Source organism: Kitasatospora sp. NPDC088134 (assembly GCF_044741705.1).
In the GTDB taxonomy this organism is placed as follows: Bacteria; Actinomycetota; Actinomycetes; order Streptomycetales; family Streptomycetaceae; genus Kitasatospora.
Map to the genome: position 1 here is coordinate 170,705 of NZ_JBIUTD010000010.1, position 87,021 is coordinate 257,725.

At 73.9% G+C, this 87,021-nt stretch carries 55 protein-coding genes and 1 pseudogene (1 of these 56 running past the window's edge); 25 read left to right on the top strand and 31 right to left on the bottom strand.

What is annotated here, in order from left to right; all coding sequences use genetic code 11:
• Together ACIOHG_RS18405 and ACIOHG_RS18410 are read left to right on the top strand one after the other, a co-directional pair.
• Nucleotides 1-18,804, top strand: partial view of a non-ribosomal peptide synthase/polyketide synthase gene (locus tag ACIOHG_RS18405; RefSeq protein ID WP_400951559.1) — the 3' portion only. 3,168 nt of this gene lie to the left of the window's left edge; only the last 18,804 of its 21,972 coding nucleotides appear in the window; its start codon lies beyond the left edge, outside the window; its stop codon occupies nt 18,802-18,804.
• Entirely contained in the window at nt 18,804-32,186 is a 13,383-nt protein-coding gene (locus ACIOHG_RS18410; RefSeq protein ID WP_400951562.1) for an amino acid adenylation domain-containing protein, read from the top strand. The genes ACIOHG_RS18405 and ACIOHG_RS18410 overlap by 1 nt, the downstream gene beginning before the upstream one ends.
• Before the next feature lie 119 nt (nt 32,187-32,305).
• On the opposite strand, the gene ACIOHG_RS18415 is transcribed toward ACIOHG_RS18410, so the two are convergent.
• Nucleotides 32,306-32,941 (bottom strand): carbohydrate-binding module family 20 domain-containing protein, encoded by a 636-nt coding sequence (locus tag ACIOHG_RS18415; RefSeq protein ID WP_400951565.1) that lies wholly within the window; start codon nt 32,939-32,941, stop codon nt 32,306-32,308.
• A gap of 326 nt (nt 32,942-33,267) precedes the next feature.
• Between ACIOHG_RS18415 and ACIOHG_RS18420 the strand changes: the two genes are divergently transcribed.
• Complete coding sequence (locus tag ACIOHG_RS18420) at nt 33,268-34,191, top strand: glutaminase (protein ID WP_400951568.1); 924 nt, start codon at nt 33,268-33,270, stop codon at nt 34,189-34,191.
• Between the two features lie 127 nt (nt 34,192-34,318).
• Here ACIOHG_RS18420 and ACIOHG_RS18425 read toward each other — a convergent pair whose 3' ends face one another.
• Nucleotides 34,319-35,134 carry an exodeoxyribonuclease III gene (locus ACIOHG_RS18425; RefSeq protein ID WP_400951570.1) on the bottom strand — a complete coding sequence of 272 codons (816 nt, stop codon included), beginning with the start codon at nt 35,132-35,134 and terminating at the stop codon, nt 34,319-34,321.
• Nucleotides 35,135-35,377: 243 nt separating this feature from the next.
• On the opposite strand from ACIOHG_RS18425, the gene ACIOHG_RS18430 reads away from it, so the two are divergent.
• Complete coding sequence (locus tag ACIOHG_RS18430; RefSeq protein WP_400951573.1) at nt 35,378-36,148, top strand: GntR family transcriptional regulator; 771 nt, start codon at nt 35,378-35,380, stop codon at nt 36,146-36,148.
• Nucleotides 36,149-36,300: 152 nt separating this feature from the next.
• A complete protein-coding gene (locus tag ACIOHG_RS18435) occupies nt 36,301-36,972 on the top strand; it encodes a hypothetical protein (protein WP_400951576.1) in 672 nt (223 codons plus the stop codon).
• An 88-nt stretch (nt 36,973-37,060) separates the two neighbouring features.
• On the opposite strand, the gene ACIOHG_RS18440 is transcribed toward ACIOHG_RS18435, so the two are convergent.
• Entirely contained in the window at nt 37,061-38,215 is a 1,155-nt protein-coding gene (locus tag ACIOHG_RS18440; protein WP_400951578.1) for an ROK family protein, read from the bottom strand.
• A 369-nt stretch (nt 38,216-38,584) separates the two neighbouring features.
• Between ACIOHG_RS18440 and ACIOHG_RS18445 the strand changes: the two genes are divergently transcribed.
• Nucleotides 38,585-39,262, top strand: a complete 678-nt coding sequence (locus ACIOHG_RS18445; protein WP_400951581.1) for a class I SAM-dependent methyltransferase — start codon at nt 38,585-38,587, stop codon at nt 39,260-39,262.
• A gap of 114 nt (nt 39,263-39,376) precedes the next feature.
• On the top strand, nt 39,377-39,796 hold the full coding sequence (locus ACIOHG_RS18450) for a hypothetical protein (RefSeq protein ID WP_400951584.1): 420 nt from the start codon (nt 39,377-39,379) through the stop codon (nt 39,794-39,796).
• An 11-nt stretch (nt 39,797-39,807) separates the two neighbouring features.
• Here ACIOHG_RS18450 and ACIOHG_RS18455 read toward each other — a convergent pair whose 3' ends face one another.
• Nucleotides 39,808-40,398, bottom strand: a complete 591-nt coding sequence (locus ACIOHG_RS18455; protein WP_400951587.1) for a TetR/AcrR family transcriptional regulator — start codon at nt 40,396-40,398, stop codon at nt 39,808-39,810.
• 115 nt (nt 40,399-40,513) lie between these two features.
• Between ACIOHG_RS18455 and ACIOHG_RS18460 the strand changes: the two genes are divergently transcribed.
• From ACIOHG_RS18460 to ACIOHG_RS18470, 3 genes are read left to right on the top strand one after another with little or no spacing between them, the layout of a single operon-like run.
• Complete coding sequence (locus tag ACIOHG_RS18460) at nt 40,514-40,933, top strand: PaaI family thioesterase (protein ID WP_400951589.1); 420 nt, start codon at nt 40,514-40,516, stop codon at nt 40,931-40,933.
• Complete coding sequence (locus tag ACIOHG_RS18465) at nt 40,933-42,240, top strand: sensor histidine kinase (protein ID WP_400951591.1); 1,308 nt, start codon at nt 40,933-40,935, stop codon at nt 42,238-42,240. The genes ACIOHG_RS18460 and ACIOHG_RS18465 overlap by 1 nt, the downstream gene beginning before the upstream one ends.
• 8 nt (nt 42,241-42,248) lie before the next feature.
• Nucleotides 42,249-42,929 carry a response regulator gene (locus ACIOHG_RS18470; protein WP_400951594.1) on the top strand — a complete coding sequence of 227 codons (681 nt, stop codon included), beginning with the start codon at nt 42,249-42,251 and terminating at the stop codon, nt 42,927-42,929.
• Nucleotides 42,930-43,262: 333 nt separating this feature from the next.
• Here the strand turns inward: ACIOHG_RS18470 and ACIOHG_RS18475 are convergent, their stop codons facing one another.
• Nucleotides 43,263-44,024 carry a metallophosphoesterase family protein gene (locus tag ACIOHG_RS18475; protein WP_400951597.1) on the bottom strand — a complete coding sequence of 254 codons (762 nt, stop codon included), beginning with the start codon at nt 44,022-44,024 and terminating at the stop codon, nt 43,263-43,265.
• A gap of 173 nt (nt 44,025-44,197) precedes the next feature.
• Here ACIOHG_RS18475 and ACIOHG_RS18480 point away from each other — a divergent pair, with 173 nt between their 5' ends.
• Together ACIOHG_RS18480 and ACIOHG_RS18485 are read left to right on the top strand one after the other, a co-directional pair.
• On the top strand, nt 44,198-44,881 hold the full coding sequence (locus tag ACIOHG_RS18480) for a DUF402 domain-containing protein (RefSeq protein ID WP_400951600.1): 684 nt from the start codon (nt 44,198-44,200) through the stop codon (nt 44,879-44,881).
• Nucleotides 44,882-44,990: 109 nt separating this feature from the next.
• The gene (locus ACIOHG_RS18485) at nt 44,991-45,413 is read left to right on the top strand and encodes a GNAT family N-acetyltransferase (protein WP_400951603.1); all 423 of its coding nucleotides are present in this window, start codon (nt 44,991-44,993) and stop codon (nt 45,411-45,413) included.
• Nucleotides 45,414-45,452: 39 nt separating this feature from the next.
• On the opposite strand, the gene ACIOHG_RS18490 is transcribed toward ACIOHG_RS18485, so the two are convergent.
• From ACIOHG_RS18490 to ACIOHG_RS18520, 7 genes are read right to left on the bottom strand one after another with little or no spacing between them, the layout of a single operon-like run.
• Nucleotides 45,453-47,804 carry a sulfatase-like hydrolase/transferase gene (locus ACIOHG_RS18490; protein ID WP_400951605.1) on the bottom strand — a complete coding sequence of 784 codons (2,352 nt, stop codon included), beginning with the start codon at nt 47,802-47,804 and terminating at the stop codon, nt 45,453-45,455.
• The gene (locus ACIOHG_RS18495; protein WP_400951608.1) at nt 47,801-49,438 is read right to left on the bottom strand and encodes a dipeptide ABC transporter ATP-binding protein; all 1,638 of its coding nucleotides are present in this window, start codon (nt 49,436-49,438) and stop codon (nt 47,801-47,803) included. Before ACIOHG_RS18495 ends, ACIOHG_RS18490 begins: the two co-directional genes overlap by 4 nt.
• A 47-nt stretch (nt 49,439-49,485) precedes the next feature.
• Nucleotides 49,486-50,361 (bottom strand): ABC transporter permease, encoded by an 876-nt coding sequence (locus tag ACIOHG_RS18500; protein ID WP_400951611.1) that lies wholly within the window; start codon nt 50,359-50,361, stop codon nt 49,486-49,488.
• A gap of 7 nt (nt 50,362-50,368) precedes the next feature.
• Nucleotides 50,369-51,385 (bottom strand): ABC transporter permease, encoded by a 1,017-nt coding sequence (locus tag ACIOHG_RS18505; protein ID WP_400951614.1) that lies wholly within the window; start codon nt 51,383-51,385, stop codon nt 50,369-50,371.
• 3 nt (nt 51,386-51,388) lie between these two features.
• The gene (locus ACIOHG_RS18510) at nt 51,389-52,990 is read right to left on the bottom strand and encodes an ABC transporter substrate-binding protein (protein WP_400951616.1); all 1,602 of its coding nucleotides are present in this window, start codon (nt 52,988-52,990) and stop codon (nt 51,389-51,391) included.
• A gap of 54 nt (nt 52,991-53,044) precedes the next feature.
• Entirely contained in the window at nt 53,045-54,346 is a 1,302-nt protein-coding gene (locus tag ACIOHG_RS18515; RefSeq protein ID WP_400951619.1) for an ROK family protein, read from the bottom strand.
• Nucleotides 54,347-54,404: 58 nt separating this feature from the next.
• Nucleotides 54,405-55,409: a TauD/TfdA dioxygenase family protein gene (locus ACIOHG_RS18520; protein ID WP_400951620.1), complete on the bottom strand. Its 1,005-nt coding sequence runs from the start codon at nt 55,407-55,409 to the stop codon at nt 54,405-54,407.
• A gap of 666 nt (nt 55,410-56,075) precedes the next feature.
• Here ACIOHG_RS18520 and ACIOHG_RS18525 point away from each other — a divergent pair.
• Entirely contained in the window at nt 56,076-56,861 is a 786-nt protein-coding gene (locus ACIOHG_RS18525; protein WP_400951623.1) for a GNAT family N-acetyltransferase, read from the top strand.
• A gap of 99 nt (nt 56,862-56,960) precedes the next feature.
• On the opposite strand, the gene ACIOHG_RS18530 is transcribed toward ACIOHG_RS18525, so the two are convergent.
• On the bottom strand, nt 56,961-57,167 hold the full coding sequence (locus tag ACIOHG_RS18530; protein ID WP_400951624.1) for a hypothetical protein: 207 nt from the start codon (nt 57,165-57,167) through the stop codon (nt 56,961-56,963).
• A gap of 291 nt (nt 57,168-57,458) precedes the next feature.
• On the opposite strand from ACIOHG_RS18530, the gene ACIOHG_RS18535 reads away from it, so the two are divergent.
• Nucleotides 57,459-58,280 carry a nucleotidyltransferase domain-containing protein gene (locus ACIOHG_RS18535; protein ID WP_400951627.1) on the top strand — a complete coding sequence of 274 codons (822 nt, stop codon included), beginning with the start codon at nt 57,459-57,461 and terminating at the stop codon, nt 58,278-58,280.
• A 465-nt stretch (nt 58,281-58,745) separates the two neighbouring features.
• On the opposite strand, the gene ACIOHG_RS18540 is transcribed toward ACIOHG_RS18535, so the two are convergent.
• Both ACIOHG_RS18540 and ACIOHG_RS18545 read right to left on the bottom strand, forming a co-directional pair.
• Complete coding sequence (locus tag ACIOHG_RS18540) at nt 58,746-59,495, bottom strand: dienelactone hydrolase family protein (RefSeq protein WP_400951629.1); 750 nt, start codon at nt 59,493-59,495, stop codon at nt 58,746-58,748.
• A 133-nt stretch (nt 59,496-59,628) separates the two neighbouring features.
• Nucleotides 59,629-60,207, bottom strand: a complete 579-nt coding sequence (locus tag ACIOHG_RS18545) for a dihydrofolate reductase family protein (RefSeq protein ID WP_400951631.1) — start codon at nt 60,205-60,207, stop codon at nt 59,629-59,631.
• A gap of 100 nt (nt 60,208-60,307) precedes the next feature.
• Here ACIOHG_RS18545 and ACIOHG_RS18550 point away from each other — a divergent pair, with 100 nt between their 5' ends.
• Both ACIOHG_RS18550 and ACIOHG_RS18555 read left to right on the top strand, forming a co-directional pair.
• Nucleotides 60,308-60,907, top strand: a complete 600-nt coding sequence (locus ACIOHG_RS18550; RefSeq protein WP_400951634.1) for a TetR/AcrR family transcriptional regulator — start codon at nt 60,308-60,310, stop codon at nt 60,905-60,907.
• Between the two features lie 277 nt (nt 60,908-61,184).
• Nucleotides 61,185-62,300, top strand: a complete 1,116-nt coding sequence (locus ACIOHG_RS18555; protein ID WP_400951635.1) for a DUF4037 domain-containing protein — start codon at nt 61,185-61,187, stop codon at nt 62,298-62,300.
• Between the two features lie 71 nt (nt 62,301-62,371).
• Here the strand turns inward: ACIOHG_RS18555 and ligA are convergent, their stop codons facing one another.
• Nucleotides 62,372-64,432: an NAD-dependent DNA ligase LigA gene (ligA, locus tag ACIOHG_RS18560; RefSeq protein ID WP_400951638.1), complete on the bottom strand. Its 2,061-nt coding sequence runs from the start codon at nt 64,430-64,432 to the stop codon at nt 62,372-62,374.
• A gap of 132 nt (nt 64,433-64,564) precedes the next feature.
• Here ligA and ACIOHG_RS18565 point away from each other — a divergent pair, with 132 nt between their 5' ends.
• Entirely contained in the window at nt 64,565-65,047 is a 483-nt protein-coding gene (locus ACIOHG_RS18565) for a DUF6210 family protein (RefSeq protein WP_400951643.1), read from the top strand.
• 7 nt (nt 65,048-65,054) lie between these two features.
• Here ACIOHG_RS18565 and ACIOHG_RS18570 read toward each other — a convergent pair whose 3' ends face one another.
• Together ACIOHG_RS18570 and ACIOHG_RS18575 are read right to left on the bottom strand one after the other, a co-directional pair.
• Complete coding sequence (locus ACIOHG_RS18570) at nt 65,055-65,903, bottom strand: hypothetical protein (RefSeq protein ID WP_400951644.1); 849 nt, start codon at nt 65,901-65,903, stop codon at nt 65,055-65,057.
• Nucleotides 65,893-66,987: an alpha/beta fold hydrolase gene (locus ACIOHG_RS18575; RefSeq protein ID WP_400951647.1), complete on the bottom strand. Its 1,095-nt coding sequence runs from the start codon at nt 66,985-66,987 to the stop codon at nt 65,893-65,895. The genes ACIOHG_RS18570 and ACIOHG_RS18575 overlap by 11 nt, the downstream gene beginning before the upstream one ends.
• A 217-nt stretch (nt 66,988-67,204) precedes the next feature.
• Here ACIOHG_RS18575 and ACIOHG_RS18580 point away from each other — a divergent pair, with 217 nt between their 5' ends.
• Nucleotides 67,205-67,654, top strand: a complete 450-nt coding sequence (locus ACIOHG_RS18580; RefSeq protein ID WP_400951697.1) for a DUF2199 domain-containing protein — start codon at nt 67,205-67,207, stop codon at nt 67,652-67,654.
• Between the two features lie 33 nt (nt 67,655-67,687).
• Here ACIOHG_RS18580 and bioD read toward each other — a convergent pair whose 3' ends face one another.
• From bioD to bioB, 3 genes are all read right to left on the bottom strand, one after another.
• Nucleotides 67,688-68,422 carry a dethiobiotin synthase gene (bioD, locus tag ACIOHG_RS18585; protein ID WP_400951649.1) on the bottom strand — a complete coding sequence of 245 codons (735 nt, stop codon included), beginning with the start codon at nt 68,420-68,422 and terminating at the stop codon, nt 67,688-67,690.
• 80 nt (nt 68,423-68,502) lie between these two features.
• The gene (locus tag ACIOHG_RS18590; RefSeq protein ID WP_400951700.1) at nt 68,503-69,774 is read right to left on the bottom strand and encodes an adenosylmethionine--8-amino-7-oxononanoate transaminase; all 1,272 of its coding nucleotides are present in this window, start codon (nt 69,772-69,774) and stop codon (nt 68,503-68,505) included.
• Between the two features lie 122 nt (nt 69,775-69,896).
• Nucleotides 69,897-71,192: a biotin synthase BioB gene (gene bioB / locus ACIOHG_RS18595; protein ID WP_400951652.1), complete on the bottom strand. Its 1,296-nt coding sequence runs from the start codon at nt 71,190-71,192 to the stop codon at nt 69,897-69,899.
• A gap of 928 nt (nt 71,193-72,120) precedes the next feature.
• Between bioB and ACIOHG_RS18600 the strand changes: the two genes are divergently transcribed.
• Complete coding sequence (locus ACIOHG_RS18600; protein ID WP_400951654.1) at nt 72,121-72,267, top strand: hypothetical protein; 147 nt, start codon at nt 72,121-72,123, stop codon at nt 72,265-72,267.
• Nucleotides 72,268-72,276: 9 nt separating this feature from the next.
• Here the strand turns inward: ACIOHG_RS18600 and ACIOHG_RS18605 are convergent, their stop codons facing one another.
• Entirely contained in the window at nt 72,277-73,302 is a 1,026-nt protein-coding gene (locus tag ACIOHG_RS18605) for a hypothetical protein (protein ID WP_400951701.1), read from the bottom strand.
• A 163-nt stretch (nt 73,303-73,465) separates the two neighbouring features.
• Between ACIOHG_RS18605 and ACIOHG_RS18610 the strand changes: the two genes are divergently transcribed.
• Entirely contained in the window at nt 73,466-74,122 is a 657-nt protein-coding gene (locus tag ACIOHG_RS18610) for a TetR/AcrR family transcriptional regulator (protein ID WP_400951656.1), read from the top strand.
• An 820-nt stretch (nt 74,123-74,942) separates the two neighbouring features.
• Complete coding sequence (locus tag ACIOHG_RS18615; protein WP_400951658.1) at nt 74,943-75,671, top strand: hypothetical protein; 729 nt, start codon at nt 74,943-74,945, stop codon at nt 75,669-75,671.
• A 33-nt stretch (nt 75,672-75,704) separates the two neighbouring features.
• Here the strand turns inward: ACIOHG_RS18615 and ACIOHG_RS18620 are convergent, their stop codons facing one another.
• From ACIOHG_RS18620 to ACIOHG_RS18630, 3 genes are all read right to left on the bottom strand, one after another.
• The gene (locus tag ACIOHG_RS18620; protein ID WP_400951660.1) at nt 75,705-76,940 is read right to left on the bottom strand and encodes an MFS transporter; all 1,236 of its coding nucleotides are present in this window, start codon (nt 76,938-76,940) and stop codon (nt 75,705-75,707) included.
• A 214-nt stretch (nt 76,941-77,154) separates the two neighbouring features.
• Nucleotides 77,155-77,643 (bottom strand): RrF2 family transcriptional regulator, encoded by a 489-nt coding sequence (locus ACIOHG_RS18625; RefSeq protein WP_400951663.1) that lies wholly within the window; start codon nt 77,641-77,643, stop codon nt 77,155-77,157.
• A gap of 76 nt (nt 77,644-77,719) precedes the next feature.
• Complete coding sequence (locus ACIOHG_RS18630; RefSeq protein ID WP_400951665.1) at nt 77,720-78,235, bottom strand: DUF6194 family protein; 516 nt, start codon at nt 78,233-78,235, stop codon at nt 77,720-77,722.
• A gap of 63 nt (nt 78,236-78,298) precedes the next feature.
• Here ACIOHG_RS18630 and ACIOHG_RS18635 point away from each other — a divergent pair, with 63 nt between their 5' ends.
• Complete coding sequence (locus tag ACIOHG_RS18635) at nt 78,299-79,033, top strand: MerR family transcriptional regulator (protein WP_400951668.1); 735 nt, start codon at nt 78,299-78,301, stop codon at nt 79,031-79,033.
• 68 nt (nt 79,034-79,101) lie between these two features.
• On the opposite strand, the gene ACIOHG_RS18640 is transcribed toward ACIOHG_RS18635, so the two are convergent.
• Complete coding sequence (locus ACIOHG_RS18640; RefSeq protein ID WP_400951670.1) at nt 79,102-79,518, bottom strand: (2Fe-2S) ferredoxin domain-containing protein; 417 nt, start codon at nt 79,516-79,518, stop codon at nt 79,102-79,104.
• Nucleotides 79,519-79,707: 189 nt separating this feature from the next.
• Nucleotides 79,708-81,777, bottom strand: a complete 2,070-nt coding sequence (locus tag ACIOHG_RS18645; protein WP_400951673.1) for a heavy metal translocating P-type ATPase — start codon at nt 81,775-81,777, stop codon at nt 79,708-79,710.
• On the opposite strand from ACIOHG_RS18645, the gene ACIOHG_RS18650 reads away from it, so the two are divergent.
• Nucleotides 81,755-82,111: an ArsR/SmtB family transcription factor gene (locus ACIOHG_RS18650; RefSeq protein ID WP_400951675.1), complete on the top strand. Its 357-nt coding sequence runs from the start codon at nt 81,755-81,757 to the stop codon at nt 82,109-82,111. The two genes, ACIOHG_RS18645 and ACIOHG_RS18650, sit on opposite strands and share 23 nt — an antisense overlap.
• A gap of 12 nt (nt 82,112-82,123) precedes the next feature.
• On the opposite strand, the gene ACIOHG_RS18655 is transcribed toward ACIOHG_RS18650, so the two are convergent.
• Complete coding sequence (locus ACIOHG_RS18655; RefSeq protein ID WP_400951678.1) at nt 82,124-83,926, bottom strand: acyl-CoA dehydrogenase; 1,803 nt, start codon at nt 83,924-83,926, stop codon at nt 82,124-82,126.
• A gap of 72 nt (nt 83,927-83,998) precedes the next feature.
• Entirely contained in the window at nt 83,999-84,406 is a 408-nt protein-coding gene (locus ACIOHG_RS18660; protein ID WP_400951704.1) for a VOC family protein, read from the bottom strand.
• 156 nt (nt 84,407-84,562) lie between these two features.
• On the opposite strand from ACIOHG_RS18660, the gene ACIOHG_RS18665 reads away from it, so the two are divergent.
• The gene (locus ACIOHG_RS18665) at nt 84,563-85,123 is read left to right on the top strand and encodes a hypothetical protein (protein ID WP_400951680.1); all 561 of its coding nucleotides are present in this window, start codon (nt 84,563-84,565) and stop codon (nt 85,121-85,123) included.
• Between the two features lie 159 nt (nt 85,124-85,282).
• Here ACIOHG_RS18665 and ACIOHG_RS18670 read toward each other — a convergent pair whose 3' ends face one another.
• Entirely contained in the window at nt 85,283-86,044 is a 762-nt protein-coding gene (locus ACIOHG_RS18670) for a maleylpyruvate isomerase family mycothiol-dependent enzyme (RefSeq protein ID WP_400951683.1), read from the bottom strand.
• Between the two features lie 306 nt (nt 86,045-86,350).
• A complete protein-coding gene (locus ACIOHG_RS18675) occupies nt 86,351-86,557 on the bottom strand; it encodes a DUF397 domain-containing protein (protein WP_400951685.1) in 207 nt (68 codons plus the stop codon).
• A 174-nt stretch (nt 86,558-86,731) separates the two neighbouring features.
• Between ACIOHG_RS18675 and ACIOHG_RS18680 the strand changes: the two are divergent.
• Nucleotides 86,732-87,021: pseudogene (locus ACIOHG_RS18680) on the top strand (hypothetical protein); the annotation flags it as partial.

The following is an 87,021-nucleotide window of genomic DNA, read 5'->3' on the forward strand; positions in this document are numbered from 1 at the left end:
ACCGTGGCCGCCCTCGCCGACCGCCTCGACGACGCGGGCACCCCCCTCCCCGCGCTGCGCGCCACCCCGCGCCCGGAGCGCCCGCCGCTCTCCCCGGCCCAGCAACGCCTCTGGTTCCTCCAGGAGTTGGCGGGACCGAACGCCACCTACAACCTCCCCATGCAACTGCGGCTCACCGGCCCGCTCGACCACACCGCCCTGGCCGAAGCCCTCGCCGACCTGACCGCCCGCCACGAGGTGCTGCGCACCACCTTCCCCACCGAGGACGGCCGCCCCTACCAGCTGATCCACCCCACCGGCCCGGTGCCGGTCGTCGCCCCCTACAGCGACCACGCCCTCGCCGAAGCCGCCGCCCACCCCTTCGACCTGCACCACGAACTCCCGCTCCGGGCAAGCCTGTTCACCATCACCCCCGACGAGCACGTCCTGCTCCTGGTGCTGCACCACATCGCGGGTGACGGTTGGTCGCTGGCGCCGCTGGCGCGGGATCTGTCCGTCGCGTACGCGGCCCGGGTGGCGGGCGGGGCGCCGGACTGGGTGCCGTTGCCGGTGCAGTACGCGGACTATGCGTGGTGGCAGCGGGAGCTGTTGGACGGTGTGCTGCGCGATCAACTGGCGTTCTGGAGGGGTGCGTTGGCCGACCTGCCGGAGGAGTTGGCGCTGCCGGTGGACCGTCCGCGTCCGGCGGTGGCCGGGCACGCGGGTGGCTCGGTGGAGCTGGTGCTGCCGGTCGAACTGCGTTCTCGGGTGGCCGAGTTGGCGCGGGCCGAGGGCGTGACGGTGTTCATGGTGCTGCAGGCGGCGCTCGCCGTGCTGCTGTCGCGCCTCGGGGCCGGTGACGACATTCCGATCGGGACCCCGGTGGCCGGCCGTACCGACGAGGCCCTTGACGAGCTGGTGGGTTTCTTCGTCAACACGCTGGTGCTGCGGACGGATCTGTCCGGCGACCCGAGCTTCGCCGAACTGCTGGGCCGGGTCCGGGAGGCGGACCTCTCGGCGTTCGCGCACCAGGACGTTCCCTTCGAGCGGCTGGTGGAGGAGCTGGCCCCCGCTCGCTCCACGGTTCGCCATCCCCTCTTCCAGATCCTGCTCGCCGTCCAGAACAACACCCGGCCCACCCTCGACCTCCCCGGCCTCACCGTCACCGCCAAGGCCGCCGGCGAACAGGCCGCCAAGTTCGACCTGACCTTCGAACTGGACGAGGAGCTGTCGGGCACGCTGACTTTCGCGCGTGATCTGTTCGACCCGGCGACGGCGGAGTTGTTGGCCGAGCGTTTCGTGCGGGTGCTGGCTGCTGTCGTGGCGTCCCCCGGGGTGTCGGTGCACCGGGTGGAGGTGCTGGGCGCGGCCGAGCGGCAGCGGGTGCTGGCGGGGTGGAACGAGACGGCGTGTGCGGTGTCGGGTGGGACGCTGCCGGAGCTGTTCGCTGCGCAGGTGGCGCGTACGCCTGATGCGGTGGCGGTGGTGTTCGAGGGCTCGGAGCTGACGTTCCGTGAGGTGGATGCGCGGGCGAACCGGTTGGCGCGGCTGTTGGTGGACCGTGGGGTGGGGCCGGAGTCGGTCGTGCCGGTGCTGATGGAGCGGTCGGCGGATTTGGTCGTGGCGCTGTTGGCAGTGATGAAGGCCGGTGGTGCATATCTGCCGGTCGATCCGGAGCTTCCGGTGGAGCGGGTGGAGTACCTGCTCGGTGAAGCGGCGAGCCCGGTGGTGGTGACACCGGAGGTTGTCGAGTCGTCTGTCGTGTATGCCGCTGATGAGCTGCCTGATCGTGGTCTGACGCCGCAGCATCCTGCGTATGTGATTTTCACGTCGGGGTCGACGGGGCGTCCGAAGGGTGTGGTGGTGCCGCACGAGGGCATCGTCAATCGCTTGGCGTGGATGCAGGGCGAGTATCGACTCTCGGCTTCGGATCGGGTGTTGCAGAAGACGCCGTTCGGGTTCGACGTGTCGGTGTGGGAGTTCTTCTGGCCGCTGCTGGAGGGTGCCGCGCTAGTGGTGGCCCGCCCGGGCGGTCACCGCGATCCGGCGTACCTGGCGGAGCTGATTCGCCGGGAGCGGGTGACGGTGACGCACTTCGTGCCGTCGATGCTCCAAGCCTTCGTGGGCGATCCGGCGGCCTCCAAGTGCACGGGGCTGCGGGCGGTCCTGTGCAGTGGCGAGGCGCTGCCGGCCGACCTGCGTGACCGGTTCGCCCGTGTGCTGCCCGGGGTGCCGCTGCACAACCTGTACGGCCCGACCGAGGCTTCGGTGGACGTCACGTCCTGGGCGTGCGCGGAGGACTCGACGGGCAGTGTGGTGCCGATCGGCCGTCCGGTGTGGAACACCCGCGTGTACGTGCTCGATGCCGGCCTGAGCCCTGTTCCGGTGGGTGTGGCCGGTGAACTGTACTTGGCCGGTGTGCAGTTGGCGCGCGGCTACCTCAACCGTCCCGCCCTGACCGCCGAACGCTTCGTCGCCGACCCGCACGGCGCTCCCGGCACCCGCATGTACCGGACCGGTGACCTGGTCCGCTGGCGGGCCGACGGCAGCCTGGAATACCTCGGCCGGACCGACGACCAGGTGAAGATCCGCGGCTTCCGGATCGAACTCGGCGAGATCGAAGCCGCCCTCGCCCAGTTCCCCATCGTCGCGCACGCGGCCGTCGTGGTGCGCGAGGACGCGGCAGCGGGTGACAAGCGCCTGGTCGGCTACGTCGTCCCGGCAGGCGAACTCGACCCGGCCGAACTGCGGGCGCACCTGGCCGGTCTGCTGCCGGAGTACATGGTCCCGGCGGTGATCGTGACGCTCGACGCGCTGCCGGTGACCGTCAACGGCAAGCTCGACCGCCGTGCCCTGCCCGCACCGGAGTTCACCGCGACCACCGGCTACCGGGCCCCGGTCGGGGAGCGGGAAGAACTGCTCTGTGCAGCCTTCGCGGACGTGCTCGGCGTCGAGCGGGTCGGCGCGGACGACAGCTTCTTCGAACTGGGCGGCCACTCGCTGCTCGCCGTCCAACTGGTCGAGCGGCTGCGGGCGCGCGGCGTCCAGGTCGACGTGCGCACCCTGTTCACCGCGCCCACCCCGGCGGGCCTCGCCGCCGCCACGGGTTCGGGGCGGCAGGTCGCGGCCTCGGCCAACCTGATCCCGGCCGGCGCCACGGTGCTCACGCCCGACCTGGTGACCCTGGTCCGGTTGACCCAGCCCGAGTTGGACCGGATCGCCGCCGCCGTCCCGGGCGGGGCCGCCAACATCGCCGACGTCTACCCGCTCGCCCCGCTCCAGGAAGGCATCCTCTTCCACCACCTGCTGGCCGCCGGCGAGGGCGGGCGCGACCCGTACGTCCTGCCGACCGTGCTGGCCTTCGACTCCCGGACCCGGCTGGACGCCTTCCTCGACGCGCTCCGGCAGGTGATCGCCCGGCACGACATCCTGCGCACCGCCGTCCTCTGGCAGGACCTGCCGGAGCCCGTCCAGGTGGTGCTAAGAAAGGTCGAACTCCCGCTGGAAACGGTCGAGTTGACGAACTCGGGCGATCCGGCGGCCGAACTGCTGGCCCGCGCCGGCGCTCCGGTCGACCCGAGCACCGCCCCGCTGCTGCGCGCCCACCTCGCGGCCGAGCCCGGTACCGGCCGCTGGCTGCTGCTGGTCCGCCAGCACCACCTCGGCTCCGACCACACCGCACTGGAGGTGCTCCTCGGCGAGATCCGCACCCTGCTCGACGGTCGGCCGGAGGCGCTGCCGCAACCGGCGCCCTACCGCGACTTCGTCGCGCAGGCCCGCCTCGGGCTGCCGTCGAGCGAGCACGAGCGGTACTTCACCGAGCTGCTGGCCGACGTGACCGAGCCGACCGCCCCGTTCGGCCTGCTCGACGCACACGGCGACGCCGACGGGATCGCCGAGTCGCGGCTCCCGCTGCCCGCCGACCTGGCCGAACGGCTGCGCGCACAGGCCCGCCGACACGGCGTCAGCCCGGCCGCCGTCTTCCACCTGGCCTTCGCCCGGGTGGTCGCCGCCACCTCCGGACGGGACGACGTGGTCTTCGGCACCGTCCTGTTCGGCCGGATGAACGCCGGGGCCGACGCCGACCGAGTGCCCGGTCTCTTCGTCAACACCCTTCCCGTGCGGGCCCGTACCGCGGACACCGACGTCCGCACCGCCCTGCACGCGATGCGCGGACAGCTCGCCGACCTGCTGGTCCACGAGCACGCCCCGCTCGCCCTCGCCCAGCGGGCCAGCGGCATCGACGGAACCGCCCCCCTGTTCACCGCCCTGCTCAACTACCGCCACGGCCGGGCCGAGGCCGCCGACCGGACGCCCGGCACCGGACTCACCGGAGTCGAGGTCGCCTTCGTCGAGGAGCGCACCAACTACCCCCTGACCCTGGCCGTCGACGACTTCGGCCCCGCCGGCTTCGCCCTGGTGGCCCAGACCCGCGCACCGATCGACGCCCACTCCTTCTGCGCCCTGGTGCACACCGGCGTCGCCCACCTGGTGGACGCGCTGGAGCAGGCCCCGCAGACCGCGCTCACCCGGGTGGAGGTGCTGGGCGCGGCCGAGCGGCAGCAGGTGTTGGTGGGGTGGAACGAGACGGCGCGTGTGGTGTCGGGTGGGACGCTGCCGGGGCTGTTTGCTGCTCGGGTGCGTCGTTCGCCGGATGCGGTGGCGGTGGTGTTCGAGGGGACGGAGCTGACGTTCCGTGAGGTGGATGCGCGGGCGAATCGGTTGGCGCGTCTGCTGGTGGATCGTGGGGTGGGGCCGGAGTCGGTCGTGCCGGTGGTATTGGAGCGGTCGGCCGAACTGGTCGTGGCGTTGCTGGCGGTCGGCAAGGCGGGTGGTGCGTATCTGCCGGTCGATCCGGAGCTTCCGACGGAGCGGGTGGAGTACCTGCTCGGCGAGGCGGCGAGCCCGGTGGTCGTCACGGCGGATCTGATTGCGGCTTCATCGGAGTACGCGTGCGACGAGCTGCCGGATCGTGGTCTGACGCCGCAGCATCCTGCGTATGTGATTTTCACGTCGGGGTCGACGGGTCGTCCGAAGGGTGTGGTGGTGCCGCACGAGGGCATCGTCAACCGGCTGGCGTGGATGCAGGGCGAGTACCAACTCGCCTCCTCCGATCGGGTGTTGCAGAAGACGCCGTTCGGGTTCGACGTGTCGGTGTGGGAGTTCTTCTGGCCGCTGTTGGAGGGTGCCGCGCTGGTGGTGGCCCGCCCGGGGGGTCACCGCGACCCGGCGTATCTGGCGGAGTTGATCCGGCGTGAGCGGGTGACGGTGACGCACTTCGTGCCGTCGATGCTCCAAGCGTTCGTGGGGGAGGCGGCGGCTTCCGGGTGCACGGGGCTGCGTGCGGTGCTGTGCAGTGGTGAGGCGCTGCCGGCCGACCTGCGCGATCGGTTCGCCCGCGTGCTGCCGGGCGTTCCGTTGCACAACCTGTACGGCCCGACCGAGGCGTCGGTGGACGTCACTTCCTGGGCCTGCGCGGAGGACCCGACGAGCAGTGCCGTCCCGATCGGCCGCCCGGTCTGGAACACCCGCGTCTACGTCCTGGACGCCGGTCTGAGCCCTGTTCCGGTCGGTGTGGCCGGTGAACTGTACTTGGCCGGTGTGCAGTTGGCGCGCGGTTACCTCAACCGCCCTGCCCTGACCGCGGAGCGTTTCGTCGCCGACCCGCACGGCGCTCCCGGCACCCGGATGTATCGGACCGGTGACCTGGTCCGCTGGCGGGCGGACGGCAGCCTGGAGTACCTCGGCCGGACTGACGACCAGGTGAAGATCCGTGGCTTCCGGGTCGAACTGGGCGAGATCGAAGCCGCCCTCGCGCAGCTCCCCGCCGTCGCGCAGGCGGCCGTGCTGGCGCGCGAGGACGTGCCGGGGGACAAGCGCCTGGTCGGCTACGTCGTCCCGGCAGGCGAACTCGACCCGGCAGCCGTCCGATCCGAACTCGCCACCGTCCTCCCGGAGTACATGGTCCCGGCCGCACTTGTCGTCCTCGACATGCTGCCGGTGACCGTCAACGGCAAGCTCGACCGCCGCGCTCTGCCCACGCCGGAGTTCACCGCCCCAACGTCCCGGACGGCTCCTCGCACGCCGCGCGAAGAACTGCTGGCGGAGGCGTTCGCGCAGGTGCTCGGCCTGGACCGGGTCGGTGTCGACGACAACTTCTTCGACCTGGGCGGGCACTCCCTGCTCGCCACCCGGCTGGCCAGCCGCGTCCGCGCCGTGCTCGGCGTCGAGCTGCCCCTCCACGTGCTGTTCGAGGCACCGACCGTAGCCGCTCTCGCCGAGCGCCTGGACGGTGCGGGGGAGGGCCGTCCGTCGCTGGTCGCGGGAGAGCGGCCGGAGGTGCTGCCGGTGTCGTTCGCACAGCAACGGCTCTGGTTCCTCAACGAGCTGGAGGGCCCGAACGCGACCTACAACCTTCCGCTGGGCGTACGTCTTTCGGGTCCGCTGGACACCGACGCGCTGGCACTGGCACTGCGGGACGTGGTGGCGCGACACGAGGTGCTGCGCACCGTCTTCCCGGCTGCCGACGGGCAGCCGCAGCAGCGGGTGCTGCCGGTCGAGCAGGTCGGCGAGCTGCTGACGGTCGGTGAGTTCGACCCGGTCGAGGCGGCGGCGTACGCCTTCCGGCTCGACGCGGAACTCCCGCTGCGAGCCTGGCTGTTCTCGGCCGCTCCGACCGAGCACCACTTGCAGGTGGTGCTGCACCACATCGCGGGTGACGGCTGGTCGCTGGCGCCGCTGGCGCGGGATCTGTCCGTCGCGTACGCGGCCCGGGTGGCGGGCGGGGCGCCGGACTGGGTGCCGTTGCCGGTGCAGTACGCGGACTATGCGTGGTGGCAGCGGGGGCTGTTGGACGGTGTGTTGGGCGATCAACTGGCTTTCTGGCGGGGTGTGTTGGCCGGTCTGCCGGAGGAGTTGGCGTTGCCGGTGGATCGTCCGCGTCCGGCGGTGGCCGGGCGCGCGGGTGGTTCGGTGGAGCTGGTGCTGCCGGTGGAACTGCGTTCGCGGGTGGCCGAGTTGGCGCGGGTCGAGGGTGTGACGGTGTTCATGGTGCTGCAGGCGGCGCTGGCCGTGCTGCTGTCGCGCCTCGGGGCCGGTGACGACATTCCGATCGGGACCCCGGTGGCCGGCCGTACGGACGAGGCCCTTGACGAGCTGGTGGGTTTCTTCGTCAACACGCTGGTGCTGCGCACCGACCTGACCGGGAACCCGAGTTTCGCCGAACTGCTGGGCCGGGTCCGGGAGGCGGACCTCTCGGCGTTCGCGCACCAGGACGTGCCGTTCGAGCGCCTGGTGGAGGAGCTGGCTCCGGCCCGTTCGATGGCCCGCCACCCGCTCTTCCAGGTGATGCTCACCCTCCAGAACAACGCCGCGCCTGAGCTGGTGCTCCCTGGTGTTCAGGTGACTGCTGCTCAGGGCAACGAGCCACTGGCCAAGTTCGACCTGGCCCTTGAACTGGACGAGGAGCTGTCGGGCACGCTGACTTTCGCGCGTGACCTGTTCGACCCGGCGACGGCGGAGTTGTTGGCCGAGCGTTTCGTGCGGGTGCTGGCTGCTGTCGTGGCGTCCCCCGGGGCGTCGGTGCACCGGGTGGAGGTGCTGGGCGCGGCCGAGCGGCAGCGGGTGCTGGCGGAGTGGAACGAGACGGCGCACGAGGTGTCGGGTGGGACGTTGCCGGACCTGTTTGCGGCGCAGGTGGCGCGTACTCCGGATGCGGTGGCGGTGGTGTTCGAGGGCACGGGGCTGACGTTCCGTGAGGTGGATGCGCGGGCGAATCGGTTGGCGCGTCTGCTGGTGGATCGTGGGGTGGGGCCGGAGTCGGTCGTCCCCGTGCTGATGGAGCGGTCGGCCGAACTGGTGGTGGCGTTGCTGGCGGTCGGCAAGGCCGGTGGTGCGTATCTGCCGGTGGATCCGGAGCTTCCGGTGGAGCGGGTGGAGTACTTGCTCGGTGAGGCGGCGAGTCCGGTGGTGGTGACGCGTGAACTGGTCGATGCTTCGGAGCAGTGGCCTTCGGAGGCGTTGCCGGATCATGGTCTGGCGCCGCAGCATCCCGCCTATGTGATCTTCACGTCGGGGTCGACGGGGCGTCCGAAGGGTGTGGTGGTGCCGCACGAGGGCATCGTCAACCGGCTGGCGTGGATGCAGGCGGAGTACGGTCTGACGTCCGCTGATCGGGTGTTGCAGAAGACGCCGTTCGGGTTCGACGTGTCGGTGTGGGAGTTCTTCTGGCCGCTGCTGGAGGGCGCCGCGCTGGTGGTGGCCCGCCCCGGCGGTCACCGCGACCCGGCGTACCTGACGGAGTTGATCCGTCGGGAGCGGGTGACGGTGACGCACTTCGTCCCGTCGATGCTCCAAGCCTTTATGGGGGAGGTGACGGCTTCCGAGTGCACGGGGCTGCGGGCGGTGCTGTGCAGTGGTGAGGCGCTGCCGGCGGACCTGCGTGACAGGTTTGCCCGTGTGCTGCCGGGCGTTGCGTTGCACAACCTGTACGGCCCGACCGAGGCTTCGGTGGATGTCACGTCGTGGGCGTGCGCGGAGGACCCGGCGGGCAGTGTGGTGCCGATCGGCCGTCCGGTGTGGAACACCCGCGTCTACGTGCTCGACGCCGGTCTGAGCCCTGTTCCGGTGGGTGTCGCGGGTGAGCTCTATCTCGCGGGTGTGCAGTTGGCGCGGGGCTACCTCAACCGTCCGGGCCTGACCGCGGAGCGTTTCGTCGCCGACCCCTACGGCCCGGCCGGTGCGCGCATGTATCGCACGGGCGACCTGGTCCGCTGGCGGGCCGACGGCAGCCTGGAATACCTCGGCCGCACGGACGACCAGGTGAAGATCCGCGGCTTCCGGATCGAACTCGGCGAGATCGAAGCCGCCCTCGCCCAGCTCCCCGCCGTCGCGCAGGCCGCGGTGCTGGTGCGCGAGGACGTGCCGGGTGACAAGCGACTGGTCGGCTACGTCGTCCCGGCAGGCGAACTCGATTCGGTAGCCGTCCGATCCGAACTCGCCACCGTCCTCCCGGAGTACATGGTCCCGTCCGCGATCATCGCCCTGGACGCGCTGCCGGTGACCGGCAACGGCAAGCTCGACCGCCGCGCTCTGCCCGCGCCCGAACTCCCGATCGTCGTCGAGGGTCGGTTGCCGCGCACTCCGCGTGAAGAGGTGCTGGCTGCGCTCTTCGCCGAGGTGTTGGGGCTGCCGCAGGCCGGTGTCGACGACAGCTTCTTCGACCTGGGCGGGCACTCCCTGCTGGCGACCCGGCTGGCCAGCCGCATCCGTACCGCTCTTGGGGCCGAGCTGCCGATCCGGACGCTGTTCGAGGCGCCGACGGTGGCCGCTCTCGCCGAGCGCCTGGAGGGTGCGGGGCAGGGTCGTCCGGCGCTGGTCGCGGCGGAGCGGCCGGAGGTGCTGCCGGTGTCGTTCGCGCAGCAACGGCTCTGGTTCCTCGGCGAGTTGGAGGGGGCGAACGCCACCTACAACATCCCGATGGCGGTGGAGCTGTCGGGCCTGCTCGACGTGGCGGCGCTGGAGTCCGCGCTGCACGACGTGGTGACCCGGCACGAGGTGCTGCGTACCGTCTTCCCCACGGTGGACGGCGGGCCCGCGCAGCGGATTCGGCCGTTGGTCGAGATCGGCGAGCTGCTGACGGTCGGTGAGTTCGACCTGACCGCCGCCGCCGGCCACGCCTTCGACCTGAGCGCCGAACTGCCGCTGCGCGCCTGGCTGTTCTCGCGGAGCGCCGAGGAGCACGTACTGCTCCTGGTGCTGCACCACATCGCGGGTGACGGCTGGTCGATGGTGCCGCTGGCCCGTGACCTGTCCACCGCCTATGCGGCCCGTCTCGCCGGCCGGGCGCCGGACTGGGTGCCGTTGCCGGTGCAGTACGCGGACTACGCGCTGTGGCAGCGCGATCTGCTGGACGGCGTACTGGAGGAGCAACTGGCGTTCTGGCGTGCTGCTCTGGCCGACCTGCCGGGGGAGCTGGTGCTGCCGACCACCCACGCCCGTCCGGCGGTGGCGAGTCACCGGGGCGGTACGGTGGAGCTGGCCGTCCCCGCCGAACTGCACGCCCAACTGGCCGAGTTGGCGCGGGCCGAGGGTGTGACGGTGTTCATGGTGCTGCGGGCGGCGCTGGCCGTGCTGCTGTCCCGGCTTGGCGCGGGCACGGACATTCCGATCGGGACCCCCGTCGCCGGCCGTACGGACGAGGCCCTTGACGACCTGGTGGGTTTCTTCGTCAACACGCTGGTGCTGCGCACCGATCTGTCCGGCGCCCCGAGTTTCCGCGAGTTGCTGGGCCGGGTCCGGGAGGGCAACCTCTCGGCGTTCGCGCACCAGGACGTGCCGTTCGAGCGGCTGGTGGAGGAGCTGGCCCCGGCCCGTTCGATGGCCCGCCACCCGCTCTTCCAGGTCATGCTGTCCCTCCAGAACAACGCCGCACCCGAAATCGCGCTGCCGGGCCTGACGACGGCCGTGGTGCCGGCCGGGGAGCCGTCGGCCAAGTTCGATCTGGCCTTCGCGCTGGACGAGAACCGTGCGGGGGAGGGGCTGCACGGCACCCTCACCTTTGCGTGTGACCTGTTCGACCGGGAGGACGCGCAGACGCTGGTGGAGCGGTTCCTGCGGGTGCTGCACGCGGTGGCGGCCGACCCGGGCCGATCGGTCGAGCGGATCGAGCTGCTGGCCCCGCAGGAGCGGCAGCGGATTCTCGGGGAGTGGAACGACACCGCGCGCGAGGTGCCGACCGGGAGCATCCCGGAGTTGTTCGCGGTGCAGGTGGCGCGGTCGCCGGAGGCGGTGGCGTTGCGGGCGGACGGTGTGGTGTGGAGTTATGCCGAACTGGACGCGCGGGCGAACGGGTTGGCGTGTCGGCTCGCAGCGGAGGGCATCGGCAGCGAATCCGCGGTGGCGGTGTTGATGGAGCGTTCGCCGGAGCTGGTGGTGGCGTTGCTGGCGGTGCTGAAGGCGGGTGGCTGCTACGTTCCGCTGGACGTCCGGTATCCGTTGGCGCACCGGGAGGCGATCGTCGCGGAGACGGGCGCGAAGGTCGTCCTCACCGACGAGGCGCTGCACGAGGAGGCGGCCGAACTGGGGCGGACCGTCCTGACCGTCGGCGCGGAGACTGCGGAGAGCTTCGAACTCGCCGTAAATACCGACCAGTTGGCGTACGTGATGTACACCTCCGGCTCCACCGGCCGGCCGAAGGGCGTCGCGGTCACGCACCGGGACGTGGTGGCGCTGACCGCCGACCGGCGGTTCGCCGCCGACGCTGACCGGGTGCTGATGCACTCGCCGCACTCCTTCGACGCCTCGACGTTCGAGCTCTGGACGCCGTTGCTGACAGGGCGCCAGGTCGTGGTGGCGCCGGCCGGGGAGCTGACGGCGGCCGGGCTGTCCCGGCTGGTGACGGAGCACGGGGTCGGCTTCATGTTCCTCACCATCGGCCTGTTCGGCCTGTTCGCGGAGGAGGACCCGTCCTGCTTCGCGGGTCTGCGCCAGGTGTGGACCGGTGGTGACGTGGTCTCCCCGGCCCCGGTGGCCCGGGTTCGGGCGGCCTGCCCGCGCACCACCGTGGTGAACGTCTACGGCCCGACCGAGACCACCACCTTCGCCACCGCCCACCCGGTGGGTGACACCGGCCCTGCTCTGCCGATCGGCCGGCCGCTCGACAACATGCGGGCATACGTACTCGACGCCGCACTGCGCCCCGTACCGGCGGGCTGCGTGGGCGAGTTGTACCTCGCGGGTGCGGGCCTGGCCCGCGGTTACTTCGACCGTCCGGGCCTGACGGCGGAGCGCTTCGTCGCCGACCCGCACGGTGCTCCCGGCACCCGGATGTACCGCACCGGCGACCTGGCGCGCTGGAACCGTGACGGGCTGATCGAGTACATGGGCCGGGCGGACCAGCAGGTCAAGCTGCGCGGCTTCCGGATCGAACTCGGCGAGATCGAGGCCGTGCTCGGCGCCCACCCGGCCGTTGCCCGAACGGCCGTGATCGTCCGGGAGGACCGCCCGGGCGATCGGCGCCTGGTGGCGTACATCGTCCCGGCAGGCGAGGCAGGCGCGTCGGATGAAGCGGCTCCGGCCGACCTGCGGGCCTGGCTGGCGGCCCGGCTGCCGGAGTACATGGTCCCGGCCGCGATCGTGGCGCTCGACGCGCTGCCGCTGACCGGCAACGGCAAGCTCGACCGCCGCGCCCTGCCCGCGCCCGAACTGGCCGTCACCGAGGGCCGGTTGCCGCGCAGCCCGCGCGAGGAACTGCTGGCCGAGGTGTTCGCCCAGGTGCTCGGCCTGGACCGGGTCGGCATCGACGACAACTTCTTCGACCTGGGCGGGCACTCCCTGCTGGCGACCCGGCTGGCCAGCCGCATTCGTACCGCTCTCGGGGCCGAGCTGCCGATCCGGACGCTGTTCGAGGCGCCGACGGTGGCCGCTCTCGCCGAGCGCCTGGACGGTGCGGGGCAGGGTCGTCCGGCACTGGTCGCGGCGGAGCGGCCGGAGGTGCTGCCGGTGTCGTTCGCGCAGCAACGCCTCTGGTTCCTCGGCGAGTTGGAGGGGCCGAGCGCCACCTACAACATCCCGCTGGGCGTACGGCTTTCGGGCCCGCTGGACACCGACGCGCTGGCGCTGGCGCTGCGGGACGTGGTGGCGCGGCACGAGGTGCTGCGCACCGTCTTCCCCGCCACGGACGGTCGGCCGGAGCAGCGGATTCGGCCGGTGGCCGAGATCGGCGAGCTGCTGACGGTCGGTGAGTTCGACCCGGCGCGGGCCGGTCGGCACTCCTTCCGGCTGCGGAGCGAACTCCCGCTGCACGCCTGGCTGTTCTCGCGCAGCGCCGAGGAGCACGAACTGCTCCTGGTGCTGCACCACATCGCGGGTGACGGCTGGTCGCTGGCGCCGCTGGCCCGGGATCTGTCTGTCGCGTACGCGGCCGGCCTTGCCGGCCGGGCGCCGGACTGGGTGCCGCTGCCGGTGCAGTACGCGGACTACGCACTGTGGCAGCGCAACCTGCTGGACGGCGTACTGAACGAGCAACTCGCCCACTGGCGCACTTCCTTGGCCGACCTGCCGGAGGAGCTGGCGCTGCCCGCCGACCGTCCGCGCCCGGCGGTGGCGAGTCACCGCAGTGGCACGGTCGAGCTGAGCGTGCCCGCCGAACTCCACCGGCGGGTCCGCGAGACGGCTCGGACCGCCGGGGTCACCCCGTTCATGGTGGTGCAGGCGGCGCTGGCCGTGCTGCTGTCCAGGCTCGGCGCGGGCACGGACATCCCGATCGGGACGCCCGTCGCCGGCCGCACCGACGAGGCCCTTGACGACCTGGTGGGTTTCTTCGTCAACACGCTGGTGCTGCGCACCGACCTGTCCGGTGACCCGAGCTTCGCCGAACTGCTGGGCCGGGTCCGGGAGGCGGACCTCTCCGCGTTCGCGCACCAGGACGTGCCGTTCGAGCGGCTGGTGGAGGAGTTGGCCCCGGCCCGTTCGATGGCCCGCCACCCGCTCTTCCAGGTCATGCTCTCCCTCCAGAACAACGCCGAGGCCGTCCTCGACCTGCCCGGCCTGACGGCCGAACCGTTGCCGGGCTCCCCGGTCGCGGCCCGGTACGACCTCGGCTTCACGCTGTCCGAGCGGACCGGTCCGGACGGCGCGCCGGCCGGCCTGCACGGTCTGCTCACCTTTGCCGCCGACCTGTTCGACCGGGGTACGGCCGAGCAACTGGCCGGGCGTTTCGTCCGGGTGCTGGGTGAGCTGCTGGGTGCGCCGGAGCGGTCGGTGGACCGGGTGGAGGTGCTGGCCCCGGTCGAGCGCCGTCGCATTCTCACCGAGTGGAACGACACAGCTCACGATGTTCCGGCGACCACGTTGACGGCGCTGTTCGAGGCGCAGGCGGCCCGGACGCCGGATGCGCCGGCGGTGCTGTACGCGGGCACGGTGTTGAGCTATGCGGAGCTGAACGGGCGGGCGAACCGCCTGGCCCGGCTGCTGGTGCAGCGCGGGGTGGGGGCGGAGTCGCTGGTCGCGGTGCTGATGGAGCGCTCCGTCGACGTGGTCGTGGCGATGCTCGCCGTGCTGAAGGCCGGTGGTGCGTACGTGCCGATCGACCCGGAGTACCCGGCCGAGCGGATCGCCCACATGCTCACCGACGCACGACCGACCGTCGTCCTGACCGAGCGCGAGTTGAGCGGCCAGCAGGTCGTCCGGGTCGACGCCCGCACGGGTGAGGGCCTTCCGGACGGGAACCTCGGGGTGGCGATCGATCCGCGGCAGCCCGCGTACGTGATCTACACCTCCGGCTCGACGGGGCGCCCCAAGGGCGTGCTGGTGCCGCACGCGGGCGTGGTCAACTACCTGGCGCGGGCCGTGGAGGTCTATCCGGAGCTCGCCGGGCACACCCTGGCGCACGCCTCGATCTCCTTCGACGCGGGGGTGACCGGCCTCTACGGCGCGCTCGTCTCGGGCGGCAGTGTGCGGATCGCCGCGCTGGACGCGGAGCTTCCCGCCGCGCTCGACGGGCAGCGCCTCAGCTTCCTCAAGGCGACCCCCAGCGGCCTGGCCTACCTGGACGCGCTGACCGACACGCATGTGCCGACCGGCCGTCTGATGGTCGGCGGCGAGGCGGTCCGCGGCGCCCAACTGGCCGAGTGGCGGCGGCGCAACCCGGGGGTCGCGGTGGTGAACCACTACGGCCCGACCGAGGCGACCGTCGGCTGCACCGACCACCTGCTCGGCCCGGACGCGGAGGTCGGCACGGTCGTCCCGATCGGCCGTCCGATGTGGAACACCCGTGCCTACGTGCTCGATGCCGCGCTGCGTCCCGTGCCGGTCGGTGTGGCGGGCGAACTGTACATCGCGGGCGCCCAGTTGGCCCGCGGCTACCTCAACCGGCCCGCTCTCACCGCCGAGCGCTTCGTCGCCGACCCGTACGGCCCGGCCGGCACCCGGATGTACCGGACCGGCGACCTGGCCCGTTGGAACGCCGACGGCGAACTCGACTACCTGGGCCGCACCGACGACCAGGTGAAGATCCGCGGCTTCCGGATCGAACTCGGCGAGATCGAGCACGTCCTGACGGAGCGTCAGGACGTGGCCCGGGCCGCCGTGCTGGTCCGGGACGGGCGGCTGGTCGGCTACCTGGTGCCGAACGGCGACCTCGATCCGGCCCGGGTGCGGGAACAGCTGGCGGCCGTCCTGCCCGAGTACATGGTCCCGGCGGCGATCGTCGCCCTGGACGCGCTGCCCATGACCGTCAACGGCAAGCTCGACCACCGTGCGCTGCCCGCACCGGAGTTCACCGCCGGAACCGCCTACCGGGCGCCGTCGACCCCGGAGCAGGAGCTGCTCTGTGCGGCCTTCGCCGAGGTGCTCGGCGTCGAACGGGTCGGCGCGGACGACAACTTCTTCGAACTGGGCGGCCACTCGCTGCTGGCGGTCTCGCTGGTCGAGCGGCTGCGGGGGCGCGGCCTCCGGACCGGCGTCCGGGAGCTGTTCGCCGCCCCGACCCCGGCGGGGCTGGCCGCCGCCCTGGCCGGTGACGGCCCGGCCGTCCCGCCGAACCTGATCCCGGCCGGCGCCACGGCGCTCACCCCCGACATGGTGACCCTGGTCCGGCTGACCCAGGAGGAACTGGACCGCCTGACCGCCGCCGTCCCGGGCGGGGCCGCCAACATCGCGGACGTCTACCCGCTCGCCCCGCTCCAGGAGGGCATCCTCTTCCACCACCTGCTGGCCGCCGGCGAGGGTACCGACGACGCCGAGGACCCGTACCTGCTGCCCGCCACCCTCGGCTTCGACTCCCGCGAGCGGCTGGACGCCTTCCTCGCCGCGCTGCAGCAGGTCGTCGACCGGCACGACATCCTGCGCACCTCGGTGCACTGGGACGGCCTGCCCGAACCCGTCCAGGTGGTCGCCCGACACGCCGAACTGCCGGTGCGCCGGGTCGAGATCGGCGGCGGCGACCCCGTCGTCGAGCTGACCGCGGCCTGCCCGACCGGCCTCGACCTGACGGCCGCCCCGCTGCTGCGCGCCCACATCGCCGCCGAGCCCGGCAGCGACCGCTGGCACCTGCTGCTGCAGCGCCACCACCTGGTGATGGACCACACCGCGATGGACATCCTGATGGCCGAGATCGACGCGATCACGGCCGGCCGGGCCGAGCAACTGCCCGCCCCGCTGCCGTTCCGCGAGTTCGTCGCGCAGGCCCGGCTCGGTGTCCCGCGCGCGGAGCACGAGCGGTTCTTCACCGACCTGCTCGGCGACTTCACCGAACCCACCGCCCCGTTCGGGCTGCTCGACACCCGGGGCCGCGGCACCCGGATCGAGCAGGCCGAACAGGACGTGGCCCCGGAGCTGGCCGCCCGGGTCCGGGAACGCGCCCGCACCCTCGGGGTCAGCCCCGCGACCCTGTTCCACGTCGCCTGGGCCCGGGTGGTCGCCGCCACCGCCAACCGCCCCGACGTGGTCTTCGGCACCCTGCTGTTCGGCCGGATGAACTCCGGCACCGGCGCCGACCGCGTCCCCGGCCTGTTCCTCAACACCCTCCCGGTGCGCCTGGACACCGCCGGGACGAGCGTCCTGGACGCGGTCCGCACCATGCGCGGCCGCCTCGCCGACCTGCTGGTCCACGAGCACGCCCCGCTCGCCCTCGCCCAGCGGGCCAGCGGCATCGCCGCCCCCGCACCGCTGTTCACCGCCCTGTTCAACTACCGGCACAGCCAGGTCCGGCCCGACCACGCGGGCGGCGCCCTGGCCGGGGTGGCAGCCCGGCACGGCCAGGACCGCACCAACTACCCGCTCACCGTCTCCGTCGACGACCTCGGCGAGGGCTTCCGGCTCACCGCGCAGGCCGCCACCCCCATCGACGCCGAACTGGTCCGCGAACTGTTCGACACCGCCGTCCAGCACCTGGTCGACGCCCTCGAACACGCCCCGGACACCCCGCTCGACCGGGTCGACGTGCTCACCGCGGACCGCCGGCACACCCTGCTGCACGGCTGGAACGACACCGCCGTCGACCGCCCCGACCGCAGCCTGACCGACCTGTTCGAGGCCCAGGCCGCCCGCACCCCCCGGGCGACCGCCCTGGCTTGGGACGGCGGCGAACTCGACTACGCCGAACTCGACGCCCGCGCCGACCGCCTCGCCCGCCTGCTCGCCGATTGCGGCGTCGGCCCCGAGACCCTGGTCCCGGTGCTGATGCAGCGCTCAGCCGAACTCGTGGTCACCCTGCTCGCCGTGCTCAAGGCCGGCGGCGCCTACGTCCCGATCGACGCCCGGGCCCCCGAGGCCCGGATGGGCGTCATCCACCGGGACACCGGCGCCGGACTGCTGCTGGTCGACCGCGCCACCCGCACCCACCCGTTCGTCCGGGCGGTCGAGGCCGCCGGCGGCGAGCTGCTCCTGATCGAACCCGACACCGGGGCCGGCGACGGCACCGCGCCCCGGCGCCCGGACGTGCGCACCCGGCCCGACCAGCCCGCCTACGTGATGTACACCTCCGGCTCCACCGGCGTCCCCAAGGGCATCGCCAACACCCACCGCGGCGTGGTCGAACTCGTCTCCGACCGCTGCTGGCGCGAGACCGTCCCGCACCGGGTGCTGTTCCAGTCCCCGCACGCCTTCGACGCCTCCACCTACGAACTGTGGGTCCCGCTCACCGCGGGCGGCACCGTGGTCGTCGCGCCCGAGGGACGGCTCGACGGCGCCGCCATCAGGGCCCTGAAGGACCGGCACGGACTCACCCACCTGCACCTGACGGCCGGCCTGTTCCGGGTCCTCGCCGAGGACGACCCCACCGCCTTCACCGGCATCCACGAGGTCGGCACCGGCGGCGACATCGTCCCCGCCTCCGCCGTCCGCCGCGTCCTCGAAGCCTGCCCCGGCCTGGTCGTCCGCAACACCTACGGGCCCACCGAGACCACCCTGTGCGCCACCCAGGTCCCGGTCACCGACCCCGCCCGGGTGCCCGCGGTGCTGCCGATCGGCCGGCCGATGGAGAACACCCGCGGCTACGTCCTCGACCACGCGCTGCGCCCCGTCCCCGCCGGCACCGCCGGCGAGCTGTACCTCGCCGGCACCGGCCTGGCCCGCGGCTACCTCGGCCGGGTCGCGCTCACCGCCGAACGCTTCGTCGCCGACCCGCACGGCGCGCCCGGCACCCGGATGTACCGCACCGGCGACCTGGTGCGCTGGACGCCCGACGGCCAGTTGGAGTTCATCGGCCGCGCCGACGACCAGGTGAAGATCCGCGGCTTCCGGATCGAACTCGGCGAGGTGGAGGCCGCGTTGAGCGCCCACCCGGCCCTCGCCCACGCCGCCGTGCTGGCCCGCGAGGACCGCCCCGGCGACAAGCGCCTGGTCGCCTACGCGGTGCTCGCCGACCCCGCCGACACCGCCACCACCCCCGAGACCCTGCGCGGCCACCTGGCCGCCGCCCTCCCCGACTACATGGTCCCCGCGGCCGTCGTCCTGCTGCCCGCCCTCCCCCTGACCGCCAACAACAAGCTCGACCGCCGGGCCCTCCCGGCCCCCGACCTCGGGTCCGCGGTCGCCCACCGGCCACCCACCACCGACCGCGAACGGCAACTCTGCGAAGCCTTCGCCCAGGTCCTCGGCGTGCCCGAGGTCGGCCTCGACGACAACTTCTTCGACCTCGGCGGACACTCCCTGCTGGCGACCCGCCTGGTCAGCCGCATCCGCACCGTCCTCCAGGTCGAACTGCCGCTCCAGGCACTCTTCGAGGCGCCGACCGCCGCGGGCGTCGCCGCCCGACTCGAATCCCTCAACAAGAAGAAGGCACGGCCCGCGTTCCGGGCAATGCGCGGGCACAAGGAGTCCTGATGATCCCGGTTTCATTCGCACAGCAGCGCCTCTGGTTCCTCGGCCAACTGCAAGGCCCCAGCGCCGTCTACAACATCCCGCTGGCCCTGCGGCTCACCGGCCCCCTCGACCCGGCCGCCCTCGACGGCGCCCTGCACGACGTGGTGACCCGGCACGAGGTGCTGCGCACCGTCTTCCCCGCCGCCGACGGACAGCCCTGGCAGGACATCCGGGACGCCGACACCGTCGGCCCGCTGCTCACCACCGTCGACGCCACCGCCCTCGGCGCGGACGACCTGGCCGCCGCGGTTGCCGGACACGCCTGCTGCGTCTTCGACCTGGCCGCCGAACTGCCGCTGCGCGCCTGGCTGTTCTCGCGGAGTGCCGAGGAGCACGTGCTGCTCCTGGTGGTCCACCACATCGCCGGCGACGGCTGGTCGATGGGCCCGCTGGCCCGCGACGTCTCCACCGCCTACCGGGCCCGGCTCACCGGCACCGCCCCCGACTGGGACGAACTGCCCGGCCAGTACGCCGACTACGCGCTCTGGCAGCGCGAGCTGCTCGGCGACGAGGACGACCCGGAGAGCCTGCTCAGCGAACAACTCGCCCACTGGCGCGCCGCCCTGGCCGACCTCCCGGAAGAACTCGCCCTCCCGTTCGACCGCCCCCGCCCCCCGGTGGCCGGCCACCGCGGCGGCACCACCGAGTTCACCGTCCCCGCCGAACTGCACCGCGCCGCCGCCGAACTGGCCCGCCGCAACGGCAGCACCCTGTTCGTGGTGGTGCAGGCCGCCCTCGCCGTGCTGCTCTCCCGCCTCGGCGGCGGCACCGACATCCCGATCGGCACGGCCGTCGCCGGACGGCTGGACGAGGGCCTGAACGACCTGGTCGGCTTCTTCGTCAACACCCTCGTCCTGCGCACCGACCTGACCGGCGACCCCGACTTCACCGAACTGCTGGCCCGGGCCCGGCGGACCACCCTGGCCGCCTTCGAGCACCAGGACGTCCCCTTCGAGCGCCTGGTGGAGGAGCTGGCCCCGGCCCGTTCGATGGCCCGCCACCCGCTCTTCCAGGTCATGCTGTCCCTCCAGAACAACGCCACCCCCGTCCTCGACCTGCCCGGCCTGACCGCCGAACCCCTGCCCGGCGGCCAGGCCCCCGCCAAGTTCGACCTCGCCTTCACCCTCGGCGAGCACACCGGCCCCGGCGGCACCCCCGCCGGCCTCTCCGGCAGCATCACCTACGCACTCGACCTGTTCGACGAACCGACCGCCCGCGAACTCGGCGAACGCTTCGTCCGGGTCCTGACCGCCCTGGTCACCGACCCGTCCCGCCCCGTGGCGACCGTCGAACTGCTGACCCCGGACGAGCAGCACCGGCTGCTCACCGAACGGAGCGGCCCGGTGACCGGAGTTCCGGCGCTTTCGGTGCCGGAGTTGTTCGCGGTGCAGGTGGCGCGTGCGCCGGAGGCGGTGGCGTTGCGGGCGGACGGTGTGGTGTGGAGTTACGCCGAACTGGACGCGCGGGCGAACGGTTTGGCGCGTCGGCTGGTGGCCGAGGGGGTGGGTGCGGAGTCGGCGGTGGCGGTGTTGATGGAGCGTTCGCCGGAGCTGGTGGTGGCGTTGCTGGCGGTGCTGAAGGCGGGTGGCTGCTACGTTCCGTTGGACGTCCGGTACCCGTTGGCGCACCGGGAGGCGATCGTCGCGGAGACGGGCGCGAAGGTCGTCCTCACCGACACCGCCCTGTCGGCGCAGGCCGCCGAACTTGGCCGCACGGTGCTGGTGGTCGGCCCGGAGAAGGCGACGGATGCTCCCGAAGTTGCCTGCTGTGCTGATCAGTTGGCGTATGTGATGTACACCTCCGGTTCGACGGGCCGGCCGAAGGGCGTCGCGGTGACGCATCGGGACGTGGTGGCGTTGGCGGTCGACGGCCGCTTCGCGGGGGAGGGGTTGGCGCGGGTGCTGGTGCATTCGCCGTACTCCTTCGACGCGTCGACGTTCGAGCTGTGGGTGCCGTTGCTGACGGGCCGTCAGGTGGTGGTGGCTCCGGCGGGTGAGGTGTCGGCGGCCTCGCTGGCGCGGATGATCGGTGAATTCGATGTCACGGGGCTGTGGTTGACGGCTGGACTGTTCGCGCTGGTGGCGGAGGAGGACCCGGCCTGCCTGGCCGGAGTGCGCCAGGTGTGGACGGGCGGTGACGTGGTCTCCCCACTCGCGGTGGGACGGGTGCTGGCGGCCTGCCCGGGCATCGAGGTGGTCAACGGCTACGGCCCGACCGAGACCACGACGTTCGCCGCGACGCACCGGGTGACGCAGACCCCGGCAGGGGCGCTGCCGATCGGCCGGCCGCTGGACAACATGCGGGCGTACGTCCTGGACGCGGGCCTGCACCCCCTGCCGGTCGGCTGTGTCGGCGAGTTGTACCTCGCGGGTGAAGGTCTGGCCCGTGGCTACTTCGACCGTCCGGGTCTGACGGCGGAGCGGTTCGTCGCCGACCCGTACGGTTCGGCGGGTGGGCGGATGTACCGGACGGGCGACCTGGCGCGTTGGAACCGTGACGGGCTGATCGAGTACATGGGCCGGGCGGACCAGCAGGTCAAGCTGCGCGGCTTCCGGATCGAACTCGGCGAGATCGAAGCCGCGTTGAGCGCGCACCCGGCCGTCGCGCAGGCGGCGGTGATCGTGCGGGAGGACCGTCCCGGTGACCGGCGCCTGGTCGGCTACGTCGTCCCGGCCGTCTCGTTCGCCCCGGCCGACCTGCGGGCCTGGCTGGCGGCCCGGCTGCCGGAGTACATGGTCCCGGCCGCGATCGTGACGCTCGACGTGCTGCCGCTGACCGGCAACGGCAAGCTCGACCGCCGTGCTCTGCCCGCCCCTGAACTGGCTGTCACCGAGGGACGGTTGCCGCGCACTCCGCGTGAAGAGGTGCTGGCCGCGCTCTTCGCCGAGGTGTTGGGGCTGTCGCAGGTCGGTGTCGACGACAGTTTCTTCGACCTGGGCGGGCACTCCCTGCTGGCGACCCGGCTGGCCAGCCGGGTCCGTACCGCTCTGGGGGTCGAGGTGCCGATCCGGACGCTGTTCGAGGCGCCGACGGTCGCGGCTCTGGCGGGCCGCCTGGAGGGTGCAGGGCAGGGTCGTCCGGCGCTGGTCGCGGGGGAGCGGCCGGAGGTGCTGCCGGTGTCGTTCGCGCAGCAACGGCTCTGGTTCCTCGGCGAGTTGGAGGGGCCGAGCGCCACCTACAACATCCCGCTCTGCCTGCGCCTCACCGGCCCGCTGCAGGTCGCGGCACTGCAGTCCGCGCTGCACGACGTGGTGACCCGGCACGAGGTGCTGCGCACCGTCTTCGGCACCGACTCCGGCCACCCCTGCCAGCGCGTGCGCGCGGCGGCCGAGGTCGGCCCGCTGCTCACGGTCGCCCCGTTCGACACCGCCGCGCTCACCCGCGCCGCCGGCCACAGCTTCGACCTCGCCGCCGAACTGCCGCTGCGCGCCTGGCTGTTCGAGCAGGGTCCGGAAGCCCACGTGCTGCTGGTGGTGGTCCACCACATCGCGGGTGACGGTTGGTCGATGGTGCCGCTGGCCCGGGATCTGTCCACCGCGTATGCGGCCCGCCTTGCCGGTCGGGCGCCGGACTGGGTGCCGTTGCCGGTGCAGTACGCGGACTACGCGCTGTGGCAGCGCGATCTGCTGGACGGCGTACTGGACGATCAACTGGCGTTCTGGCGTGCTGCTCTGGCCGACCTGCCGGAGGAGCTGGTGCTGCCGACCACCCACGCCCGTCCGGCGGTGGCGAGTCACCGGGGCGGTACGGTGGAGCTGGCCGTCCCCGCCGAACTGCATGCCGAGCTCGCCGAGTTGGCGCGGGCCGAGGGTGTGACGGTGTTCATGGTGCTGCAGGCGGCGCTGGCCGTGCTGCTGTCCCGGCTCGGCGCGGGCACGGACATTCCGATCGGCACCCCCGTCGCCGGCCGCACCGACGAGGCCCTTGACGACCTGGTGGGTTTCTTCGTCAACACGCTGGTGCTGCGCACCGATCTGTCCGGCGCCCCGAGTTTCCGCGAGTTGCTGGGCCGGGTCCGGGAGGGCAACCTCTCGGCGTTCGCGCACCAGGACGTCCCCTTCGAGCGGCTGGTGGAGGAGCTGGCCCCGGCCCGTTCGATGGCCCGCCACCCGCTCTTCCAGGTCATGCTGTCCCTGCAGAACAACGCCGAGGCCGCCCTCGACCTGCCCGGCCTCGCCGTCGAATCGGTGCCCACCGGCGACCTGGCCGCCCGCTTCGACCTGGCGTTCACCCTCGCGGAGTCCTTCGACCCGACGGGCACCCCGACCGGCCTGCGCGGCACGGTCACCTTTGCCGCCGACCTGTTCGACCGACCGGACGCCGAACGGCTGGCCGGGCGTTTCGTCCGGGTGCTGGGTGAGCTGCTGGGTGCGCCGGAGCGGTCGGTGGACCGGGTGGAGGTGCTGGCCCCGGTCGAGCGCCGTCGCATTCTCACCGAGTGGAACGACACAGCTCACGATGTTCCGGCGACCACGTTGACGGCGCTGTTCGAGGCGCAGGCGGCCCGGACGCCGGATGCGCCGGCGGTGCTGTACGCGGGCACGGTGCTGAGCTACGCGGAGCTGAACGGGCGGGCGAACCGCCTGGCCCGGCTGCTGGTGCAGCGCGGGGTGGGGGCGGAGTCGCTGGTCGCGGTGCTGATGGAGCGCTCCGTCGACGTGGTCGTGGCGATGCTCGCCGCCCTGAAGGCCGGTGGGGCGTACGTGCCGATCGACCCGGAGTACCCGGCCGAGCGGATCGCCCACATGCTCACCGACGCACGACCGACCGTCGTCCTGACCTCATCGGATCTGACTGAACATCAGTCTCTGTCTCTGGCCTATGAGTTGATTTCGGGATACGACAGCAGCAATCTCGGAGTGGCGATCGATCCGCGGCAGCCCGCGTACGTGATCTACACCTCCGGTTCGACCGGGCGCCCCAAGGGCGTGCTGGTGCCGCACGCGGGCGTGGTCAACTACCTCGTCCGGGCGGTCGAGGTCTATCCGGAGCTCGCCGGGCACACCCTGATGCACGCCTCGATCTCCTTCGACGCGGGCGTCACGGTGCTCTACGGGGCGCTCGTCTCGGGTGGCAGCGTCCAGCTCGCCGCGCTGGACGAGCAGTTGCCCGACCAGCTCGGTGGGCAGCGCCTCAGCTTCCTCAAGGCCACCCCCAGCGGCCTGGCCTACATCGACGCGCTCACCGACGCCCACCTGCCCACCGGCCGCCTGATGGTCGGCGGCGAAGCCTCGCAGGCGGCCCACCTGGCGGCGTGGCGACAGCGGAACCCCGGCGTCGCGGTGGTGAACCACTACGGCCCGACCGAGGCGACCGTCGGCTGCACCGACCACCTGCTCCGCGACGGCGAACAGCTGGGCGCCGTCGTCCCGATCGGCCGCCCGATGTGGAACACCCGTGCCTATGTGCTGGACGCCGCGCTGCGTCCCGTGCCGGTCGGTGTGGCGGGCGAACTGTACATCGCGGGGGCCCAGTTGGCCCGCGGCTACCTCAACCGGCCCGCTCTCACCGCCGAGCGCTTCGTCGCGGACCCGTACGGCCCGGCCGGCACCCGGATGTACCGCACCGGCGACCTGGCCCGCTGGAACGCCGACGGCGAACTCGACTACCTCGGCCGCACCGACGACCAGGTGAAGATCCGCGGCTTCCGGATCGAACTCGGCGAGGTGGAGGCCGTGTTGGCCGCGCACCCCGCCGTCGCGCGGAGCGTGGTGCTGGTCCGGGAGGACGTGCCCGGCGATCAGCGCCTGGTCGGCTACGTCGTCCCGGCCGGCGACCTCGCCGACTTCGAACCGGCCGTGCTGCGCGCCCACGTGGCCGCCGCCCTGCCGGAGTTCATGGTCCCGGCGGCGATCGTCGCCCTGGACGCGCTGCCGCTGACCGTCAACGGCAAACTCGACCGAAACGCGCTGCCCGCGCCGGAGTTCGGCACCGGAACCGCCTACCGGGCGCCGTCGACCCCGCAGGAGGAGCTGCTCTGCGCGGCCTTCGCCGAGGTGCTCGGCGCCGCCCGGGTCGGCTTGGACGACAACTTCTTCGAACTCGGCGGTCATTCGCTGCTCGCCGTCCAGCTGGTCGAGCGGCTGCGCTCGCGCGGCCTCCGGGTCGACGTGCGCACCCTGTTCACCACGCCCACCCCGGCCGGCCTCGGCGCGGCCACCGCCGCTGCCCGGCCCCCGGTGCCGCCGAACCTGATCCCGGCCGGTGCCACCGCACTCACCCCGGAGCAACTGCCCCTGGTCCGGCTGACCCAGGAGGAGCTGGACCGTCTGACCGCCGCCGTCCCGGGCGGGGCCGCCAACATCGCCGACGTCTACCCGCTCGCCCCGCTCCAGGAGGGCATCCTCTTCCACCACCTGCTGGCCACCGGCGAGGGCGGCGAAGGCGGCGACGACCCGTACGTCCTGCCGACCGTGCTGACCTTCGACTCCCGCGAGCGGCTGGACACCTTCCTCGCCGCGCTGCAGCAGGTCGTCGACCGGCACGACATCCTGCGCACCGGCTTCCACCACCAGGGCCTGCCCGAGCCGCTCCAAGTGGTCGCCCGGCACGCCGAACTTCCCTTCGAAATAGTGGAATTGAGCGGGGACGGGGACCCGATGGCGGAACTCTCCGCCGCCTGTCCGACCACCATGGACGTGACCCGCGCCCCGCTGCTGCGCGCCCACGCGGCCGCCGAACCCGGCACCGCCCGCTGGCTGCTGGTCCTCCAGCGCCACCACCTGATCACCGACCACACCGCGATGGAGGTGCTGATGGCGGAGGTCCGGTCCGTCCTGACCGGCGACACCGACCGCCTCCCCGCCCCGCTGCCGTTCCGCGAGTTCGTCGCCCGGGCCCGGCTCGGCCTCTCCCGCGACGAGCACCAACAGTTCTTCGCCGACCTGCTCGGCGACGTCACCGAACCCACCGCCCCCTTCGGCCTGCTCGACGTGCGCGGCGACGGCAGCACGGTGCGCGAGGCCAAGCACCCCGTGGACGCCGAACTCGCGGCCCGGCTCCGCGAACGCGCCCGCACGCTCGGCGTCAGCGCGGCCGCCCTGCTGCACGTCGCCTTCGCCCGGGTGGTCGCCGCCACCTCCGGACGGGACGACGTGGTCTTCGGCACCCTGCTGTTCGGCCGGATGGACTCCGGCGACGGTGCCGACCGCGTCCTCGGCCTGTTCCTCAACACCCTCCCGGTCCGGATCGACACGGCCGGCCCGAGCGTCCTGGACGCGGTCCGCACCATGCGCGGCCGCCTCACCGACCTGCTGGTCCACGAACACGCCCCGCTCGCCCTCGCCCAGCAGGCCGCCGGAACCGGCGGCGGCACCCCCCTGTTCACCGCCCTGCTCAACTACCGCCACGGCACCGCCCCGGACACCACCCCGCAGGACGCCGCCCCCGAGGGCATCACCGTCCGCCACGGCCACGACCGCACCAACTACCCCCTCACCGTCTCCGTCGACGACCTCGGGACCGCCCTGACCCTGTCGGCCCAGGCCGCCGCCCCGATCGACCCCGCCCTGGTCTGCACCCTCCTGCACACCGCCCTGGACAACCTGGTGACGGCCCTGGAGACCGCACCCGGAACGCGACTCGACACGGTCGAGGTCCTGGACGAGAACCTGCGCGGCCGCCTGCTCACCCGCTGGAACGAGACGGCGCGTGCGGTGCCGGGTGGGACGCTGCCGGAGCTGTTCGCTGCGCAGGTGGCGCGTACTCCGGATGCGGTGGCGGTGGTGTTCGAGGGCACGGGGCTGACGTTCCGTGAGGTGGATGCGCGGGCGAATCGGTTGGCGCGGTTGTTGGTGGATCGTGGGGTGGGGCCGGAGTCGGTCGTCCCCGTGCTGATGGAGCGGTCGGCCGAACTGGTCGTGGCGTTGCTGGCGGTCGGCAAGGCCGGTGGTGCGTATCTGCCGGTCGATCCGGAGCTTCCGGCGGAGCGGGTGGAGTACTTGCTCGGCGAGGCGGCGAGTCCGGTGGTGGTGACGCGTGAACTGGTCGATGCTTCGGAGCAGTGGCCTTCGGAGGCGTTGCCGGATCATGGTCTGGCGCCGCAGCATCCCGCCTATGTGATCTTCACGTCGGGGTCGACGGGGCGTCCGAAGGGTGTGGTGGTGCCGCACGAGGGCATCGTCAACCGGCTGGCGTGGATGCAGGCGGAGTACGGTCTGACGTCCGCTGATCGGGTGTTGCAGAAGACGCCGTTCGGGTTCGACGTGTCGGTGTGGGAGTTCTTCTGGCCGCTGCTGGAGGGCGCCGCGCTGGTGGTGGCCCGCCCCGGCGGTCACCGCGACCCGGCGTACCTGGCGGAGTTGATCCGTCGGGAGCGGGTGACGGTGACGCACTTCGTGCCGTCGATGCTCCAAGCCTTTATGGGGGAGGTGACGGCTTCCGAGTGCACGGGGCTGCGGGCGGTGCTGTGCAGTGGTGAGGCGCTGCCGGCGGACCTGCGTGACAGGTTTGCCCGTGTGCTGCCGGGCGTTGCGTTGCACAACCTGTACGGCCCGACCGAAGCCTCCGTCGACGTCACGTCCTGGGCGTGTGCGGAGGACCCGGCGAGCAGTGTGGTGCCGATCGGCCGCCCGGTGTGGAACACCCGCGTCTACGTCCTCGACTCTGGGCTGTGCCCGGTCCCGGTGGGTGTGGCGGGTGAACTGTACTTGGCTGGTGTGCAGTTGGCGCGGGGCTACCTCAACCGCCCTGCTCTCACGGCGGAGCGTTTCCTCGCCGACCCGTACGGCGCTCCCGGCACTCGGATGTACCGCACGGGCGACTTGGTCCGCTGGCGGGCGGACGGCAGCCTCGAATACCTGGGCCGTACGGATGACCAGGTGAAGGTCCGTGGCTTCCGGATCGAACTCGGTGAGATCGAAGCCGCTCTCGCGCAGCTTCCTGCCGTCGCGCAGGCTGCCGTGCTGGCGCGCGAGGACGTGTCGGGTGACAAGCGCCTGGTCGGCTACGTGGTCGCCGACGGCCCCTTCGACCCGGTGGCCGTCCGGGCCGAACTCGCCGCCGTCCTCCCGGAGTACATGGTCCCGGCCGCGATCATCGCCCTGGACGCACTCCCGGTGACCGTCAACGGCAAGCTCGACCGACGTGCTCTGCCCGCGCCGGAGTTCACCGCGACCACCGGCTACCGGGCGCCCGTCTCGGCGCGGGAGGAGGTGCTGTGCGAGGTGTTCGGGCAGCTGCTCGGCGTCGAGTGGGTCGGCGCGGACGACAGCTTCTTCGAGCTGGGCGGCCACTCGCTGCTCGCCGTCCAACTGGTCGAGCGGCTGCGCTCGCGCGGGGTGCAGGTGAGCGTCCGGGCGCTGTTCGCCACCCCGACCCCGGCGGGGCTGGCTGCGGCCTCGGCCGTCGCCGAGGTGGTCGTCCCACCGAACCTGATCCCGGCGGGGGGTGCGGACGCGCTCACCCCGGCGATGCTGCCGCTGGCGCAGCTCACGCAAGACGAACTCGACCGTATCGTCGGGGAGTTCCCGGGTGGGGCCGCCAACATCGCGGACGTGTACCCGCTCGCGCCGCTCCAGGAGGGCATCTTCTTCCACCACCTGCTGCACGCGGGCGGCCGGGACGTCTACGTCCTCCCGACGGTGCTCACCTTCGACTCCCGGAGCCGTTTGGATGCGGTGCTCGACGCGCTCCAGCAGGTGATCGACCGGCACGACGTGCTGCGGACGGCGGTCGTCTGGGACGGTCTCGCCGAGCCGGTCCAGGTGGTCGCGCGGAGTGCCCAACTCCCGGTGGAAACACTCACCTTGACGGGTGACGGCGATCCGGTTGCCGAACTGGAGGCGGCCTGCCCGGCGACGATGGACCTGGGGCGGGCGCCGCTGATGAAGGCGTTCGTGGCGGCCGAACCGGGTACGGGGCGCTGGCTGATGCTGTTGCAGCGGCACCACCTGACGACCGATCACACCGCGATGGAGGTGCTGCTCGACGAGGTCGGCGCTGTCCTGGCGGGCGAGCGCGACCGGCTGCCGGTGCCGCTGCCGTTCCGCGACTTCGTCGCCCAGGCCAGGTTGCGGGTCTCCCGGGCGGAGCACGAGCGTTTCTTCGCCGGCCTGCTCAGCGACGTCACCGAACCCACCGCGCCGTTCGGCCTGCTCGACGTGCGCGGGGACGCGGACGGGGTGGCCGAGGGCCGGTTGGCCGTGGACCCGGCGCTGGGCGACCGGGTGCGCGAGCAGGCCCGCCGCCTGGGCGTCAGCCCGGCCACCGTCTTCCACGTCGCCTGGGCCAGGGTGGTCGCGGCCACTTCGAACCGGTCCGACGTGGTCTTCGGCACCGTGCTGTTCGGGCGGATGGGCGGCGGCACCGGTGCGGACCGGGTGCCCGGCCTGTTTATCAACACCCTGCCGGTGCGGGTGCCGACCGCCGGGACCGGCGTGGCCGAAGCCCTGCTGGCGATGCGCGGACAACTCGCCGACCTGCTGGTGCACGAGCACGCCCCGCTCGCGCTCGCCCAGCGGGCCAGCGGCATCGAGGGGACTGCCCCGCTGTTCACCGCACTGTTCAACTACCGCCACAGCCAGGGCTCGACGGCCCGGGAGGCGGTGGCCGACGGGCCGGCGGGCATCGAGGTGCTGCACAACAAGGAGCGCACCAACTACCCGCTCACCATGTCGGTCGACGACCTCGGCGACGGCTTCGTGCTCAAGTCGCAGACCCTGGCCCCGATCGGGACGGACCTGGTCTGCGACCTGCTGCACACCGCACTCGACGGGCTGGTCGACGCACTGGAGACGGCCCCCGGCACCCCGCTCGGCTCCATCGAGGTCCTGTCGGGCCCGCAGCGCGCCTCGGTCGTGGACCGGTGGGACGGCCCGATGACCGGGGTCCCGGCCATGAGTGTCCCGGAGTTGTTTGCGGTGCAGGTGGCGCGGTCGCCGGAGGCGGTGGCGTTGCGGGCGGACGGTGTGGTGTGGAGTTATGCCGAACTGGACGCGCGGGCGAACGGGTTGGCGCGTCGGCTCGCGGCGGAAGGCGTCGGGGCCGAATCGCCGGTGGCGGTGTTGATGGAGCGTTCGCCGGATTTGGTGGTGGCGTTGCTGGCGGTGCTGAAGGCGGGTGGCTGCTACGTCCCGTTGGACGCCCGTTACCCGTTGGCGCACCGGGAGGCGATCGTCGCGGAGACGGGCGCGATGGTCGTCCTCACCGACACCACCTTGTCGGCGCAGGCCGCCGAACTGGGGCGGACCGTCCTGACCGTCGGCACGGAGACTGCCGATACCTTCGAACTGGACCTCAATGCTGGCCAGTTGGCGTATGTGATGTACACCTCCGGTTCGACGGGCCGGCCGAAGGGTGTCGCGGTGACGCACCGGGACGTGGTGGCGTTGGCGGTCGATGGCCGGTTCGCGGGGGAGAGGTTGGCGCGGGTGCTGGTGCACTCGCCGTACTCCTTCGACGCGTCGACGTTCGAGCTCTGGACGCCGTTGCTGACGGGCCGTCAGGTAGTGGTGGCTCCGGCGGGTGAGGTGTCGGCGGCCTCGCTGGCGCAGACGATCGGTGAATTCGATGTCACTGGACTCTGGTTGACGGCTGGACTGTTCGCGCTGGTGGCGGAGGAGGACCCGGCCTGCCTGGCCGGAGTGCGCCAGGTGTGGACGGGCGGTGACGTGGTCTCCCCGCTCGCGGTCGAGCGAATCCGCACGGCCTGTCCGGGGATCGAGGTCGTCAACGGCTACGGCCCGACCGAGACCACCACCTTCGCCGCCACCCACACCGTGCACGACACCGGCACCGCCCTGCCGATCGGCCGACCGCTCGACAACATGCGGGCATACGTACTCGACGCCGCACTGCGCCCCGTACCGGCGGGCTGCGTGGGCGAGTTGTACCTCGCGGGCGAGGGCCTGGCCCGTGGCTACTTCGACCGTCCGGGCCTCACGGCGGAGCGCTTCCTCGCCGACCCATACGGGGAGCCCGGCACCCGGATGTACCGCACCGGCGACCTGGCGCGCTGGAACCGTGACGGGCTGATCGAATACATGGGCCGGGCGGACCAGCAGGTCAAGCTGCGCGGCTTCCGGATCGAACTCGGCGAGGTGGAGGCCGCGTTGAGCGCGCACCCGGCTGTCGCGCAGGCCGCCGTGATCGTCCGGGAGGACCGTCCGGGCGACCGGCGGCTGACCGGCTACGTCGTCCCGGCGGGTGGGTGGGACCAGGCAGCGGTGCGGGCTCAACTCGCCACCGTGCTGCCGGAGTACATGGTCCCGGCCGCGATCATCGCGCTGGACGCGCTGCCGCTGACCGGCAACGGCAAGCTCGACCGGCGTGCCCTGCCCGCGCCCGAACTCCCCGTCACCACCGGGGGGCGGGCGCCGCGCAACCCGCGCGAAGAGGTGCTGGTCACGCTGTTCGCGGAGGTGTTGGGGCTGCCGCAGGTCGGTGTCGAGGACGACTTCTTCGACCTGGGCGGGCACTCCCTGCTGGCGACCCGCCTGCTCGGCCGGGTCCGGGCGGCGCTCGGCGAGGAGGTCGCCCTGCGCGACCTGTTCGAGGCCCCGACCCCGGCCGGCCTGGCCGAGCGTACGGCCGACACCTCCGGTGGCGCCGAACCCGCCGACAAGTTCGCCGAGTTGATGCCACTGCGCCGGGACGGCGAGCTGCCGCCGCTGTTCTGCGTGCACGCGGGGTACGGGGTCGGCCTCGGCTACAGCCGGCTGCTGCCCTACCTGCCGGGGCGGCCGCTGTACGCCCTCCAGGCGCGCAGCCTGAGCCGGGCCGACGGGCTGCCGGAGACGGTGGAGCAGATGGCCGCGGACTACGTGGCGCAGCTGCGCGAGGTCCAGCCGGCGGGGCCGTACCACCTGCTGGGGCACTCCTTCGGCGGGCTGGTGGTGCACGCGATCGCCGCGCACCTGCAGGCGCTGGGGGAGGAGGTCGCGCTGCTGGCGATCCTGGACGCCTACCCGCAGCAGGCGTACATGGTGCAGGGCGCGGAACGGGACGAGCAGGAGACCCTGGGGGTCTTCCTGGAGATGTTCCAGGCCGAGCGACCGGCCCCGGAGGGGGTCGCGCTCACCCGGGAGCAGGTGGTGCGGGCGCTGGTCGAGGGCTCCTCGGCGGCCTTCTCCGCCGAGGACCTGGTGGCGATGGGCGAGGCCTGGGAGCGGCACGTGCGGCTGATGCGGGACTTCCGGCCCGGCAGCTACCGCGGCGACCTGCTCTTCTTCACCGCCACCGAGCAGCGCCCGGAGGGTACCCCGACGGCCGACGCCTGGGCCGGCCACGTCACGGGCCGCATCCTCGACCACCCGGTCACGGCCACCCACCACGGCCTGATGAACCCGGCCCCGCTCGCCGAGGTCGCCCGGGTGATCCGCGAGCACCCGACCACCCGGGGCTGACCACCGCGGGCCCGGCACCCCACCGGGGGGTGCCGGGCCCGGACCTTCGGGTGGCGGGGTTGCCGCCGATCCGTTCCCCCGGCGACCCGCTCTCCCCGGTGAGTCGTTCTTCCCGGCGGTCAGTGCCAGGTGTCGTCGGCGGTGAAGGTGCCGGTGGCGGGGGTGGTCGCGGTGCGGTTGGCCCCGCTCTCCCAGACCACGGTGCCGTCGGGGTTCTTGATGAGGTACTTGTACGCGATCGGGGTGCCCGCCGGCAGTTGCAGGTCGGCGGTCCACACCGGGTAGCTGGTGCCGTCCGTGGTCAGCGGGACGGCCTTCGCCGGGTCCCAGCCGCCGAGTTCGGCGAGGTCGCCGACCAGGTAGAGGTTCTGCCCGTAGGTGGTGGTGGCGTTGGCGTGGAAGACCGCGGCCACGGGCGCGGGGGTGCAGGTCAGCAGGCCCGTCACGTAGTTCATGTCGGTGCCGTAGCCGTTGAAGGTGGCCCAGGTGCCGGGCTGGACGGTCTGGCAGCTGCTGCTCTGGCCGTTGGTGTACTGGACGCTGACGCTGACGGCGGTGGAGCAGTCGTTGGCGACCTGGGTGTAGCGCCAGCTCGAGTAGTACTGCACGCAGGCCGGCGGCGCGGTGCCCTCGGCGGCGGAGGCGGACGGCGCGGTGGTCAGCGATGCCAGGAGGCCGGCTGCTCCGACGGTGGCGAGAGCGAGCGGACGCGAGGCGCGGATGAGGGTGCGAGTGCGGGCAAGCTGATTCGTCATGCCCGCAGCCTGGAGCGGGACCGCTTTCTTGCGCAAGCTCATGAAAACTTTTTCAGACCGGCGTCCGGGGGCGTGTTCGCGGGGCGAGTTTTGCTCAACTCCGCTGGTGGATCGATTTTTCCGGGACAGCATGAGGTGGGCATGGCGAGCACATGGTGCGGAAATCGTAGAGATCGTTTGGCCGAAAATCGGCTCTTCCGAGGTGCCAGCCTGCCTGCTCGACCATGTGGGAGAGGGTTCCGCGTTACCTGCATGAAACTTCTTGCAGGCACGTGCCCACCCGGCGGGGCGACCGTTCCCGTGAGCCTGATGAGGACAATGGGGCCGTGACACCGACCACGGACTATCAGCAGGTTCTGGAACAGATCGCCGAAGAGGTCGCGCGGACGCCCGGCCGGGGGCGGTCCGCCGACTACATTCCGGCGCTCGCCGCCCGCGACCCGCGCGCCTTCGGCATGGCCGTCGCCGAACTGGACGGCACCGTCCACGGGGTGGGCGAGTGGCGCGAGCCCTTCTCCGCGCAGTCCATCACCAAGGTCTTCACCCTGGCCCTGGACCTGGCCCACGAGGGCGACGAGCTGTGGGAGCACGTGGGCCGCGAACCCTCCGGCAACCCGTTCAACTCCCTGATACAGCTCGAGTACGAGAACGGCATCCCGCGCAACCCGTTCATCAACGCCGGCGCCCTGGTCGTCACCGACCGCCTCCACACCCGCACCGGTGACGCCGCGGGCGAGCTCCTGCGGCTGCTGCGCACCGAGAGCGGGAACCCGGACCTCGACTTCGACCCGGCGGTCGCCGCCTCGGAGGCCGCGCACGGCGACCGCAACGCCGCCCTCGGCCACTTCATGGCCTCCTACGGCAACATCGACAACCCCGTCCCGCTCCTGCTCGACCAGTACTTCCGCCAGTGCTCGGTCGCCGCCTCCTGCGCCGACCTCGCCCTGGCGGCCGCCCTCCTCGCCCGGCACGGCGTACGCGCCGACGGGACCCGGCTGCTGACCCGCAGTCAGGCCAAGCAGATCAACGCCGTCATGCTGACCTGCGGCACCTACGACGCCGCCGGCGACTTCGCCTACCGCGTCGGCCTGCCCGGCAAGAGCGGCGTGGGCGGCGGCATCGTCGCCGTGGTGCCCGGTCGCTGCGCACTGTGCGTGTGGAGCCCGGGCCTGGACGAGCGGGGCAACTCCGTCGCCGGAGTGGCGGCCCTGGACCTCTTCACCACGCTCACGGGGCTGTCGGTGTTCTGAGCCGTCCGGTCGGGCGGCAGCGGCGGGCGGGCGCGGGTCCTCCGGAACGGGCCCGCCCGCTCCTGCCGGACCACCGCACCTGACCGGGCGTTCCGCCCCGGAACGCCGGCTCAGGAAGAACGCGGGCTCAGGAAGGGTGGGCGAAGACCGCGGTGACGGGCGCGTGGTCGGACCAGCGTTCGGCGTGGGTGGCGGCGCGTTCGACCCGGGCCTCCAGGCTGCGGGCGGCCAGGCCCGGGGTGGCCATGTGGTAGTCGATCCGCCAGCCCGAGTCGTTGTCGAAGGCGCGGCCGCGGTAGGACCACCAGGAGTAGGGGCCCTCCCGGTCGGGGTGGTGCTTGCGCAGGACGTCGACGTAGCCGTGCTCGTCCAGGACGCGGGAGAGCCAGGCGCGCTCCTCGGGCAGGAAGCCGGCCTTCTTCTGGTTGGCCTTCCAGTTCCGCAGGTCGGCCTCGCGGTGCGCGATGTTCCAGTCGCCGCAGACCAGCACCTCGCGGCCCCCGGCGGCGGCCCGCGCCTTCAACTCCCCGAGGTGGACCAGGAACTCGGCCATGAAGCGTTCCTTCTCGTCCTGCCGCTCGGTGCCGACCTCCCCGGAGGGCAGGTAGAGGGAGGCGACCGTCAGGCCCGGCAGGTCCAGTTCGGCGTAGCGGCCGGAGGTGTCGAACTCGGCCGAGCCGAAGCCGATCCGGGTCGCCTCCGGGGCCCGGCGGGAGAGCACCGCAACCCCGGCCCGCCCCTTCGCCGCGGCCGGCGCCCACACGGCGTGCCACCCGTCGAGGCGGGCGATCACCTCGGCGAACTGCTCCTGCTCGGCCCGCACCTCCTGGAGGCAGACCACCTCCGACCCGGTGGCGTCCATCCACTCCAGGAAGCCCTTCTTGGCGGCCGCCCGGATCCCGTTGACGTTGACTGTCGTGATGGCTGTCGCGTTGCTCTGCACCCGACGAGCGTACCGGGAGCCCTCCGCCCGGCACCGACGAACCGCACCGACGGGACGCCATACCGGGTCGCCGGGCGATCCGCAAGGAAACCCCACCATTGGTCTTGACCATCTCCCGAGCCACGCCCTACTGTCACTTACTGCAAAGACCTTTAATAAAGAAGGACGGATAAAGCCCGCCCTCCCCACCAGCCGAAACGGGGGGAGGGGGCCGGCCCGTCGTCCTTCAGGGCGGAGGACACGGTGGGGCAAGGGACGCTCACGGCGACGCCGGAGCCGAAGTACTGGCACCTGCGCACGGTGCTGCTGCGCACCATGGACGCCGAGTTCTCCACCGGCCAGGTGCTGCCCAACGAGCGCGAGCTCTCGGCCCGCTTCGGCGTCGCCCGGGCCACGCTCCGGCAGGCGCTGGACCAGCTGGAGCTGGAGGGCCGCCTGGTCCGCCGCCGCGGCATCGGCACGCTGGTCGCCGCGCCGCGGGTGGGCATCCCCGTCACCGACCGGGAGTCCGGCCGCCCCGGCGCCACCCGCCAGCAGGACTGGAAGGTCGTCGACTGCGTCACCGGCCCGGCCCCCGCCGCGCTGGCCCGCACGCTGGGCCTGGCCGAGGGCGAGCAGGTGCACACGGTGCGCCGCCTGCGGGTCGTCCAGGGCGTGACGGTCGCCGCCGAGTCGCTGCACGTGCCGTCGGCCGCGCTGCCGCACCTCGCCGTCGTGGTGGACGAGAACGACCGGGCCCGCGGTGTGCTGCGCCAGCTCGACCGGCTCGGCATCGACGGCGAGTCCCGCTCGGTGGAGCTGGGCGTCGCCGAGGCCGGCGAGGCCGCCCTGCTGGAGCGCCCCCCGGGCACCCCGGTGCTGGTCGTCACCACCCAGTACGCCTCGGCGGGCCGGCTGGCGGCCCTCGCGGTCTCCACCTACCGCGCCGACACCTGCAAGCTGACGTTCGGCGAGTCCGGCGCCGTCCAGGTCGCCACCGCCGTCCCCGCCACCGCGGCCGCCGCCGTCTCCTGACGCGCAGCCCCCGACGTCCCCCGACAGCCCCGGCCGGAAGCAGCCCGCCGGGGCTGTCGGCTGTCCCCGCTACGCTCCCGCTCACCGGCACGACGCGCCGGCACGGCAGCCCGCCGAGGTGCTGACGGCGAGTGAACAGGGGTGGCACGGCGATGAGTTCGACCGATCCGCAGGACCACGGCGACGCGCTCGCCGGGCGGGTGATCGAGGCGGTCCGGGCCGACCCGTCCCGGCCCGTGCTGGAGTACAACCGGTTCGCCGGGCCCTGGGTCGAGGGCGGGCCGCGCCCGCGCGCGATCGAGGCGTTCCCCAGCGGCCACCCGCTGCCGCCGAGCCTGCGCGCCTGGCTGGCGTACGACAGCGGCATGCTGGAGCGCCACGGCTGGTTCGACGCGGACGGCGCGCTCGCCCCGCGCACCTTCGCGGAGATCGCCGAGGCCGAGTTCGGCGACATGTGGGGCGCCTGCTTCGCCCCGTTCTCCGACCGGTTCGGCGAGTGCTTCCTGCTGCCCGGCGGCTCCGACTCCCGCCGCGTCCTCTCCGTCGGCCCGCACGGCGAGCGCGACGAACTGGGCGAGTACCCGGTGTTCGCGCTCGACGTCGACGACCTGCCGTACGCGGTGCTGATGTACCCGGGCTTCGACGTGTACCTCGCCGACACCGCCGGCGTCCTGGTCCGCGCCGAGGAGGACGAGGACGACGAACGGACCTGGGGCTACGACGCGTTGAAGGCCGACGTCCGGTATGCGCACCGGATGCGGACGCACGCCCGGGACCGCTTCGGCGGCGAGTACGACCTGCTCTGCCTGCCGGACGAGACGTAGCCCCCCGGTCGCCGGCTGGCCCCCGCGTGACGGTCGGCCTCCGCGTGGCGGGCGGGGCCCGGGGCGGTCGGCTCGGCGGACGGACGGCTCAGCGGGCGGTCGGCGGGTCGACGGCGAACAGCTGCTCCTCGACGTGGTCCAGGGCGACCCGCAGCGCGCCCATCGCCACCACCTCGGAGCCGAGCGCGGCCAGCGCCACCTCGGGCGCGCGCAGCGTGTAGTGGGCGAGCTGCTCGCGCAGCGGCTCCAGGACGCCGTCCAGGCCGGCCGCCCAGCCGCCGACCACCACCAGCTCCGGGTCCAGGGCCAGCACCAGCGCGGTGACGTCGTGCACCAGCCGGCCCAGGAAGCGGTCCATGGCGATCCGGGCGACCTCGTCGCCCTCCCGGGCCAGCCGCAGCACCCGGGCCACCGCGGCCTCGTCCAGCGGGTCGAGCGGCTTGCCGGTGGTGGACAACAGCCGTTCGGGGGTGGCCTGTTGGCCCAGCAGGTGGAGCGCACCGATCTCGCCGGCGGCGCCGCCGTGGCCCCGGTGCAGCCGCCCGCCGATCAGCGAGCCGGCGCCCGGGCTGAGCCCGGCCATCACGAAGACCACGTCGCCCTTGCCGACCGCCGAGCCCTTCCAGTGCTCGGCGATCGCGGCCAGGTTGGCGTCGTTCTCGATCACCACCGGGCAGCGGAAGGAACGGCGCAGCCGGGCCCCGAGGTCGAGCCCCGTCCAGCCGGGCATCGCGGTGCTCAGCCGCACCGTGCCCTCGCGGTCGACCACGCCGGGCGTGCCGACCGCGACCTCCCACAGGCTGTCCCGGGACACCCCGGCCTTGCGCAGCACCTCGGCGACGGTGGTGCGGACCAGGGTGAGCCGGTCCTCGGCCTCCATCGCCTCGTCGACGGTCTTGGCGTGGCCGGCCAGGATCTGCCCGGCCAGGTCGGCCAGGACGACCCGCAGGTCGTGCACGCCGATCTCGATGCCCAGCACGTGCCCGGCCTCGGCCCGGAAGCGGAACCAGCGGGCCGGGCGGCCGCGTTGCCGCCCCGACTCCTGGACGTGCTCGACCTCGGCCACCAGCCCCGATTCCAGCAGCCCCTCGATCACCCCTTCGACGGTGGGCCTGGACAGGCCGGTGTCGCCGACGAGTTGGGTGAGCGTGACGGCCGCTCCGTCGCGCAGGGACCGCAGGGTGACCGCCGCGTTGATCCGCCGCAGCAGTGAGGAGTCCCCTCCGGTGAGCCGGTCCGTCAAGTCGCTGCCCTTCCGCTTCGCGCGACTGCCCTGGCGCGCGGTGCCGTGGACGCGGGCGCGCGCCGACCGGTGTGGGACGGTCGGAACGCGCCAGCGAGGAGCCCTCGCCCGCGGGCCGGCACGACCGCGTGCCCGGACCGGGGCGTCTGCCCGGATCGTACTCGGGCCACCTGCGCGGGGCGAGCGTTTCCGCAGCTCATAACGGCTTCGGTATCGAAACGGTACGTCGTGCGTGATGACGCGGTGACGGCGCGGGTCGGTGCGTCGCGTCCCGGGCGGGCGGCACGTCGGGTCCGGCACGTCGGGTCCGGCAGTCGTGCCCGGGGCGGCGTGTCCGGGGCGGCGCTCCGGTGGCCCTAGGCTTCCGCCATGGGGAACGACACCGCCACCATCGAAGCCGCCGCCGCGGACACCGCGTTCGTCCGGGCGCACACCGAGCCCGGGCCGGTGCCCTTCGTGCCCGAGGTGCGCCTGCGGATGGCCGAGGACGCGATCGCGCTGTGGGAGCTGACCGAGCGGGCCCGCGGCGCGGAGGGGCTGGCGCCGCCGTTCTGGGCCTTCCCGTGGGCGGGCGGCGTGGCGGTCGCCCGCTACGTCCTCGACCACCCCGAACTGGTCGCCGGGCTACGGGTGTTGGACCTCGCGGCGGGCTCCGGCCTGGTCGGCGTCGCGGCGGCGCTGCGCGGCGCGGCCGAGGTGCGGGCCGCCGAGATCGACGCCTACGCGGTGGCCTCGATCGCCGTCAACGCCGAGCTGAACGGCGTCACCGTGCACGCCGAACTCGCCGATGTGCTGGACGGCGACGGCGCGCCCTGCGAGGTCGTCCTCGCCGGCGACGTGTTCTACGAACGGGCGATGGCCGCCCGCTTCCTGCCCTTCCTGGAGCGGGCCGCCGCCCGGGGCGCGACCGTGGTGGTCGGCGACCCCGGCCGGGCCTACCTGCCGCGCGGCCGCTTCACCGCGCTCGCCGAGTACGCCGTCCCGGTCGCCGCCGACCTGGAGGACACCGCCGTCAAGGCCACCACGGTCTGGTCGCTGCGCCCCTGACGCCCCTCGGGGTGCTACGAAGGCGGCGCGACGGGCCGCGGTCCCCCGCGCGGGGGACCCGGATCAGCACTGCGCCGGAGGCCGCGCCCCGGGGCCGGCGGACAGGCTGGGGCCATGGAGAACACCGACCGCGAACCGGCCGCCGTTCCGGGCACCGCCCGCCGCGAGCGCCTGCGCCGCCGGCTCGGCCTCGGCGCCGTCATGTACGTGGGCGAACTGTTTGGCCGCCGACCGGAGTCGGCGCTGGACGCCACCGGGGTGGAGCCCGCCCGGCTCGGGCGGATCGCCTGGGAGGAGACCGCCGCCGTCCGGGTGCGGCTGCTCGGGTCCGGCCAGGGCATGCCGGAACTGGTGCTGCACGACCCCGCGGCCTACCTCGCCCGCGCACCCAGGACGGTCCGGATCACCGCCCCGCTCAACCGCCGCATGGGCTTCTCCCCGACGAACATCGCGGCCACCGCCCTCCCCGTCGACCTGGGCCAACTCGTCAGGGCGATGGTCGCCCACCACTCACAGCTCCAGCACTGGCCGTGAGGGAAGGGCCTTCAGCCCAGCCGGCCCAGCAGGTCCGTCGCGCAGCGCTCGGCCAGGTCCTCGGCGTGCGGGGGGAGCGGGCCGCCCGTGCGCAGGTGGCGGCGGACCACGGCCAGGGGCAGTTCGACCAGGGCGAGGACGGCGCGGTCGAGGTCCGCCTCGGTGATTGCGCCCGCGCGGCCGGCGAGTTCGGCCAGCGCGTCGAGGGTCCGGCGGTTGCCCTCCTCGGCGCGCCGGACGGACTCGGCCGGCCACTCGTCCCGGCCGAAGGCCTGCGGGCCGTGCAGCAGCACCGCCGCCTCCTGCGGGTGGTCGCGGCACCAGGCCACCACGTGCCGGGCTGCGGCGGCCCCGCCGCGCAGCGGGTCCGGGTCGGAGTGCAGCGCGGTGAGGTAGCCCTGCTGGAAGTGTTCGACCGTGCGCAGCCACAACTGGGCCAGCAGCGCCGACCGGTGGGGGAAGCGGTGGTAGAGCGAGCCGTTGGGGACGCCGCCGGCCCTGGCGATCGCGGACATCGTCACGGCCGTCGGCCCCGCGGTGGCGGCGAGCCGCAGGGCGGTGTCCAGCAGCTGCGCCTCGTGGTAACGGGGTGGTCGGGCCATGAAATGGAGAGTACGCTCCAGAACGATCCGGAGCCAACGCTCCACGACCGGAGCGCCGACCCGGAGTACCGCCCCGGGGCGCCGCAGCGGCAGCCCGACCGGAGGTCCGTCCCGCATGACAGCATCCGCCCTCGACCTGGGCCTCGCCCGGAAGGTCCTCGCCGACCAGCCGTTCAGCGTCCTGCTCGGGGCGCGCCTGGAGGTCTTCGAACCGGGCCGCGCGGTCCTGGCCCTCGACCTCGACGGGCGGCTCCAGCAGCAGAACGGCTTCGCCCACGGTGGGGTCCTCGCCTACGCGGCCGACAACGCGATCACCTTCGCGGCCGGCACCGTGCTCGGACCGGCGGTGCTCACCGGCGGCATGACCATCAGCTACGTCCGACCGGCGACGGGCGCGACCCTGGAGGCCGAGGCGACGGTGGCCTCCAGCGGTCGGCGGCAGGCGGTCTGCCGGTGCGACCTGTACGCCGTCGCGGCGGACGGGGCCCGGACGCTCTGCGCGGTCGCGCAGGGCACGGTGCTCACCGCGGGCTGATGGGCCCGGCCACGACGCGGGCCCGGCCCGCCGGCGCGGGCCGCGCCCCGAGCGGAGGGCCGGCCGGTCGGCTGCGTGCGCTCGTCGACCGGCGGGCCGGGCTGCGCTGGATGCATCTGCTGCTCGGGGCGGCCCTGTTGACGCCGTTCCAGTTGCTGGCGAGCACCGTGCTCGGCGTCGCCGCCGGCCCGGCCCGGGCGGGGTTCACCCCGCTGTCGCAGCTGCTCGCGCTCGCCCTGGCCCTCCCGCTGGTCGCCGCCGCCGGGCTGCTGCTGGTCGCCCGCTCCCTCGAGGGCGCGATGGCCCGGATCCTGTGCGGCGCGACCGGTGAGATCCTGTCCGCACCGGCCGACAGTTGGTCGGCCCGCCGCCGCACCTCGCTCTGGTGCACCCTGCACGCGCTGCTCGGCGCGGTCACCGGCGTGCTGTCCCTGGCCGCGCCGCCCGCCGGGGTGGCGCTCCTGCTGTGGCCCCTGTTCGACCGCGCCGACACCCAACTCCCCTGGGGTAGCAGGCTGCTGGCGCACCCGTGGGCGCCGACGCTGCTGGGCGCGGCCCTGCTCGCCCTGCCCGTGCTCTGCTCCGCCGCGGCGGGCCGGTGCCTCGCCCGACTCGCCCCGCGCCTGCTCGGCCCGACCCTCGCGGACCGGCCCCCGGCCGCTCCGCGATTCGACCGTCCGGCGGAACACACCAGCGTCGCCCGGGAGTTGCACGACTCGGTCGGCCATGCGCTGAGCGTGGTCGGCATCCAGGCCGCGGCGGCGGCCCGGCAGTTGGGCACCGACCCGGCCTTCGCGGCCGCCGCGCTGGCCGCCATCGAGGAGGCCGCGCACGAGGCCGTCGCCGAACTCGACCACGCCATCGGCCTGTTGCGGAACGCTGAGGAGCGGGCGACGCGCACCCTGGCCGACCTGCCCGCGCTGCTGGAACGCACCCGCGCCGCCGGAACCGCCGTGCACTGCCCGCAGGACGGACCCGAAGGCGGACTCGGGCCCGGGCTCGCCGCGCTGCCGGGCGCGGTGTCCCGGGAGGCGTACCGGATCGTGCAGGAGGGCCTCGGCAACGTGCTGAAACACGCGGACGGCGCGGACGTCCTGCTCCAACTGTCCCTCCGGCAAGACTCCTTGGAGATCACCATGACGAACCCGCTGCGGCTGCGGCACCGCCCGCCCGGCCCCGGCGGCAGCGGGCTGGCCGGGATGCGCGAACGGGCGCGGTCGCTCGGCGGCACCTGCGAGGCCGGGCCCGACGAGGCCGGCCACGGCTGGCGGCTCGCCGCCAGCCTGCCGCTGCGGGGGCCGGCGTGAGGGGCGGCGTGAGGGGCGAGGACGCGGGGGACGGCGTGCGGACCCGGGTCCTGATTGCCGACGACGAGCACCTGATCCGCACCGGCTTCCGCGCGATCCTGGGGGCCGAGCCCGACCTCGACGTGGTCGGCGAGGCCGCCGACGGGCTCGAAGCGACCGAGATGGCAAGGGAGTTGCGGCCCGACGTGGTGCTGATGGACGTGCGGATGCCCCGGCTCTCGGGCATCGACGCGACGGCGCACCTGGTGCGCACCATGCCGGACGCCCCGCGCGTCCTGGTGGTGACGACCTTCGAGAACGACGTGTACGTCCACGAGGCACTGCGGGCCGGCGCCCAGGGGTTCCTGCTCAAGCGCTCCCGCGCCGACACCCTCGTGCACGCGGTGCGCCTGGTGGCGGCCGGGGACGCGCTGCTCTTCCCCGCGGCGGTCCGCGAACTCGCCCTCCGGCACGCGCCGTTGGCCCCCGACCGCTCCCGCACCGACCGGCTGTCCGCCCGGGAGGGCGAGGTGCTCCGGCTGATGGCCGCAGGGCTGACCAACGCGGAGATCGCGGAGCGGATGCGGGTCGGCGCGGAAACGGTCAAGACGCACGTGGCCCGGATCCTCGGCAAGCTCGGGGTGCGCGGCCGCACCCAGGCGGTCGTCGCCGCCTACGAGAGCGGCTTCGTCACGGCGGGGAGCGGCTGACCGGGAGCGGCTTCGTCACGACGGGTGCGGCCGAACCGGGTGCGGCCGAAGCAGGTACTCGCCGGCCGGCTGCACGGCCTCGCGCCTGCCGCGCCTGCCGCGCCCGGGGTGGCCGGCGCCCCGCGAGCCGGCTCGCCGCGTCCACCGGCGCCTCGGGCGTCAACTGCCGCTCGCGGAGCGGCTCGCCGCGTTCGAGGACGGGGGGCGACCTGTCCGACCTGTCCGACTGCGGGATCGTCGGGCCGGCCGCCGGGGTCGACGCTGAGGTCGAGGCCGAGGCCCGTCGGTCGGCCCGGGAGCCCGGTGGCGGGCCGGTCGGCCGACCTGCGGGCCTCAGCAGGGCGGAGTGCGGCCGTCCCGTGGGGCGAAGGCTGCGTGGGCCTCGGTGTCGGTGGAGCGGGCGCGGAGGTAGTGGTCGGCCCAGGCGGCGGCATCGGGGTAGGCGGAGTCGCGGGTGACGGCGGCGACGGCGGCGTCCGGGTCGAAGGGGGTCACCCGCAGGTCGACGCCCGGGCCGAGCAGCGCCCAGTGGGCGCCCTGGCGGCCGTAGGGCATGCCGACGCTGCCGGGGTTGACCACGAGGCGGCCGTCGGCGAGGCGGACGAAGGGCATGTGGGTGTGGCCGCAGACCACCGTGCGGACCTCGGGGGCGAGTTCGGCGAAGACCTCGCGCCAGCGCTCGGGGCGCGAGTCGACCAGCACCACCTCCTCGTCGTCGCGCGGCGTGGCGTGGCAGAACAGCACCGTCCCCGCGCCGCGCACCGGCAGCGTCACCGACCGGGGGAGCCGGGCCAGCAGGTCGAGCTGGTCCGGGCGCAACTGCTCGGCGGCCCAGGGGACGATCGGGTCGGGGGACGGCCCGAACCCGCCCCGGCGGTGCTCGACCAGCTCGCGGTCGGCGTTGCCGCCGACCCACACCACCCGCCCGCCGAGACCGAGCAGCCGGTCAAGGACCTGGACGGGCTGCGGCCCGGCCGCGACGTCGCCGGTCAGCACGATCCGGTCGGCGGCGGCCACCTCGGGCTCGGCGAGCACGGCCTCCAGCGCGGGCAGGACACCGTGGACGTCGGACAGTACGGCTACGCGATTCAGCATGCCCACCACTGTGCGACACCGCCGCGCCGACGCCCCGGGTTTTTCGCCCACCGCAGAGCGCGGAAAGGGAATCGCCCCACCCCGAGGGCCGACCGCACGCCAGTTCGCCGGACTCCCCGCCCCCGCCGGCGGGCACACTCCCGGGCATGACGGGCATGACAGGTATGACGGGCATGACGGGCATCGAAACCGGCGCCGGCGCGGCCGGCGGGCCGCTGTTCGGGGTCGGCGAGCGCGCGGTGCGCCGCGACGTGCACCGGGGCCGGGTGTGGAGCGCCCGCCCGTACCGGGTGCTCGCCGATGGCGGCGAGGTGCTGGAACTGGCCTGCTGGCCGGGGATCGAGGGGCTCGCCCCGACCAGCTGGATCGACGCCCTGCGGACAGGGGAGGAGACGCCCCGCAAGGACGGACTGGACCGCCTCGCCGACGGCACCTGGCGCCTCGGCCCGCACCGCTGGCAGGACACCGCGGTGCTGGCCCGCTTCCTGGCGGGGGAGTGGTTCTCGGTGCACTGCTTCCAGGACGCGGCGACCGGCGAACCGCTGCGCTGGTACGTCAACTTCGAGCTCCCGTACGTGCGCCGCCCCGGCGTCGGCGTCGACACCATGGACCTGGCGATCGACCTCGTGGTCAGCCCCGACCTGTCCCGGCGCCGCTGGAAGGACGTCGACGAGTACGGGCAGCTGCGCCGCCTCGGGGTGATCGACGACGGGCTGGACCGGCAGGTGCGCCGGGCCCGCGAGCGGGCGAGCGGCCTGCTGGACGAGCGCGCCGGACCGTTCGCGGGCGGCTGGCCGCGCTGGACGCCGGACCCGCACTGGCCGCTGCCGGTCCTGCCCGCCGACGCCGGCGACTGAGCCGTCAAGGGCTGCCAAGGACCGTCAAGGGCTGCCAAGGGCCGCCAAAGGCGGTCAAGGGCCGTAAAGGGTTGGTCGGGGCGGTGTTCGCGCTGGTAGGAAGGGGCGCATGAGCGAGTACGCACTGCGGGCGGCCGGTTCGGACGACATCGATGCGGTCCTGGCGTTCTGGGCGCTGGCCGCCGAGGGCACCAGCATCTCCGACGACCGGGCGGGTGTCGCCCGGCTGCTGGAGCGGGACCCGGAGGCGCTGCTGCTGGCCGAGCGGGACGGCGTCCTGCTCGGGACGGTGATCGCGGGCTGGGACGGCTGGCGCTGCCACCTCTACCGGCTGGCCGTCTACCCGTCGGCCCGCCGCCAGGGCATCGGCAGCGCCCTGCTGGCCGCCGCGCACGCCAGGTTCGCGGCGCTCGGCGGGCGCCGGGCCGACGCGATGGTCCTGGAGCACAACGACCTCGGCCGCACCGCCTGGCGCGCGGCGGGCTACGCTCCGGAGGAGCAGTGGCGCCGCTGGACCAGGCCGTTGACCTGACGCACCGTCACCACTGCTGCCCCGGGCGGCGTTCCGGCCTCACTCGAAGGCCGCGGCGGCCTCCCGCAGCGCCCGGACCACCGTCTCCGGGTCGTAGGGCGCGGCCGGGCCCGGCAGGTAGGTGACCGAGCGCAGGCCGCCGGTGTACCGGAAGGTCCGGTGCCGCTCCCACAGCGGCCAGGACACCGGGGACTTGCGGTCCACGCCGACGCTGATGCCCTGGAACGGGGCCATCCCGATCAGCTGGTGGACCGGGCCGAGTGCCCCCGTCGCCACCCCGTCCACCCGTACCTCGAACTCCCACTTCAGATCGGCCACCGCCGTCGCCTCCAGTGCCACCAGGTGCGCCCCGGCAGGGAGTTCGCCCGCGTCGGCCTCGAACAGCTCGCCGTACTGGTTGTACGCCAGGCGCAGCCGGCCGTCCTCCACGTACAGGCTGTAGCCGCCGCCCTGGTCGCCGTGCGAGACCAGTACGCCCTGGTCGCCGGGGCCGTGCGGGTCGAGGGCGACCTCCACGGTGAAGGAGCGGAACGACACCAGCCGCGAGGAGCGGTAGCGCTCCAGTTCGGGCGTGCCCGGCAGCAGTACCAGCGGGCGGCGCAGCGCCGCCTCCTCCGGATGGCGCAGCGCGAACGCGCCGGAGGCGTCGGAGAGCGGGAACACCCCGTTGCGCCAGGCCGCGTCCTCCCAGGCCTGCGCCAACTCCTTCACCAGCTCGGGGTGTTCGGCGGCGCGGTCGTGGATCTCGGTCGGGTCGGTGCGCAGGTCGTATAGTGCCCACTGACCGTCGTCGTAGGGCGCGCCGGGGCGGTGCAGTGTCACCAGCTTCCAGCCGTCCCGGTAGTAGGACCGGTTGCCGGTCATCTCGCAGTACTGCTCCGGGTGGGTGGACGGTGCGCCGCCGTCCCGCAGCACGGATGCGAACGACACCCCGTCCAGCTCCTGCACCGGGACCCCGCCGCGCTCCAGCGGCCTCTGCACGCCCGCGAGTTCGAGCAGTGTCGGCAGCAGGTCGGTGACGTACTGGTACTGGCCGCGCACCCCGTCGTCGCCCGCCGCGCGCGGCAGCCCGGCCGGCCAGGACAGCACGAACGGGACGCGCACCCCGCCCGCGTAGGTCTGGCCCTTGTACAGCCGGAACGGTGTGTTCGAGGCCATGCCCCAGCCGCGCGGGTAGTGCACCAGCGACTGCGGCCCGCCGATCAGGTCGATTTCCCGCTGCACGTCCGGGTTCCAGTCGGCGGGCAGGTTCGGGTGGTGGACGAAACGGCTGAAGTAGCTGCGGGTGCCCTCCGCGCCGCCCTCGCCGGTGCCGCCGTTGTCGGAGGTGAACAGCACGATGGTGTTGTCGAGTTCGCCGAGCCGCTCCAGCACGTCGGTCAGCCGGCCCAGGTTCTGGTCGACGTTGTCGACCATCGCGGCGTACACCTCCATGTAGCGGGCGTACAACTTCCGCTGCACCTCGTCCAGTTCGTCCCACGCCCCGACCTCGTACCCGGCCTCGCCGTTGCGCTCCGGCAGCTCGGTGCCCGGCGGGAAGTGCTCGGCGGCCAGCTGCCGGGCGAAACGGGCGGCCCGCAGCTCGTCCCAGCCGCCGCCGTAGCGGCCCCGGTGCCGGGCCAGGTCGGCCGGCTTGGCCTGCAGCGGGCCGTGCACCGCGTTGTGCGCCAGGTAGAGGAAGAACGGCTTGTCGGCGTCGTGCGCCCGCAGCGACTGCACCATGCCGATCGCCCGGTCGGTGATGTCGTCGGTGTAGTAGTAGTCGTCGGGGAACTCGTCGATGTCCAACGGCGAGTTGTCGCACACCAGTTGGTGCGGGTGGAACAGGCTGGTCAGCCCCTCCAGCACCCCGTAGTACTGGTCGAAGCCCTTCTGCAGCGGCCAGTTGGAGCGGTCGTCGGCCGCCGAGGAGGCGGAGTCCCGGGTCAGGTGCCACTTGCCGACCGCGTACGTCGCGTACCCGGCGTCGTGCAGGGTCTGCGCCAGGGTCGGGACGTCACCCGCGATCTCCATCCCGTACCCGGGGAAGCCCGGGTCCGCGTTGGCCACGAACGAGTACCCGACCCGGTGCGGGTTCAGCCCCGTCAGCAGCGCCGCCCGGGCCGGCGAGCACAGCGGCATGGTGTGGTAGTTGGCGAGCTTCACGCCCCGCGCGGCCAGGCCGTCCAGGGTCGGCGTCGGCACCTCCGAGCCGAACGGCCCGATGTCGCTGTAGCCGAGGTCATCGACCAGCACCACCACGATGTTCGGCGCCCCCGCGCGCGGCCGCACCCGGCTCGGCCAGGACGGCACCGACTCGCCGAAGGTCCGCCCCACCCGGCCCGGGAACCCCGCGTACGGGTCGCGGCGCCGGCCGGTCGCCGCGGGCCCGCTCTCGTCGTTCTCACTCACAGCAGGCTCCCGGAAGTAGGGGTGGGAAGAGAGGGGACGGCCGCCAACAGCTCGGCCGTGTAAGGGTGTTCCGGAGCGGTGACCACCCGGTCGGCCGGGCCGCTCTCCACGATCCGGCCGCGGTGCAGCACCGCGATCCGGTGGCTGACCTGCCGCACCACCGCCAGGTCGTGCGCGATGAACAGCACCGCCAGGCCCAACTCCCGCTGCAGGCGCGCCAGCAGCTCGATCACCTGGGCCTGGATCGACACGTCCAGCGCCGACACCGGCTCGTCGCACACCAGCACGCTCGGCTCCGGCGCCAGCGCCCGCGCGATGCCGATCCGCTGCCGCTGACCGCCGGAGAACTCGCGCGGCAGGCGGGCCGCCGCCGACGCGTCCAGGCCCACCTGCTCCAGCAGTTCGGCCACCCGGGCCTGCCGCTGCGCCCGGTCGCCGAGCCGGTGCGCGACCAGCGGCTCGGCGACGATCCGGCCCACCGTCAGCCGCGGGTTCAACGAGGCGTACGGGTCCTGGAAGACCAGCTGGATCTCCCGCCGGGCCCGGCGGCCGTCCAGCGGCCGCCCGGCGAAGGTGACGCTGCCCGCGTCGGGGGCGTGCGCGCCCACCAGCGCCCGGGCCAGCGTCGACTTGCCCGAACCGGACTCGCCGACCAGGCCCAGCGTCTCGCCCGGGTGCAGCTCCAGGTCGACCGACTCCAGCGCGGTGCTGCGCCGCCGCCGCGGGCCGTACGCCTTCGCCAACCCGCGCACCACCAGCAGCGGTTCGTCCCCCGGGGTGCTGTTCGCGGCCGCCCGGGACGGGGCGTCCAGCCGTGGCACCGCCGCCAGCAGGGAGCTGGTGCAAGGGTGGTGGGGGTCGGTCAGGAGCTGTGCGGTGGAACCCTGTTCGACCACCTCGCCCTCGCGCATCACCAGCAGCCGCGAGCAGGTCTCGGCGATCACGCCCAGGTCATGGCTGATCACCACCAGCGCGGTGCCGCGCTCCCGGTTGATCCGGGCCAGCAGCCGCAGGATCTGCCGCTGCACGGTCGGGTCGAGCGCGGTGGTCGGCTCGTCCGCGACCAGCACCTCGGCGTCGTGCGCCAGCGCCAGGGCGATCATGATCCGCTGGCGCTGGCCGCCGGAGAACCGGTGCGGGAAGTCGCCCAGCCGGGACGCCGCCTTCGGCACGCCCACCAGCTCCAGCAACTCCACCGCCCGGGCCGCCCGTTCGGCCTTCGGGCGGCGCTCCCCGTGTGCCCGCAGCGCCTCGTCCAGCTGGCGGCCCACCGTGAGCACCGGGTTCAGCGAGGACATCGGGTCCTGGAAGACCATGGCGATCCGCCGGCCGCGCACCGCCCGCAGCGCCTCCTCCGGCAGCCCCGCCAGGTCCTGTCCGCCCAACTCCACGGCCCCGCCGGTGATCCGGCCCCCGGCCGGCAGCATCCGCAGCAGCGCCAGCGCCGTCGTCGACTTGCCCGACCCGGACTCGCCGACGATGCCCAGGCTCTCCCCGGCCCCCAGCGCGAAGTCCACCCCGCGCACCACCGCCCGCTCCCCGAACGCCACGCGCAGCCCGCGCACCCGCAGCAACTCGGCAACCGGGGAAGAGGGTTGGTCTGCCAGGGGAGGACGGTCGATCAGTTCGGTCATCGTGCTGCCCTCCGGCTCGGGACGCTGCTCGGATCGGGTTGCCGGGTTCATCCGCGCGCCCCCCGGTTCAGGGCCTCGGCCAGCAGGGTGAAGCCGAGGACCAGCGCGGTGGTGACGGCCAGCGGTGCGGCCGCCAGCAGCGGCGCGGTGTCCAGGTAGGCGACCGAACCGCTGATCAGGCTGCCCAGGGTGGGCTCCGGCGGGCGCACGCCCAGGCCGAGGAAGCTCAGCGCGCCCTCGATGAAGACGCCCACCGACAGGGCCACCGCAGCCTGCACGACCAGCGGGTCGACCGCGTTCGGCAGCACGTGCCGCAGCAGCACCCGGGCCCGGCCCGCGCCGCCGATCCGGGCGGCCAGCGCGTACTCGCGCTCCCGCTGGACCAGCAGGCCGGCCCGCAACTGCCTTCCGAAGTACGGAACTTCGGCCAGCGCGATGATGATCACCACCGGCCAGCGGCCCGGCCCGAGGATCGCCGTCACCGCCAGGCCGAGGATCAGCCCGGGAAAGGACAGCACCAGGTCGAACAGCCGCTGCACCACCAGGTCGGCGGCCTTCGAGGTGCCCGCCAGCAGCGCCAGCGCCGCACCGGCCAGCGCGCCCGCCGGGACGGCCGTCAGGATGATCGACAGGTCGGTGAGGATGCCGTGCAGGACCCGGCTCAGCAGGTCCCGCCCGATGTCGTCGGTGCCCAGCGGGTGGTCCCCGCTCGGCCCGGCCAGCGCCCGCGGGCCCTGCGCGTCCGGGTCGGCGCCGCTCAGCCAGGGCGCCAGCACCCCGGCCAGCGCCACCGTCCCGACCAGCACCAGGCCGGTGACGCCCCGCCAGGTCCGCAGCCCGGCGACGTACCGGTTGCGGCTGCGGTCGCGGTCGCGGTTGCGGCTGCGCGAACGGGCAGCCGGCGGAAGGGAGATCGTGGTCATCGTCGCATCACTCCCACCGCACGCGCGGGTCGAGCCAGGAGTACAGCAGGTCGGTGAGCAGTTGCACGACCACGTACCCGGCGACCACCAGCAGCAGCATCGCCTGCACCACCGGGTAGTCGCGGCGGGCCACGCCCTGCTCGATCAGCTGGCCCAGACCCGGCCAGGCGAAGATCCGCTCCACCACCACGGCGCCCGCGACCAGCTGCCCGAGCTGCAGGCCCAGCACCGTCACGGCGGGCGGCAGCGCGTTCGGCAGCGCGTGCCGCCACAGGATCCGCCGCCGCGACACCCCGAGCGCCGTCGCGGTGCGCACGTAGTCCTCGGCGAGCGCCCGCTCCAGGCCGTCCTGCAGGTAGCGGGCCAGGATCGCCGCGCTCGGCAGCGCCAGGCACAGCGCCGGCAGCGCCAGGTACTGCACCGCGAGGTCCGGCGCGTCGAACAGCGAGGCGTGCCCGCCGGCCGGCAGCAGGCCCAGGCCCACCGCGAACACCAGCACCAGCACCACCCCGGTCACGAACGGCGGCACCGCCAGCGCCCCCGTGGTCAGCGCCCGCAACGCCCCCGCCAGCGCCCGCCGCCGCGCCGACACCGCGGACGGCCCCGGCGCCGCGGACGGCCCCGGCGCCGCGGACGGCCCCGGCGCCGCGGACGGCCCCGACACCGCGTACAGCGCCGTCGGCACGGCCAGCAGCACCACCAGCAGCAGGGCGGCGGCGGTGAGTTGGACGGTCGCCGCCAGCCCGTCCGCGATCAGGCCGGAGACCTGCCCGCCGATCGCGTAGCTCGGCCCGAGGTCGCCCGTCAGCACCTGGCCCAGCCAGTGCAGGTACTGCGCGGCCAGCGGCGCGTCCAGCCCCAGCCGCTCCCGGATCGCCGCGACCGTCGCGGGCGAGGCGTCCGGCCCCGCCAGCGTGGTCGCCGGGTCGCCCGGGATCAGCCGCAGCATCAGGAACACCGTGAACGAGGCGGCCAGCAGCACCGCCAGGGCGCTCGGCAGCCGCTTGAACAGGAAGGTCCGCACGGCTCAGCCCGCCAGGTAGGCGTCGTCGAGGACCAGGTACGAGTACTTGTTCAGCGTCGCGCCGCGCACCTGCGCGCCCGCGACCTCCACCAGCCCGGCGATCGCCAGGTCGATGATGAACTGCTCCTCCAGCAGGATGTCCGTGACCTGCTGGTACAACGCCTTCGCCTCCGGGCCGTCCGCGTCCGAGCGGTTCCACGCCTTCTGGACCACCTCGGTGTACGCCGGCGAGGAGAACTTCGAGGTGTTCTTCGCCTCGTTGAACGGGTAGGCGCTGACCGCCAGCGTCGCCGGGTGCACCTGCGCGAAGCCGTGGCTGAGCGTCCACAGCGCCGGCATGGACTGCGAGATCAGCTGCTTCTGCATGGTCGGCGAGTCCACCGGCTGCAACTGCACCTCGATCCCGACCTGCTTCAGGTCGTACTGCAGGACCTGTGCGACCGCCGTCGCCCCGGCGTCCGACGAGTGCGCCAGCGGCAGCGACAGCGAGGTCACCCCGGCCTCCTTCAGCAGCGCCTTCGCCTGCTCCGGGTCGTGGTGGTAGCGCGCGGCGTCCTGCTCCCGGTACGCCGGGGAGGACTTCGGCCACGGCACCGAGGAGACCGTCGCGTACCCGCCCAGCGCCTGCTGCACCAGCCGGTCCCGGTCGATCGCCCAGGCGATGGCCTGCCGGACCCGCTTGTCCTGCACCTCCGGGACGGACAGGTTCGCGCCGATGTAGTACGCGCCCGCGCCGGTGTCGTACTGGGTGATCCGGAACCGCTTGTCGTCCTTCAGCGTCGCCACGTCCTTGCCGCGCACCGCGTACGACAGGTGCACCTGGCCGGTCCTCACCGAGGACAGCAGCGTCTCGGCCTGCGGGATCACCTTGATCTCCACCCCGTCCAGGTACGGCCGGCCCGGGTTCCAGTACTTCTCGTTGCGGGCGAAGCTCAGCGAGGAGCCCGGCTTGCGGTCGGTGAAGGTGAACGGGCCGGTGCCGATCAGCTTGGTGCCCGCGACGGCCTCCTCGACGCTCGCCGAATCCGGGACGATCATGAACTCGAAGAGGTCGAACAGGTTGGACACCTGGTGCGCCAGCACCAGCGTCAGCTCGAAGTCGCCGTTCTTCCGGAAGTCCGTCACGGCCAGCGCCGTCGACCGCAACTGCGCCGAACGCACCGGGTTCTGCAGGTTCTTGACGGCGAACACCACGTCGTCCGCGGTGAACTTCCGACCGCTGTGGAAGACCACGTCGTCGCGCAGCTTCAGCGTCACGCTCAGCCCGTCCGCCGCCACCTCCCAGCTCTTCGCCAACTCCGGCTGCGGGCGCAGCTGTTCGTCGTACCGGGTGAGGGTGTTGAACACCAGCCGCTGGAGCAGCGAGTTGGCGCTCTGCGCGAACAGCAGGGCCGGCGTGAAATCGACCCCGACACCCACCGTCAGCACCCCGCCCCGGCGCGGCGAGGACGACCCCGCCGCCTCCTGCGAGCCGGTGTCCGTCGCGGAACGGCACGCCGACAGCGCCAGCAGGCCCACCCCCGCGAGACCGCCGCGGAGCAGCGCCCGGCGCGACAGCGCGGACAGGGGGAGCGGGCCACCGGAGCCGGCGGAGAACACGTTCATCGTCAACAGTCCTTCGGAGGAAGAGAGTTCGAAAGAGAAGGGCGGATCGGAGGATCAGCAGGACGGGCCCGGCAGCGGCCGGGCGTACAGCTCGCCCAGCACCGGCGCGCACGCCGCCACGGCCAGCGCGTCCGCCCCGAAACGCTGCGCCACCAGCAGCGAGGCGTCCTTGTGCAGGTGCGAGCGGAGCGCAAACTCCGCGCGCACCGTGTCCAGATAGGCCGGATCGGCCAGGGCGAAGGTCTCGGTCAGCACCAGCAGGTCCGGGTTGACCACGTCGGCGAGCAGCGCCAGCGCGCCGCCCACCGTCCGGGCCCGCTGCCGGACCAGTGCGTCCGCCCGGGCGTCGCCCGCGCGCACCGCCGCCAGCAGCAACTGCCGGTCCGGGCGGGCGATCACGCCCTGCGCGGCCGCCGCCTCGAACAGCGTGGTGTCCGAGGCCGCCACCGACAGGCAGCCGTGCCGCCCGCAGTGACATCGGGCCGTGCTGCCCGGCACCGGCAGATGCCCGCCGTCGCCGGTCACCGACGGCGGGCCCTGGTGCACCGTCCCCGCCACCGCGATCGCCGCGTCCACCACGTGCCCGACGAACAGCTGCACCATCGAACGCCGGGCCGCCGGGGCGCCGAACAGCACCTCGGCCGCCGCCAGCGCCCGGGCGTGGTTGTCCACCCGCACCGGCAGCCCCGTGGCCTGCTCCAACAGCTCGCGCAGCGGCATCTCCCGCCACTCCAAAGGATCGTGACGGACCGTCACCCCGCGTTCGGCGTCCACCGCGCCACCCGTCACCGCACCCAGCCCGACCAGCCGGCGGCCCGCCGCGGCCACCGCGAGCAGGCGCGGCAGCCGCGCCAACACCGGCCGCAGCACCGCGAATCCGCGCCGCCCGCCGTTCGGCAACTCCTGCCGGAACAGCACCCGGCCGCGCAGGTCCAGCACCGCGAAGGTGCTGTACGGCACCCCGATGTGCAGGCCCGCCACCGCCAACCGGTCCGCGTCCACCTCCAGCGGCAGCTGCGGCCGCCCTCGCACCCCCGGCGCGTTCGACGCCAACTCGGGCCGCTCGGCAACCAGTTCGAGCCGCAGCAGGTCCACCACCTGGCGCGAGACGGCGGCCGGGCTGAGCCCCGTCAGCCGGGCCACCGTGCTGCGCGCCACCGGCCCGTGGTCCAGCACCGTCCGCAGCACGGTGGACGCGTTCGCCTCCCGCCGGTCGTCCCCGGCCCGCGGCGCGACGGCGCTGGCCGCGACGGCGGTGGCCGCGCCGGCCGCGGTGGCGGTTCCGGCGCTGGTCACGGCGGTGCTGCTCACGACGCTGCTGGGCACGCTGGCGCTGCTCACGATGGTGGTGGTCACGGTGGTCGAACTCCGCTTCTGCGCAGGGTGGTCGAGGGCACGGGGACGGCTGGGCGGCTCAGCGGGCCAGCGACTCGGCCTCCAGTTCGACGGCCGGGACCAGGCCGGCCACCCGCGGCGGGTCGGCGGGCTCCAGCAGACGGCTCGGCCGCCCGTCCACGCCCACCGGCAGGTCGCCGTCCAGGGTGATCCGGCGCACCAGGCGCGGCTCGTCGCCGTAGTCGTTCACCGCGTAGTGCTGGGTCGCCCGGTTGTCCCAGATCGCCACGTCGCCGACCTGCCAGTCCCAGCGCACCGTGTTCTCCAGCCGCTCCACGTACCGCTGGAACAGCTCCACCAGCGCCCGGCTGTCCCGGCCCGACACCCCGACGATCTTCTGCACGAACGACCCCAGCAGCAGGTTCTTCTCACCCGTCACCGGGTGCACCCGCACCACCGGGTGCTCGGTCTTGAACGCCGTCGACACGAACACCTGCCGGAACAGCTTCGCCACCTCGGCGTTCTCCGCCAACTCCGGCGTCAGCGCCAGGTTCGCCGCGTAGTCGTAGTCGTTGGTGTGCACGGCCCGCAGGCTCTCCGCGAGCGCCTGCAGCGGCGCCGGCAGGTCCTGGTACGCGGCCGCCGTGTTCGCCCACACCGTGCTGCCGCCCGCCGGCGGCAGCTCCAGCGCCCGCAGGATCGACGCCTTCGGGTACGAGGGCACGAAGGTCACGTCGGTGTGCCAGTTGTTCGCCCGCACGCCCTTGGTGGCGTCCAGCTCGAAGATGTACCGGCCGTCCGCGCTGGGCACCGTCGGGTGGAACGCCGGCTGCCCCAACAGCCGTGCGAACGCCTCGTGTTCGGCGTCGTCCAGGTGCTGCTGCCCGCGGAAGAACAGCACCTTGTGCTCGTACAGCGCGGCCTCCAGCGCGGCCACCGTCGCAGCCGGCAGGTCGGCCCCCAGCCGGACGTCGTGCACGATCGCACCGATCCGCCCCGCCGCCGGGGTCAGCCGCAGCTCGGTACCGGCGGGAACGGGAGCGGGAGCGGGGGCGGGAGCGGGAACGGGAGTGGAAACGGACATGGTGGAACTCCTCCGGGAGAGAAGGGGACACGGGCGTGGGAACGGCGGCGGGGCACGGATGCCGTCGCGCCGACCGGACGCGCCACGGCGAGCGGGCAGCCCGAGGGCGCACCGCCGTGGCGGAGGGAGAAGAGGAACGGGAACGGGGAGGGAGCTACGCGCAGTGGCGCCGACAACAGCCACCGCGGCGCACACCCACCGGGACCGGGCACGACGGACAACACACGACAACGGCGGTACGCATCGGCCCTCCTTCCGGCTCGCTGCGAGTGGGCTCGGCGCTCATCGTGCTCGGGCCGAACGCCCGCTGTCAATCACCATCTTCCCAGTTGGGAGCGGGTGTTGCGGAGTATTTCGGCCCGTTGCGCAGCAGTGAAGGGGCCGCCACGAACCCCCGTCCGCCCTTGTCACCGACCCGCCGCCCGGCAAAACTCTCGGAGCGGAAACAATCCGCCCCCCGCGTCGACGGACGGCGACACCGGGCGGCCCGGCACGGCAGGCCGCCCGTCTCCGGGGCGCCGTCCGTCTCCGGAACGCCGCCCACGCCGTGGCGGTCTGTCCGGTTCCCGCGCGGGTGCACCAGGTGCGTCACCGTCGGGTCCGGGTCCGGCAACGGTGCTCGGAGCGGCGGCGATGCGTGTCGGAACGATCTCTAGGCTGCCCGGTATGAGTCTCTCCACCGCCGAAGTCGCCGCCGCCGGTGACGCCTGGGTCTGGTCACCGCCCGACGCCGAGGTCGTCGCCACGGACGGGTACACCCTGGTCCGCCTCCCCGACTACTACGAGTTCGACCTCTCCGTGGTCTCCTTCACCCCCGCCGGCCCGCTCGGGCCCGCCGTGGACGCCCTGCTGGAGCGGGCCCGCACCTTCGACCTGCCGATCCTGGACTGGCAGGTGCTGATCGGCGCCCCCGCCGGGCTGGCCGCCGAACTCGCCGCCCGCGGCGGCCGGGTCAAGCTCGAACTGGAGGTACTGGCAGCCGACTTGACCGGCGGCGCGCCCGCGCTGCGCCCGCCGGAGCTGGACGTCACCACGCGTTGGGCGACGGACCCGGAGACGTTCCGCGACGCGGCGGTCCTCCAGCAGTCCGCCTTCGGCGGTGAACTCCCGCCCGCCGACCGCTTCGAGGCCGCCGCCGCCCGCAACCGCGCCAGCATCCCGGCCGGCCGCGGCGGCACCCTGGTGGCCTACCTGGACGGCGCGCCCGTCGGCAGCGTCGGTATCGAACTCGTCGACGGCGTCGCCCGGTTGACGGGTGGCGTGGTCGCCGAGCGGTGGCGGGGCCACGGCGTTTACCGCGCCCTGGTCGGGGCCCGCCTCGCCTACGCGGCCGCCCACGGCGCCCGGATGGCCCTGGTCAAGGCCAACCCCGCCACCTCCGGCCCGATCCTGCGCAAGGTCGGCTTCACCCCGTTCGGCATCGAGCCGGTCTACGCTGTCCCGCTCCGCTGACACCCACCCGGCGCGGGGGCCAGCCGGGTCACCCGACACCCACCCGGCGTGGAGCCCAGCCGGGTCACCCGACGTTCGCTCGGTGCGATGTCTTCCGGGTCACTGGCCCAGCAGGTGGGCGAAGTCGTAGCCCAGGCCGCCCAGCATCGGGAGCGCGCCGAGGTCCGTGATCGCGCCGACCGGGACGCTGTAGCCCTGGTTCGGCACGGGGCCGGCCGGCTCCCCGGCGGCAGCGGCCACGGCGGGCGCACCACCCGCGAACAGGGCGGCGGCGGCCAGGGCGAGGGCGGAGAGTGCGGTGCGCATGGCGGGTCCTCCGGGCGTACGGGCGGGCGGTGCTGACGGAGGCTCAACGCGCGACGGGCGGTGCCGGTGACGCGGCGCCGCCCGTTCGGGCGTACCTCGGACGTACCTCGGACGCACCTCGGGTGCAAGAAGGCCCCTGCCGTCCGGGGGAGCAGGTCGGTCACTCCGATCCCGGCGGGATGCGCCTGCGGGCACGTCGGTCAGCGGAGCCAGTACCGGCCCGGGGCTGCCGAGCACCGGCCCGCAGGTGCCGAGTACCGACCCGCGGCTTCGGGACGGCAGAATGCGGACATGATCGCCAAGGGTCTCGACCAGGACGGATTCATCGCGCGCGAGGGCTCCCTCGCCCACGTCGCGGACGCGTTCGCTCCCGTCGTCGACGCCGCGCGTGCCCGCATCGGCGCGACGTTCGGCAACGGCAGGGACGGCGGCCGCCTGCACAGCGCCTACCTCTACGGCAGTGTCCCGCGCGGCACCGCCACCCCCGGCACCTCCGACCTGGACCTGCTGCTCGCGCTGCGGAACCACCCCACGACCCCCGCGGACCGGGCGGACGCGGACGCGCTGGGCGCCGCGCTCGACGCGGAGTTCGCGCAGATCGACGGCGTCGGCGTCCTGCTGTTCAGCGTGGAGCGGCTGCTGAGCGAGCTCGAACGCCACGACCTCGGCTGGTTCGTCTCCTGCCTGTGCACCCCGCTGCTCGGCGAGGACCTCGCCGAGCAGCTGCCGCGCTACCGGCCCACCCCCCTCCTCGCCCGCGAGACCAACGGCGACCTGGGCCCGGAGGTCCCGCGCTGGCACGAACGCGCGGCAGCCGCCCGCACCGACGCCGAGCGCAGGACACTGAGCCGCGGGGTCGGCCGCAGGCTCGCCCGGACCGGACTCACCCTGGTCATGCCCCGGTGGGGCGGCTGGACCAGCGATCTCACCGAGTCCGCCGAGGTGTTCGGCCGCTACTACCCCGAGCGCGCCGCGCAGATGCGGGTGGCCGCAGCGGCCGGTCGGACCCCGACCGCCGACCCGGCCGTGATCACGATGCTCGTCTCCGACCTCGCCCCCTGGCTCGTCGCCGAGTACCGCGCCGTCCACGGCGAGAAGGCACCCCGCCCCTGAGACCGGGGTGGCCGGGGCAGTCACGCCGATCCCATCCCGGCCGGGTACGGCTGTGGCGTGACAGGCCGAACCCGCCGAACGCGGCACGCTCCGGCGGTCGTTCGTGCTCCCCCGGAACCGGTCCGCGAAGCGCGGAGCCCGACCCGCACCCGGACCCGAACCCGACCCGCGCCCCGACCCGCGCCCCGACCCGACCCGACCCGACCCGAACCCGACCCGACCCGCCGCACTCCGACCCGACCCGACCCGACCCGCACCCGGGCGGTGCCCACCCACGAGCGCAGCCGCCACGAGCAGCACGGCGAGAGCCTTCTCGAAGGCGTCCGGGCCGAGCCGCCGACGGTGCCGCGGTCTAACCGACCTCCACGGCGTCTCCGGCCGGGCGGTGCGGGTGGCCCCGGTCGCGGCCGCCCGCTCCGTCCCCGGCACCGTCCGGCATCTCATGACCGGCCCCCGGTCCTCCGGTCAGGCGGAGAGTTCGCCCAGCGCGGCCAGCAGGCGGGACCAGGCGTCCGCGCTCTCCGCCGCCCGGAACGTGCCGGGACGGTCCGCGCACAGGAAACCGTGCGGAACCTCCGGGTACGTGACCAGTTCGTGGTGGACGCCCGCCCCGGTCAGGCGTTCGCCGATCCGCGCCCACTGCTCCGGCGGCACCACGTGGTCCGCCGTGCCGACCAGGCCGAGCACGGACGGGTCGTGCGCGGCGAGCGCGGCCGCGCCCTCGGCGGTGAGCGGCGGCGCGGAGTCCGCCAGTGGCGTCGGCTCGGCCAGCGTCCAGCCCGGGTAGCAGACGGCGATCAGGTCCAGCGGCAGGCGGGTGCCCGCGAGCAGGGCGAGGTGGCCGCCGACCGAGAAGCCGAGGAACGCCCGGCCCGGACCCGCGCCCGCCCGCTCGCCCACGGCGAGCGCCGCGGCCGTGTCGGCGGCGACCTGATCGGCCGTCACCGTCCCCAGCAGCCGGAACCCCTCCACCCGCCCGGTGTCGTCGTACGGCAGCTCGACCCGTTCGGCCTGCCGCCCGTAGAAGTCGGGGGCGACGGCCGCGTACCCGGCGCCGGCCAGCCGTTCGCAGACCTCGCGCACCCAGGCCGTCACCCCGAACAGCTCCATGCCGACCACCACGGTCGCCCGCGGCCGCTCCGGCAGAACCGCGTACACCTCCGGCCCGCCGTCCACCGGCCGGACCCAACGGCCTTCCCACGCCTGTCCGTTCATGTCGCTTCCCCCGTCCGTGTCCTGCCCGCGCATCCCGCCCAGGCTATCCCGCGAGGTACCCCGACCGTTCCCGTCCGGGGCCCGCCGACCCGAGTGTCGTGTCGAGAACCGGTCCGGGGGCCGGACGGCGGCCCTACCCGACCGGGCGGTACGTGGTGACGGTGCCGCCGTGGCTGAACGTCAGCATCTCCACCGGTGCGAACGGGCGCGGACGGAAGCCGCCGGCGAAGGCCGGGACGCCGCCGCCCGCCACCACCGGGTAGCGCTTGAGCACCAGTTCGTCGATCTCCGGCATCAGCGCACCGGCCAGCAGGCCGCCGCCGCAGAGCCACAGGTCGCCCTCGCCGGGCTGCTCCTTCAGGCTTCGGACCAGGGCCGCGGGGTCGCTGCGCACCAGTGTCACGGCCGGGTCGTCGATCTCCGGGAGGGAGGAGGAGACCACGTACTGCTTCAGGTGCGCGTACGGGCTGGTGAGCCCGACCTCCAGGCCGGGGCGGTAACTGTTGAGACCCATCAGGACGGTGTCGAACCGCTTGTTGGGGGTGTCCGCGAGACCGATGGCCGGCCGGATGTGACTGGGCATCGTCTCGGGGAACTCTGCCCGCAGGTACTCGACCATGTCGGGCGCCTCCGGGTAGAAGTCGAACTCGCCGGACGGACCGGCGATGAAGCCGTCGATCGAAACGGCGACGTAGTACACGAGCTTGCGCAAGCCGAGAAACCTCTCGTAGGGAATCAATTGACCACTCGGTGCGTAGTACTCTGAGTGGAGTGGTGAAAACTTAGCACTACGAGTGGAGTGGTGACAACCGATGGCCCGCAGCAATCCGGAACGCCGGGCGGCCCTGCTCGACGCCGCGATCGACGTACTCGCCGAGGAGGGCGCCCGCGGCCTCACCTTCCGCGCCGTCGACCAGCGCGCCGCTGTCCCCGCCGGCACCGCCTCCAACTACTTCGCCAACCGGGACGCCCTGCTCGTCCAGAGTGCCGCCCGCGTCTACGAACGCCTCGAACCCGACGCCGACACCCTCGCCCACAGCCTGACCGGCCCGCACGACGCCGCCCGGGTCGCCGAACTCATGCACCAACTCGTAGACCGCGTCGCCGACTTCCCCACCGGCTTCCTCGCCCTGCTCGAACTCCGCCTGGCCGCACTGCGCCGCCCCGAACTGCGCGCCGTGCTCACCGACCGGATCGCCGCCGACCTCCGCTTCAACGTCGACCACCACCGCTCCTCCGGCCTTCCCGGCGACGCCACCACCGTCCAGCTGCTCTACCTCGCCCTCAACTGGCTCATCCTCGAACGGCTCACCCTCCCCGACCTCTTCACCCCCCAGCAGCGCACCGCCCTGGTCGACGCCCTGGTCGCCCGCCTGCTCGCGGGGGAGCCCCGGGCCGGGGGTGCTGCGTAGAGGCTCTCGCGCGGGGGAGGGGTGCATGCTGGAGTGATGGCCCATCACTTTTGTTAGAGGGTCTCATGATCGTGACGCCCTGACGATGGAGCGATGCGCCATAACGTCCGCATGCGGCTCTCGCGCTAGTGAGAGGCTCTAACGGGCGTGATGGTTCATCACTCTCGTGAACACCCTCACGCGCATAGGAGGCAGTTGCGCGAGCGAGAAGGTCTCACAGGAGTTGCAGGAGTTAACGGGTGGAACCAAACGCCCGCCCTCGGCCACAGTGGCACCCATGGTCACCCCCGCCCCCGCGTTCCTCCCCGGCGTCGAACTCTCCCGGCTTCTCTACACGGAGGCGGTGCGCCCACTGCTGGACAGCGCCCACCCGGGCCTGCGCCACGCGGCCGCCCTGGTCGGCCCCGGCTCGGAGGTGCTCGGCTTCGACACCCCGCGCTCCGCCGACCACGACTGGGGCCCGCGCCTGGACCTGTTCCTCACCGCCGAGGATGCCGACCGGCACGCCGCCGACCTCCACGACCTGTTCGCCCACCGGCTGCCCAAGCAGGTCCGCGGCTGGCCCACCCACTTCCGGCCGACCGGCGACCCGAACGACCCGGTCGGGCACCTCGAAGCCACCGAAGGGCCGGTCGCCCACCGGGTGGTGGTGCGCCGGGTCGACGAGTGGCTGACCGACCGGCTCGGCACCGCGACCGCCGCCACCGAGCCGGGCCCGATCCTGACCGACTGGCTGGCGATGCCGCAGCAGCGGCTGGCCGAGGTCACCGGCGGCGCGGTCTTCCACGACGGGCCGGGCACCCTCACCGCGGCCCGCCACCGCCTCGCCCGCTACCCGGACCAGGTCCGGCGCTACCTGCTGGCCTGCCAGTGGCAGCGCCTCGCCCAGGAGGAGGCGTTCGTCGGCCGCTGCGCCGAGGTCGGCGACGAACTCGGCTCCGCGCTCGCCGCCGGGCGCCTGGTCCGCGACCTGATGCGCCTGTGCCTCCTGCTCGAACACCGCTACGCGCCCTACACCAAGTGGCTCGGCAGCGCCTTCGCCCGCACCGCCGCCGCAGCCCGGCTCACCCCCGCCCTGCGCGGCGCCCTGGCCGCCACCGGCCACGCCGAGCGCGAACGACACCTGTGCGACGCGTACGAGACCGTGGCCCACCTGCACAACGCCACCGGCCTCACCGCCCCGCTCGACCCCGCCCGCCGCCACTACCACGACCGGCCCTACCGCGTCCTGCACGCCGACCGCTTCGCCCGCGCCCTGGCCGCCACCCTCACCGACCCCGACCTGCGCGCCCTCCCCCTCACCGGCGCCGTCGACCAGTGGGCGGACAACACCGACCTCCTCACCCGCCCCACCCCCCTCCGGGCCGCCGTCCGGGCCCTCGCCGACTGCTGAACGGGCGGGCACGTGCGTGCGGTTCGCACGGTTCGCGCACGTGAGCGCTGCGGCGGACCGCCGGCGGAGTGTCAGACGCCGGGCAGGTGGTCGGCGACCAGGGTGGCGAACTCGTCGGGGGTGAGGATGCGGATGGCGAGTTCCTCGGCCTTGGTGCGCTTGGCGCCGGCCTTCTCGCCCGCCACCAGCAGGGTGGTGCGCTTGGAGACGGAGGAGGAGGCCTTGCCGCCGGCGCGTTCGATGAGTTCGTTCATCTCGTTGCGGGACAGGGCGGCGAGCGGGCCCGTCATGGAGCCGGTGACGACCACGGCCTCGCCGCTGAGCGGGCCGCCCCCGGCCGCCCCGGCGGAGCTCCCGCCGTCCGCCTTGGCGGGGCGGGGCGCGGTGGGCGCAGTGGGCTCGGTGACGGCGGTGCCGACGCCGAGGGCCGCCAGGCGGTCCAACAGCGGTGCGAGCTCGGCGAGTTCGGCGACCATCACGCGGGCCTTCTCCGGCCCCATGCCGTCGACCCCGGCCAGCGCCTCCGCGTCCGCCGCCCGGATCGCCGCCATCGAACCGAAGTGCGCGGCGATCCGGCGCGACATGCTGCGCCCCGTGCCGCGGATGCCCAGCGCGCACAGCGCCCGGCTCAGCGGCCGGGTGCGGGCCGTCTCGATCGCGGCCAGCAGGTTCACCGTGCTGGTCTCGCCCATCCGCTCCAGCGTCATCAACTGCTCGCGCGTCAGGGTGAACAGGTCCGCGATGTCCGCGACCAGGCCGGACTCGACCAGCTGCACGGCGCGGGTCGCCCCCAGCCCCTCGATGTCCAACTGGTCGCGGCCCGCCGCGTAGACGATCGAGGCCACCGCCTGGCAGTTGCGGCCGCGCACGCACCGCCAGCGCTGCTCGGAGGCGTCGATCGCGTCCCCGCAGCGCGGGCAGACCTCCGGGAACACGATCGGCCGCTCCTCGCCCGTGCGCTGCTCCACCAACGGCGCCTCCACCCGCGGGATCACGTCGCCCGCCCGGTAGACGAACACCTGGTCGCCGAGCATCAGGCCGCGCCGGGTGATGTCGGCTGGGTTGTGCAGCGTCGCGTACGTGACGGTGACGCCGTCGATCACCACCGGCTCCAGGACGGCGCGCGGCGCGATGATGCCGGTGCGGCCCACCGCCCACTCCACCCCCAGCAGGCGGGTCACCTTGTGCTCCGCCGCCAGCTTCCGGGCCACCGCCCAGCGCGGCGCCCGCGACCCCGAACCCGCCTCCCGCTGGTCGCCCGCGTCGTCCGCCTTGATCACCACGCCGTCGATGCCGAACGGCAGTCGGGACCGCAGGGCGGCGATCTCCTCGACCCGCTGCTGCACCCCCTCGACGCTCTCGCAGCGCAGCGGCGCCGCCGCCGTACTGGCCGCCGTGTTCGCGCCCAGCACCGCGAGGCGCTCCAGCAGCGCGCTGTGCGCCAACTCCTCGTCCAGGCCCACGGCGTCGTACGCGAAGAACGTCAACTCGATCCGGTACGGGCGGTCCTTGGCCCGCAGCGTGCCGGCCGCGCCGCTGCGCGGGTGGACGAACGGGGCGGCCTCGTGCGCCAGCCGGATCCGGTTCGCCTCCTCGAACTGGGCCGTCGTCAACAGGACTTCGCCGCGCAGCTCGACGTCGACCGGCTCCGTCAGCACCGGCGGCAGGCCGAGGACGGCCTCGGCGGCGTGGCTGATGTCCTCACCCGCCAGGCCGTCGCCCCGGGTCAGCACCCGCTCAAGCTTCCCGCCCCGGTAGCGGGCCGCGACCGCCAGCCCGTCGAGCTTCGGCTCCACGCACCACCCCGCCGGGGCGCGCCCCAGCCGGCGCTCCAACCCCGCGGCCCAGTCGGCGAGTTCCTCCGCCGAGAACACGTTGTCCAGCGAGAGCATCGGCACGCTGTGCGGCACGTCGCCGACCACCGCGCCGCCCGCGACCTTCCCGGTCGGCGAATCCGGCAGCACCTCGTCCGGGTGCGCGTCCTCGTACGCGGCGATCGCCCGCACCAGCGCGTCGTACTCGTCGTCCCCGAGCGGCGTCGCGCCGTCCGTGTAGTAGGCGGCGGCGGCCTGGACGGCGGCGGCAACGGCGTCGGCGTACGCGCCGGAGGAGAGCAGAGCGGTCTCGGTCATGGACCCATCTTCCCTGCTCGCACTGACATTCGGCCCGATCGGCGCCCGCTGCCCGGGCGCCCCGGAAGGTGCAGCGCGGGGCGCGCGGGCGCGGTCGTTGAGTCGGCGGGGACGGGCCGGGAGACTGGGGACATGATCACTCCACGAATCGTCCAATTGGCTCCCGCAGAGGGCCCCGACAGCGGCCCGGGCGGAGCCACCGACAGCGGCACGGGCGACAGCGGCACGGGCGACGGCAGCCGGCTGTACGCGGCGGTCGAGGCCCCGACCGGGGTCGTCTACCGGCAGCGCTACGGGGCGGGGGCCGAACGCCGGGGCGAGGTCGAGGGGTTCCTGGTGCCGCTGTTCGGGGACCGGGCGTTCCGCGCCCTGCGCGACCTGTTCGAGCAGGACTTCGCGGGCGCCGGAACGCGGGACCACCCCTGGACGGAACAGGAGCGCGCCCACCTGGCCGCCCTGGTCGGCGCCGTCCGCTACTGGGCCGGCGACGGCACCCGCGAACGCCCGCACCCGCTGCGCCTGGACGAGGACCGGCTCGGCGAGACCGACCAGGCGTGGGTGCCGGTGCACACGCCCGACGGCCCCGGCACGCTGCTCTGGTGCCGGGCGAACTGACGGGGCGTCACTCCGCCCGCGTCGGCCCCGGCTCGCGCAGGAACCCGTGCAGGGACGCGATCGTCGCCGCGACGAACGCGTCCCGCCGCTCGACCGGCACGGCGTCCAGCGACAGGTACGGGTTCAGGTCCTCCAACTCGACCAGCAGCAGTTCGCCCGCCGCCGTCCGGCAGGCGTCCACCCGCTGGATGCCCCGGTCGAGGGTGTTCCACCCGATGAACCCCCGGGCGAACGCCAGGTCCGCCACCGACGGCTCGTAGGGCGTCAACTCCCAGCGGCGCTCCGGGTCCGGCGCGTACAGCGCGTACTGGAACGCGTCGTCGACGAAGTAGAACGACACCTCGTACCGGAAGTCGACCAGCGGCTGCACCAGCACGCCCGCCCAGGACAGCCCCGCCAGCTCCGGGCGCCCCACCACCGACAGCCCGATCGAGTCCGCGCCCTCCCGCGGCTTCACCACGTACCGGTCGACGACGGGCAGCCGGTCCGCGTCCGCCGGCCGGTCGACCGTCGGGATGACCGGGAACCCGGCCGCCGTCAGCTCCGTCAGGTACCCCTTGCCGGCCATGTCGCCGCGCCCCGTCAGCGGGTTGTAGACCCGGACGCCACCGGCCAGCGCCCGCCGCCGGAACTCCTCGTACTGCTCCCGGTAGAGCAGCACCGGCCCGCTGTTGCGCACCACCACCGCGTCGAACCCGCCCATCAGCGCGGCCGCGTCGCACGGGTGGCACAGCGCCAGGTCGAACTCCGCGCGCAGCCGCGAGGTCAGGAAGACGTCCTCGTCCCCGTACCGGCGGCCGCGCGCCGGATAGGCGAGATCGGTGACGAACAGGACGGCGGCGCGGTCATCGCCCACGGTCTCTCCCAGCTTCCCGGAAACCCGGCACCCGGGCGGGCGCGGTCCGCCAGCGTACCCAGCGCCGTCCGCCCCGCCCAGTCCCGTCCGCCCCGCCCAGCCGAGGCCGCGCGGGAGCAGCAAGTGCCCGGGAATGGAGCAGCAAGTGCCCGGGAATTCGGAATGGGCGTTCCGCTCGCTGTGCGAGGTGCCCGCGAATGATTTCGCCGAGCTGCCGGGGGAGTCCGGGGGAGAACAACGAGTGCCCCATTCCCGGGATCGTCCGGAATCGTGCGTGCGGGATTTCTCCGGCGAGGGCGCGGCCGTGCGGGAGCGGGCGCAGGGGGTCCGCGGTGCCGTGGAGGACCAGGGTCGGGGCCTCGATCGCGGACAGCGGGGCCAGGCGGTCCTCGGTCATGCGGCGGCCGGCCGCGTCGTGGTTGAGGGCCGCGCCGGGGTCGCCGGGCAGGTCGAAGGACGCCTGCACGAAGCGGCGGGCGGCCGGTTCGTCGAACGGGAGGACCTCGCCGTTGAGGACGCGCCAGGTCTCCAGGTGCGCCGCGACGTACTCCTCGCGCGTCCGCTGCGGGAGGGTGGCGCGGTGGGCGAGGTGGGTCAGGAAGCGTGCCGCGGGCGGCGGCAGGTCGCCCGGGTCGGGGGCCTGCCCGGCCATGGCGCGCGCCCAGGCCGGGCCCGGACTGTGGCCCATCGGGCCGGTCATCAGCGCGGTCAGGGTCCGTACCCGGGTGGGGCGGTGCACGGCCAGCCACTGGCCGATCGCGCCGCCCAGGGACGCTCCGACCACGTGCGCGGCGGCCACCCCGTGGCCGTCGAGCACCGCCGCCGCGTCGGCCGCCAGGTCCGCCAGGGCGTAGGGGTGGGCGGCGAAGTCCACGCAGCTCGACCGGCCGGTGTCCCGGTGGTCGTAGCGGATGACCTGGTGGCCCCCGGCGACCAGCGTGTCCACGAGCTCGTCCGGCCAGCCGATGCCCGGTGCGGCGGTGCCCATCACCAGCAGCACCGCCGGGTCGGCCGGGGCGCCGGTCCGCTCGCTCCACAGTCGCAACCCGCCGGATTCGACAATTAATTCAACGCGTGCAGTCATGGCCGCCAAAATAGCGAATTGCCGACCGATTTTCCATCGTCCCGGAAGGCGTGAATCACCGTCAATTCCCTGGTATAATGGTGAATTGTTCGCGGAGCTCCGGCATCGGGGCGGGCCCGGCGGAAGTGTCGTCACCGGTGGGGGCTAGCATCCCGGCATGTCGGACGATCACGGTTACACCTGCTCCTGCTGCGGCGGGCACCACGCAGCGGCCCCCATGAACTACTCGGCGGCGGCCCCCTACGTGTGGGGCCCGGCCTTCGAGGGGGACGCGGACAGCATGCTCTCCAGCGACCAGTGCATCATCAGGGGCCAGCACTTCTTCGTGAAGGGGCTGATCGAGATCCCGGTGCTCGACAGCACGGAGGTCTTCTCCTGGGGCGTCTGGGTCTCCCTCAGCCGGGACAACTTCGCCCGCGCGCTCGAACGCTGGGAGACCCCGGGGCGGGAGGACGAGCCGCCGTACTTCGGCTGGCTCTGCACCGAGCTGCCGATCTACTCGCCCGGCACCGTGGACCTCAGGACGCGCGTGCACACCCGCCCGGTCGGCAAGCGCCCCTACGTCGAGCTGGAGCCCACCGACCACCCGCTCGCCGTCGAGCAGCGCACCGGCATCACACGCGAACGGGTGCGGGAGATCGCGGCGGCGGTGCGCCGGCTGCCATGACGGCGGTGCGCGAACTGCGATGACGGCGGGGTGTCAGAGGTCGGCCGGGCGGTGGTCGGCGGTGAAGGCGGTCGCGTTCCAGGTGCCGCCGAGGGACGGGGCGAGGGAGGCGGCGGCCAGGGTGCGGAAGGCGGGCGGGGGGAAGGTGGCCGCGCCGGCGGGGAGGGCGCCGAGGAGGGGGGCGCCGGCCGCGGTGGGGAGGTCGGTGAGGTTGCAGCGGGTGGCGAGGTCGGGGGCGGTGGGCCAGCTGCCGATCACCACGCCGCGCAGCGGGAGGCCGCGGTGGCGCAGGGCCTCGGCGGTCAGCGCGGTCGCGTTGAGGGTGCCCAGTCCGGCGGTGGCGACCAGCAGGAACTCGACGGGCAGGCCGAGGTCGCGGCAGGCGGCCGCCATGTCGGCGAGGGTCCGGCCCCGCTCGTCGTAGCGGACCAGCAGCCCGCCCGCGCCCTCGACCAGCACCGTCGGGTGCTCGGCGGCGAGGTCGGCGGCGGCCTTGGCGACGTCCTCGGGCGCGAGCGTCGGCAGCCCGGCCCGGCGGGCGGCCGTGTCGGGGGCCAGCGGCTCCGGGTAGCGGGCCAGTTCGACCGGCCGCACCAGCGGTCCCGCCAGCCGCGCCACCTCGGCCACGTCCCCGGGTTCGTCCGCCCGCAGCCCGGTCTGACCGGGCTTCAGCACCGCCACCGGCGCGGTGCACAGCGCCGCGAGGGCCGCGGTGGTGACGGTCTTGCCGACCTCGGTGCCGGTGCCGGTGACGAACAGGACGGTCATGGTGCTTCCCCGGGATGCTGGACGGTGGTGGCGGGCGAGGGCGGGACGGTGGTGACGGGCGAGGGCCGGACGGGGCCGGCTCAGCGGCGGGTCGCCGTGGTGGAGGCGTTGGCGGCTGCGGTGGAGGCGTCGGCCGCCGCGGCGACCGCCCGGCCGATCGCGGCCACCTCCTCGTCGGTGCTGATGTACGGCGGCATGGTGTAGATCAGATCGCGGAACGGCCGCAGCCAGACGCCCTGTTCGGTCGCGGCGGCGGTCGCGGCGGCCAGGTCGACCGGCGCGTCCAGCTGCACGACGCCGATCGCGCCGAGCACCCGGACGTCCGCGACGCCGGGCCGGCCGGCGCACGGGGCGAGCGCGGTGTGCAGGGCCGACTCGATCCGCTTGACCTCGGTGCGCCAGTCCTGCCGCAGCAGCAGGTCGATCGAGGCGTTGGCGACGGCGGCGGCCAGCGGGTTGCCCATGAAGGTCGGGCCGTGTGCCAGCACCGGGACCTCGCCGCGCGAGATGCCCTCGGCGATCCGGCCGGTGCACAGCGTCGCGGCCATGGTGAGGTACCCGCCGGTGAGCGCCTTGCCGAGGCACATCACGTCCGGGGAGACGCCCGCGTGGTCGGCGGCGAAGAGTTCGCCGGTGCGGCCGAAGCCGGTGGCGATCTCGTCGAAGACCAGCAGGACGTCGTGCCGGTCGCACAACTCGCGCAGTGCGGTCAGATAATCAGGCGTGTGAAAGCGCATTCCGCCTGCGCCCTGGACCACCGGTTCGACGATCACGGCGGCCAGTTCGCCCGCGTGACGCTCGATCAGGTCGGCCAGCTGTGCGACGTACTCCGGGTCGGCGGGCGCGTCGTACCCGGCGGGCGGCTCGGCGGCGAACAGCTGGCGCGGCAGCACCCCGCCCCACAGGTGGTGCATCCCGCCCTCGGGGTCGCACACCGACATGGGGTGGAAGGTGTCGCCGTGGTAGCCGCCGCGCCAGGTCAGCACTCGGCGCTTCGCCGGCCGCCCCACCGACTGCCAGTACTGCAGGCACATCTTGAGCGCGACCTCGACCGCCACCGAACCGGAGTCGGCGAGGAACACATGCTGCAGCGGCTCCGGCGTCAACTCCACCAGCCGGGCCGCCAGTTCGACGGCCGGACGGTGCGTCAGGCCGCCGAACATGATGTGGCTCATCGAGTCGAGCTGGCCGCGCACGGCGGCGTCCAGCTCGGGGTGCCGGTAACCGTGGACCGCCGCCCACCAGGAGGACATCCCGTCGATCAACTCCCGGTGCCCGCCGACCGGTTCGGCCAGCCGCAGGCGCACGCCCGCGGCCGACTCCACCAGCAGCGGCCGCACCGTGCCCGGCATCGGACCGTACGGGTGCCAGACGTGCGCCCGGTCCAGGTCCAGCAGTTGACCGGTGGAGAGGTCGGTCGGGCGGTGGGCGGTGGAGAGGCCGGCCGAGTGGTGGGCGGTGTCCATCGGTTCCATCAGGCGTTCGGGGCCAGCTCGGTGCCCGCGCCGCGCCGGCGGACCCGCACCAGGTCGGTGCGCGCCTCGTCGGCCGAGTCCGTCCTCGGATCCGTCCCCGGGACCGTCACCGGCTCCGCCGACGCCTCCGCGTCGACCGCAGCCGCCTCCGCAGCCGCCTCCGCCGCCGGGGCCCCGGCGTGGCCGCCGCACGGGCCGCAGCCGCCGCCGGTGCCGCAGGCGTCCGCGCCGTCCTCGGCGTGGCCGCCGCAGGACGAGGCCGCCGCGGAGCCGCAGCCGCCGCCCGCGTGGGCGCGGTGGCGGGGGAGCGTGGTCTGCTCGGCGCCCTCGACCTCGAAGCCGGCGTCCTTGATCATGTCGAGGTCGGCCTGCCCGGCCTGGCCCTCGCTGGTCAGGTAGTCGCCCAGGAAGATCGAGTTGGCGATGTGCAGGCCGAGCGGCTGCATCGAGCGCAGGTGCACCTCGCGGCCGCCGGCGATCCGCACCTCGATGTCGGGGCAGACGAACCGGACCATCGCCAGGATGCGCAGGCAGCGCTGCGGGGTGAGGTTCCACTCCTCCGCCAGTGGGGTGCCCTCGAACGGGATCAGGAAGTTCACCGGCACCGAGTCCGGGTCCAGCTCGCGCAGCGCGAACACCACGTCGACCAGGTCCGCGTCGCTCTCGCCCATGCCCGCGATCAGGCCCGAGCAGGCCGACAGGCCCGCGCCGTGCGCCTTGGTCACGGTGTCCACCCGGTCCGCGTAGGTGTGAGTGGTGGTGATCTCGCCGTAGGTCGACTCGGAGGTGTTCAGGTTGTGGTTGTACGCGTCTGCGCCGGCCGCCTTCAGGCGCTCCGCCTGGTTGTCGGAGAGCAGGCCCAGGCAGGCGCACACCTCCACGCTCTCGTCCGCGTCCTTGATCGCCGCGATGGTGTCCGCGACCCGGTCGATGTCCCGGTCCGTCGGACCGCGCCCGCTCGCCACCAGGCAGACCCGCTTGGCGCCGCCGGCGACACCCGCGGCCGCGGCCTCGGCGGCCTGATCCGGCTTCAGCCAGGTGTACTTGAGGATCTCCGCCTTCGAACCGAGGCGCTGCGAGCAGTACGAGCAGTCCTCCGGGCACAGCCCGCTCTTCAGGTTCACCAGGTAGTTGAGCTTCACCCGGCGGCCGAACCACTGGCGGCGGACCCGGCCCGCGGCCGCGACCACGTCCAGCAATTGGTCGTCGGTGGTGGCCAGTACGGCCAGCGCCTCCTCGCGGGTGGGCAGTTCCCGGCGAAGGCCCTTGTCGGTGAGGATGTCGAGGAGGTCCATGGCCCCGATCCTGCCCGGGCGGCCTCGATGTTCGCCAGAGGCAACACACCAGAAGATCGCCAGCGGAGTGTGCGGGTTGTCACAAGTTACTGTCTGACCTGCGGTTTTCCGGACCCGCGGAACGCAGCACGGGCCCGTGCCGGGCGGAGACATTCCTCACACACCGTAGCGACGGCCTCACGACGCGCCGCCCCGGAAGCCCTCCCGCGCCGCCCCGGTCGACGGTCGCGCCGCCCCGGACGTCCGCCCGCGCCCCGCTACCCGAGTCCCGCCACCCACCCGCGGCCACCGGGTCCGACCGGGACGGATCGCCACCTCCGTCACGGCTCGCGGAAGGCCCGGCGAACAGCTCGACCACGGGAAGCGGCGGGGCGCAAGAACGGTCTGGGCGGTGGAATGCATTGTGCCGAGAGGTCCGACTCCAGATGATCTTGTGACTTGAGCTTCTGCAAGGTTGACCTGCGGAATTGCGCGCGCGCAATTGGCGGGCGTGGATTGTTGTCGCCGAAAAAGGCGGAGAGGAACTCGTCCGAGAGGGCGGGAGGCGGGTTGTATTACCTCGGAAATCCAGGCGCTTCCCGGCCTCGGGAGTGCCGTTTCCACGGGGAGGTGTGTGCGGCGAGAGTGGCCTCTGAAGTGCAACGTTGCACCGGTGTGGCAGGGCGGTCCCATCGGACGAGTGCCGCGAAGCTTCGGAAGTAGTGGGGGTGGCGCTGCTTGTGCGTAGTAGCGCTAGTGGTGCTTCGTGGAGAGGAATTTGACGCACCGTCACAGGCCGAAATATTCTGCGGACGCGAGACGGGCCGCCCCTGGCAGGGGGCGGCCCGTGTGTCCTCGCGTCTTCTGATTGGCGACCCGAAAGGACTGCTTCATCATGGCACAGCGCCAGAAGCCGTCAGGCAACGAGCCCCCCGGATACGACCGCCCGGTGACTTGGCGGGATCTGACGGTCTACGGGCACGGCGTGCTCACCACCGCCACTCTGCATCTCCAGACCGGCTGGCCGACCAGCACTGCCACGGCTGTCGGTATGACCGGCCCCGTGCTCTGGGAGTTGCTGCGCCGTCGTCGCTGATCCACCGTCTCAGGTGGGGCGGGGCCGGTGCCCGTAGCGGTGGGCGACGGCGTGAAAGGCGGCCTTGGGCTCCCAGTCGAGGTCCGGGTAGGTGGTGCCCCGGCGGTTCTCCAGGAGCTTGACGATGCCGAGGCTGGCCCGGTCGAGGTCGTCCCGGGGGTCGCCGTCCGGGCGGTGCGGATAGCCGGGCAGGGCGAACAGGAAGACGAAGGCGCTGTCCACCCCCTCGGTGTCGAAGATCTCCAACAGCTCGTCCAGGTAGGCGGCTTGGCCGGCCTCGTCACGTTCGTGCACCTCGCGCAGCCGCACCGGGGCTTTCGTCACCGGGTCGTGCTCGACCACCTCCAGTACCCGTCCGCCGCGGTCGCCCGCCCCCCGGTAGGCGGCCGTCCCGAAGCCGGTGATGGCGAGCGGCTTCGGGCCCCGGGCCAGGGTGCGGACCGCCTCCCGGAAACGGTCGGCGACCTCGGCGGAGCGGATCAGTTCGAAGGTGGTGAAGTCGAAGGGTGTCCAGTCGACCTGCTCGAACTGGATGGCCGCGTAGGTGAGGCGTCCCCCGAACCGCTCGCGGATGGCGGCCGCCGCCCCGGCGAGGAACTCGTTGACGCGGCGGCCGAGTTCGCGCAGCGCCCCAGCCCGTTGCGCGGGCTCTCCCACGAGCAGCGCCACCCGTTCCTCCGGGCTGTCGCCGGGTAGGAACCCCCGGTTCATCACGCTCAGCTCGACCCCGGCGACGAACACCACCTCCGCCCCGCGCCGCCGGATCCGCTCGGCCCGCTCGGCGCAGTCGCGGAGCAGGGCGAGGATCCGCTCCGGCTCCAGCTCCAAGGGGTAGGGCGAGAACCAGACCTCCAGGCCGAGGTCCGCCGCGATGCCCGCGGCCAGCTCCAGCCGCTCCGGGTCGCCACCGATGAGCTGGACCGCGTCGCAGTGCAGGTCGTCCCGGACGATCGCCAGTTCGCGCCGGACCACCGCCGGGTCCAGCGGTCCGCGGGAGGCCCGGCCGTCCACGACGAAGCCGGTGTCGTAGGTCATTCCCCTTGCGCGCACGGCGAGTTCCTTCCTCGGTGGGTGGCCCGGGGCTCGGGCCACCCACCGAGGCTGGCAGGAAAATATGCGTGTGCGCAAGTTTGCTGATAAGAAACTTTGCTGACTCGCAGCTTTGTTGGGGCGGGCTGCGGTGTGGAAGGGTGGGCGCGTGACGACACCACCACCCCCGCCGTCGCCGGGGCTGCGGGAGCGGAAGAAGCAGGCCACCCGGGTCGCGCTCCGCGAGGCCGCACTGCGCCTGGCCGTGGAGCACGGCCCCGACGCGGTCCGGGTGGAGGAGATCGCGGAGGCTGCCGGCGTCTCCCCGCGCACCTGGAACAACTACTTCGCCAGCCGCGAGCAGGCCATCGTCGCCGCCGTCACCGCCGACCGGGAGACCCGGGTCGCGGCGGCCGTCGCCGCCCGCCCCGCCGGCACGCGCCTGGCCGAGGCCGTCACCGAGGCGGTGGTCGAGCAGTACACCGGCGCCGACGACGCGCCCGAACGGTCCGCTCTGCTGCTGATCGCCGCCAGCGGCGCGCTGTGCGACGCCTACCTCGACGCCGCCACCGCCATCGAGCCCCCGCTCGCCGCAGTGCTCGCCGAACGCCTGCCCGGAACCGGGGAGTTGACCCTCCGCGTGCTCGCGGCGGGCGTCGCCGCAGCGGTCCGGATCGCCCTGGCGGACTGGCTCCGCCCGGCCGGTGAACCCACCACGACCGGCGGCCTGCTGGTCCCCGCCGGCGCCCTGCCCGACCGCCTCCGGGCGGCCCTCGCCCCCCTCGCCCCCGCCTTCGACGCCGCCGAGCACGCCGCCCGTCCGTGACGCCCGCCGCCGGGCGGGGAACGCCCCGTGCGGGCAACGGCGGCCGCCCCGCAGCAGTCCGGCGGGGCGTCACTGCGGGGTGCAGTCGGCAGGTGCCGCGAGTTCGGCCGGGCTCGTGAGCGGGCGGACGGAACTGTCGGCGAGCGCGTCGAGTCGCCTGCCGTCGTCGCCGAGCGGGTGGCTGAACCGGATCGGACCGTCGGTCGGCGAGGCCGGGCCGGAGGGCCGGTTCGGTGCGGTCGGGCCGGAGCGCAGGACGAACGAGGTGCTGCCCGGGAGGACGTGGCGGTTCCGGTCCGGGTGGATTCGCCCGCCCCGGACGCCGGAGAGGGAGACGGTGAAGTCGGCGCAGTAGGCGTTCCCCTCGCGTCGGCAGGCCCCGTTGGCCGCCCGGACGCCGGTGACCTCCGGCGCGACGTACGGCGGCGGGGGTGACGGCGGGGGCGGGGGAGGCGGCGCCGGGGCTGCGGCAGGGCGGGCGGTCGCGGTGCGGCTCGGGGGACGGGAGGGCGTCGGCGTGCGGGGTGTCGGGGTGGCCGCAGGGGAGGGGCGTCTCCGTCCGTCTCCGTCTCCGTCGCGGGCGGGTCCGCCGGGGTCGGTCGGGCCGCCGGGGCGTGCCTCGTGAGCGTGCATCCGCTCGGTGGGGCGGCCGCCACGAGGAGCGCCGGGCCGGCGAGGGCACGACGTGCGACGATCGCCGCGCGCCTCGGGCGTCCCGGGGGCGGGCGGGGCAGACGCACGGGGTGGGGCGCGGGTGGGCTGTCCTTGCACGTCCGACCCGACGACAGGACAGTACGATCAACTGCTTAGAATTTGCGCCATGACCATCGAGGAGGACCCACCCGCAGGCGACCCGCGCCCGCCGACCGGTCACCGGGTCGTCGGCGAGCGGCGGCGGCAGGTGGCGATGTGGGGAGTGGTCGCGGCCCTGGCCGCCGGCGGGGTCTGGGCGGTCTCCACCCCGCACCGCAACGACGGCGCGTCCGGCGCCACCCCCAGCGGCAGCGGGACGGTTGCGGCGGCGGTTCCGGGCCAGCCCGTGGCGCCCCTGACGGAGTCTCAGTCCTTCACCGCCGAACGGTACTTCTCCGCCCAGCGCGCCTACGAGTTCGACACCTACCGGGCCCGCCGCACCGCCGCCCGGGACGGTGCGGACTGCCTCGCCGTGCAGGCCGACAAGACCGGCGACCTCCTGGAGGAACTCGGCTGCCAGGGCTGGCTGGCCGTCGCGCTCACCCGCACCGACCAGCCCGTGATCACCAGCGTCACGGTCTTCCGGTTCGCCGACGCGGCCGCCGCCGCGAAGGCCGTGCAGACCGTCCGGGACCGCGCCGCCGGCTTCGAATTCACCTACCCGGACGGGCTGTTGGCCCCCGCCGCGAACCTCAGGCCGATGGCCGCGACCCGGGTCGAACTGGTCGGCCACTACCTGACCCTCACCGTCTCCCGGTACGCCGACCAGCGGGTCGGCGACGCCGCGGACGAGGTCCTCGTGGCCAGCAGCCACTGCGCCTCCGCGCTGGCCGGCCAGCCGTTCATGTGGATGTAGCACCGATGTAGTACCAAGGCGCTCCGGGCGCCGTCACGCGCCCCCCGGCCCGGCCGTCCCGCGCAGCCAGGCCCGCGCGGCCAGCGCCAGCACCGCCGCGAGGGCGAACACCGCCGCGGCGCCGCGGGGCAGTGCGAGACCGCCCAGGACGGTCCCCGCGCCGATGCCCAGGTAGATCGCCGAGGCGTTCAGCGAGACCAGCAACGGCCCCTGCTCCGGCGCCGCCGCCAGCAGACGGTGCTGCTGGGGCGGCGTCTGGCACCAGCTGCTCGCGCCCCACCCGAGCACCGCCACCATCGCCACCATCGTCGCCGGCGCCACCGCCGTCAGGCCGGACGGCACCGTCCGGCCGGCCGGCGCGGCCAGGGCGGCCAGGACGGCCAGGACGGCGAACACCGCCGCCATCACCCCGTACCCGGCCGCCAGGACCCGCACCGGCCCGACCAGGTCGGTCCACCGCCCGGCCAGCGCGTTGCCCGCCACCGCGCCCAGCCCGTAGACCACCAGCGCCGCCACCGCGCCCGCCCCGCCGCCGACACCGACCGCCGCCAGCACCGGCACGCTGTACGCGTACGGGACGTAGCAGGCCGCCATCCCGAGCAGCGTCAGCGGCAGCACCCGCGACACCCCGGGGCGGCGCAGCGCCGCCAGCCGCACCCGCAGCGGGACGGGCGGTCCGCCCGGCAGCCGGGGCAGGGCCACGGCCACGGCCAGGGCCCCGAGCGCCGCGAGCGCCGCCACCGCACCGAGCGCGGACCGCCAGCCGAGCCCCACCGCGGCCACCCGGCCGAGCGGCACGCCGAGCGCGGTGGCGGCCGTCAGCCCGCCGATCACCAGCGCGAGGGCGCGTCCGCGCAGTGCGGCGGGCACCAGAGCGGCGGCCGCCGCCCCCGCGCCGGGCGTGAACGCGGCCGCCCCGAGCGCGGCCAGCAGCCGGGCGGCGAGCAGCGCCGGGTAGGTCGGGGCGAGCGCCGTCAACGCGTTGGCGACCGCCAGCACCAGCAGCGCCGCCACCAGCAGCGCACGCCGGGGCACCCGGGCGGTGGCGACGGCCAGCAGCGGCGAGGCGAGCGCGTACCCCGCCGCGAACAGGCTCACGGACTGGCCCGCCGCGGCGGTCGACACGTGCAGCGACGCGGCCACAGCGGGCAGGAACCCCGCCGTCACGAAGGCGTCGGTGCCGACGGCGAAGGTCCCGAGCGCGAGGACGGTGGCGGAGCGCAACCCGCGATCGGCGGTGGCGGTGGCGGCAGGCAGGGTGCGGGCCATGGCGGGTGTCCTCCGGACCGGTCGGCCCCCTATTCGGGATGAATTGTGTCCCGAATAGGGGGATGGAAGGAGCCGCCGGGCAGGGCGGCGATCGGCTGGCTGGCTGGCTGGCTGGAAGGGGAGCGGGACGGGGAAGGCGGAGCGGGGAGGGGCGCAGTGGGACGCGGGCGGAGTGGCGCCGAGTGGCCCTGCCCGGGCGGGAGTTGACGTGTGGTCAGGCGGTGCCGGCGAGGCGGGCGTGGGCGGTGCGGAGGCGGGTGACGGAGGCGGCCGGGGTGGCGGCGGCGAGGTCGGCGACGGTCTGGCGGGAGAGTTCGTGCCGCCAGGCGAGTTCGGCCCGGCGCATCGCGGCGGCGATGCCGCAGGGGCGGGCGAACTCGCGGGGGGAGGCGCCCTCGGCGGACGCGCCCCGCTGCCGGATCTCGGCGCAGGCGAACAGCGGGTCGGGGCCCTCGACGGCCGTCACCACGTCCATCATGGTGATCCGCGCCGGGTCCCGGGCCAGCCGGACGCCCCCGCGCGGGCCGGAGACGGAGGTCAACAGCCCGGCCCGGACCAGCCGTTGCAGCACCTTGTTGAGGTACGTCGGCGACAGTTCGAACAGGGCCGCCAGCCGCGCCGAGGGGACCGGCTCCGCCCCGCCCACCCAGACCAGGGTGAGACAGCAGTGCAGGCCCCACTCGACGCCTTCGCTCGTCCGCATATTCCGGATGTTAGCTATCCGGAACCCTGCGGCGCCACCCCCTTCCGTGCCGGCCCCTTCCGCGCCGTCCCCGTCCTCACGCCGACGGTCCGGTGCGCCGCTCGTGCCGCTCGTGCCGTTCACGCCGTTCATGCCGTTCATGCCGTTCGTGCCGCGCCCGCGCGAGTTGGTGGGCGGTGCGCAGCAGGTCCAGGGTCGCGGCCGCCGTCCGCCCGCCCGGGTTCACCACGGCCAGCCAGCCCGCGCCGCCGTACACGGGGTGCGCGAGCACGGTGTCCTCCGCGTCCGGGGCCGTCCCGGCGGCGGCCGTCTCGCGCGGGGCGTGGCCGGTCCACCGGGCGAACTCCTCCTTCCCGGCGGCGACGTTGACCCGGAAGGCGCCCGGCCGGTCCAGCCGGGAGGACGTGTCGCCGGGGTAGTCCTTGGTCACGATGGTGGCGAAGGGCTGGGCGGCGGTCGGGGCGCCGTCGGGCGCGTAGGAGAAGAAGACGTCGCCCCAGGCGATCTCGGGCGTACCGTCGCCGGGGGCGGGCCGGACGGTCAGGACGCCGTCCAGGCCGGCCACGAAGTCGATGATCTCGTCGATGGTCATGTGCTCCAGCGTGGCATTCACCTGCTTGTGGAGACTTCGGGGCCGAAACAGCAGGATGGCGGCATGCCAGGTCTCAAAACCACCGGAATGCGCACCGCCGACGTGGCCCGCCGCGCCGGGTGCTCCGTCCAGCAGGTGCGCAACCTCGAACGGGACGGGGTGCTGCCGCCCGTGCCGCGCACCGCCACCGGCTACCGGACGTACGGGGAGGTGCACCTGCAGTCCGCCCTGGCCTACCGGGCGCTGGCCGCCGGGGTGGGGCCGGTCGAGGGCAAGGAGATCGTCCGGGCCTTCCACCGCGACCCCGTCCCGCAAGCCCTGGCCCGGTTCGATGCGGTGCACGCCCGGCTCGACGCGGAACGCGCGGAACTGCGGCGGGCCGCCGAGGCCGCCCGCGCGATCTCCGGCGAGCCGATCGACGACGTGCGGGCTGCGGACGCGATGGGGGTCTCCGAACTCGCCGCCGCCCTCGGCGTGCGCCCGTCGACCCTGCGGCACTGGCACGCGGAGTCCCTGGTCGTCCCCGACCGCGAGCCCGGGCGCGGAGCGCGGCGCTACACGCCCGCCCAGGTGCGCGACGCCCGGATCGTCCACCAACTGCGCCTGGCCGGCTACCGGATCGCGCCCCTGCGGGCCCTCCTGCCGCACCTGCGCGGCGCCCGCCGCCCGGCGGAGGTCGACGCGGCACTCACCGCCCGGGACGCCGACCTCACCGCACGCTCCAGAGCCCTGCTGGAGGCCGCCGCCGCGCTCGCCACCCTGCTCACGCTGCGCGAGCGGACCGACCGACCCGATTGACCCGGACCCGATCGACCCGGACGGACGGACGGACGGGCGGACGGGCCGGCCAGGGCCTCGGCGCCGCCTCAGCCGTCGAGCTGTTCGCGGACCCGCCGGGACGGGGAGAACACGTACAGGTCGAGGATCGGCGGGACGTCGGCCAGGCCCGGGCCGCCCGCGTCGATCCAGGCGGTGATGTCGGCGGCGGCGTCGCGGTCGTTGACCAGGCCGAGCCAGAGCGGGCGGCCGCCCGCCCGGCGGCCCTCGGCGGAGGGCTGGACGACCATCACGTTGCCGTGCTCGCAGGCGTCCAGGCAAGGGACGGGGCGCACGGTGGCGCGGTCGGCGAGCGCGGTGCGCAGGTCGGCGAGCTGGGCGGCGTGGTCGATGCCGGGGATCTTCGCGGTGCCGCAGCAGCAGCCCCGACAGACCGTCACCGTGCAGCGCGCGGCCGCGCCCTGGGCCGGAACGGCCGCCGCCTCCCGGCGGGTGCGCCGGCTCACCGCCCGGCCCCGGGGGTCGTCCCGGCCCCGGGGGTCGTCCCGGCCCCGGGGGTCGTCCCGGCCCCGGGGGTCGTCCCGGCCCCGGGAGTCGTCCCGACTCCGTCGCGTCGCGTCGCCGCTCCGGTCCTCACGTGGTGCGCTCCTGTCCGCGCGGCTCCCCGCCGCGCCGCTGGTCCGGCCGATGTGCTGTCAGGGTGCAACGGTGCCATGCCGGTCGGCCCCGTCTGCACTCCGGGTCCCGTTCGCACTCCGGGCCCCGTCCGTGTCCCGGGCCCCGCCCGGAACCCGGTTCCGGCCCCGGGGGAGTGCGGCGCGCCGCCAGGCGGACTCGCGCAGCAGCCGCAGGCCGTTCAGCCAGACCAGCACGGTCGAGCCCTCGTGGCCGAGCACGCCGAGCGGCAGCGGCAGGGTGCCGAACAGGTCCCAGGCCGTCAGGGCGGCGACGAACGCGGCCGCGACCGCCAGGTTCTGCACCACCAGCCGGCGGGCCCGGAGGGCCAGCGCGACCACGGCGGGCAGCGCGGCCAGCTCGTCGCGGACGACCACCGCGTCGGCGGTCTCCACCGTCAGGTCCGAACCGGCCCGGCCCATCGCCGCGCCCGCGTGCGCGGCGGCCAGCGCCGGGGCGTCGTTGACGCCGTCGCCGACCATCAGCACCGCCCGCCCGGACGCCGCCAACTCCCGGACGGCCGCGACCTTGTCCTGCGGCAGCAGCCCGGCGCGGACGTCGGTGACCCCGGCCTCGGCGGCGACCCGCGCGGCGGCCCCCGGGTTGTCGCCGGTGAGCAGCACGGGCTCGGCGCCGGTCAGTTCGCGCAGCGCGGCGACGGCCCCGGCGGCGTCCGGCCGCAGCCGGTCGGTGAACTCCAGCACCCCCGCCGCGACCCCGTCGACCGCCACCAGCACGGCCGTCCGGCCGTCCCGCTCGGCGGCCCGGACCAACTCGACAGCGGCCGCGCCCAAGTGCATCGCCCCGGTGCCCATCGCCCCGGCGTCCACCGTCCCGGTCGGGGAGGTGATGCCGACGGCCCGGCCGGCGACGGTGGCGCGGACGCCGGTGCCCGGGGTGGCGGTGAAGCCGGTGGCCGGGGCGAGCGGGAGGGCGCGTTCGCGGGCGGCGCGCAGCACGGCGCGGGCCAGCGGGTGTTCGCTGGGGCGCTCGGCGGCCGCGGCCAGGGCGAGCAGCTGGTCCGGCGTCAGCCCGGAGCCGGGCAGCGGGTGGACGGCGGCCAGACGGGGCGTGCCCTCGGTGAGGGTGCCGGTCTTGTCGAGTGCGACGATCCCGGTGCGGCCCAGCCGCTCCAGCGCCGCCGCGGACTTCACCAGCACGCCGTGCCGTCCGGCGTTGGCGATCGCCGACAGCAGCGGCGGCATGGTGGCCAGCACCAGTGCGCACGGTGAGGCCACGATCAGGAAGGTCATCGCCCGCAGCAGCGCGTCGGTGAACGCCGAGCCGAAGGCCAGCGGGACGGCGAACACCGCGAGCGCGGCCGTGACCATGTCGAGCGAGTAGCGCTGCTCGACCTTCTCGATGAACAGCTGGGTGGGGGCCTTGGTCTCCGAGGCCTCCGCGACCATCGCCACGATCCGGGCGATCACCGACCCGGCGGCGTCCCGCTCCACCCGCACGCGCAGCGCGCCGGTGCCGTTCAGGGTGCCCGCGAACACCTCGTCCCCGGCGGTCTTCGGGACGGGCAGCGGCTCGCCGGTGATGGTGGCCTGGTCGACCTCGCTCACGCCGTCGAGCACCCGCCCGTCCGCGCCGATCCGTTCGCCGGGCCGCACCAGGACGGTGTCGCCGACCGCCAACTCCTCGACCGGGACGGCCTGTTCGGTGCCGTCGGGGAGCAGTCGGGCGGCGCCGGCGGGCGCCAGGTCGAGCAGGCCGCGCACCGAGTCGGCGGTGCGGGCGGTGGCGGGCGCCTCCAGCGCGCCGGAGACCGCGAAGATCACGATCAGCAGCGCCCCGTCCAGCACCTGGCCGACGGCGGCCGCGCCGAGCCCGGCGGCCACCATCAGCAGGTCGACGTCCAGGGTCCGCCCGCGCAGCGCCCGCAGCCCGGCCAGGGCGGGCTCCCAGCCGCCGGCCGCGTAGGCGCAGGCGTACAGCGGGCCCCAGAGCCAGGCCGGGGCGCCGGTCAGGTGCAGCGGCAGGGCGAGCGCGAAGGCCAGCAGCGCGACGGCGGCCCAGCGGGCCTCGGGCAGGGCGAGCAGCCGGGTGCGGCGGCGCGGCGCGATGGCGGCGGCCCGGGTCGCCACCACGCTCCAGGCCCTGGCCACGCCCTCCCGGCTGCTGATCCTCTCCCGGCTGCGCGAGGGCCCCTGCCCGGCCACCGAACTCGCCCGCGCCGCCGGGCTGGAGCAGTCCGCCTGCTCGCACCAGCTGCGCCTGCTGCGCAACCTCGGCCTGGTGGTCGGCCGCCGCAACGGCCGCTCGGTGGTCTACGAGCTGTACGACAACCACGTCGCCGCGCTGCTCGACCAGGCCGTCTACCACACCGAGCACCTCCGCCTGGGTCTCAGCGACGCCGCCGGGCCCGACGAGGAGGGCGCGGCGGGCGCGGCGGGCGCGGCGGACCTCGTCGGGCCCTGACGGGCGGGCGGGTCAGAACCAGTCCGGGTCGGTCTCGGCGGCCGTCCGGTCCAGGGCGTCGAGCAGGTCGAACTGCGGTCCGGTGCGCGGGAGTTCGACCCGGAAGAAGTAGCGGGCGGCCTGTCGCTTGCCCTGGTGGAACGGGGTGTCGGCGCTGCCCAGCGCGAGGTACTGCTCCAGCCAGACCCAGGCCAGCACCACGTGGCCGACCGCTTCCAGGTAGACCGAGGCGTTCGGCAGCGCGACGTCCGGGTCGCCCGCGGCCCACAGCGCGGCGGTGGTCCGGCCGATCCGGGCCGCGGCGGCGTCCAGCGCGTCCGCGAAGCCGCCGGCCTCCGAGGCGGTGCCGAGTGCGCGGGCCCGGGCGGTGGTGGCGGCGAACGCGGCCAGCAGGGCGCGCAGGCCCGCGCCGCCGTCCTGGACGGCCTTGCGGCCGAGCAGGTCGAGGGCCTGGATGCCGTGGGTGCCCTCGTGGATCGCGTTCAGCCGGTTGTCCCGGTAGAACTGCTCGACCGGGTAGTCCCGGGTGTAGCCGTACCCGCCGTGCACCTGGATCGCCAGGTCGTTCGCGGCCAGGCACCACTGCGCGGGCCAGCTCTTGGCGATCGGCGTCAGCACCTCCAGCAGCCGCCCCGCCGCCTCCCGGCCGGCCGGCTCCGGCGCGGTGCGCTGCTCGTCGATCAGTCGGCTGCAGTACAGGCTGAGCGCCAACGCGCCCTCCACGTAAGCCTTCTGGGCCAGCAGCATCCGCCGCACGTCCGGGTGCTCGACGATCGGCACCTGCGGCGCGGCGGCGTCCCGGCCGGTGAACGGGCGGCCCTGCGGGCGGGAGCGGGCGTAGTCCAGGGCGTGCAGGTAGCCGGTGTAGCCGAGTGCGGTCGCGCCCAGGCCGACGCCTGTCCGGGCCTCGTTCATCATGTGGAACATGCAGGCCAGACCGCGGTGCAGCTCGCCCACCAACTCGCCCACCGCGCCCGGTCCGCCGTCCGGCAGGTGCCGGCCCTCGCCGAAGTTCAGCACGGTGTTGACCGTCCCCCGGTAGCCCATCTTGTGGTTCAGGCCCGCGAGCACCACGTCGTTCCGCGCGCCGAGCGAACCGTCCGGCGCCACCAGGTACTTCGGCACCGCGAACAGCGACAGGCCCTTGACCCCGGCGGGCGCGCCCGGGGTGCGGGCCAGCACCAGGTGGACGATGTTCTCGCCCAACTCGTGGTCCCCGCCCGAGATCCACATCTTGGTGCCGAACAGCCGGTAGCGGCCGTCCGGTTGCGGCTCGGCCCTGGTCCGGACATCCGCCAGCGAGGAGCCCGCCTGCGGCTCGGAGAGGCACATGGTGCCGTGGAACCGGCCCGCCGCGAGCGGGCGGACGAAACGCTCCCGCTGGTCCGGAGTACCGTACACCGACAGCAGGTTGGCATTGGCGACAGTCAGGAACGGGTACGCGGCGGTGCCGACGTTCGCGGCCTGGAACCAGGCCATGCAGGCGTTCGCCACCAGCACCGGCAGCTGCTGGCCGCCCAGGTCGTGGTCCATCGCCGCCGATGTCAGGCCGGAGTCCGCGAACACCTCGAGCGCGGCCGCGACTTCGGGCACCAGGTGCACCCGCTCGCCGTCGAAGCGCGGCTCCTGCTCGTCCGCCAGCCGGTTGTGCGGGGCGAAGTGCCGCTCCGCGATCTCCTGCGCCAGGTCCAGCACGGCGTCGAAGGTCTCCCGGTCGTGCGCGGCGAACCGCTCCCGGGCGGTCAGTGCACCGGCGTCCAGCCAGTCGTGCAGCAGGAAGTCCAGGTCACGGCGGGACAGCAGCAGCGAGGTCATGGGGACGCACCGTTCGGACGAGGGGGACCGGGGAGACCGGGGGAACCGTCGGCCGGATACTACGGCCGGACGCTACGGCCCGGTAGCCTCCCGCGGGCGGACCGGCGCGATCCGGCTCCGCAGCAGGCAGAACTCGTTGCCCTCCGGGTCCTGCAGCACGTGCCAGGGCTCCGCGCCGCTCTGCCCGACGTCCACCGGGCGGGCGCCCAGGGCGAGCAGCCGCTCCAGCTCGGCGTCCGCGTCCCGGTCGGTCGGGTTGACGTCCAGGTGCAGGCGCAGCTTCACCGGGCGCGGGTCGGCGGACGGGCCGAGCACCAGCGTCGGCTGCGGGCCGCCGAAGCCCGCGCCGGGCGGACCGATCTCGATGCTGCCGTCCGGCTCCCGGCCGAGCTCGACGTAGCCGAGCACCTCCGACCAGAACGCGGCCAGCCGCTCCGGGTCGACGCAGTCCAGGACCAACTCGCTGATGCGGCACGCTATGAGGGGGAGTGTACGCCGCCCGGGCCGGGCCGACCGGGAGACCGGCAGGTCGGGGGCCGGGGGCCGAGGGCCCGGGGGAGGCTGCCGGAGCGGAGGCCGGGGGGTGCGCTACGCTGCGCGGCGGCCGGTCGAGGACCGGGAGGAGCGGGGGAACGCGTGCTGGGGGAACTGCGGGGCGGTCACCGGGTGCACTTCGTGCTGGCCTGGGGGCTGTGCGGGATCGATCTGCTGGGCCTGGCGGTGGCGCTGTGGACGCCCCTGCCGCTCTGGCTGTGGGCGGTGCCGGTGGTGGCGACCTTCCCGGTGTTCGGGTGGGCGGTGGTCCGCAGCCTGCGGGTGCCGCTGCTGCGCCGGGGCGGCGGCTGGGACGTGCTGGCCTACCTGCGGCTGCTGCCGCGCGGGCTGCTGGCCGCGTACGTCGGCACGCTCCTGCTGGTCGGGCTCGGCGCCGCCACCGGTGGCGGCGCCCAGGACGCCCGGTCGGACCAGGACGGCTACTCCTACCTGCGGCGCGACCCGGCGTACCACTCCGGGCAGAGCGTGCGGGTGGCGATCGACCGGGCCCGGTACGACCGGATGCGCGGCGCGCAGCAGCGCCTGTTCCTGGCCGGTTCGGCGCTGTTCTGCACGGCGGGCAGCTTCCTGGTGCTGACCTCGGCGACGGCGGCCGCAGCCCGGGAGCGGTCGGCCAGGAAGCCGCTGCGCAAGAAGAGTTGACGTTGCGTCAGCTCGGGAGCGGCCGGGCGATGAGTCCCTCCGGCGCGGCCGGGTCGGCGCTGTTCTGTACGGTAGGAGGCCTGCCGGTGCCGACCTCGGGGGCGACCGACCGGGATCGGTCGACCAAGAGCCTGCGAAACAAGACGAATTGACGTTGCGTCAGCCCAGGTGCGGCCAGGCGATCAGCCGCTCCAGGGCGGCCGGGTCGCCGCCCGTGCGCAGGTCGTCGGCCGGGCGGCGGCGGTGCAGGGCGAGCAGCAACTCGCCCGCCGTACCGGAGAGTTCCAGCGCACCGGCCGGGAGTCCGCCGGTGCCGACGGAGAGTCGATGCGGTCCGTCGGGGCCCAACTCGGCCTGCCAGCAAGGTCCTTCGACGGCACGGAGCCGGACGGTGAGCGGCGGGTGCGGCCACGGCCCGGCGGTGCCCCAGGACAGGGCCAGGAACTCGTCGACGCCGTCCACCGCCACCACCTCCGGCACCGGCAGCGGGGACCCCGCGGCCTGCTGGGCATCATGGGCGTGCACAGCGGCCTCCTGCACCTGGTGACGGGCGACCGCACCGACGGTGCCGGCCAACTCCGTCCCCGGCCACCACGTCCAACAGGGCGCCGCCGGCCCGGCCTCGTCCAGGGCCTTCACCAGCCCGACGGTGACCTCCTCGGCCCGGTCCAGCGCGGCGGCGGGCGACAGTGCACCATCCGGCTCGGGCGTGGCAGGAGTGAATCCCTCGCCCGCCACCACTGCCGCCGTCCAGAACCGCTGCACCGTGGTGACGTGCTCCAGCAGTTCCGACAACACCCAATCGGGACACGCCGGAACCCGGACCCGCAGGTCGGGAGCTTCGGCCACGGCGGCACGCAGGGCGGCCGAGCGCTCCTCGACCAGGCGCAACAGTTCGGAAAAGGCAGGGGTGCAGACCATGCCGCCTGCCTATCACGCGTCCCGGGCAATCCCGGCCAAAGCCACACCTCGGGACACCACCGAGAAAAGTATGCAGATGACCTGATGTCAGAATTCCGCGACAGGGCCCCGTCCAAGACTTCCCCGGTACGGCCCTGAGTGTGCGGGGTTACGGCGAAGGGACAGGCAACTCGGAGAGACCGGGCTTGTAGGACAGCGAAGTCGGCGTGGGCTCGTCGCCACGCCATCACCTCCCTGCTGACACGGCGAAGCCCTCGGCGCCGGAAGGCAGCGAGGGCTTCGAACTCAGGCTTTTGCGAAAAAAGTTCAGACCTCGCCGAACTCGCCGGAGGCCGCAGCGACGGCGAACGCCGCCCACGCCTCGTTCGAGAACCGCAACTGCGGGCCGTACGGGTCCTTCGAGTCCCGGACCGCGATCATGGCGGCAGTCGTCGTAGCGATCTCGATGCACTCTCCGCCGTTGCCGCCGCTGTAGCTCGACTTACGCCATTCAAGCGTGTCCTTCTGCTTCATGCTCGTGCTCCTCTCCGCATGTTCGATGAGAGTCAGCGACGCCTCTGGGGAAAGGGCGTCAGAAGCCGTTGTCTTTCCGAGAGTGGCGGGTGCGTTTCCCCTGGTGAGGCATAGGGTGGGCGCCTCAGCGGCAGAGACGAGGTGTCGTGTTGTCTCTGCGGTGGAGGTGTCGGGATGCCGTCTGTGGTGGGGCTGTTGGAGGAGCGAGAGCGTGCGGCTCGGCAGCGGGTGGAAGCTCTTCAGGCCGAGCTGCGCGAGGCGGAAGCCGTGTGGGAGCGGTTCGTGATCGCCCGGGAGACGGTCGGACTGGTCCTGGCTGAGGCGCGCGGAGGCGATGAGGTTCCGCCGGTCGTGGTGGCAGTCGATCGGCCGGTGCGGACCGCTGCAGCCGTGCCGGGTTCGGTCGTGCCTGTGTGGAGGGACGGCCTCGATGCCGGGGTGCTGGCGCCGGACTACCGCCGACT

Coding starts and splice junctions, on each gene's coding strand:
- ligA (WP_400951638.1), bottom strand. CDS start 64,432: ATGACCGAGACCGCTCTGCTCTCCTCCGGCGCGTACGCCGACGCCGTT.
- ACIOHG_RS18525 (WP_400951623.1), top strand. CDS start 56,076: ATGAGTCTCTCCACCGCCGAAGTCGCCGCCGCCGGTGACGCCTGGGTC.
- ACIOHG_RS18465 (WP_400951591.1), top strand. CDS start 40,933: ATGGGCCCGGCCACGACGCGGGCCCGGCCCGCCGGCGCGGGCCGCGCC.
- ACIOHG_RS18455 (WP_400951587.1), bottom strand. CDS start 40,398: ATGGCCCGACCACCCCGTTACCACGAGGCGCAGCTGCTGGACACCGCC.
- ACIOHG_RS18485 (WP_400951603.1), top strand. CDS start 44,991: ATGAGCGAGTACGCACTGCGGGCGGCCGGTTCGGACGACATCGATGCG.
- ACIOHG_RS18450 (WP_400951584.1), top strand. CDS start 39,377: ATGGAGAACACCGACCGCGAACCGGCCGCCGTTCCGGGCACCGCCCGC.
- bioB (WP_400951652.1), bottom strand. CDS start 71,192: ATGGACCTCCTCGACATCCTCACCGACAAGGGCCTTCGCCGGGAACTG.
- ACIOHG_RS18410 (WP_400951562.1), top strand. CDS start 18,804: ATGATCCCGGTTTCATTCGCACAGCAGCGCCTCTGGTTCCTCGGCCAA.
- ACIOHG_RS18435 (WP_400951576.1), top strand. CDS start 36,301: ATGAGTTCGACCGATCCGCAGGACCACGGCGACGCGCTCGCCGGGCGG.
- ACIOHG_RS18495 (WP_400951608.1), bottom strand. CDS start 49,438: ATGACCGAACTGATCGACCGTCCTCCCCTGGCAGACCAACCCTCTTCC.
- bioD (WP_400951649.1), bottom strand. CDS start 68,422: ATGACCGTCCTGTTCGTCACCGGCACCGGCACCGAGGTCGGCAAGACC.
- ACIOHG_RS18625 (WP_400951663.1), bottom strand. CDS start 77,643: ATGCGGACGAGCGAAGGCGTCGAGTGGGGCCTGCACTGCTGTCTCACC.
- ACIOHG_RS18520 (WP_400951620.1), bottom strand. CDS start 55,409: ATGTCCGTTTCCACTCCCGTTCCCGCTCCCGCCCCCGCTCCCGCTCCC.
- ACIOHG_RS18590 (WP_400951700.1), bottom strand. CDS start 69,774: ATGCCGGGCACGGTGCGGCCGCTGCTGGTGGAGTCGGCCGCGGGCGTG.
- ACIOHG_RS18670 (WP_400951683.1), bottom strand. CDS start 86,044: ATGGTCTGCACCCCTGCCTTTTCCGAACTGTTGCGCCTGGTCGAGGAG.
- ACIOHG_RS18675 (WP_400951685.1), bottom strand. CDS start 86,557: ATGAAGCAGAAGGACACGCTTGAATGGCGTAAGTCGAGCTACAGCGGC.
- ACIOHG_RS18615 (WP_400951658.1), top strand. CDS start 74,943: ATGACCATCGAGGAGGACCCACCCGCAGGCGACCCGCGCCCGCCGACC.
- ACIOHG_RS18555 (WP_400951635.1), top strand. CDS start 61,185: ATGGTCACCCCCGCCCCCGCGTTCCTCCCCGGCGTCGAACTCTCCCGG.
- ACIOHG_RS18415 (WP_400951565.1), bottom strand. CDS start 32,941: ATGACGAATCAGCTTGCCCGCACTCGCACCCTCATCCGCGCCTCGCGT.
- ACIOHG_RS18635 (WP_400951668.1), top strand. CDS start 78,299: ATGCCAGGTCTCAAAACCACCGGAATGCGCACCGCCGACGTGGCCCGC.
- ACIOHG_RS18565 (WP_400951643.1), top strand. CDS start 64,565: ATGATCACTCCACGAATCGTCCAATTGGCTCCCGCAGAGGGCCCCGAC.
- ACIOHG_RS18475 (WP_400951597.1), bottom strand. CDS start 44,024: ATGCTGAATCGCGTAGCCGTACTGTCCGACGTCCACGGTGTCCTGCCC.
- ACIOHG_RS18650 (WP_400951675.1), top strand. CDS start 81,755: ATGGCGGCGGCCCGGGTCGCCACCACGCTCCAGGCCCTGGCCACGCCC.
- ACIOHG_RS18535 (WP_400951627.1), top strand. CDS start 57,459: ATGATCGCCAAGGGTCTCGACCAGGACGGATTCATCGCGCGCGAGGGC.
- ACIOHG_RS18480 (WP_400951600.1), top strand. CDS start 44,198: ATGACGGGCATCGAAACCGGCGCCGGCGCGGCCGGCGGGCCGCTGTTC.
- ACIOHG_RS18580 (WP_400951697.1), top strand. CDS start 67,205: ATGAACTACTCGGCGGCGGCCCCCTACGTGTGGGGCCCGGCCTTCGAG.
- ACIOHG_RS18630 (WP_400951665.1), bottom strand. CDS start 78,235: ATGACCATCGACGAGATCATCGACTTCGTGGCCGGCCTGGACGGCGTC.
- ACIOHG_RS18500 (WP_400951611.1), bottom strand. CDS start 50,361: ATGACCACGATCTCCCTTCCGCCGGCTGCCCGTTCGCGCAGCCGCAAC.
- ACIOHG_RS18540 (WP_400951629.1), bottom strand. CDS start 59,495: ATGAACGGACAGGCGTGGGAAGGCCGTTGGGTCCGGCCGGTGGACGGC.
- ACIOHG_RS18445 (WP_400951581.1), top strand. CDS start 38,585: ATGGGGAACGACACCGCCACCATCGAAGCCGCCGCCGCGGACACCGCG.
- ACIOHG_RS18575 (WP_400951647.1), bottom strand. CDS start 66,987: ATGACTGCACGCGTTGAATTAATTGTCGAATCCGGCGGGTTGCGACTG.
- ACIOHG_RS18605 (WP_400951701.1), bottom strand. CDS start 73,302: ATGACCTACGACACCGGCTTCGTCGTGGACGGCCGGGCCTCCCGCGGA.
- ACIOHG_RS18655 (WP_400951678.1), bottom strand. CDS start 83,926: ATGACCTCGCTGCTGCTGTCCCGCCGTGACCTGGACTTCCTGCTGCAC.
- ACIOHG_RS18510 (WP_400951616.1), bottom strand. CDS start 52,990: ATGAACGTGTTCTCCGCCGGCTCCGGTGGCCCGCTCCCCCTGTCCGCG.
- ACIOHG_RS18460 (WP_400951589.1), top strand. CDS start 40,514: ATGACAGCATCCGCCCTCGACCTGGGCCTCGCCCGGAAGGTCCTCGCC.
- ACIOHG_RS18550 (WP_400951634.1), top strand. CDS start 60,308: ATGGCCCGCAGCAATCCGGAACGCCGGGCGGCCCTGCTCGACGCCGCG.
- ACIOHG_RS18530 (WP_400951624.1), bottom strand. CDS start 57,167: ATGCGCACCGCACTCTCCGCCCTCGCCCTGGCCGCCGCCGCCCTGTTC.
- ACIOHG_RS18620 (WP_400951660.1), bottom strand. CDS start 76,940: ATGGCCCGCACCCTGCCTGCCGCCACCGCCACCGCCGATCGCGGGTTG.